This is a genomic window from Ancylomarina sp. 16SWW S1-10-2, from assembly GCF_009669305.1.
Taxonomy (GTDB): domain Bacteria; phylum Bacteroidota; class Bacteroidia; order Bacteroidales; family Marinifilaceae; genus Ancylomarina.
This window is the reverse complement of sequence record NZ_SADB01000020.1, coordinates 1-82,221: the sequence shown is the minus strand read 5'-3', so window position 1 is coordinate 82,221 and position 82,221 is coordinate 1. Positions and strand designations below refer to the sequence as shown.

Sequence of the window (82,221 nt, the reverse complement as noted above, 5' to 3'; positions counted from 1 at the left end):
GCCATGTCGGTAGAAGTCTAATTCGGGACATAGGTTATACGCCTTAAGCTATCGCTAGTTTACTTCTACAGACTGGTTAACCACTACTAAAATACAAAATCAGTAACAGTAACCTTGGCTATGCAAACCTAAGGGAAAGCTTTCGGGATTGCGAGATCTCCGAAGGTCAAGACAATCAATAGCTGTCATTGCGAGGCAGAGGAACGAAGCCGCGGCAATCTTTCTGAAGTCGATTATAAGTTTTTTTATATTTTAAGCATATTATTGAGCATGACAAAATCCATCTGCGGTTTTTCCTTTTTTTAATGGATAACTGACAATATCTCTTTTATAATGAGATAGCCACGTCGTACCTCCTCGCTATGACAGGTATGTATTGATAACCGACAACTTTACTTCCTTTAACCTTTAACCTTTCCTTACTTTAAACTATATTTGTTTCAAACATAAGCAAGCTATTTTTATTATGAAGGGAATTATATTAGCAGGCGGTTCGGGTACCCGTCTATATCCAATAACTAAAGGTGTATCTATGCAATTACTACCTATTTACGATAAACCAATGATTTATTATCCGTTATCGGTTTTAATGCTTGCGAGTATTCATGAAATTCTTATTATTTCAACACCTGAGGATCTACCTAATTTCATTAAATTATTGGGTACTGGAGAAGATTTGGGACTAAAACTATCCTATAAGGAGCAGCCTAGTCCTGATGGTTTGGCACAAGCGTTTATTATAGGTGAAGAATTTATTGGTGACGATGATGTGTGTTTGGTATTAGGTGATAATATTTTTTATGGACATGGTTTTACAGAACTGTTAGCTGAAGCCAGAAGTAATGTGGAAAAAGATGGTCATTCTACTGTTTTTGGTTATTATGTGAATGATCCGGAACGATATGGAGTTGCAGGTTTTGATGGGGAAGGTAATGTGACTTCTATTATTGAGAAACCAGAGCATCCCTTATCCAACTATGCTGTAATCGGCTTGTATTTTTATACCAATGATGTGATTCAAGTAGCTAAGGCGATGAAGCCTTCGGCACGTGGGGAGCTGGAGATCACTTCGGTAAATCAACATTATCTTAATAAGGGTAAGCTGAAAGTGGAACTGATGGGTCGAGGATTCGCTTGGTTAGATACGGGAACACATAAGTCTTTATTAGATGCTAGTCAGTTTATCGAAACGGTTGAAACTCGCCAAGGTTTAAAGATTGCTTGTTTGGAAGAGATTGCTTATAACAAGGGATATATAAATGCCGATCAGCTCAGAAAACTCGCAGAACCTCTTAGTAAAAGTGGTTATGGTGAATATTTACTTAAGTTAATCGCAGAATAAACAGTCTATAACCTCTTATTCTTAACCACTAATTTACACTAATTATCACTAATTTTATAATTATGAAAACTGAAGAAGATAATACTTTCAAGCAAGAGTGTTATGACATTGTTGGTTTATGTATGTTAGTTCATCGAGAATTAGGTTCAGGTTTTTTGGAGGCTGTTTATCAAGAAGCTCTAGAAATTGAGCTTGTTAAAGCAGATAAGGATTATGTAAGAGAATGTCAAATACAAATAAATTATAAAGGGATTATATTGGACAAAAAGTATTACGCAGATTTTTTGTGTCATAATGAGATAATCGTTGAACTTAAAGTTGTAAAATCACTAGATGGTAATCATATGGCACAGATAATGAATTATATGAAAGCTACCAATAAAAAAGTTGGCTTACTAGTTAATTTTGGAGCGAGAAGTCTCGAATATAAAAGAGTTGTACTTTAGAGATTTAAATAATGTTAATTGATCTTGCGAACACGATGTAGTTTATCTTTTTGAAAATTAGTGTTCATTAGTGATAATTAGTGGTTTAATTTTTTGAAAAATGAATTATATAAAAACAGAAATACCTGATGTTATCATCATCGAACCAAAAGTATTTGGAGACGATAGAGGCTATTTTTTTGAATCTTTCAATCAGAAGGAATTTGAATACCATATTGGAAAAGTAAATTTTGTGCAGGATAACGAGTCCAAGTCCTCAAGAGGTGTACTACGTGGTTTACATTTTCAGAAACCTCCTTTCAATCAAGCCAAATTGGTCCGTTGCATTGATGGCGAAGTATTGGATGTGGTCGTCGATCTTCGAAAAGATTCTGCGACCTATAAAAAGTATGTTGCAGTGAACCTAACAGGTGAAAACAAACGTCAGTTGTTTATGCCACGAGGATTTGCGCACGGTTTTGTCGTTTTGAGTGAAAAAGCGACATTTGCTTATAAAGTTGATAACTGGTACGCACCTGATCACGATTCGGGTATCATTTGGAACGACGAAGAAATCGCTGTTGACTGGCAAATTGCTTTGGAAGATGTGCAATTGTCGGCGAAGGATAAGGCTTTGAAGACATTAGCTAAGACTGAAAATCCTTTTTGATTGCAGATTATTTAACCACTAATTAGCACTTATTTTCACTAATTTTATAATTATGAAAACGGAAGACGATAATACTTTCAAGCAAGCGTGTTATGATATTGTTGGTTTATGTATGTTAGTTCATAGAGAACTAGGTTCAGGTTTTCTTGAGGCTGTTTACCAAGAAGCTTTAGAAATAGAGTTTGTTAAGGCAGATGTTGATTATATAAGAGAATGTCAAATACAAATAAATTATAAAGGGATAATATTGGATAAGAAGTATTACGCAGATTTTTTGTGTTATGATGAAATAATCGTTGAACTTAAAGTAGTGAAATCACTAGATGGTAATCATATGGCACAGATAATGAATTATATGAAAGCCACCAATAAAAAAGTTGGCTTACTAGTTAATTTTGGAGCGAGAAGCCTCGAATATAAAAGAGTTGTACTTTAGAGATTTAAATAGTGTTATTCTCGATAATTATCGGAAAGTGTTAATTGACCTTGTGAACACGATGTCGTTTATCTTTTTGAAAATTAGTGTTCATTAGTGATAATTAGTGGTTGAAATTTGTTTTTTATATAGTATCCCTTGAAATTTTATTTGCATGAAGATATTAGTAACAGGAGCCAATGGGCAGTTGGGCTCAGAAATAAAAGGACTAGCCGAATTGTATTCAAATTTGGAGTTCGTTTTTGCAGGGCGGTCAGAATTGGATATTTGTAATAAAGCGAATGTGTTTGAGTTCGTAAGTAAGAATCAAATTGATGGCATCATCAATTGTGCGGCTTATACTGCTGTAGATAAGGCTGAAACTCATTATAAAGCTGCAGAATTAGTGAATGCTACTGCTGTTGGTAATTTGGTGTCAGTAGCTGAAGAGCAGAATTTGAAGTTGATTCATATTTCTACAGATTGTGTTTTTGATGGGAATGGTCATATTCCTTATGTTGAAGATTTTGAAGTGTCACCAATTGGTGTGTATGGCAAGACTAAACGTTTTGGGGAGGAGTATGTTCTCAATTCTGAATCGGAATCTATCATCATTCGAACATCGTGGTTGTATTCGATATTTGGACACAATTTTATGAAGACTATGTTGCTTTTAGGTAACCAGAGAGATGAGATAGGCGTGGTTTTCGATCAAGTGGGAACACCAACCTATGCTAGAGATTTGGCACAAACATGCCTGGGAATTTTATCTAGAAAGGAAAAAATTAATGGTAAAGGTAAACTATATCATTACTCAAATGAAGGCGCTGTTTCCTGGTATGATTTTTCAAAAGCTATTATGGAAATGGGAAAAGTAGATTGTCGTGTGAATCCAATAGAGACTAAAGATTACCCAACACTAGCTCGGCGTCCTGCTTATTCAGTTATGGATAAATCGAAGATTAAAGACGATTTTGGCATTGAGATTCCTTATTGGCGAGATTCTTTGAAAGAATGTATATTAAGGTTAAAGAGTAAAGGTTAAAGGATAAAGTTTAAAGTGAAAAAGGTAAAGAAATAAGGCTGAGTAAAACGATGTCCACCTCAGGCGTGATTAAAGGATAAAGGCTAAAGGAAGGAAACGCAAACTAACTATAGAACAATTACTACAAAAATCAATACATGTACCAATCAGGAAAAGAGATCACAGATCTCCAACTCAAAACCTGCAGATAAAATATCTACAGGAGCAAGACATTTATTTGCCTGAAGGGCAAACATATTATAGCCCAGGGTAAATAAGCGAAGCGAATGCCACCCTGGGTTATGAATAACGCACCTTGTAAATCGTCGCACGCGCAAATCTCATTAAATGCAAAATAGATTCTATGCGACGGAAAGGAAAATCCAAAATGAAAAGGAAGGAAAGGGTAAAGGAAATTCAAGTTTAAAGTGTAAAGGCAGGAATCGTTGCACGTCATTCTCATTCTGATATATAACGGGATGGTTCATGATTTATTTATTTGCCTGAAGGGCAAACATATTATAGCCCAGGGTAAATAAGCGAAGCGAATGCCACCCTGGGTTATGAATAAAGCACCTTGCCAATCGTCGCACGAGCAAATCTCATTAAATGCAAAATAGATTCTATGCGACGGAAAGGAAAATCCAAAATGAAAAGGAAGGAAAGGGTAAAGGAAATTTAAGGTTAAAGTGTAAAAGAACTTAACCCTATTTACTTTGATTTTTTTTGCATTTGTCATGACCTTCTGAAATCTCGCAATCCCGATGGGTATCGGGACTGTAGCGAGGCGGTACGACGTGGCAATCTCTTCGTATACCTGAATAAAATAAATAAAGGAATAAGAAACCACCTCACCCTCGCTCACTCGGGTATTCTTCCTTAAAAGGAAGGAGGAGAAAGTAAAATGAAGCCAGAGATATCGAAGAATGATCAATCAAACATTCATGCAATTTGCCTTAATTCGCGTAATTCTTTTTATTAAATTAGCGTAATTAGTAATTTTAAAAGAAAAATAATGAAGAATATACTAGTCACCGGCGGTGCCGGATTTATTGGTTCTCACCTTGTTCGTTTATTAGTCAATAAATATCCCGAATACAGAATTGTTAATATGGATGTGTTGACTTATGCAGGGAATTTAGTTAATCTGAAAGATATTGAAGACAAAGAAAATTACGAATTCGTGAAATGTGATATTTGTGATTTTGAAAAAGTTCAGAAAGTGTTTGAAGATTATCAGATTGAAAGCGTTATTCATTTGGCTGCTGAGTCTCATGTTGATCGCTCCATAAAAGACCCCTTTTCATTTGCTCAAACCAATGTAATGGGCACCTTGTCGTTATTACAAGCAGCAAAACATGCTTGGGATGGTAATTTCGAAGACAAATTGTTTTACCATGTATCAACCGACGAGGTTTATGGTTCATTGGGCAAAGAAGGTTTCTTTCTTGAAACTACAGCTTACGATCCTCATTCTCCCTATTCGGCATCAAAAGCATCATCAGATCATTTTGTGCGTGCTTTCCACGATACTTATGGCTTACCAACCGTCATTTCAAATTGCTCAAATAACTATGGATCATTTCAGTTTCCAGAAAAATTGATTCCTCTTTTTATCAACAATATCTGTAACAACAAACCATTACCTGTTTATGGTAAGGGAGATAATATTCGCGATTGGTTATATGTTGATGATCATGCTAGAGCCATTGATGTCATTTTCCATAAGGGAAAGCATGGTGATACTTATAATATTGGTGGCTTTAACGAATGGACAAATATCGATTTGATCAAGGTCATGATTAAAACGGTTGATCGTTTGTTGGGCAGGGAAGAAGGAGAATCCGAAAAACTGATTACCTATGTTACCGATCGTGCAGGTCATGATTTGCGTTATGCCATTGATTCTACCAAACTAAAGAATGAATTGGGCTGGGAGCCATCTCTTCAATTTGAAGAAGGCATCGAAAAAACGGTAAAGTGGTACCTTGAAAATAAAGAATGGATGGATAATATTACCAGTGGAGAGTATGAGAAGTATTATAAGGAGATGTATAAGTAGTACATCTTTTTTTAGACTTGTCATTGCGAAGCCGAAGAATGAGGTTGTGGCAATCTTTCCGTACACCCGAAATGACCAATGATTAGTTAACCAATAACAACTGTCGTTGCGAGACCGACGTAGGAGGTCGCGGCAATCTGTTCAAGCACAGTAGTGCTAATCCATAGATGGAGGGGGACACAACGATTAACAGATTGCTTCGTTATACTTCCTCGCAATAACATAAATAAAAAGCTATGGCATACTGTACCTATTATGTTTATATTTTAACTAATAAGATTCGTACGGTTTTATATACAGGTGCAATTTCTAACTTAATGAAGTATCTACGTAAAAAAAGTATTTGATTTTTTACCTTTGAACTCTTAGACAATCAAACTATAAAATATAACTATGAACAATAATAATTACATCGTTATTATGGCTGGGGGAGTTGGTTCCCGATTTTGGCCAATGAGTATAGAAGAAAAACCCAAACAGTTTTTAGATGTTTTGGGGATTGGTAAAACACTTCTTCAACAAACTGTAGCTCGCTTTAGAACAGTAGCTCCTGCAGAGAATATTCTAATTGTAACTTCTGCCAAATACAAAACTTTGGTACAAAAGCAATGTCCTGAATTGTTGGAAAGCAATATTTTGTTAGAACCTTGCATGCGAAATACAGCACCGTGCATCGCTTATGCTGCCTATAAAATAAAAGGATTAAATCCCGATGCGAATATGGTCGTGGCTCCATCGGATCATTTAATTACCAATGAGGCGGAGTTTATTCGCATTATTGAAAATGGTTTAGAGTTTACTGGGAATAATGAAACTCTTTTAACCTTGGGAATTAAGCCACATCGTCCTGAAACTGGTTATGGATATATTCAAGCAGATACAATTACGAATTACGATCCCGATAATTATCGGGAAGGAATTAGTAATGAAAACAGAAAACCGGCAACTGATAACGGACAACCGATAACTGTAAAAGCTTTTAAAGAGAAGCCAAATTTGGAAACGGCAAAAGCATATTTGTCAGAGGGAAACTATTTCTGGAATTCCGGAATTTTCTTGTGGTCTCTTAAGAGTATTCTTAAGGCATTTGAAAATGATTTACCTGAAGTAGCATCTTTATTTGCAAAGGGAGAACCTGTTTATAATACGGATAACGAACAGGCTTTCATCGATGAGATGTTTCCAATTTGTATGAATATATCCATTGACTATGGTGTGATGGAAAAGGCTGATAATATTTATGTGTTACCAGCTGATTTTGGATGGTCTGATTTGGGAACCTGGGGATCGCTTTGGGAAAAACGTGACCGTAACGAGCAAGGAAATACAGTTGTTGGTGAGGAAGTTCATGTTTTTGAATCAAGCAATTGTATTGTAAACATGCCTAAGGATAAAAAAGTAGTTATTCAAGGTTTAGATGATTATATTGTTGTGGAGGATAATGATGTTTTGTTAATCTGTAAAAAAGAGGAAGAGCAGCGTATTAAAGAATTCCGTGCTGCCGTTCTTAAATAACGCACTAAGCTTCTAATTAAAAAAACAACCACAAACTTCGCAGATTAAACTTGTGAAGTTTGTGGTTTTAATTTACTTAGTAAGACTAAGTCTATTAGTGCTTAATGGTTAATTAGTCATTGCTTTACGAAAACTGACAACTGCTATTTTATAATGAGATAGTCACGTCGTACCTCCTCACTATGACAGGTATGTATTTTCATCGATTAAACTTGTGGCGTTTGTGGTTTTAATTTACTTAGTAAGACTAAGTCCATTAGTGCTTAATGGTTAATTAGTCATTGCTTTACGAAAACTGACAACTGCTATTTTATAATGAGATAGTCACGTCGTACCTCCTCACTATGACAGGTATGTATTTTCATCGATTAAACTTGTGAAGTTTGTGGTTTTAATTTACTTAGTAAGACTAAGTCCATTAGTGCTTAATGGTTAATTAGTCATTGCTTTACGAAAACTGACAACTGCTCTTTTATAATGAGATAGTCACGTCGTACCTCCTCACTATGACAGGTATGTATTTTCATCGATTAAACTTGTGGCGTTTGTGGTTTTAATTTACTTAGTAAGACTAAGTCTATTAGTGCTTAATGATTAATTAGTCATTGCTTTACGAAAACTGACAACTGCTCTTTTATAATGAGATAGTCACGTTGTACCTCCTCGCTGAGACAGGTATACAGTGACAATGGATAACTGAATGATCTTTCTCCGACCTTAAGACTGTTCGACTATTAAGACCTTTAGACACTTTCTCCCTTTCGCCTTTTCCTCGCCCTTTTTTCGGTTCAATGTTATGCTATAAAAAAGCCCAGCCGTAATTAAATACAGCTGGGTTATTTTTATGTTTTGATAGAAAACTAGGCTTCTACAGCCACTTTTTCTACTTCAACAATTTTCTCATCAGAATGCCAAAGGCCGTGCTTAGTACAGTAAGCTGCAGCAGTTAGTTTCATGTTTTTACTAGGTACGATATAAAAATCGACCTCAGCTTGATTTGGCGTGTTACCAAGAGCGCCACAAGAGAAGTTGGCTTGAGCTAACATATTTTCACCATCCCAAAGTTGTACCCAAGCAATATAATGATCAAAATCATCAGGGTGAGGATAGGCATCACCAACTTTTACTTTCACTACGAATTTTTCACCAGCTTTTGCTGAATCTTCGCAATGGATAAATGCTGAATGACGATCGATGTAATCTTTTTTTCCTTCTCCTTTGATTGTTGTTATATCTTGGTATCTGTTAATCTTCATAGTACTGTTTCCTGTATAATAGAGATACGATTTTATTACATTTAATAGCTAAAGAATAAAATCGTATTCCCTTGAATTGTTCTTATTGTTGTTTTGATTTCAACGATATGACTACCGTTTTTTTTATCGCTCTAGAGTGTCCTTTTATTTACTAAGGTATTCCGAAACACCCTCTTGTGTTGCTTGCATTGCTTTTTCACCCTTATTCCAGTTGGCAGGACAAACTTCTCCGTTTTCCTCGAAATGTTGTAAGGCGTCAACCATACGTATTGCTTCATCTACACTTCTTCCCAATGGAAGGTCGTTAATTACCGAATGACGAACAACACCTCTTTTGTCGATAAGGAATAAGCCACGGTAAGCTACAGGAGTTCCTGTTGAAGTTGCATTACCTTCTTCATCGTAATCGTAATCTGAAGCCAATACACCATAGTTTTCTGAAATAGTTTTAGATAAATCTGCAACTAATGGAAAGGTAACACCTTTAATACCACCTTTATTTCTTTCAGTGTTTAACCATGCGAAGTGTGAAAATTCAGAATCGACAGAACAGCCAACGACTGCTACGTTACGTTTTTCGAACTCAGCAAGTTTATCTTGAAAAGCAATAAGCTCTGTTGGACAAACAAAAGTAAAGTCGAGAGGGTAGAAGAAGAAAACTACTTCTTTTTTACCTACAAATTGTTCTAGTGAGAAACCTTCAGTAATTTGGTTTCCGTTTAATACTGCGCTTGCTTGAAATACTGGCGCTTTTCTTCCGATTAATGATTGCATGTTATTTAGATTTTAAGATTTCTTATTCTGTTATTGTTTACAATTACAAATGTATATAGAGAGACTCTAATAGCCAAATAAAATTAATCAATAATCTTTATGTGCATATAGAGAAATGTAATGTTTGTTTCATTTTTTATTTTTTGAAAAGGTCAAAATTTAGAAGCCTCAAATTCAAAATCATTCTGAAAATGGTATTTGTATTTACTGTTTTTTATGTAAGTTTGCAAAATATTTGTGAGACTAGGCATTCTTAGATGTTTTTAGACATGAATTTTCTGGATTTTATTGAGCATAACTTTAACTGCTTATTTCCAAATAATTGCGTTTTAAATGCTTTAATGCGTGTGTTTTATCGTATTTAAAACGACGTGTATAAAAATAGTAATATGATGAAAGTCTTTTTTTGTTTAAGTAAAAATAAATTATTTTCAGATATTTTAGATTTTACGGAAACGTTACAAATATATAAAAGTTGAGAGCTTTAAATCATTATGTTCATTTAGTTTTACTTCATATGTTTCATAATTGATTTTTAAAATTTATAAATGAAAATTAAGACTTTTCTGCCCACTATAATTTAATGGGGTACTTTTTTAAAAAGTAATGAAGTGAAAAACTGAGTTTGGTTTATGATCTATGATGAGTGTTTTGCCGTACGTAAAGTTCATGAGTGAGAAAGATTAGCTCGTGGTAAGGTACTCATTTATTAATATTTATTTAATTAAAAACACAAAACGCTCACTAATTGAGCAATATACAACATACACAATAAAACTATGTCGAAACAGAAGTCAACTGACGCATTAAATTACCATTCCGAAGGTAAACCTGGAAAAATTGAGGTTATACCAACTAAGCCTTACAGAACTCAACGTGATTTATCCTTAGCTTATAGCCCAGGAGTAGCTGAGCCTTGTCTAGAAATCCAGAAAAATCCTGAGGATGCATATCGTTACACAGATAAAGGAAATCTTGTAGCTGTTATTTCTAATGGTACCGCAGTTTTAGGCCTTGGAAATATAGGTGCTTTAGCTGGAAAACCAGTTATGGAAGGTAAAGGCCTTTTATTTAAGATTTTTTCTGATATCGATGTTTTCGATATTGAATTGGATACTACAGATATCGATAAATTTGTAGAAACCGTTAAGTTGATTGCACCAACTTTTGGTGGAATTAACCTTGAGGATATTAAAGCTCCTGAGTGTTTTGAGATTGAAAGGAGATTAAAGGAAGAGCTTGATATTCCTGTAATGCATGATGATCAGCATGGTACAGCTATTATTTCGTCAGCTGGTTTATTGAATGCAATAGAGATAGGTCATAAGAAAATTGAAGATATTAAGGTGGTTGTAAATGGTGCAGGTGCTGCAGCTGTTTCTTGTACTAAGCTTTATATTTCATTGGGTGTAAAACCAGAGAATGTTGTAATGTGTGATAGCCGTGGTGTTATCAATGCTAAGCGTACTGGTTTAAACGAACAGAAAAAACAATTTATTACACAACGTGATATATCAACTTTAGCTGAGGCTGTGGTTGATTGTGATGTGTTTTTAGGTCTATCTGTTGGTGGTGCAATGACTAAAGAAATGGTAGCTAGTATGGCTCCTAATCCTGTTGTTTTTGCTTTAGCCAACCCAGATCCTGAAATTGGATATGATGACGCGATGTCAGTTAGAGACGATATTATTGTAGCAACTGGTCGTTCTGATTATCCTAATCAGATTAATAATGTATTAGGATTTCCATATATTTTCCGTGGGGCACTCGATGTAAGAGCAACTGCAATTAACGAAGAAATGAAGATTGCTTCGGTTTATGCTATTGCTGCATTAGCTAAAGAGCCTGTTCCTGAGTCGGTACATACTGCTTATAACGAAGCTAATATTACTTTTGGTAAGTATTATATTATTCCTAAAGCATTGGATCCTAGAATGGTATCTTGTGTGTCTGTTGCCGTAGCAAAAGCGGCTGTAGAGTCGGGTGTTGCACGTAAAACAGATATGGATTGGGATGTGTATGCTAGTGAGTTGAAGGTACGATTAGGTACTGAAAACGAATTGTTACATACGATATTTAATAAAGCTAAGAAATGTCCTAAGCGTATTGTTTATCCTGAAGCAAATAACTTTAATATTCTTAAGGCGGCTCAGATTGTTTTACACGAAGGTATTGCCACGCCAATTTTATTGGGTAACAGCAAAAATATCAAGGCTCTAGTTAAAGAAAATGATCTTGATCTTGAAGGTGCTGAAATTATAGATATTCGTTCGGATGATGAGCGCGAAAGAAGAATACGTTATGCTGAGATGCTTTGTACGAAACATGGACGTAGTGGTCTAGTTTACAAAGAGGCTCTTGAACAGATGTTTGATCGTAATTATTTTGGTGCTGCAATGGTTGCGGCTGGTGATGCTGATGCATTTATCTCAGGATATGCAACTCGTTATTTCGAAACACTTCATATTGCCGAGAAAGTTATTGGCAAAAAAGAAGGTATGAAAACCCTTGTGGGGATGAATATTGTGATGACTAAGAAAGGTCCTCTTTTCTTTGCAGATACAACAATAAATTCTGAGCCTAGTATGGAGTCTTTGATTGATACAACCTTAATTACAGCTAGTGCCGTTAAGAAATTTGGGCAAGAGCCAGTAATGGCCATGTTGTCTTATTCAAACTTTGGCGCTGTGAAAAAAGGAAGTCCTGAGAGAGTTCATAATACCGTTGATTATTTACATGAGAATCATCCTGATTTAATTGTTGATGGTGAGATGTTATTGAACTTTGCAATGGATAAAAAGTTGCGTGATGCTAATTTCCCATTCAATAAGCTTAAAGGGAAAAATGTAAATACCTTGATATTCCCTAACTTGAGTTCTGGAAATATCGCTTACAAATTGATGCAAGATTTTGGTGGTTCTGAGAATATCGGTCCAATTATTTTAGGTGCTGCAAAACCATTCCTTGTTGTACCAATGGGTTGTACTGTTCGTGAATTGACTAATATGACAGCTATTGCAGTTGTTGATTCGCAAAAAATTCAAAGATAATTATCAATGAGTCATTTTTAATTAATGAATGTGTTGATGCTATTTATTTTTTAAAAATGAGTTTGTTTCAATTTGTTTACTAGTTTTGTCAAATATTTGATTTTTGACCTCGATTGTTTAAAAATCAATAATTATATAAAGAGCCTCCTAATTTATTTGGGAGGCTCCTTTTTAAATAATAAAACTGTAACGCTGAAGCTTATGTCTATAATTTATTTTTTCGACTTGATAGGAACCTTTGTTTTTGCAATTTCAGGAACTCTTTCCGCAGCCAACAAGAAACTTGATTTGTTTGGTGCTTTCTTTACAGGTTTTATTACCGCTATTGGAGGTGGCACTTTACGCGATTTAATATTGGGTAACTTTCCTGTGGCTTGGATTTCAGATTTAAATTACTTTCTTGTCATTGTTTTAGCTGTACTTGTAACCTTCTTATTTAAAAGAATAATAATGAGGTTAAAGAAAACTTTATTCCTTTTTGATACGATTGGAATTGGCGTTTTTACAATTATAGGTATTGAGAAAGCGCTTGCATTATCTATTCATCCTATATTAGCTATTATTATGGGTTTGTTTACTGCTGTAATGGGAGGTGTTATTCGAGATACTTTATGTAATGATATCCCATTAATCTTTCGAAAGGAAATTTATGCTATTGCGTGTATTTTTGGGGGCTTACTCTTCTTGTTTTTGAAATATCTACATGTCGATCCTACAGTTAATTTATTTGTTACTGTTATCTCCATTATTGTATTTAGATTAGTTTGTATACGATACAAGTTAAGTTTACCCGTACTGAAACTTTAATAATAGAACAACGACGTTTGGACGAATCATTTTTTATTTAAGAATTAACTCATAATATAAGTTAATCTGAGTCGATTTGTTTTTCATAATCACTCCCAAATCATATTATTTCTTTATCAGTGATATGGTTAGTCCTTTTTTTACCATAGATTATAGATAAAACAAGGTGTATTTACTTAGTGCTTTGCTTTCATTAGGAACTATTTTGTCATGAAATAGTATTGATTGTTGCAATTTTGAATATTTATGAGGCTCATAAATAAGGTAGGTCTAAATAATACAAAAGGTCAATAGTTAATGGTATTCAATCACGTAATAGGTGTTTTTTTGAAGTAAAATAGTCATATATAAGCTTTATATATATTTTCAAAGCTTTAATTATTCATCTATATTTGAGATTATCATTAATGCTTATTTAACTTGAATAAATGCATACATTAATTATCTCAATTATTCGTTGGCTTGCGCGATTTCTAGGGGTATTTTTATTCCTGTTTTTTGCATGGTTTTCTATTGAGTTTGGTGTTGATAACCCATCTCATATGAATCCCCAATTAGTTAAATTGTTTTATACGCATATGTTAATGATGATTGCATTGATTGTTGTGTGGCGATTTGAGTTATTGGGAGGCTTATTCTTGGTTGTTGCCTATTCCTACTTTTCTTTTGTTAATCATACTTTTTGGACTAATCCCATTTATCCAATCTTCTTTTTTATAGGTTTACTTCATTTATTATCTTGGTCTTTCCGTTATGGATGGAAATTTTTCAAAGGCGAATTCAGCGGAAAATATTTATTTCGATAGGTGATATGTTGTAATTTACTTAAACACAATAGATCTTGTCTTTCTAAATATGCTGAAGAGCACTCTATTTAGGATTCTATATAAATAGGAAAATAAGATGTAGTTTATCTTTTTTTTTTAAATTTGATATTCTTAATATGACTACAAATACTAATCTATACCTATGTTAAATATAGCATTGTTCGGCCCTCCGGGAGCTGGTAAAGGAACTCAATCTAAAATGTTGGTTGAGAAATACAACTTAGCTTATATCTCTACAGGTGATATTTTGCGAGCAGAAATTGCAGATGGTACCGAGCTGGGATTTCAAGCTAAGGATATCATTAAAAAAGGAGGTTTGGTTCCTGATGAAATTATTGTTCAAATTATTGAAGAAAGAATTACGTCAAACACTGAAGTAAATGGCTTTTTATTTGATGGATTTCCACGTACAACAGTTCAAGCCTATATTCTCGAAGGTTTATTGCTTAAACTGAATACCAAGCTCGATTGTATGTTGAGTCTTGAAGTTCCTAACGAGAATTTAAAGCGTCGTCTTCTTAAACGTGCTTTAACAGAAAATCGTTCGGATGATACGGAAGACGTTATTAATGTAAGACTAGAGGAGTACGAAACAAAAACGGCTCCAGTAGCTGAATTTTATAAGGAGAAAGAAATTTATCATCCAATTGATGGTATTGGGGATGTTGATGCCATTTTTGGACGATTAACTTCTGTTGTTGACCAAACGCTTGAGCGTTCATGGATCAATATGGTCCTTCTAGGACCTCCAGGTTCGGGTAAAGGAACACAAGGACGCATGTTGGCTAAGAAATTTAATTTGGTTTATATTTCTACTGGTCATCTTATGCGTCAGGAAATTAAGAAAGGTACTGATATGGGTATTAGCGCCAAAGAGTATATTGAAAAAGGTGATATTGTGCCCGATGAGATTGCTATTAAATTGATTGAACGTCAGATTAAAACGCATCCCGATGCTAGTGGGTTTATCTTTAAAGGATTTCCTCGTACCATTGTTCAAGCCTATATTCTTGATGGTTTATTAAGAAAGATGCAATCGACGATTACTACTGTTTTAGAACTTGATGTTTCTACGCTAGAATCTATTAAGCGCTTAGCTGCTCGAGGTAAATCGTTTAGCGGTAGAGCTTACGATGTTGATACCGATATTATTATTCACCGACTAGAACAATATGAGAAACGTAGTTCAAAAGTCAGTGAGTATTATACCAAGCAAAATAAAAGGAATATTGTAAATGGAGTTGGTAGTGAAGAAAGTATTTTTGAAGATCTTTCTCAATCAGTAGCCGAAGCTCTTAAATCTATTCGATAAGCACTTTGCTCTTAAAATACAAAATCCTGATTCTTATGAATCAGGATTTTTTTATTACCAGTTAATTATCCCCTGTTTTCTGAATTTAAACTTTTTCCTATTTATATCAAGTACCTGAGTTCAATTTATCAATTAGTCAATTTTTCGAATTCGAATCTTATCGACGAATACACTAGATTTCTTAATATTCTGATTCTCGTTGAAGGTCTCAAGTTTTAATCTTAAACTATTCCTTCCTTTCTTTAAATTGATTTTAATGGCATTAGAGTAAGTCCAATTATTGGTGTTGTCGTTATTATTCCGCTGTGGAAAGACTATCGTACCTAAGTAGTCGTGCGATACCCATAAACTACGTGAAACACATTGGTTATTAATTTCTGTGGAATTATTACTGTTTGCGTAAGTAAAATCGATATAGTATGAGGCTGATTCATCGACTTTTACCTTGAAAAGAAAGTCTGAATTTTTCTCATCATTAAGCTCTATATAAGTTTCTTTTTGATTCGTAAACCATTCTGTTTCTATAATTTGCGATTTTTTTTCTGAAAGTATTAAAATAGGTTTACTTAAGAACGATTTGTTTTTGTTTTTATCAATGCAATCAACTTGATAACAAGTGTTTGTATTTTGTCGTGAGAGTTGAAAAATGGTGTCGTTTGTTTCTTGAACTAGCTCACCGTTTCGAAAAATTCTATATTTTTTTTCACCGATATTTTTTCTCCATATCAAACTAGAATCTATGAGTTTAACGATTGGCATTTGAGGCGAATATAAATTTTCTTTAAGCTTAATTTCAGAACTATATGGTAAGCTATTTGTCATTTTAATAAGAATTTTATGATGTCCTTTTAATAAACCTGATATTTCATTTTTATTTAGGGGAAAACTATCAATCATAAATGTATTAATATGGTTTCCAAACCCTAGAATTTTAATGTCTAGTGTCGAATTTCGATATTTGAGGTTCTTTATATTTAGTTCACCTTTAAATTCTCTGGGAACAAATGGACTAATTTGTAGATGATCTTCCTTAAAATTTAATCCAAATAAAACTCGGTAAATGCTCGATAATGATGCGGCAATACTTCCTAGCTGACGGTTTGAATTGACCTTTTTGTAATTACCAGTTTCAGCTATTATGTTTTCTTTATTCGAAAGGCATAAGGCCGATGACCTTATTAAAGAAGCCAAACCATGTTTTACAGACTTATCATTATCCGTTTTTGTAGATGACCAATTCCAATAGGCTTGTACCAACGGGCAAATACTGTTATTGTAATAAGACGATAGATTAGGCGTTTGAGGGTAAAAGCAAGGAACTCCAAAAGGTAGCTGTACGGTATTATTTATAATTTGTTTTTTTTGTTTGTCATCTGCAATATTAAAAAGAATACAAAGGCTTTGTCCTAAATTATCAGTCTTTTCCGAAAGGATAGAAGCGTTAGTATTGTACTTAAATTGTGCGTAATGTTTCTTTGTGTTAAGCCATAGTTTTTTATTGATACTCTTTTTTAAGGCATCTGAAATATGTTCGTATTTATGCGTATCGTGATTAAGAATTTTACCCATTTTCGATAATACAAGTAGGCTTTGGTAATGAATAGCTTGAGTACTTAATGAGTAGGAACTGAATATATCTTTTGCATCCATCCATTGAGGATAATTTTGATTTCTTTTATCGAGTAAAGAAGATTCACCTTTGAATAGATGTTCATTATAATCCCAAACAACATTTAAGTTAATTTGGGTTGTTTTTTTTATAATTTGATAAGCTTTTTTAAGCCAAGATTTGTCGCCTGTGGTAAGATATATTTCCCAGGCTGCTATTGACCAAGTCATTTGATCTGAGCAAATTGGCCAGCCTCCTCCAGTTCCGGGATCTTGAATTATTTTACCCTCTTTTACTTTGTACATTAAACTTTTTTTCGATACCTCAGGATTGCTTATGGCTAAAGCCAAGATGACACTATAACTGATATCTCGGGTTCTAATTTCATCTTTTTTATCTGATCTGTCAAAAAGGCTATCACTGTTAATATTAAGCTCTAACTCTTCTAACGACATATTATATATTGCCTCTAGAATTTGGTAGTTAGATTCAAATTGAGGGTATTTTGAAATGTCTTTTGTAAGACGCCAGTGTAGTGTGTCCTTTATACTTTTTGAACTATCAATAGAGTAATTAGAAATTAGATGAGTTGAACTTAAAGCTTCAGCATAGAAATCCTTTTGCTGTACGGCATCAGGAGATATTGTGTATTCTTTAGAATGATGTAAGTTGTTTTGATTAAAATTACAACTTGAAAGAATAACAAGACTGAAAAGTAGAAGAATGTTTCGTATGAATTTGGGGAATTGTTTCATAGGTTGATTTTAGTATACCTTTAAAGATAGTTGAAAATGATTAGTAAAAAAACTGTTTTAAAACTAGATTATGATTGTCTGAATTGATTTGTATATAAAAGAAATATATTCAACAGAAAAAGTATTAAATTGAAGTGTTTAAAATCACAAGCTAAGGATGAAAGAAAATATTTGGTGTTTAGAGAATGTAAATTTGTACAATATTCTATGTCCACATAAGTTAAAGGAGTTTTCGAAGGATCATTTCCAAAATTATAAAAATGGGGATTTAATTTATTTACCAGGTGATACATCTAAAGGTATTTTCATGATTAGTAAAGGGAAAGTTAAAATAGTTTCCTATAATGCAGATGGGAATGAAGTTGTAAAGGCCATACTGGGTAAAGGTGAGATATTTGGTGAGAATGCTATTTTGGGTTCTAATGAACGAGCCGATTATGCTATTGCTTGCACAGAACCAACTTTACTCTGTCCTATGGATTTACCGAGCATGCACGAGTTAATGCGTAATAATGAAAGGTTTGGTCTATCTATATATAAGCTAATTGGATTTAGAATTAAGAAAATGGAACGGAGGTTCGAATCGCTTATTTTTCATGATGTTAGAACTAGATTGTGTGGGTTTATTAAGGATCTTGCTGAAGAGAATGGTGTAAAAAATGGTGATGTGATTAGTGTTAATCATTTTTACACACAAAAAGATTTTGCAGATTTAATAGGCACTAAACGAGAAACTGTTACGCGTTTGTTTAACGAATTAAAACAAGAAAAAATAATTGATTATTCTCGCAAAGAGATACATATTCATTGTATGGATAAACTTTGATTTCAATGTATTTCAAACATCTTATAAGAACAACTAAAAGCTACAATCAAAATATTGTGGTTTTTTTTATTGAAAATGAGCAAATGTGATGTGGCTTACATTTTAAGGCAGGTCGATATTATATCTTTGTATTACAACTTTATAAAAGAGGTTGACGATTTATATTTATAATTGAAACTTACAAATAATAATTACTATGAAAAAATTTATTTATGCCTCAATTGCTAGCATGCTTCTTTTTACTGCTTGTTCTGAAGATGATGATAATGATTCGACTACTATGTCGACAATAACACAGAAATTCGAGAATTTACCAGATTTAGGGAATGACTATGTATATGAAGGATGGCTTATCGGAATGGGTGAGAATCCAGATAAAACGTCAACAGGAAGATTTACCAATGTTGAAGGGGTAAATTATCAAAGTTCTGAAATAGATATGGATAAAGCATCCCAAGCGATGGCTTATGTACTTACTATTGAACCCAAAAATGAGACTGGGATTGAATTGTTAGAGCCGAGTGGTTTGTTTTTCTCCAAAGGATCGTTTAGTGGAGATATAGCAAGTCCTTCTACAGATGGTGCTCTATTTGAGTCTGGTGATTTAAGTGCTGCTACAGGACAGTTTTTCTTAAAAGCTCCTTCAGTAGGTACAGTTGGATCAGATGCAAATGGAATATGGTTTATTGATGCTTTGCCACCGACAAAAGGAGGATTTGAAAGTTTACCTACACTTACGAGTGGTTGGGTGTACGAAGGTTGGGTTGTTGTTAATGATGAATCGGGTAATCCAACACCAATATCAACAGGTAGATTTACAGATTCTAATACAGCTGATGTAAGTTTTTCAGGTGCTGCAAATAATAACGAATTTAAAGGAACGAATGGGGTTCCTCCATTTCCAGGAGAGGATTTTATTGCAGATCCGAACAATAAATATTCTAATATTGCATTTCCTATCGATTTAACAAGTGCGACAATTGTTATTTCAATTGAGCCAGCAGAAAATGACGAAATCACACCATTTGCACTTAAACCTTTTGTTAAGGAGTTAAATAATCAGAGTACGGGAATGGTCGTAGAACTTATGAATAAGTACAATGGAGTAATATCCGGTAAAGTTACAAGATAAGGATTAAGCATTTCGATATATTAAGTACAGTCATTGGTTTGACTGTACTTTTAAAATACAGATTCAAAGAACTAAAGTTATCCTAGTAATCTGTTTCTAAAACCACTCTTTTTTATTAGCTGAATTAGACTTACCAAAATCGGTGACGTAACAGAAAGCTAAATGTTTGGGATTCGGGAACAGAAGTAAATGAATATCCTGGTGCAGAAAACTATCAAACTCCTCGTCAAGCAGGACCTAATACAGGTACATCAGAGACGGAAATTCTGATGATGGTTGACGATGAATTTGTCTTGCCAGATGTAAACCAACTAGTGGGAATAACGATTAGTTTCAATTAGGGTAGATATCTATTTAATAATTTATTTATTCTGAATCGTAAAGGGAGTCTTTCATAGGGCTCCCTTTTTTGTGTTAATAAAATACTTACTTTCATTTCATTTATGGTTCGATTGGTTATGCTTATCGAAAGAGTTAAATTAATTAACAAATTATTAACAAATTTTTAACGATTAAAATTCACCCATTTTCTAAAATTAAGGGTCTTTATAGTAGCTTTGACGCAAAGCTTATTTTAATAATAAGAGATATAGAAAGAGTTAAATTCCTTAAATGAAAAACTATTTCAAAATACAATTTCAATTGTCCTGTTAGTATTTTACCTAACGGGGTTTTGTGGAATGAACCTTTTGAAGCACAGTTGTTTCACCTGTCAGGCGTATGACTATCATTTAATATATGACTTGGAAGTAGATGTCGATGAGGTGCCTGTTTGTGAAGCTGATTCTCATCCTCATTCAATTTCATTTGACGAAGAATCTTCTGATGCTCATTATAATAATGTGACATGTTGTTCTTTGAAGCTGATTTATTTAAAAAATTATCCTAAAACATTACTTCAGCAAGTAGAGAAAGCACTAACTTCTTTAAGTGTTGATTTATTTGTGTGCGCTGACTTGCACTTACATAATTTTATTGATGTAGGCGTTGAGCGAGGTACTGCCTATTTTCAGAAAATAATAGATATATCTAAAATAACACAGGTCTTTTTGTGTTGTTTCCGTTGTTGATTCCTTCCTATTTTGATTAAAAACAGCTTAGTGTTTGGTTCTTTATATGAACTGAGCAAGCTATAATTAAATTAATCTCACACATGTGTTTAAATGGTTGAACTGATACCCTTAAAGGTTTGGTTCGACTTAGAATACTGAATATTATAGGATATGAGAAGGATATTGATATCAATTCTTTTTCTGCTACCCTTGTTTTCAATTGCGGAAACAGACGAAGGAAGAAGAATATTTGAAGGTAAAATTATTGAAGTATTAGCCAATAAAAAACAAGTGCCTTTGCCAGGCGCATCCGTTTTTTGGAAAAATACGACCGAAGGAACTGCAACAGATGTAAATGGATATTTTAAACTTGATGCATCAAAAAAATCAAAGGTTCTGATTGTTCAATTTGTAGGTTACAAAACAAAAGAAATTGAAGAGGATGCTCTTATTGGTAAAGACTTAGTTATTGAATTGTCGCCAAGTATAGAATTAAATGAGGTTGTTGTTTCAAAGCGTAGAGCGGGAACGATTCTGGATAGAGAGAGTCCAATACAATCTCAAAAAATAACAGGGGCTGAGCTTTGCAAAGCAGCTTGTTGTAATTTGGCTGAAAGTTTCGAGACGAATGCATCGGTTGATGTTTCCTATGCTGATGCAGCTACTGGAGCAAAATCGATTAAGCTTTTAGGTCTTACAGGAAAATATATCGAGATGATGACTGAGAAAAATCCAAACTTTAAAGGATTGGCTTCGGTATATGGTATGGTATATGTTCCTGGTCCTTGGATGGAATCTATTCAGGTTTCAAAAGGTGTTGGTTCGGTTGTGAATGGTTTTGAATCAATTACAGGACAGATTAATATCGAATATCAAAAACCTCAGAGATCTCCTAAACTATATTTGAATGGTTTCACCAATAGTATGGGTATGTCAGAAGGTAATTTGATTACAGGTCTTAAGTTCTCTGATAAACTTTCAACATCGATATTAGCTCATGGGCAGGATAATAACAAGGAAATAGATAAGAATCATGATGATTTTCTTGATGATCCTATGGTTCGTCAGTACAATTTCATAAATAGATGGTACTGGAAACCGAATAAAAATTGGATTACTCAATTTGGTGTTAAATTTATTGATGAGCAAAGAATTGGAGGACAGAAAGGTTTTGATGAGAGTAAGACAAATGATATCGACAATGCTTATCGTATTGATATTGATACACGACGCTACGAAGCTTTCGCTAAAATAGGTTATATCTTTCCTAAAAATGATGATAGAAGTATTGCATTAATTACAAATTTCTCATCTCATGAGCAGAATTCATTTTATGGTTTAAGAAACTACGATGCAAAACAGAAATACCTCTATGCGAACTTACTTTTTCAATCTTATATTGGAAATTTAAAGCATAAATATACAGCCGGTGTCTCTTTTATCTACGATGATTTTATCGATAATCTTTCAAGAGGTATAAATAATCTTGGTAGTACTGATAGATCAGAGAAGATTGCTGGAGCTTATGCTGAATACACATGGTTACCATCTGATGACATTACTTTACAAACAGGATTGAGATATGATCATAACTCTGTTTATGGTGGTTTTATAACACCTCGTTTACATTTTAGATATCAATTTGCTGAAGGATCGACGCTTCGTTTAGCTGCTGGAAGCGGAAGACGTACTTCAAATCCTATTGCGGAAAATAGTTTCTTATTAGCATCAAATAGAACCTTTAATATTGCTTCAGATCTTGAGCAGGAGAAGGCTTGGAATTATGGATTAAGTGTAACTCAGTACTTTAATTTGTTTGGACAGGACTTTACTGCATCTGCTGATTTTTATAGAACAGAGTTTCAAAATCAAGTCATTGTAGATATTGATAAGGATATCAATCAGGTTAATTTTTATAATCTAGATGGGCAGTCATTTGCAAATAACTACCAAGTGGAATTGAAATTTGAACCCGTAGAAAGATTGGATGTTACAACAGCCATTCGATTTTCGGATGTAAAAGCCGATATCAACGATGAACTTCAGAAGGTTCCCTACGTAAATAGATATAAAGGTTTGGTAAACCTATCGTATTCAACGAATATGAATATCTGGCAATTCGATTTTACGACTCAGATTAATGGAGATATGCGTATTCCATCAACAGCGGGAAATTCGGTTGAATATCAGAGACGTGAGGAGTCACCAGCTTATGCTGTTATGAATGCTCAAATTACAAAACGATTCAGAATTTGGGAGGTTTATGTTGGTGCTGAAAACCTAGGTAACTATACACAGAAAAATCCAATTATTGCAGCAGATAATCCTCATGGAGAGAATTTTGATGCATCGATGATTTGGGGACCTATTCAAGAGCGTAAGTTCTTTTTAGGTGTTCGTTTTACTCTTGATAGAGACGAGTAAAGACAATTTAAGTCTTTAAAAATATATTATTGACTAATCTGCTGAAGACAAACAATCGGAAGCAAAAAACAAATAAAAATGAAAAATATCACTCAAAATTTAAAGAAAGGCTTAATGGCCATTGCAATTATTTTATTTACATCAGCTGCATTTGCTCAGAAACAGGAAATTAAAAAAGTGGAGACTGTTGTATTTAATGTAGGAATGGATTGCCAAGGATGTGTAAATAAAATTGAGAAAAATATACCTTTTGAAAAAGGTGTTAAGGATCTTAAAGTTGATCTTGAAAATAAGAAAGTAACACTTGTTTATAAAACGAAGTCTACGAATAAAGAGACGCTTAAGAAAGCAATTGAAAAATTGGATTTTAAAGTGACTGAAGCTAAAAAATAATTTTGTTAAAGCTTTGGTTTGTAGAGGTTTTGTATTGGAAAATGAAGTTATGAATAATCTATATGGAAGCTCTAATAAGAGAGTTTTTTATATCATAAAATGAGTAATCATGATTTTTTAGAATGTCACATTCTATATGAATAAAGCAATAAAAAAGGCTATTAGAATTTAATCTAATAGCCTTTTGTTTTTTAATGAAGAATTTCATTAGGTTCTCTTTTAAGTTTCCATCGTTTATGTGTCCACAGCCAATAGGCAGGATCGCGTTTAATTTGCTTCTCTAGAAGCTGTGTATGTTTTTTGCTGATGTCTCCATATTGAGCTGAACGAGGATTTTCTTCGATTATATCAAATTCAATTTCATAATAGCCACGCTTGGTTCTTGTTAAATTCATGAAGATAACGGCATAATCGAACTCTACGGCATATTTTTCTGTTCCAAACATAATAGCCGTGTCTTGATTCAAAAAACGAGTCCAGAACAAATTATTATTTGACTTTTTAGGGCATTGATCACTACCAAAGCCAATCAGTAAATTTTTATCAGCATTATTCTTAAAATAATCTTTTGCTTCATTCTTCGGTATCAAATCAATTCCAAATTGAGATCTCGATTCACGAAACTTTCTATCGAAAAAAGTATTACTTAATGGCTTGAAGAGTGCAGCAGCTTGGTGTTTAAGTGATAGATTTAAGCATGCAGCTGCCATTTCCCAGTTGTTATAATGACCCGAAGCCATGACTATGCTCTTATTTTTTTTGTAAAGTTCATCTAAAATCTCAGGATTTTTGATTTTGCAACGTTCCAAAGCTTGCTCTTTACTTATGCTAAAACATTTGATGCTTTCTACAATAAAATCACAAAAGAAGTGATAGAATCTTTTTGTGATTTGCTTGATCTCTGCTTTGTTTTTTTCTGGGAAAGAGGTGTTTAAGTTCCCTAGAACAATTGACTTTCTGTAGGATAATAAGTAATAAGAAACGAAATAAAGTAAATCTGAAATTAGATATAAAATTTGAAGAGGTAATAGAGAAAGTGGTTTTATGATGAGGTAATATAAAATTCTTGTCATTTGCTTTTTTTAAGGGAGTCTGCAAATATAGAAAAGCAAAGTCATAAACAAAAGATAATCTCAATAGAAGCTCTATAAATAGAGGCTTTATATCATAATCTAGAGAGAATACGAATTTTTAGAATCTAGAATTATTATTCTTTATTTTCTACTCAAATAATATATCTTTGTGGCAAATATCAAACTATGATTAAATCTACCGAGCAAGCATATAATACAATCGATACTAAGGCGCAGGGTATACCTTATGAGGCTATCGATTATCTTAGAAATTTAGATTCGAATGAGGCAATTATCAAGAAATTGAAATACGCTTTTGAGAATGCCTATAAGGGGGAAGTGTATTATTCTAACGAACTAAGAATTATGCTACCTGCGCCTTTGTGGTATGCAGTGGTTGCTGAAAAGCATTTGCATATGGATTATGCTAACGAGTTATTAAACTTGTTTAGCGTAGAGGAAGATTGGGATTTATTGAATGAGCAAGCTGTTTATTTAGTTGGCTTAATGGCAAAGAAATTTCCTGTGGAGTTTGTTAACCGGGTTTTGGAATACATTGAAGGAAATATCGACAAGGAAAGTAAAACACCTTATATTTTTAGTTTTGAAGCCTTATATAGCGCTACTGATGATCAGTTTGGTCGCATATTTTCTATTCTTGATTTGGAAAATTTCCAATGGTTAGATCATTATATTCGAATTCTTGGAGATATTCAGCACGAAGGAACCCTTGAGAAATTTAAGGAAATGTTACCAAAATTTGAAGGAAAGCATACAGCCGTTGAGTTACAATATTATATTGATGTGATGGAAGGTCGTGAGCTTAATTTTGAAAAGGGTGTTGCCTTTTGTGAAATGCGCGATGCTGAATGGAAAAATCATTACCAACAAATGGAAGCTGTCTTTTCAAAATCAGAAGCTCCAATTCAAACAGATAAAAAAGTAGGAAGAAATGATCCTTGTCCTTGCGGATCGGGTAAGAAATTCAAGAATTGCTGCATGAATTAATATATTCCTTATTTAGGAAAGGATATATGTAAGTATAAAAAAAATGCATTTGTAACTTGAATTCAGGATTGAAATATAAGGGTGTAATTTTAAAATTTTGTGAACACTTTTATTGTAAAAGAGTATAAATTTCTTGCTTTTCCTGATAGAGAGTGATATTTATTATGTTGATCTATATTGCTGTGTAGAGATTATATGTGTTTGTTTTTTATAATGATAGTTTTTGTTTTATTGTATTGAGTTGAACCGTTTAAACATAAAAAATAAGTATGAATTTAAAAAGAATGTCATGGAGGCATAAGAATAATAAATTATTATATTATTCAGTCAATTTATTAAGACAATTGCTCCCAGTCTCTTATTATAATTCAAGATTATTATCAGAGTTAGAAAAAATAGATTCGTTTGATTTAGAGCGAGTTAATAATAGGGTTAATTATTATAACAAACTAGAAGATAGTTGTGATTTACCTTCTTCAACTGGTCGTTTGAGTGATTTGAAAATGGAAAGTAAAAAAAAGACTTACTTTTTTGATCTGTATGAGTACGCTAGATATTTTAAACAGACATTAAAGCTTATTTATCTTTTTGGTGATATTGTTCATATTCCTGATGATCCCTCTTTTGTCAAAAGTAGACCAATATCAGATAAAAATGCGAATTCTGTTGTTTTGAAGTGGGGTAAGATTCGTCATTTTATTTTTATAAAAAAAGACAGCTATGAATTTTCAGAGAAAACAAATATTCTTTTAGGTAGAGGAAAAGTTAAACCTAGGCAAACTCATAGAGCTCGGTTTATGGAGAAATATTATAATCATCCTATGTGTAATGTCGGGAAAGTAAATGATCCGACCGTTCATCCCGAATGGAATAAAGATAGGATGACTATTGAAGAACATCTTAAGTATAAGTTTATTCTCTGTCTCGAAGGTAATGATGTTGCAAGTAATTTAAAATGGGTGATGTCTTCAAATTCGCTTGCTGTTATGCCTAAACCTAAATTTGAAACTTGGTTTATGGAAGGTACATTGATTCCTGATTATCATTACGTTTTAATTAATGATGATTACTCTAATCTTGAAGAGAAGATGATTTACTATATAAATAATCATGATAAGGCTGAACAAATTGTTGAAAATGCACATAAGTACGTTGCTCAATTTAAGAATAAGCGTTTAGAAAACTTAATTTCTTTATTAGTTTTGAAAAAATATTTTGTTAAGACGAATCAGTTAAGTGAAAGTTTAAATTTGATTAAAAAGTAAATTGTTTTTATAGTATAGAAATGATTCTAATGATATAAAAGAGGATACCAAATTGATTTGGCATCCTCTTTTGAGTTTTTTGTCTTATAGAATTCTATCGAAAAGTATTCACAGAATTACAAAATTTACATAACTTTCAGAATGAAAATTTGTTATATGTTCATTTTGAAATCCCGGTAATTATCTGAGAATGTCATTATGGGGAGTTAATTTATTTTTTGTGTTATCGTCTAGCTTTATCGATCATTTTAAGATCTGCTAAAGCAATTGCTGTAACTGCTTCAATAATTACAGGAACTCTAAGTGCAATACAGGCATCATGACGACCTTCAATCAGAAGATTTTCCATTTCTGATGTGGAAATATTCATTGTTTTTTGACTAACACCTATCGATGAGGTTGGTTTAATAGCGACTCTAAAGACAATCTCGTTACCATTAGTAATACCACCATTGATTCCTGCAGCATTATTGGTTTCTGTTTTACCATCGGCAGTAAGAATATTATCGTTGTGCTGCGAACCAGTCATTTTAGCAGCTTCGAATCCTGAACCAAATTCGATTCCTTTAGTAGCTGGGATGGCAAAAATAAGATGAGAGATCATTGATTCTACTGAATCGAAGAAAGGCTCCCCCAATCCTATAGGTAGATTATTAGCTTTACATTCTACAATACCACCAATAGAGTCATGGTTTTTAATTGCCTTATCAAGTGCTGATTCAAAATCGGTAGATCCTCCAATTTCTGTAAGTTTAGCTTCAATATTCACATCACCAAGAATCTTTTTAGCAACAGTTCCTGCTACAACAAGACCTAATGTTATACGACCAGAAAAATGACCACCACCAGTGTAGTCGTTGTTTTTACCAAACTTGTGTTGTGCTACAAAATCGGCATGACCTGGACGAGGTGTATCAAGTAAATTGCTATAATCTTTAGATTGGGTATTCGTATTGTGAAATAGAATGATAATTGGAGCTCCTGTCGTTTTACCCTTAAAGGTCCCACTAAGAATGCTTGGAAAATCTTTTTCTATACGAGGCGTTGTGCCTTTTGCACCCGATTTGCGTCGACTTAAATCGGGTAATAAATCTTCTTCGGTAAGTGCAATGCCTGATGGGCATCCATCAATAGTAACACCAACACCTTTACCGTGAGATTCTCCGAATATGCTGATTTTGAATATCCTTCCGTATGTATTCATAGGGGTAATCGTTTATATAGCCAGGATAAAATCCAGCTGTGGTTTAAAAATTTGGTAATAGTAAAAACAAATATAGTAATTTTGCTTTTGCTAGATGAGGATTCATTTAGCTTATTCAGGACTATTTGTTAAGTTTTAATCCTATTGGTTTGTGTTTTGTTGACTCACTCTATTCTCATCATTAATTACGGTTAACAATAATGGCTTGATAAAAAACATTATCTTTCGATTTGAATAAAAAAAATAGCAACCCATTATAATTATAAAAGATGAGGCAAGAATTCGAAAATAATCAAGTTTGGATTTCAGATATTCCCAAAAGTGAATCTATTGTGTTTACAAATTTATTACCGAAATATAAACGGCTTTTAAATATACAATGGATTATTTTTTTTGCATTAATTATCATAGCTATAGTTGTTGCTTATTTCAAATTTGACGACATTGAATTAATCTGGTTTGGTGTAGCATTAATAGTATGGTCTGTTTTTCTACTGGCTAAATTCTCTTTTATTCAACTGGGCTTTCCTAAAAAGGGGTATGCTATTCGTCAAAAGGATTTGCATTATAGAACAGGGTTTTTAACTCACAAAACCATAAGTATTCCTTTTAATCGTATTCAACATGTGGAAATTCGTCAAGGCTTTATCTCTAAAATGCTAGACCTTTCTATCTTGAAGATCTATACAGCTGGTAATTCTGCTTACGATTTATCATTGAAAGGAATCTCGCTCCAAACGGCAGAAGAAATTAAACAGATTGTAACATCAAAGGTGAATCATGATGCATAAACAATCATTTGACATTGAACAACGTCAATCGGTTTTGGGTACATTCTTTTTTCTATTGATGAGTGTACAGAAACTTATTCGTATGTTTTGGCCTTTACTTTTGCTTTATGTGTTTAAGGGAAATGCTACGAAATTGTTGGAACCTAAGTGGATGATTGGTTTATCAATTTTAGTATTGCTTTTAATTGCTCATTCTATTTTAACTTGGTATAACTTTTATTTTCTGATAAAAGATAAAGAGTTTGTTCTTCGTAAAGGCTACTTAAAACGTGTGGTTATTGCTATTCCATTTGAGAAAATTGTTTCGATTAATTTGAAACAGAATCTTGTTCAACAAGTGTTGGGCGTTGTACAATTGGAGGTCGATTCTGCTGGTTCAAAAAAGAAAGAAGTTGCTATTTACGCTATAAATAGAGAAATTGCTGAATCTTTAAAGGAGCAACTAGCAAGCTATAAAAAGGATGCCATTGATTCAGAAGAAAATGTTGTTGATGAAGAGCTAGTAGAGGAAAAAGAGACTATTCTTCAATTATCATTTAAAGATTTATTACGTATTAGTATTGCTAAAAATCACCTAAGAGGATTACTTATTATTCTTGCATTCGGGAATAATATATATTATCAGCTTAAGGATTTATTTGAGAGTGAGATTACTTCAGCAGCTGATCAAACCGAAAATTTCTTGGAACATTCCAGTACTATGGCTTTGTTTGGATTCGTCGTTTTCGTTCTTATTATAAGTTTGATTATATCTATGGCTGAGGTATTTTTACGTTATCACGATTTCAATATGACATCCTTTGGCAATGCGTTTAGTTTGCAGTCTGGATTGCTAAAACGGAAGAATATCACAATTCCATTTTCTAAAGTTCAAAGACTTAAACGTTCTATAAATCCACTTCAAAAGTTGTTGAATATATCAGATATTCAATTGGTACAGGCTAATAGTGTTGAGGTAAGTAAGGAGAAAGACAAGGTCTCAATTCCGGGTTGTGATAATCAGAAGTTTAAGGAACTTTGTAATAAGATTTACGATGATCCATTTACTCAATCGACAATAGATTTAAAACCGCATAAAATATTTCGCTATCGTTATTTTAGCTTTTCTTGTCTGCTTATGAGTATTCCTATTATCGTTTTAGGTTTTGAGTTTACTTGCGTGTGGTATTTTGAAATTCTGATACCTTTTTTAGCAGCGATAATTGCCAATCAAATTTATAAGAGAAGGGTTTACCGTATTGGACATGATTACCTTCAAGTTCAGTCGGGAATAATAGCCAAAGATTATAGTATTATAGAAGTTTATAAAGTGCAAGCTGTACACATTAAACGGAGTATTTTTCAAAGAAGAAATGGAACAGCAAACCTAGTTCTAGGAATGGCTGGTTCTGCAGTCAGGATAGATTATATCAGATATGATGAGGCTTTAAGAATTAAGGATCAAATTCTGTATAAGATTGAGGTTACAAATAAAACTTGGATGTAAATAGAATAGAAATTTAGATGCCTTTATCTTATTTTTTTGTAAAAGATTGAATAATTTCCATAAACGCATTTCGATACATTTGACCAATTGGAATCTTACAATCTCCAATTTCAATTTGGTTTCCTTCTATGGAATCTATCATATCTAAAGCGACGATAAATGATTTATGAACTCTTGGAAATTTATTCTCAGGAAGTAATTCTTCCATCCGTTTAACGGTGATTTTACTCACTATACTTTTCGTTTTTGTATGGATTTTAATGTAATCACCAAGACCTTCGATGTATTTAATATCCTTGAAATTTAGCTTTATTGTCTTTTTATCAGCCTTAATAAAAATGAATTCTGGAATAGATTCCATGGGTTGAACAGTAGAACTTACGCTGGGTGTGCTATGAGCTTGTAACTTTTCTTCAATTTTCGAAATAGCTTTCACAAAACGAGGAAACGGAATGGGTTTATGCAAATAATCGATAACATCTAAATCGTAGGCATCCAGAGCATATTCACGATAGGCAGTCGTAATAACAACTGCAGGAGGGTGCTGCAAACTTTCAAGAAAATTTAAACCTGAAATTTTTGGCATATTAATATCCAGAAACATGGCATCAATTTGTTGATTACGTAGCACATCCATGGCTTCCAAGGCATTTTTGCATGATTTAATCAATTCTAAATGAGGAATGTCTTTAATGTATTTTTCGAGTACTTTTCTTGCATGAATTTCGTCATCAACGATGATACATTTAATATTCATCTGATTTATTTTAGGATAATAACAAGCTTAATTTAGTTGTATAAATGCCATTGTCTCTTGAAATATCGAATGTGTGATGTCCTGGGAATAAGAGATCAAGTCTTTTTTTAACATTCTTAATTCCCAAACCTCCTAGACCTTTATTTTTGTTTCCTTCTACAGAAAGATCAATAGGTGTGTCAATTTCAAGATCAATTTTATTGTCTGAAATTACTAAATTAATATTTATTTTCGAAGTTGTTTGTTCTGTAGATATGCCATGTTTAAATGCATTTTCTATTAAAGGGATAAAAAGAAGAGGTGGAACCTTATGACCAGGATCTTCTCCTTTTATATTTAAGTTGATTTCTGCTATGTCTTCAACTCTTACAGATTCTAAATCGATATAGTTTTTAATAAATTGGATTTCTTTTTCTAGATTAACCTCTTCGTCTTTGCATTCGTATAGCATATAACTTAAAAGCTGAGATAATTTCAAAATCATTTCAGGAGTCTTATTCGAATTATATAAACTCATTGAATAGATATTATTCAAGGTGTTGAATAAAAAGTGAGGATTGACTTGAGCTTTTAATAAGCTTAGTTCAGCGGTTAACTGTTTCTGTGCATTTTCAGTATATCTAAGATTTTCATCTTTTAATTTAATCCACTCTTTTACAAAATGAAATAGTGAACTCGACAGAACAAAAATGTTTGTCTTAAAAGTAATCATCATCATTACTTTACCCAAGCTGAAAGAAGCAAATCGCTTGAATTCTGTTTCTGGAAAACTATAAATAATCACGCTTAATGTGGAGATGGTTATAATCTCCATTAAGATAATACTCGATATATACTTCGAATATTTTCCTTTATTCCAATATTTAGGAATTAGGATACGGAGGTTAAAATATACTAGGCAAACAATAAAGAAGAGTTGAGTTCCTTCAAATATTAATTCTCTAGATATTCGTTCTATATCCATATCGATAAAACGACTTAATTCGAGCAATAAAAATACGCTCCAAAAGGAAAGATGTTGAATCCAACGAATTGAGAAAATATTGTATAATCTGTCTTTTAAATTCATGTTACTTTTGTTTGTAAAACAAAAAAACAAAAATTACTTCTTTAATCAACTATATTATCGATAAACAGGTTAATGTAGAATGTAAACGCTATTCATTTTAAGGGTAAACAAAGGTGTCTGTTGTTTTCTTTTTAATATCGACTTATAAGCCGTGTTGGTCGATAAAATTTACTTTTTCTATTGTGTCATGCTATTTTTGTTTAAGATTCTAAAAAACAGCAAAATCATGTTAAAAAGAAAAAGTATCCTTCTAGGAATATTAGTAATTGTGGTAACAATGGGACTTGCATTTGCATTTGCAGGTATGAAAAAAGCCCCAAAGGAAAGGAAAGTTATATCGAAAGAGATTGTAGTTCCTGTTCAAAGCATAAAGAATGCTAAAATTGATTTAAAGCTTTCTGTAATTGGAAACCTTGAAGCAAGAGATAAAGTAGAGGTTTATACTGAAGTCACAGGAATTTTGAAGTCTTCTAAAAAACAATTTTTAGAAGGTGTGAGTTTTTCAAAAGGAGAGATATTATTATCTATTCAAGATGACAAATACAGGGCTGAAGTTTATTCTAAGCGAAGTAGTTTTATGACAGAAATTGCTTCTGTTTTGCCAGATTTAAAATTCGATTATCCAGAAAGTTATTCCGCTTGGGAGCAATACTTAAAAGAATTGGATGTGGAAAAACAGTTGGCACCAATTCCTGCCGCTCAGAACGATCAAGAAAAATATTTCTTAGCAGGTAAAAATATTTACACCGAATATTACAATATTAAAAGTTTGGAGCAACAGCTTTCAAAATATTCTATAATTGCTCCTTTTTCGGGTGAAATTATAGAGTCGAACATTAAGCCAGGTACTTTAGTTATGAGCGGTCAAAAATTAGGCGAGTTTGTAAATACAAGCGCTTATGATTTAGTCGTTGGAATCGACTTGAATAATCTTGCTGGAATTAAGGTTGGAAATAAGGTGAATGTGTATTCAAAAAATACCAATGGAAATTGGGATGGTTCGGTTCGTCGAATTAGTAAAAAAGTAGATTCCGAAACGCAGATGGTGAATGTATATATTGCTGTTTCAGGAAATGATTTGAAGGAAGGTATGTTTTTGAATGCTGATATACAGCTGAAAAAAGATGTATTTGGTGTGGAAATTCCTCGTAAGTTTTTGGTAAACTCAGAATATGTTTTTATAGTTTCTAAGGGAATTGTTAATCAGCAAAAAGTTACTATAGTTCAAAAGAAAGAAGATGTTGTTGTAATTGAAGGATTGGAAGATGGTGATCTGTTGGTATTAAAAACATCAGGTATTCACAAAGGAATCGCCGTAGGTACTCAAGAACAATAAATTTACTGTTTTTAGAAAAATTCAGAATTATCTGACAATCATTAGAAAAACGATAAAATGAAGTCATTAATAAAATATTTTATAAAATATCCTTTTGCAGGGAATCTTCTAGCTGGAGTCTTTATGATACTGGGAATGTTTGGTGTGTTTTCGCTAAATTCTTCAGTTATGCCTCAAATAGATCCAGGAATGTTGACCATTACAGCGGTTTATCCAGGAGCTTCGCCCGAAGAGGTTGAAAAAGGAGTTGCATTAAAAATTGAAGATAACCTTAAGGGAGTTAGTGGGGTAGAGAAGGTTACATCATCTTCGAAAGAGAACTACTGCTCTATAATGGTTGATTTGGAATCAGGATACGATCCTAATATTGCCTTACAAGATGTAAAAAATAAGGTTGATGGAATTAGTTCATTCCCTGCAGCAGTTGAGAATATTAGTGTGTCAAAACGAGAGTTCTCTATTCTTGCCATTGCCATTGCCATAAGTGGAGATGTTGAGTTAAAAGACCTTAAAGGATATGCGCGAGCTATTGAAAATGATTTGCGAGGAATAGATGGTATTTCTCAGGTTGAATTAAGTGGTTTTCCCGATGAAGTGATAGAGGTTAGTGTAAATGAAGATGCATTAAAATCGTATAACATTACGATTGATGAAATATACAGTGCTGTTGCTGCTGCAAATATCGACCAAACTGGTGGTACTATTCGTGGTGAAAATGAGGAATTAAGAATTCGAGTTCGCGAAAAACAATATTATGCCGAAGGTTTTAAAGATATCGTAGTTCGTTCGCAAGAAAATGGAGGAACAGTTCGCTTAAGCGATTTAGCTGATGTAAATGACCAATGGGACGAAGTGCCTAACAGAACTTATATCGATGGAAATCCGGCAGTTAAAATTTCTATTACTCAAACTTCTCGCGAAGATATTTTGTTCATCTCCGAAGCAATAAATAAGTACGTAGCCGAATACAATACCAAACATGAAACTGTGAAATTAAATGTGCTTCAAGATAATTCTTCATCCATAAAAGTGATGCAGAATATTTTGGCTAATAATGGTATTGTTGGTTTCTTATTGGTTCTACTTTTCCTTTCTCTTTTCTTGAATCATCGTTTGTCGTTCTGGGTTGCCATAGGTATTCCAATTTCATTCATGGGAATGTTTATGATAGCAGGGATGTATGGTCTTACCTTAAATCGTATTTCCTTATTCGGGATGATTATCGTAATCGGTATTTTGGTGGATGATGGTATTGTCATTTGTGAAAATATATTTCAACATTACGAAAAAGGGAAATCAGCATTGCAAGCCGGTATTGATGGAACATTTGAAGTGATGCCTGCTGTGTTTTCGGCAGTATTAACAACCATCGTGGCTTTTTCTGCATTTTTCTTTATTGATGGATTAATGGGTGAGTTTTTTAGGGAACTGGCATTTGTAGTGATTTTTGCTTTGTCATTCTCATTGGTTGAAGCCTTTCTAATTTTACCCGCTCATGTTGTCCACTCAAAAGCGCTTCGTGCGGATAAAAAGGAATCTAAAATCGAGAGAATGTCATTAAAGGCAGTTACTTACTTACGAAGATGGACCTATGAGCCTTTGATTCGCTTTGCCTTGGATAATAAGTTGGTAACAATTGGTTTTTCAATTGGTTTATTTGCGATAACAGTTGGAGCTCTTCGAGGAGGAATTATTAGAACAGGAGATAGTTCTGTTGCAGATAATGATTACATCGATGTTGAATTGGAAATGCCTGCAGGAACCCCTGAAAATGAGACATTGTCTTATATGGAGAGGATAGAAAATGCAGCTATAGAGGTTGGTAAAGATCTTCAGGATAAAAGTATAAATGGAGATCCTGTAATTACAGGATCGGAGTTAAACATTACAGCTTCAAATATTGGAAAATTGAAAGTGTACTTATTAGGTACTCAAGAAAGAAATTTTATATCTACCGAATTTAGTAATTTACTAAAGGAAAAAGTAGGTGGAATTCCTCAGGCTCAATTACTCAGTTATACCCAGCAAAGCCGTTTTGGTAAGGCTGTATCTATCTCGTTACAGAGTAGTAATTTGGATGATTTGTATCAAGCTAAAAACGAATTCAAAGCAAGTTTATCTAACCTGGAAGGTTTAATGAATGTTCTGGATAACGATCAGCTTGGAATGCGCGAAGTAAAATTGAAATTAAAAGACAGTGGTTATAAGTTAGGTTTAACACAAAGCAGTCTGTCTAGCCAAGTTAGAGCAGGTTTTTATGGTAGAGAAGTTCAGCGTTTGCAAAGAGGTATTGATGTGGTAAAAGTTTGGGTGCGTTATCCAAAAGATGAACGTTCGTCAGTTGGGAATCTTGAAAACATGAGAATTAGAACTGCCAATGGTGGAGAATACTATTTAAAAGATGTTGCTGATATTATTTACGAACGAAATTTAGTTCAAATTAATCACCTCGAAGGGCAAAGAGAAATTACTGTAGAAGCTGATGCTGCTAATTCGAATGTTAATATGTCGGAAATAAACACCGAAATTGAAGAACATATTTTACCTAGTTTACAGGCAAAATATCCAGGCTTACGATTCCGTTATGGTGGTCATGAAGAAAATATGCAAAAAGCTAAGTCATCAGGAATTATTATTGCACCCGTAATTTTAGTACTGTTATTTGCCATAGTCATTTTTACATTTCGATCTTATTTTCAAACCATTTTGATTTTCACACTTGTTCCTCTTGGTTTTATTGGAGTAGGTTGGGGACATTGGATTCATGGAGTAGCATTAGATATGCCTTCGTATTTGGGAATGGTCGCGCTCATGGGAGTGATGGTGAACGATTCCATTGTGCTCATAAGTACTTTTAATGAACAATTGAAGACTGGTAAAGATTTTATGACTGCTTTATATGATGCTTGTGTTTCGCGATTTAGACCGATTGTATTAACCTCTTTAACTACTATTGTAGGTATAGCACCATTGATCGTTTCTAATCAGCAAGAAGCTAAAATGGTTATTCCTATGGCTATTTCAATGGCTTATGGTTTGGCTACAGCAACCTTTTTAAATCTTGTATTATTACCCGTATTATTGGTAGTTGTTAACTCTATAAAATGCAAATATAAATGGTTGGTAACCGGAGTAATGCCATCAAGAGAGAGTGTAGAAACGGCTGTTAAAGAGCTTGTAGAGTAAGGTTTATTTTTTAAAGAAGAGAAAATGAAGAAACAAATATTATTGATTGCACTACTGATTTTTTCCAGTATTTCATTGGTAAATGCTCAAGAAGCTTTGACCTTAGAATCAGCAATACAAATTGCTTTAGATAAAAACTTGAATATAAAGGTTGCGAAAAATCAAGCTGAAATTTCAGATAACAATGCAACAAAAGGAAATGCAGGATTACTACCATCGCTAAGTGCTAGCGGTGGAGTTAATTATGCAGAATATGCGACTGATGAAATTACATCATCGGCAGGATTGAACTTCTCTTATACGCTATTCGATGGTTTTGGCAGTAAGTACACTTATAAAATATTGAACCAGCAGAAAGAGCAGGGAAGCTTAAATGCTCGATATACAATTGAGAATATAATTTCTAACGTTATTTCTGGATTTTATCAGTTAAGCGAATCGTTTGACGAATTGGATGTTGCTTCTAATAATTTAGCCATTTCGAAAGATCGATTGTTGCGTATTGAAAGTAAATATGAGTTTGGTACCATTAATAAATTGGAAGTTCTAAATGCGAAGGTAGATTTTAATCGAGATAGTAGTAGTTACCTAAAGGCGGAACAGTCATACGAGGAATTGATTCGAGAAATGAACGTACTACTTGGTCGAAATGCTGAAATTGATTATCAGATAATTCCTGACGGTTCTGATTTTCAGAAGTTTGATATGGTAGAGTTAAAGAAGTCAGCCTTGTCTAAAAATGCTGAGTATTTGATTAAGGCAAGTCAGATGAGAGAAGATGAATTGGCAGTGAAAAAGGCCAAGTCAGGACAGTTGCCATCACTCAATTTAAATTCATCGTATTCCTATTACGAAAATAAAGTTATGGGAAGCAACTCCAATACTCAATTAACGGGTGGTGTGAGCATGAGTTTTAATATTTTTGATGGTAAACGTAAGAAAATTGAGATTGCAAATGCACGCATTCAAAAACAGAATACCGAATTGGAGTATCAGGACAAAATGTTAGAACTGGAAAAGAATTTGGTGAATGCTTACGCTGATTTTCAATACAATTTAAAAGTATTGGCATTAGAGGAAGATGCACTAGAAGCAGCACAATTAAATTTCAATACAACTAAGGAATATTATCAATTGGGACAAGTAAGTTCTACAACTTTTCGCGAAGCACAATTAAATTTAGTAGAGGCTCAAAATAATAAATCGGCAGCACGTTACGATGCCAAACAATCTGAAGTAAGTATCAAAAAAATAAGTGGTATATTATTGCAATAATGCTGGTTGTACCTTTCAAAATAAGAGCAATTCAAATAATCAGAATTTAATACATGATAAAAAAAATATAGTAGTTGTCAATTTACTATGCCTAAGTTTATCAAGTTTTGCTCAATTCGAAAAAGAGCTTTTTGGTGTCGATTATGTTAGGATAGGAGATGGCAATCTTAAAAAAATGATTGGTCATTAATTGGTATACTGACACGAACTATTTTTAACAACTCAAAATTATCAATTAATTGGGATAATATAAACTTGCGTGGAATGCTACTAGTTTCGAAATCGTTTAGGTCGAATTTGCGATTAAATGTTGGGGTGATGTACGATGCAACAACAGGTATTCCACTTTTTTACCAGCTTTTAGGATTGATAATATTCGTATTGTGAATATTGGAGGTGGACTTAGTTTAACTCAGAATCTCACAAAACATCTAAAGTTAAACGTGAAATCAGGATATACTTTTTATCGCAAGTTTGAATTCCGTGACGATGAAGATGCTATTATGGAGTTCGATTTGGATAATGATTTATATTTAAAAGTAGGGCTCTCAATAGGTCTTTAGTTTTGCTTTTTATAATCTTGTTTCTTGATAGGAGCTTAATATATTTCTTAAAGTATAAACATACCACGTAATACTTGTTTAGTAATTGAATTTTAGTGAGGATTAAAGTTGGCTTTTTTGTATTTTAGCAATCTTGAATATATCGATTACTAACAAAAACTAACACAAGGTGAAAAGAACATTCCTTTCATTATTTGCAGCGAGTATTTTATTAAGCTCATGCAATTCCGACAAGTGTGGCAAAACTGAAGCAAACGAGAATCCATTTTTTGCTGAATTTAACACACCATATCAAACAGCTCCGTTTGATAAAATCAAATTTGAACATTACAAGCCAGCGTTCCTTGAGGGAATGAAACAGGAGACTGATGAGGTTTTGGCTATTGCTAACAGCAAAGAAGAGCCTACTTTCGAAAATACGATTGAAGCGTATGAAAAGACGGGACGATTGTTGTCTAAAGTAAGTAACATCTTTTATGGTGTTAAAGGTTTTAATACCAATGATTCTATTGCTAAGTTAGCCAAAGAATTATCACCACTTTTAACTAAGCATAGTGCTGATATTAGCCTTAACGAAAACTTGTTTAAGAGAATTAAAACAGTTTATGCTAAGAAAGATGATTTAAAACTTTCTGTTGAGCAAAATACGTTGCTAGAGAAAATGTATCAAGGGTTTGTACGTAGTGGTGCCAACTTTGATGCAGATAATAAAGCAAAACTTCGTGAGATTGATGGTAAATTAGCTATACTAACCATGAAATATGGTGATAATGTATTGGCCGAGACGAATGCTTTCGAGTTGGTTATCGATAAAAAAGCTGATCTTGCTGGTTTACCAGAGTCTGTTATTGGAGCTGCTGCTGAGAAAGCAACTGCTGCGGGTAAAGATGGTAAGTGGATGTTTGGTTTAGATAAACCATCTATGCTTCCTTTCTTGCAATACTCTGATATGCGTAACTTGAGAGAGAAATTGTATATGGGTTACGTAAATCGTGGTAACAATAATAATGAATTCGATAATAAAGAGATTGCTAAAGAAATTGTAAACTTAAGACTTGAGAGAGCTAAGTTATTTGGATTTAAAAACCATGCAGCTTATATTCTTGATAGAAACATGGCTAAAACGCCAGAAAAAGCTCTAGAATTATTGAACAAGCTTTGGGATAAAACATTGCCTAACGCTAAGAAAGAAGCTGTTGAATTACAAAAAATGATTAATAAAGAAGGTGGCAAATTTAAGTTGGCTTCTTGGGACTGGTGGTACTATTCTGATAAAGTAAAAAAAGCGAAGTATGCTTTAGATGAAAATGAATTACGTCCTTATTTTGAGATTAATAATGTACGTGATGGTGCTTTTGCTTTGGCAAATAAGCTTTATGGTATCAAATTTATCCAACGTAACGATATTGCTAAATTTCACGAAGACTGTCAAACTTGGGAAGTTCAAGAAGCTGATGGAACTCATATTGGTATTTTTTACTTAGATTATCATCCTCGTGCATCTAAGCGTGGTGGTGCTTGGATGGATTCATTCCGTAAACAGTCGGGTACAGGAACTGATAATGAAGTTAGTCCAGTAATCATGAATATTTGTAATTTAACTAAGCCCGTAGGCGATGGACCAGCTTTATTAAGCCCTGATGAGGTTACTACAGTATTTCATGAGTTTGGCCATGCACTTCACGGATTTTTATCTAAATGTCGTTACAACACATTATCTGGTACTTCAGTATCTCGCGACTTTGTGGAGTTACCATCTCAAGTAATGGAAAACTGGTGTTTCGAGCCAGAAATGTTAGCAATTTATGCGAAACATTACAAAACTGGAGAAGTTATTCCTGCCAAATTGGTTGAGAAAATTCAAGCTGCAGGTAAATTCAATCAAGGATTTGTTACTCTTGAGTATCTTGCTGCTTCATTACTTGATATGAAATATCATACTTTAACTGAGCCATTGACAGAAGATGTAATGACTTTTGAGAAGAACTATTTTGATAAAATGGGATTAATTTCTGAGATCTATCCAAGGTATCGTTCTACTTATTTTAACCACATTTTTGCTGGAGGATACTCTGCAGGTTATTACGCTTATATTTGGGCTGGAGTTCTTGATTCTGATGCTTTCCAAGCATTTAAAGAGACATCTTTATTCGATAAAGCAACTGCTAAATCTTTCCGTGATAATGTATTGTCTAAGGGTGGAACAGAAGATCCAATGGTACTTTACAAGCGCTTTAGAGGTGCTGAACCAAGTATCGAGCCATTATTAAACAAGAGAGGTTTGAACTAAACCTACTTATATCATATTTGATAAATCCGATTCACGAAAGTGGATCGGATTTTTTTGTTTTAATTTTTGTTGCTAAAGCTTCAATCTTAGTACATGGTAGGTTATCTTTGATGATTAAATATGAGATAAGATAGTTATCTGTTAATTCAGCGAAGTCTATCTATTATAAATTAAATATACTTTCGATGAAGATCTTTTTCGATGTTCTTAATATCTATTATTTTCCTCAGTATCTTCCTGTTTTTGAAGAGCTCAATAGTCGTGGTCATGAGTGTCGTTTTATTGTTTATTCTAAAAAGAATGATAAGGCTAAAATGACAGAAATGCTTGAGAATCTTAAGATTGATTATGTCTGGGTTTATGATTACAACGAAGCTAAAGATCTGTATTTGAATGAGCAACCTAATTGGATTTTCTTTGGGAATGAGTTTCCTCACCTCGATGAAATTCATAAGGCTTCTAAAACAGTTCAAATGGGGCATGGTATTGGACCAAAACCTAGTTATTATTTAAAATCGAAAACCCCGATGACAGTTCGATTTATGGAAGGTGATTTGCGATTGAAGAATATTATTAAAATGTTTCCTAATGATAAATTTGAGCAAGTTGGATTTTCTAAGCTCGATCCAATTTATAATAAAACAGAAAAGGGTATTGATTTAGTTAAAGTTGGTCTTGATCCGAACAAACAAACGCTTTTATACGCACCAACCTTTAATCCTACATCATTAGGATGTTTTCCTCAGGATTGGCCTAAGGAATTTGAGGATTACAATATTTTAATAAAAGTACATGCTTTAACTTTATCGAGAGATCGTTATAAGAAAGAGCAAAAACTAATTAAGCAATGGGCTAGCTATCCTAATGTTTATGTGGCAGGGATCGATGAGTTTTCCTTGGTTCCATTCCTAGTTTCTGCAGATGTTTTAATTAGTGAAGCATCGTCAACTTTGTTTGAGTTTTCAGCATTAAATAAGCCTGTGGTTATTTGTGATTTTTATGATTTGAAATGGTCTTATAAGGGTATATTCAAATACCGTTTTGAAGAGCGTTTTGGGAAGGATTCTGTTATTTATAATGATTTGGGAGCTCATGCTAAATCATACAATAATTTGAAGGAAAAAGTGAAGGAGGAGTTAAGTCATCCAAGTAATTTTGAAATAAATAGAAAGACATATACTCGTGATCATGTTGGACCTACAGATGGGAAAGCATCGATACGAATTGTCAATTATATAGAAGAGAATATGTAAAAATAAAGGCTTAAGTTCAGAAAACTTAAGCCTTTATTTAAAATTTATTTTTTTCCTATTAGTTTGAGCGTATCTTTTAGAATGGTTGAACTTACACTTTTTGTATATGGGAAATAGATCATTTCGCAAGTCACTGGAGGGTATTTTCCTTTCCAATCATCACCAACCGAAATGGCATCAATACCATATTTATCAACAACTTTTTGTTTGTTCTTATCTTCTTGAGGAATCACTTCATCAACATATTTGATGGATGAAATAATCTTAGCCCTTTCTTCGTAAGGAATAACAGGCTTTTTACCTTTGGTACTTAAAATAAGTTCATCTGTTGAAACGCCAACAATTAAACGATCGCAGAGTTCTTTTGATTTTTTAAAGATGTTTAAATGACCAAAGTGGTATAGATCGTAACAGCCAGACGTGTAGATTGTACCAAATTTCTTTTCAGACTTAGGTAAATTTGCTTGAATGGTCTTTTTTATCAGCTCTAATTGCTCAGCGTTAATTGAGTTATGATTTTGGGTGAAATCAATAGGCTTTGGCCAATCAGTATCAACAAATTCTTGAGAATGATATGAAACTGTTTGGCTATAACGAGGGATCACATGGAAATGAACTTCAGGATCGGACATCATCAACATGTTGTAGTTGATTTTATCGTAGTTAAAAGCTTTTTTAGCGCTTAGTTCTATGTCTTTGCTTACAACAGATAATTCAGAGTTAGCTTCTAAGCTAATTTCATGAAAATTGTGTTTCTCTTCTTTACAAATTAGAATCATTGAGCCAAGAGTTAGTTGTTTTTCTCTTGCTAACAATAACCAATGTTTGTATTCTTTGATAAGTGTGCGTGGGTAACCGAATTTTTCTAAAGTATCTTTAAGCATATATTTTGTATCACTTGATAAGCTATGTTAAACATGTAAAATAAGTATTCCTTTATCTTATTTTACGTGATGAGCACAAAATTAAACAAACATCTATTTAATGCAAAAAAAGACCTTTGAAATTAAGATGTTGAATCGTTAAGCCGATTAATATTTATGATTCTTCAATAAAGCCTTTAAAATAGTGTATGGTTTTTATAAGTCCCTCTTCTAGTTGAATCTTAGGTTCCCAGTTGTTTAGTTTCTCTTTCGCAAGACTAATATCAGGTTGGCGTTGCATAGGATCATCCATTGGCAATGCTTCATGAATAATTTTTGATGTGGATTGAGTTAATTCAATTATTTTCTGTGCTAACTCAAGAATAGTAAACTCATAAGGATTACCAATATTTACCGGACCAATGAATTCTTTAGGTGAGCTCATCATTCTTATTGCTCCTTCAACCAAGTCGTCAACATATTGAAAACTTCTAGTCTGTGAACCATCACCATATATTGTAATGTCTTCACCTCTCAAAGCTTGCATAATAAAATTAGAAACAACACGACCATCATTGGGATGCATATTTGGTCCGTAGGTATTGAATATGCGCATGATTTTAATATCAACCTGATTTTGATTGTGGTAATCCATAAATAAGGTTTCAGCACAGCGTTTTCCTTCATCGTAGCAAGAACGTATTCCAATAGGATTTACATGTCCCCAGTAGGATTCTGTTTGAGGATGTACGTTAGGATCGCCATATACTTCACTAGTTGAAGCCTGTAAAATTCGAGCCTTAATACGTTTGGCTAAACCTAGCATGTTAATAGCACCCATAACCGATGTCTTGGTTGTTTTTATAGGATTGTATTGGTAATGAACTGGCGAAGCGGGGCAGGCTAGATTATATATTTGATCTACCTCAGCAAAGTAAGGTTGAATTACATCGTGACGAACTAATTCAAAATAGGGATGTGAAATTAGATGTTCCACGTTACGTTTGTTACCCGTAAAATAATTGTCAAGGCAGATAACATCATTGCCTTCTCTTATTAGACGATCGCATAAGTGTGAACCTATAAATCCAGCACCTCCTGTAACAAGTATTCGTTTCATGTTTATCTTCTTTCGTTTTATTGTTTTTGATATATCTGTTTAGAGTACTAATATCTGAAATAATGTTTAAGCATTTTTGATTTTTCCATATTTTCTCGACATCTTCCACTTTCGTAATAGTGAAAGTTTTCTTTTTTCAGGTACAGGATGCTTAGTCAACCAGTTTTTAACTGCTTCAATCATTCTTTTAGCAGATTTTCCATCACTTAATGGGTGATAATTATCGATAATCCATTGTCTGTTTTCCTTGTGAATATCAGATTTTAAAACCGATTCAACCGAACTTACGAGTTCTTTGGAATCTTCAATATCTGTCCATTTAATGTTTCCCGATGATGATTTGAGTGTTATAACAGGTTTGTCTAGAAATAAAAACTCATAAATTACTGAAGAAGTATCACTTATCATTAAATCAGAAAGAATCAAATATTTACTGATATCTGGATTGTCTACTATAACGAGGTTATCAAGAGGTTGGGCGGCTTGTATGTATTTTGTTTTCACGTCCTTATTCATCTTATCATGAAACTTAACCAAAATCAAATAATCGGGATTTTTAGATAAAGTTATGATTTCGTTAAATAAAGCTTCTGCCGATGTTAAGCTAGGCGAGAAAGTAGGAGCAAAGAGGAGAATCTTTTGAGCTTTATGTTTCTTGAGTAAGTCTTGCTTTTCTTCTTTAAAATTATTTTGCTGAATGAATAGAGCATCTAGTTTGCACCAACCCGTTTCAATAACTTCAAAATTGCCATGTTTTTTGGATAGTTTATTAAATCGTTCAGTGAAGAAAGCTCCAGATGTTAAGTATAAATCAAAATAATTACGGATTCTAAAATGACCTTTTTTACCCCTTCTGAAATGGCCTTGCATTTCTCCAGCTAAGCCATGGAAGACTTGAACTTTAACACCTCTTAAAAAATAAGGTACATTATTCCCAGGTGCAAAAATGATATCAGCTTTAAAATCTACAATGTCCTGTATTGAGCTTGTTATAGTAGAGTCATTTTTAAATGGAAAAATATTAACAATTTCAGAGTCAATATACCATATGATTTCATCTCCAGCTTGCTCTGATTCAATCTGAAGAGGACGTAAAATGCTGAAGGAGTATGGTTTTGTGCAGAATAAAACAACTTTCATATAACTTAGGTCTTTATATTTATTTGGATGATTTTAAACGTTTTTTGAATCTTTGTTTTTGTTCAATTTTCTCTTTGTGTTCTACGTCAAATTGAATTAAAAGTTTTGCAGCTTCTTTTTCATCTTTCTGATTTATTCGAGCATATTCTTTCCCAACAATTTCTAATTCTTCTGCACTTGCCCAAATTTGAGCGAAATTTTTTAATCCTTTCAGATAACCCATTTTCTCAAATCGCATTCGATTAATATCTACAATGCTAAAATCATATTTTTGATTTGCAAGTTGAGTGATTAGAATATTCCCACGAGAATAATCAAGATGATGTATATTGTTTTTGTGTAGCTTTTCGTATGTAAATACAGCAAATTGTTTGAGAATATTTTCTTTATCAGGAAAGTCGAAACCAATTAAATCTCGTATGGTAAAATCATATTGATGATGTATAGAAACGTAATAACTTCGATTAAAAAATCCATTTTTTAAGATTTCAACACATGCAATAGGTTCTGGAGTTTCAGCTCCATATTCCCTTATCTTTAGTGCGTATTCAAAAGAGTGTTTTGCCTTTGAGCCTCTTAGATATGCGTAAGCAATTTTGTTTATTAGATGAGGTATTTTGAAAGACTTAACATTCAACTTTAATCCTTCAACTTCAAATACTCGAATCTCATTTCTCCCTTTGTAGATTGATTTTCCTTTCTTGTCGAAATTCTGATGAAGATTTTCAAGAAAAGGTTTCAGTTTTGAATATTTAGGGTTGATTTTAATTCGCATATATTAATAGAATGATTGGATAAATTTATCCTAGTATTTTTGTAAAAGCCTTCGCTATTCTTTTAATAGATTCACCACCAATATCGTCGAAATGAATCAAGTTTGGTGCAATAAATTCGTAACTAGAAACATCGTCTCTTGGCTGTATGTCTATAAATGATTTGACTTGGCAAATATAAGCTAAATCGAGTGTGAAAACAGATAATCCACCAAAAATATATTCGTTGGGAGAAGACATATAATAATCAAATTGCTTTATTTCGAGATTCAGTTCTTCCTTTATTTCCCTACAAAGTGCATTTTCAGCAGTTTCCATAATATCTACAAAACCTCCTGGTAAATCAAGCATACCTTTGTGAGGTTCAAATGCTCGTCTAGTGAATAGAATTTCACCTTTATCATTAACAATTAACGCTGCTACTGCAGCCGCTGAGTTGATATATAAATGAAATTCACACTTATTGCATAAAAAAGACTGATCTTTTTTAAATGAAAATTCACTACTACCACATTTTGGGCAATAGTGAATTGTATTTTTTGGTAATGTTGATTTCATGTAAGTTTTTATGATATCATATTGAAGCTTATAAATTAAGCGTAAACTGATGAATCTTATTATAGCTCAAATGCCATATTAATGATTTTTTCTAATTCTTCAGCATCTATTTCATCAAAGGAGTTTAATTCGAATGAATCCACATCAAATACACCAATAATATGACCTTCTTGATTTTTTAGAGGCACAACAATTTCTGAGTTTGTAGCTGAATTACAGGCGATATGACCTGGGAAATCATTAACATCAGGTATAACCAATGTTTTATTTTGATTTATTGCTGCCCAACACACGCCTTTGTCTTTAGCTAATCTTTGACAAGCAACAGGTCCTTGGTAGGAATGAACAAGCAGTTCTCCATCAACAAGAAGATATATCCCTGTCCATGCATAATATTTGATCTTATGATGAAGTATGGCTTCGATTGTTGCCAAACGAGACATCATAATATCGGTAGGTTTAAATATACCTTTTAACTGTGTGTTTAGTCTTTGATAACGAGCTCTTTTGCTCTTATTTAATTTGTCCATATGTTATTTTAAAAAAGTTGAATATGCGAATCTAAGTAATGCAACTAATAATCACAAATAGAACATTACCTTGTTTCTAAATTTTGGAACGTAAAAAACTGTGTTGTATTAGCTTTTACATTAAAGTTTAGCGCTTGTTTATGTCCACCATTTACTCCACTTTTAAGATTTAATATCAGTTTGTGGTTTCCTGGTTTTAATTTGATTCTTGTATAGTATATGCTATGAGGAAGTGTTTGCCAATTGCGAGTATCTGCTTTCTCTGTTATGGCATTAGCAAGACTGAGTAGCGTACCCAAGGTCTCATTCTTACTATTAGCATATGTTTCTAATGCTTTTTTAGTGGCAAGTCGTAAAATTGAATTTGCTATTTCTCTAACCATTCTATCTTTTAGACATTTAAATGCAATAGCATTAATATCTTCAGCTTTTTCCAATTTATATTGAACTAAACTATCAATTTCAATTAAAGCCTGATTGAATAAAGGTACCCTTTCTCTGTATTTGGGAAATGCAATTCGAACAAAGTCAAGATTGCTGAATGCAGCTTTCTCATTTCTATTAAAATTATTCATGTTGAAAGGGAAACTAACACCTTCTTCATTATTGGCAAGGGTTAAAATGCCTCCTGCGCCTTTGTGAGCAGCAAAATTAATACTCCATTCGTCTTTAACTGGGCCTAAACCATTCATCCAAATAAAAATTATTTCTCCTTCATCTTTCAAAGAATCCTCAACAGTCATATTAAATTCTTTACTGTAAAAGAGATATTCTTTTTCGAATCCAATACGTTTAGCTGTTCTTAAAATATCTTTTTTTAATTGTTCAGGACTAATGGTCCCAAAGTTTTCTGAATAGTTGTTTTTATAGATATTGTACGCGTTTCGGTATGCAATAAAAGCATTATTGTAATCTTTTGATGCATCGTATATCATTCCCATAAGGTTATGAGCAAAAGCATCATCACTATATCTATTTTTATTATTACGAGGGTATTTGTCGTTTAGAGCGTAGAGTTTTTCATTAACACGGCGACATTCTATAAGTGCTTCTTGGGTTTTTCCCAATTGAAGATAACCTATGGCCTTATAATAGTTTATAAGTACATTCTCAAAATCTTCTGGTTTGTAGGGTTTAACTCTAGGGTTTGAAATGAGAGCTAAAGCTTCTGATCCTAAATTTTTTCGTTGATCTTCAACAAATATATCAGCTTCGTTAAAGTAGGTGTTAGCTAAGGCATAATCTTTTTGCATCCAAGCCAAAGTACCTTTGTTTACAAGGTAAAGTACTCTGTTTCGATTAGATTGGAGTTGCTTGTTTGCATCTAAATGTTTATTTGCTGTTTGCATATCACCATTTTCAAAACTTTTATTAAACGCTTCGTTTTGTTGGTAATAAGTTGCACAACTTGATAATATTATTGAAGCAAAGAGAACAAGAAATAAATGGAATCGCTTGTGTAGAAATAGTATCATGCTTGGAGAAAGATTGATTTTATATTTTAGCCAAGAAATTAAAATGCTTGCAAGACGTTATGTCTTGCAAGATTTATAAGCGTAACCCTGTAATTTATCGATTCACGTATTTCTTAATCTTTTTATCACCCATCCACACTAGTTCACTCGTTTCGATACTAGTTAATTCAAGACTTAATTGGTAATAACGTACTTTTTCTTTTTTATAACTATCAACAATAGAATTTATATCACCTTGTAAAATGAAATCAGCACCTAATTCTTGTCCCCATTTTTTTATAGTTGCTTTTGCAGCAAAATCCTGTTGGTCAGCTCTTTCTTGACGTAAATCTTCACGTTTAGAACCTGCTTGTACAAGACGAACACGACCATCATTAAGAATAGACTTCTCAATATCTTTGATATAAGTGTCAGCCTCGATATGTTCGGAACTCTTGTTATAAATAAGTCCAACAATAACCACTGGTTTTCTGTTGAATTCCTTTTCGAAATTCGCAATCCAATTTTGACTCAAAACTTGTTGTGTTAAAGCTTGTGCAGCTAACTGTGAGTCTGTGTCATTCCAACGACCACTTAAATCAATTTGTTGATCAGGTGATACTCGTGTTATTTGACGTGAACAAGAAGCACTAGTAACTAATATTAATGCTAGAACTAATAAACGTAATGAATGATTCATAATGTATGTTTTAATTTACTCTGTTTAGGTTGAAACTTAAAGATACTCACATTCAATGAGTATTAAAATACTTTTACTAAAAGTAATCTTATGAATACCCACACAATTTGTGTGCCAATTTTATTGTATTTGCTGTACTAATTTTTTGAGCTTTTCGTAGTGATTAGTACTTACGCCAGTCATTGGTAGTCTAAAGTTGTTTTCAATCAGACCATTGATGTTTAGAATGGCTTTGATACCAGCTGGATTTCCTTCTGTGAATAAATTTTGAATAATATCAATAAGCTTGTAGTGTAATGTTTTTGCATCATCAATTTTCGATTGACGAGCATAATTAACCATGTTACTGAATTCTTTAGGAAAGGCATTTGCGACTACAGAAATTACACCATCAGCACCTAGGCAGATCATTGGAAATGTAAGAGCATCATCACCTGAAATTACAGAAAATCCTTCTGGTTTGTTTTTAATAATGTTCATGATTTGTTCTATATTTCCAGAAGCTTCTTTAACTGCAACAATATTTTCAATGTCGTTGGCTAATCGAAGTGTTGTTTCTGCAGAAATATTTACCGAAGATCTTCCAGGAACATTATATAGAATTACTGGTACTGGGCAAGCATCTGCAATCATTTTGTAATGCTGATAAAGTCCTTCTTGGCTTGGTTTGTTGTAATATGGTGCAACAGATAGAATTCCAGCAATTTTATCATAAGCATGAAAGCTTTTTATGCCTTCAACAACTTCACTTGTGTTATTACCACCTATACCAATAACTAGAGGAACTCTCTTATTGTTAACTTTAATGATATGATCGATAACAGCTTTTTTTTCATCCTTATTAAGCGTTGCTGATTCACCTGTTGTTCCCATAACAACAAGATAGTTTACGCCATTGTTTATTTGAAAATCGACTAAGTTCGTAAGTGATTTAAAATCGATATTTCCATCCGTGTGGAAAGGGGTAACGATCGCGACTCCTGTTCCTGAAAAATGTTGTGACATTATATTTTAGTTTTTCTTAATTTCTGATAAATATGTGATACTGTCTTGAATAAGTTCTTTAATTGAAGCATTCTCTTTTAGTTCAATCATAAAATCTAGATACTCAGCATTATTTCCTTTTGCACCTACTTTAAAAGATGCAGGCGATAAAGATGTTATGTATTGAACTGTGAGTTCTTCTGACTGAGTTAAAATAAAAAGAATATCAAATTGTTGTTTAAAAAATTCATTTATATCATGTGATTGAGGTATTCCTTTCCAATTACAGTCTGATTCTGAAAAATAGATAAAATCTAATGTATTTATCGGTTTTTGGGGAACTTCAACTCCCTCGTACCAACCAGCTGCACTTATTTTATAACCTTGTTTTTTTAAGTCTGTGTAGAAGTTGCTTACTATACTATTATTTTCTTTTTTATTTGTATCAAATAAAATGCCAATGTATTTAGCACTTTGCATATTGTGAAATTCTACATGTTTTGTTAATTTTTTTACTTCTTTGGCTAGTAATTTTCTGGCAATTTTTTCAGCCGTATTTTTGATAATGCTCATTTTTAGTCAAATATACTTTATTAGAACTTCTAAAAAGTGTTAGATTTAAAACCAAATAAAGTTTCTATCGGGGTGAAAATCAAGCACAAGATAGTTATTTTTTGAATTCGGCAAGACGACCAAAAGCCATATTTGAAAGGTATTTCTTTTGTTTACTTGAAAATCAAGGTGCTAGGCGATGGAAATTCCAATTGCCATTTTCCAATTCAAATTCGATTCTATCGTTTAAACGACTCTCTCTTCCTTGCCAAAATTCGAATTTTGTAGGCTTTAGTTTATAACCACCCCAATAGTTTGGTCGTTTAAACTTATCGTCAAATTCATTTTTGAAATTTTGAATAGCTTGTTCTAATTCATCTCTATTTTTGAGAATTGAGGATTGAGGAGATGCTGCAGCAGCACGTCGACTACCAACCGGTCGGTTCATAAAATAATGGTCTGAATCTTTAGATTTTAATTTTTCGATAGAACCTTCAATTCGAATCTGTTTTTCCAATTCAGGCCAGAAGAAAACTATGGCACCATATGGATTCTCTTTTATATCTTTTCCCTTTCGACTGTTATAATTAGTAAAAAAGCAGAAGCCTTGATCAGAATAATCTTTAAGTAGAAGTATCCTTGCTGTAGGTTTCCCATCTGAATTTACTGTTGCTAAAGTCATTGCATTGGCATCTAATAAATCCAAATCATGGGCCATTTTAAACCAGATGTCAAATTGAGTAAATGGATTAAGGTTTACATCTCTTTCATCCAATTGCTTAAGCGTGTATTCGTGGCGTTTTTTCTGGATATCTTCTTGCATAATAACTATTTATTCTGGTTGCATAAGTATATTTGGCTCTATGCTTAAACCATTGTAATTGATGTAATATTGACCTCCTTTTGCAGGATAAGCCATTTCTGCTTCATTCTTTGTATCTGCATTAGCTATACCGACATGTGCAAATAAGATTTTAGCTTTATGCTTATCGGCATGCTTTATTATTTCTTCTGCAGCCATTGGCGATAGTGATCCTAAGTCTGGGTAAGTGCTTGTTTTTACTACGATGAAATACATGTCTTCGTCTTTTCGAGCTAAGATTTGAGGATTTTCTTCAAATTCAATATTTACCGATAGAATTTCGTACTCATCTTTAATGTGCTTGTACACCCACTTTATGCCTAGTTCATGTAATTCTTCTCCACTAAGTCTGTTCCCTTTTTGACTCATAATTTGTTTTTAATTTAAGACTACGAATATCTCCTTTATTGGTAATATTACCAAATGGTTGTCAGTTATAAATTCTCTATTATATCATTCAAAAAGAGATTAAGAGGCTGTAGTGCTTCAAATGATTCTTGTATGGCAATAGGAAATTTATCTGAAGTTGCAATATCATCAGTAATAAACTGACTAACTGCATAGTGTTTGTAGTTTAAGAGCTGAATGTGTTCAAAATCTTTAGGATAGCCACGAGGAGCAGTTTTTAGCTTATCACCATATAATTCAGGAAAATGACTAACAAATTCTGGTTTCTCAATTATTGATTTAAATTCTTCAGGATGATGAAAAATTTCTTCACGTATTGCTTTAAGTGTTTTAGGCTCGGGCATAAAACAACCGCCACCTAGAAAACATTGTTCAGGTTCAATATGAATATAATAACCACCATATTTAGATTTACGACCACCACGAGATATAAATGCTCCAAAGTTGGTTTTATAAGGGCGTTTATCGTTAGAGAATCGAACATCTCTAAAAATTCGGAAAATACAATCTTTTGCAATATTGCCAGTTACCGAAGGGTCTATTTGTTTAATTTGTGCTATGCTTAGTTCTATAAAAAGTTCAAAATCTTGTTTTGCCTCGTTATATTGGGTTTTATTAGCGTGAAACCAATCCCTATTATTGTTTTCCCTAAGATCAAGTAGATATTTATATATAGATTTATTCAGCATATTCTGTTATTTTATTTGTCAATTTAATTGAGGTTCAAAATACGATTATTGCAGACAAAATTCAAAGTTTGATACCTAATTCTTATAGGTGTGAAATTTATTAATAGCTTATTATTTTAATATTGAATTTAGTAAACCCATTTCCTTTGTTAATTTTGCAGCACTTAAGCATTTGAAATTAGTTATTACTGAAAACGAATGGTTTAATTTTGATGATCATATAAAAAGGGAAAAATGAATATAGGTATAATAGGTGCTATGGAGATTGAGGTCACTAGGCTCCGTGATGAATTAAAAAATATAGAAGAAATTAGTAAGGCAGGTTTTACTTTCTATAAAGGGCAAATACATGGTATTAATATTGTTTTGTTACAATCGGGTATTGGTAAAGTGAATGCTGGGATTGGAGCTGCTATTTTGATTGATAATTTTGCGCCTGATTTTGTAATTAATACAGGTTGTGCTGGTGGTTTTATTTCTGATTTGAAAGTTGGTGATATCGTTATTTCCAAAGAAGTTAGTCATCATGATTTTGATTGTACTGTTTTTGGTTATAAACATGGGCAAGTACCAGGTATGCCGCCTAGTTTTATTGCGGATTCTAAGTTAATTGAAGTAGCTGATAGATCTATTCATAAATTAACGAATTTAACAACCAAGTGTGGCACAATTGTTACAGGAGATCAGTTTATGAATAATCCCGAAGCAACAAAGCAAATTAAAAAATTGATTCCAGAAGCTGATGCAGTAGAAATGGAAGGTGCTGCTATTGCTCAAACTTGCCATCGTTTTGAAGTTCCATTTGTTGTTATCCGTTCTATTTCGGATATTGCAGGACAGGATAATGCTGTTCAGTATGAGGAGTTTGTTGAAACTGCTGCAGTTAATTCTGGTAATATGGTAATGGAGATGATTCAAGAGTTAGGTCAAGCCTAATTCTATTAAAAAAATAAAATATAGATAAGATGAAAAAGATAGATAGTTTTCAAGTTGATCATAGTAGATTGAAACGAGGTATATATGTTTCTCGTAAAGATACAGTAGGTAGTGAGATTCTAACAAGTTTTGATATTAGAACAAAATTACCAAATGTTGAGCCTGCAATGGAAATTGAGGCTATGCATACCATGGAGCATCTTTGTGCTACATTTTTAAGAAATCACGATGATTGGGCTAAGAAAACAGTTTATTTCGGACCAATGGGTTGTTGTACTGGTTTTTATATGATTTTTCATGGTGATTACGTTTCGAAGGATGTTGTTGGTGTGATTCAAGAAATGTTCAAGTTTATGTCAGATTTTAATGAAGAGATTCCTGGTGCTGGCATCAATGAATGTGGTAACTACAAGAGTCACGATTTGGAAGGAGCAAGGCAAGAAGCTAAGAAATTTTATAAAGAAGTTTTAAGTAATCTAAAAGAAGAAAATCTTAACTACCCAGAGTAAAATATAAAGGCTACCAATTTGGTAGCCTTTTATTCTATATATTTTTCTGTAATTATTAATTTCCAATCTCCTTCGTTGTTTCAATATGCTGATGAGCTTCAATAACTGGTTCATATTTTTGAGCTTTAATCTCAAAATCTTTAGTGTAATTAATTATATGAAGACCTCTATTTTCAAAGCCGCCCCATGCATTAACGCTTTCAATATTAAAGTTTGATTGTAGTAAATCAATATCTTTAATTTCACTTAAGTGGTCGAAGAATTGAATGCCATAGCGTTTTATTGAAGTCGTGAAATAAATCGTAAAATCGTAAGCTCTAAACGAATAGTCATTAGGTTCACAACTAAATTCATATCTAAAACGATCAACAAATCGAATAACATCTTCGGAGTTGTAATCAATGAAATATGGAGATAGAATTTGTGTGTTTAATTCGAATAGATTACTAGGATCCATACTATTATAACGTTGCCATGAAGGGAATCCTATTAGTTTTATAGGGTATGATTTACTAAGAATTTTAAGATTCGTTAAAAAACTTTCTACAACCGAAGGCTTTGATGATGGAATAATAATAATGTTTTCTTGAGTTTTACTTAAAAGATATTCTAAACCAAGGTTTCCATAATCTTCAAATGAGATTTTGCTATAGTTTAAGTTAGAATATTGCCAATATTTACCTCCATCAAACAATTGCTGTTCAATGTCTGAAACCAATTGGTATTCTTCTAGTGTTTTATAGTTTTTACTGTGAACAATTATAATATTTTTATTTTCCTTGTCAGACATAATGTGATTGAAAATATTATCACATAATGATTGAATTGAAGTATTTAATTGAAAAACAAAAGGGTTATTGTGAAGTTCTTTATTTTTAGAAGATAAGGGTGATACAATAGGAATTTGATTTGCTAGTGCATATTCGGCAACCAATTCAAAGGTATTAGAATAAACAGGACCTAAAATTAAATCCAACTTTTGTGTTCCCAATTTTTCTAATGTTTTCCTTACCGTTGATTGTTTCTTTTCTGTATCAAAAACATGTAAATTTACATCTAACCCCTGTTTCTTAAGATCTTCAACAGCTAACAACACACCTTGATATAACCTAATAAAATCTCTTGATTTTGGGTAGGTTGTTTCTGGCTCCTTACGAGTCATTATTCTAAGTGTATCTTGATAAGTATATTCCCAATTTAAAGAATCGCTCAGGGCGGCATAAAGTGGCAAAAATAGAGCAATGTTAATTTCAGATTTAACTATTGTGTCTCTAGTGTATTCTTTGAAAATTTGATCATAATTTGTTACATGTTCCTTTTCGATAATAGGTTCAGTAACTACGCTTTTAATTGGTTTTAATTGTTTCGCATTCTTTGGCAAATTCACAATAGTTCCTGGAGCAATTTTTCTGAAAGAACGGATGTGACGATTTAGTTTACGAAATGTTCTACGTTTAATATTGAATTTACTTAGAATATCAGCTTCTGAATCATTTGCTTTTACTGTGTAAGTATTTTGTTGCTTTTCATCTATCTGACTGTTGTCGTTTTTCTGGATCTTAATAATAGTTCCGATGGTAAGTTTTCCGTTTTCACCAATTTCAGGGTTGTCAGCTTTTATATTTTCAATGCTCTGATTGAACTGCTTCGATAAGGAGTATAGCGTATTGCCTTTCTGAATAACGTGGTAGAAATAGTTTGAAACGTTCTCTTTTGTAGTTTTATTACTTACGTTAATATGAGTTGATTTTACGAAAGGGATTCTCAGAATTTCATTTAAATCCAAGTTGTAATTTTTCTTGCGGTTGATTTCCATGACCTCTTTTATGTCAACCTTATAGGCTTTACATATCGAAAACAGGGTTTGTTTCTCTCTAACGATATGTAAATAGTAAAATTTACCTGCTACTATAATTTTTTCGTTAGAACGAATAATTTCATTAGTTTGAGCATGAGCATCGATAATAACGATAGAAAGAAATAAAAGTATGATGATTTTTTGAACAAAATATTTCATTAACTGATTATTTTTCAGAGTTTTGGTGTTTTATCTAAACATTAACAAAAATAAGAAACAAAGTTTATAAAACAATATGAGATTCACATTAGCTATGAGAATTTAGTTTAATTTAAGATTTATGTTTTCAACTTATTTTAAATGAAAATGTTAGACTTAAATTGTCTTGTCTATAAATTGAATAATTGTAAAAGATATTTTTGGGATAAAAAGTAAAAAAGCGATGAGTTAATTCATCGCTTTTTTTATATGCTTAAGGTTTTAAGTCTCTTACCAGATTTTAGCTCTTTGTTCTTCGTTACGATACAAAGGATCTGTTTTGTTAATATTAAAAGCTGTGTATAATTCAGGAATATTAAATAAACCTCCATTTACACGGTACTTTCCAGGAGAGTGTACATCTTCTTTAATAAGTTTTCTCAAGTACTTATCTCTCACACTACCTCTCCAAACCTTTGAATAAGAAAGGAAGAAACGTTGCATGTTGTTGAAGCCATCAATATCTTCGGGTTGCTGGCCATTTAAGCTCGTTTTGTAAGCTTCTAAACTAATGGTAAGTCCACCATAATCGGCAATATTTTCTCCAAGAGTTAATTTACCATCAACATTTAAATCATCGAATGCCTGGAAACCATTGAATTGATCAACTAATTTTTGTGTGCGATCATTAAATTTTTCGGTGTCTTCCTTAGTCCACCAATCCTTCATGTTACCATCCTTATCAAAACGACGACCTGAATTATCGAAGCCATGTGTCATTTCATGACCAATAACAACACCAATTGCGCCATAATTTACAGCATCATCACCATTCATATAGAAAAATGGAGGCTGAAGAATAGCTGCTGGAAAAACAACTTCATTTAATAATGGGTGATAGTAAGCGTTTACCGTTTGTGGTGTCATGCCCCATTTCTCAGTGTCTACAGGCTGACCTAATTTAGCGATGTTTTTAGCCACTTCAAAACGAGCAGCTCGCCATGTATTTTGAATGTAAGAGTCGGTAGATACTTCTAGTTTTGAGTAATCTTCCCATTTATCAGGATAACCAATTTTTACACCAAATGCATCAAGTTTAGCCAATGCTTGTGTTCTTGTTTCTTCGCTCATCCACTTAAGCTTCTCGATTCTTCCGCGTAAAGCAATTTTCAAGTTTGCTACCAATTTGTCCATTCTAAGCTTAGCCTCTGGTGGAAAATATTTTTCAACGTATAATTGTCCAACAGCTTCACCTAGAACAGAACCTGTAGCATTCGACATACGTCTCCAACGTGGTTGTTGCTCTTTAGCACCAGTTAAAATAGTTCCGTAAAAAGCAAATTGTTCTTTTTCTAGTTCGGTAGATAACTTACTTGCCGACTGGTCTAAAATTTTCCATTTTAAGTATAATTTGATATTAGTTATTTTTTCATCCTTCAACATCAAATTTAATTCCTTCATATATCGAGGGTGGCTTGTTATCACATATTCCTTAATATCTGCACCCATTTTGTTGAAATAAGTAGCCCAATCAAAGTTTGGATATTCTTTAGCTAGAGTCTCAACAGTTTTAGGATTATACATGGCAGGATAGTTTCGGTCCTCTAAACGCGTATTGAATTTTTCTGCCATGCGAGTTTCAAATCTCATGATTGATTCTGCATTTTTTGTTGCAAGTACAGTGTCGTCACCAATCAGTTCAAACATATTTGCCACGTGCTTTACAAATTCGGTTCTGATATTAGCACTGGTTTCATTGTCTGCCGTATAGTAATCACGATCTGAAAGAGATAGACCATCTTCCGAAAGATACATTCTGTTAACAGTTGTATTCTTCATGTCTTGATCTACACCAGCACTAAATAGAGCACTTATACCCATTTTATGAAGATGAATCAATTCATTTCTCAAATCAGTAGCATTTTTTATCGCAGAAATCTTTTCAAATTCAGGTAATAAAGGCTTAAGACCAATTTCGTTGATTTTCTCTACATTCATTGCTGTTGCGTAGAAATCTTGAATTTTCTTAAGATTACTTTCTTCTGGAGCATTTTCAGTTTTTGCGGCTTCTTCTAAAAGGTTGTGAACAGCTTCGTTTGCATTCTCACCTAAAATATCGAAGGCACCATAACGACTTTTGTCAGCTGGAATTGGTGTATTCTTCATCCAATTTCCATTAGCATATTCAAAAAAGTCAACACCAGGTTTTACATCCAGATTCATATCTTCCTTTTTAAGGATACCATGTCCTTTTATTTTCTCTTGCGTGCATCCGGATAGAATACTGAGTGCTATACTCAAACCAATTACAGTTTGACTTGTTTTGTTAATGTTCATATTTATGTTTTTATTTGAATTTATGTTAGAATTGTAAATATATATAAATGAAGATTAATGTTCTTGTTTTTTCGATGATCGTTGTATTTTGGAAGATTTTTTGAATTAATGCTTATCTGTAGATATGGTTCTTGCTTTTTTTCTAGTTTTGTAGCCTGATAAATAATTTTGAGAAATGGCAATGAGTTGTAGAGATAAGAATAAGGTGGTGTTGGGAATGAGTGGTGGAACAGATTCGTCTGTGACAGCTATATTGCTTAAGGAGAAAGGGTATGAAGTTATTGGCGTTTCTTTATGGTTTTGGGATTCTCCCAATGAGGATTCAAATAATGAAGAATTGCCACACTTTATTGTTGATGCTCAGCAATTAGCTAAGAAACTTTCCATAGAACACCATGTTATTGATGCTCGTAATGAGTTTAAGGATGTTGTTATTGGTCAGTTTCTCCAGGAATATTTAAAAGGCCGTACTCCTAGTCCTTGTATTCATTGTAATCCAAATATAAAATGGCGTTTGCTTTTAGATAAAGCCAATCAACTAGGAGCTGAGTATATTGCAACGGGGCATTATATTCAAATACTTGAGGAAGAAGGCGTTTTTTATATGCATAAAGGAAATGATCCTGTGAAAGATCAATCTTATTTCCTGTGGAATCTTAATCAAGAGATTTTATCGCGTACATTAACTCCTTTGGGTACGTATACTAAACCCGAAGTTCGTGAAATAGCAACCAAGTTTGGTCATAAGAGTGTTGCTTCAAAGAAAGAAAGTATGGGTATCTGTTTTCTAGATGGAATGGATTATAGAGATTTTCTCAAAAAAGAAATTAAGGATCTTGATAAAAAGATAGGAAAGGGGAAGATTGTTGATGTTAATGGCAAGGAATTAGGTTGGCACGAAGGTTATCCTTATTATACCATTGGGCAGAAAAGAGGTTTAGAGTTGAAGGAAAAAACAGGACTGATGGTGAGTCGAATTGATGCTGAGAATAATACCCTAATTATTGAAAATAGAGATCAGCTAAATCGAAAGAATTTTACGGTAAGCGACTATTATCTGAATAATAAAGAAGATATTAACAGCCTCAAAATAACAACTATTGTTAGAGGTTATGGTCTGAATCCGGAAGGTTATTCCAAACTGACTCTTATTAATGACAGCTTATTGCAAGTTGAGCTTGAAAATCCTGCTTGGGCAATTGCTCCAGGGCAACCTGTGGCTTTTTATATAGGTGATAAGCTAATTGGTGGCGGTTTTGCTGAATAGAGAATTCAAGTTTAAAGGAAGAAAAGGATAAAGGGAAAAAGTAAAAAACGAAAGTCCGCATTATGCGTGATTAAAGTAAAAAGGAGAAAAAGCAGAGTTTGCTTTAAGGTGATTAAAATAAGGCGTGAAGAGTACGATTGTAATTGTACTTTTTTGCTTTCTTCTCTCTTTTTTATTTGCTACTTTAGGTTGAATTTTAGAATTGATAATCATTAACTATTGAAAATAATTAATTGAAATAAATATGACAGTAGATGCTCCAAATGTTTTCTCTAATGGTGATGAACTTGTTAAAATTATACAAATGCGTATGCCCTATGGTAAATATAAAGGTTGGTATATATTAGATTTACCAGAACGTTATATTGTATGGTATCATCAAAAAGGTTTTCCTGCTGGGAAGTTAGGTGAAATGTTAGGTGTGGTTTATGAAATTAAACTGAATGGTTTAGAAGATATGATGCGCCCTTTGTGTCAAAAATATCGTTAATAGAACTGAATTAGAGTGGTAATTTTGCTTGTAATATGAATGAAGTATGACAAATGTAGGACTAATTGGTAGTTATCAGAATTTAAGCGAGGAGCAACAAGAGATGCTTCTAATTTTAGCTATTTATGGTTGTCCAACTATGGCTAATGAACTGAGTAATTCATTCTTATATTGTAATGCATTATCTAAACTTCCTGCATATAAACAGAAAGCTGTCTTAAAAGATTTAGTTCATTTAGGAATTATTGAACGATCTTCTAATTCTTTTTATAGTTTAAAAAAAGATATAATTGATGATGTTTTAATTGAAGCTAGTGTTTTAGATAATCGAATGTTTTTCAATATTTTTAATGACATTGTTACACAGCGCCGTTATTATTCTTTCATTGATGATGTTGATGTAATCTGTCGTCATTTTAGATATCTAGTTTACACGCACAATTTTAAAAAATTCGACGAATTTCTAAAAAGAGATTTTGAGAAGATCAAAAATATTATTCCAGAGAAGTTATTAATTTATATCCTTAAGGATAAAATTTCCGGAGCTTTAGCTTGTTTTAAGAGTTATATTCCATTGTTTGCCCAATTGTATGGGACGTTTATTTTGCGAAATTTATCTCCAATACCTGAATTGGATGATTTTCATGAAAATTCTCGTAAAGAATTGAGTGAAGCTTTAGTATTGATAAATTTGTTTCAAGCTAATTCTTTGGGCGATGAATTTATTTCTTTGTATCCTGCCTTCTTATCTTTTAAAAAATTGATCTCAGGAGAAAAGGATCAAATTTGTGCTGAGAGTCTTCATTTTATGGAAATTTATCAGGTCGAAGCAAAAAGCAAAAAGAAGTTTAGTCCAAAATTAGAAGGTTTACTCTATATATTATCGAGAATAACTCAAGCAAATCCAGATATAAGGAACCTTCGTCCTTTCGTGAATAATTATGTGAGTCTTCAAAAATCGAGCATCTGGGCAGAGATCGCTTTGCCTATTCAAGGCTTAGTGAAGATTCTTGATTGCAAAGGTCGGTTGACCGATGTTACGGCATACTGTAATCATCCACTGCCTCTAGTTCGTTTCTTTGCCTTTTTGTCTCTCTATATTGCTGATAACGAAAAAGTCAAGAGTTTCCATTCTGAGATTTTAGAATTGAGAGATCTAGCTCAAAGAAATAAGTATCATTGGTTTGTTGCTGAACTCGATTATATTTTGTCGAAAATAGACAAGAAGCATCCTGTTAAGTCACAAAAATGGATAATCCCGATTATTAGTGAAATTGTAATACAAGAGCCTTGGGAAAAATCCTTACTTGCCCTAAATCATATTTTCGAAAATAAAAAGAAGAAACCCAGTATAAATCGTCGTTTGGTTTGGGAGGTAAACTTTAACTACTTTGATATTAAAGCTCTGGAGCAAAGCTTGGGTAAAACAGGCAATTGGTCGAAAGGAAAGCCCATATCGTTTAAGCGATTAAAAGAAACAGCTCTAAGTTTTAGTACCAAACAGGATGAAAAAATTATTGAGCATATCACAAAACGGATGGGCTATAGAGGGTATGAGTATTATTTTGATACCGAAGAAGCTTTTTCTGACCTGTGTGGGCATCCTTATATTTATAAATTAGGACAACCTAACTATACGGTTGAACTGAAGAAAGAGGAACTGGAGTTACAAGTTACGAAAGAAGGTGGCAACTACGTTCTAAATTTACCAGAAGCACTATTTAATGATCAGATAGAAATAAAGGAAGAAAGCTTAACCAAATATACTGTGTTTGCTCCTAATTTTGATCAAAAACGGATTGCAAAAACACTAAACGGACGGCAGTTAAAGGTTCCAATTACAGCAAAACCTTTATTGGAAGAAGTCATTAAAAAGATCAGTTCAGTTATAACTATTAACTCTGATTTTATACAGAATAACATTCCTTTTGTAGAACCAGATTCTCAGCCTTTTGTTCAGATGGTGCCAAATGGATTAGGATTAAGGGTTAAGTTGTTGGTTAAACCTTTGGGGAAAAATACAACCTGCTTTATTCCTGGCGAAGGACGAACGAATCTTATTGAACTTATAGAAGGTGAAAAGCATCAAACCCGAAGGAATTTTGCCGATGAAATTAGCTTAAGCCTTAATATTGCTAATACATGCGATAGTTTATTTGTTTGGAATGAAGGGTTTGGAAGCCTAGATTTTGATGAACCACACGACTGTTTGGATTTACTTTCTGAATTAAGGAATGCAAATGTTAAAGTGGAATGGCCAGAGGGGATAAAACTAAAATTAGTGAAGGGAACTGCTAGTTTTGCGGGTTTAAATTTAAAGATCAGAAAAAATAATAATTGGTTTAGTTACGAAGGTGAAGTTGCCATTAATTCAGATTTAAGTTTGAGTCTTCAAAAGTTATTAGAGCTAAATAAAAATTCCGAAAATCGTTTTATAAAGCTCGATGATGGGCGTTTTATTGAAATGACGAAGGAGTTTAAAAAGCATCTACAAAAACTAAACGCTTTTTCGGTTACTGGTTCCGATGAGTTATTGGTACATCCGTTGGCTTTGTCCTCGCTTTCCGATTTCGAAAATCAAGCACATACCTTAAGTGGCGATAGTCATTGGGAAGAGCAGAGAAACAAGATCCAAGAAATGCATAAGTTTACACCTAAACTTCCCGAAACCTTGGATGCCGAATTACGTCCTTATCAGCAAGAGGGATTTCAGTGGATGGCAAAATTGGCTCATTGGGGAGTAGGAGCTTGCTTGGCTGATGATATGGGATTGGGTAAAACCATTCAAATTATTACTGTTTTATTACAGCGAGCGACTAAAGGTGCGGCATTGGTGGTGGCGCCGGCTTCGGTTTGTGGTAATTGGAGAAATGAAATTAAGAAGTTTGCTCCTACACTGAATCCTGTTTTGATTTATGACTTGAATAAGGGTTTTAATCTAGCTGATTTTGGTCCTTTTGATGTGCCGATTATTAGTTATGGTTTGCTGGTTTCGAGATCGAAAGAGGTAAAGGCTAAAAAATGGCAAACACTTGTGCTCGACGAAGCTCATGCCATAAAGAATAATACGACAAAGCGATACAAAGCTGTCACTGGTCTTAATGCTGGCTTTAAAATTATTGCGACAGGTACGCCAATTCAAAATCATTTGGGTGAGTTGTGGAGTCTTTTTCAATTTATAAACCCTGGTTTTCTGGGTTCTTTAAAAGACTTTTCTGATAAATATATTGTAGCCACATCGGTAGAGGATGAGCAACAAAAAATGAATCATCTGAAAAAATTGATAACACCTTTTATACTTCGCCGAACCAAAAGGCAAGTACTCGATGATTTACCTGAAAAAACAGAAATTATCTTAAATGTAGATTTTAGCGATGATGAACGAGATTTTTATGAAGCTTTAAGATTACAGGCTATCGATGATATTGAGAATCCTGATGAGGATGATAAGGTTGGTAAACACATAAAAATATTGGCGGGAATAACGAAATTACGTCAAGCTTGCTGTCATCCTAAATTGGCTCAGAAGCAATCGACTTTGAGTAGCTCTAAGCTTAAGGTTTTTGAACGAACGATAGATGATTTGAGAAAAAATAAGCACCGTGTTTTGGTTTTTAGCCAGTTTACTTCTTATCTGAAAATGGCTGAAGATGTTCTTAAAAACAAAAAGATAGCTTATCAATATCTCGATGGTTCAACACCCCTTAAAAAGAGAGATAAAAGTGTGAAAGCATTTCAATCGGGAGAGGGTGAAGTATTTCTGATTAGTCTTAAGGCCGGTGGTTTAGGCTTAAATTTAACTGCTGCAGATTATGTAATTCATATGGATCCTTGGTGGAATCCTGCCATTGAAGATCAGGCTTCAGATCGGGCACATCGCATTGGACAGACAAGACCTGTTACGATTTACCGTTTGATAACCAAAGGGACTATTGAAGAGAAAATGGTGAAATTGCATCATAACAAAAGAGAATTGGCCGATAATATTTTGGATGGTACAGATAAGGGTAATAAGCTTAGCTCTGACGAATTATTGAAAATACTGATGGAAGGCTAGTTGATTTATTGCTAATATCGGTAGTAATTATAAGTTGTGAATTAGGAGTTTTGAGTTTCTCACATCTCCTTTTTTTTATATCTATCATCTGATATAGGAGTGTTTTTTTTGCAAAAGGGATAGTAGCGTTTGTTTGAGCTCCTTTGTCTTTTTTTTTGACAAAGAGCGAGTTCGGATAGCCCGACCCGCAGGGTTTTGCCCAAAGAGTTGTTATTAATGAAAGAGTATGAATTTACTCTATGTAAGTAACCTTTCGACCTTATTTGTGTTTTTTAGAAACCCAACTGTTGTTTCAATAACTTGTACCCATTTTTGCTGACTTTTAGTTTTTCGCCAGTTTTAAGTACCAATATCCAACCGTCTTTTTCATAGGGTTCTAGTTTCGAAATTTCTTCTATTCGAATTAAATAGGAGCGATGAATTCGACAAAATTCTTTTGGGTTTAGATGCGTCTCAAAATACTTCATTGTTTTTTGCTTAAGGTGATGTCCATCATGCGTATAGATCATTACGTAATCATCTTGAGCCTCAAAGTAGCGAATATTATTAACAGGAATTATATCAATCTTATTTCTCGATTTTACGACAATTCGATTTAGATCTTCTACATTTTTGTCTTCGTATTCTTTTAAATTTTCAATTACGTTTGAATCTTCAGTTTGATTTTTTAATCTGAAAATAGCTTTTGCTATAGAATCTGCGAAGCGTTCTTGAGAAAAAGGTTTTAGAAGGTAATCAACAGCGTTGTGTTCAAAAGCCTTAATTGCATATTCGTTATAAGCTGTTGTGAAAATAATATTGCAGGGTTTATCTAATAATTCTAAAAGTTCAAAGCCATTTAGTTTAGGCATTTGTACATCAAGAAATATGAGATCGGGTTGTAAGTCATTTATAGCTTTTAAGCCTTGAAAACCATCAGAATACTCACCAAGAATTTCAACCTGATCCATTTCTGATAAATAGGATTTAACTAGATCTCTTGCCAATGATTCGTCGTCTATAATAATCGTTCTGATCTTTTCCATAGGTCGATTGATTGAGTTTTATTCTCAAATTAAGTGTTAAATTTTAATTTAAACAGATTTAAGATGTGTTTTTTGAGGGAAATAGAGCTTCACATTAAAGTTCGATTCCGTTTTAGCAATAGTTAATAAATCTGTTCTACCGTAAATGAGATTTAGTCTTTCTGTAATGTTTTTTAATCCTATGCCTTGTCCTTTAGGTGTAATAGTATCCTTATCAAAATTATTGGAGATTTGAATGCATAGCTTATCATTTTTGAATTCAGCCTTTGTTGTAATTATAACAGGTTCCAAACTTTCGTGAACACCGTGTTTTATGGCATTTTCATATATGGGCTGAAGAATCAAATTTGGAATCTTCATATCCTGACAAGGTACATCAATATTAAATTCTAGAGCTAACCTATCTCCAAATCTAACTTTTTCTATTTCAAGATATAAGCGAGAATTTTTCATTTCGTTTGAAAGGGTGTTTAATTCCTTCAAATCTTGATCGAGGGAATACCTTAAGAAGCTTGATAGCTTAACTAGCATTTCTCGAGATTTTTCTGGTTGTACTAGCGTTAATGAACTAACAGAATTTAAGCTATTGAATAAGAAATGAGGGTTTATCTGAGATTTTAAAGCGTTTATTTCAGCCTCTTTAATAAGATCTTTTAAATTTGATTCATTTTCAATTTTCGATTTGAAATTTTGATAATAAATGAATACATAATAAACCATAACCATGTAACCATACAAAGCGAAAGACAAAAAGGCTAGTCCATAATATGGCATTATTATATCAGGGTAACTACTGTTGGTATAGTCTTCGTGTAAAGACGAATGAATAAAATACGTTAGTGATACCCAAATGGCAACAGTAATTATTGCTGCTGCTGTATGGTTTAATACCATAGTTAAACGTCCAATTTTGTCAATATCAATGTGTTTAACTATGAACCAAATTGAAGGTGCAATAATCAATAGAGGTAGCGATATGCTTAGTGATGAAATGAGGGCATTGGTAAAGTCTTCTCCTTGAAAATACCAATCAATAGCAAGTAGGGAACACATAAATGCTAGCCAAAATCCTAGGTAAACGAATATGCCATAACGATGTGAAAGGATAGGGTGATCCATGTTTGTAAGCTAGTTATATTTTTTTGTTCTAATTTCACAACCACCAAGGGCAACAAAACCTTTAATTATAAGTTCTTTTTTAGGTTCTATTATGTAGTTTGGTGTTGGTATACGTTTATCTGATACGCCGCCCAACACTGCCGATACATTAACTTTTACATCCCAATCTGGAGGAACGATAATAACAGAGCCACCAAACATGGCGAAAAAGTCAATTGTATTTGTGCCTTCAGCCAAGCTTGCATAACTTAGATCAATTTCGCCGCCACCAAATATACAAGTTATACTTCCTCCTTTAAAATTATTTGAGTTTACGATGCGTTCTCCACCTCCAAAAATATTTAATTGGTTGATATAATCTGTAGATTCTTCTGCGTTATTCGATGAATTGGAAGAGCCGAAGTTTTGCTTTCTTATAACGATAATTCCAAGTGCGATTAGTATTACAGGCCAAAAGAACTGGTGTAAGCTGTGTTGCAAACCAAATAATCTAGGAAGAATAAAAAGACCACCAATTAGAATTAGAGTAAAACCTGTTGTTTTGTCGTTTTTAGCAAAGGCAAGTAAGCAACCTAATGTGATCAGCAGCATTGGCCACGAGAAAATAATATGATGAAGACCATAGGGAATTAAATCAAGATTATTGAGGACTAATGCGCCTCCAAATAAGATGAGTAATATTCCAAAAATAGAATTGTTTTTTCCCTTTGGGTTGTTTCGATCAGAAGTATCTTGTGAATATTTATTCATAACGATATATTTTGAATTGTAACTGTTAGATTAATATTGATTCTTATCTTTCTTTTTATCATTGCAAAAAGAACTACATTCATCGGGTTTTAGAATATAACTTATTCCCATTAGAATTAAAACTCCAGGCCAAAACCAAATTTGCCATTCATCGGAAAGTACGAAAAGGTCATCGGCTAAGAAATAGGCACCAACAGCAAGAATAGACATGCCGCTAAAGATTTTTCCTCTAATTATAATCATTAATAAACCGATAAGAATAAGAAAGCTTTCCCAGCGAAAAATGTATTGGTGAATGTTTCTTGGTATGAGATCAACATTACTCAGTAATATGATGATACCAACTATAATTAGTGCAAATCCAATAATAAAGGGTCTTTTATCTTTAGTCATAATAGGTGATTTTAGTTTCTTTACTACAAATTTACTCTAAGAGCAGCTTTTTCACGATGCTAAATCGGTTAGATGTTTGATATTATCGGTAAAATATATCGGCAAAAATTAAAATCTAAAACTATTGAAAGATACTATTTTGATTTACATTCTATTATTTACAGACAAGTTTTAAAGGTCAAAGTCTATTTAGTAAATTAATGAAATTTGGAGGTAGATATTCATCATCTTATTAGATCTAATTACTATTTTTATGCTGTAGATTATAAATATCAACTGAATGATGAATAAGACAGACGCTTTGCAACGTATTTCGGAATTACGCGAGCAACTCCATAAATATAACCACGATTACTATATTCTTTCACAGCCAACTATCGACGATTTTGAGTTTGATATGCTGATGAAGGATCTAATTGCTTTGGAAAATAAGTTTCCAGAGTATGCCGATGATAATTCACCAAGTCAACGAGTAGGAAGTGATATTAATCTCGAATTTAAACAGGTTGCTCATCAGTATCCAATGCTTTCTTTAGGAAATACCTATTCAGAAGAAGATGTTCGCGACTTTGAAACTCGAATTCTAAAACTGACAGAGGAAAAAATACAATACGTATGTGAGTTAAAATACGATGGCACATCGATTAGTCTTAGATATAAGAATGGAAAATTGGTACAAGCTCTAACTCGTGGTGATGGTGTGCAGGGCGATGATGTGACAACAAATGTAAGAACAATAGAGACGGTTCCTTTAAGTTTACAAGGAGATGACTATCCCGATGAATTTGAGATTCGAGGTGAAATTATGATGCCTTTTCAAGTTTTTCAGCAGTTGAATATGGAACGAGAAGAGGATGGCGATAGTCCCTTTGCTAATCCAAGAAATGCAGCATCTGGAAGTCTTAAAATGCAAAATTCATCGGTAGTTAGAAGACGTAAGTTAGTTTGTTATCTCTATTATTTATTGGGAAAAGAGTTACCTACGCGTCAGCATTTGCAGAATTTGGAGGTCGCTAAATCTTGGGGTTTTAATATCTCGGATGATAGTAAAATTTGTAATTCCATTGATGAGGTACTTGATTTTATTAAGTATTGGGATAAACAGCGTGATGAATTACCTGTACCTATCGATGGTATTGTGATTAAGGTAAATTCTATTGATCAACAAGAAGAGTTAGGTTATACAGCAAAATCTCCTCGTTGGGCCATATCATATAAGTTTAAAGCTGAGCGAGTAGCCACTCGATTAAATAGTGTGGCTTACCAAGTTGGACGAACAGGATCGATTACGCCAGTTGCAAACTTAGATGCTGTGCAGTTGGCGGGGACGGTTGTTAAAAGAGCTAGTCTTCATAATGCAGATATTATTGCGAATTTGGATTTACATTTAAATGATAGTGTATTTGTAGAAAAAGGAGGCGAGATTATTCCTAAAATTGTTGGTGTTGATATTGATCAAAGAGATGTTAATGCTGAAAAAATTGAATTTATCGAAAATTGTCCAGAATGTGGAACCAAATTGGTTCGACTCGAAGGCGAAGCCAATCATTATTGTCCCAATAGTCTACTTTGTCCGCCACAAATTACGGGTCGAATTGAGCATTTTATTGCTCGTAAGGCAATGAATATTGATGGTTTGGGTGAGGAAACTATAGATCTTCTTTATAAGCAGAATTTGGTTAATAATATATCCGATTTGTATCGATTAAAAAAAGAAGATTTAATGCCGCTTGATCGAATGGGAGATAAATCTGCCGATCGTATTCTTGGTAGCATCAAAGAATCTTTAAATGTCCCTTTTGAGAAAGTGCTATTCGCATTGGGAATTCGTCACGTTGGTCAGACAGTTGCTAAAAAACTTGCTAAGACCCTAGGTTCTATTCAAGCTATTAAAGCAGCAAGTTTCGAAGAACTTGTGAATATTGATGAAATTGGTGACAAAATAGCAAAGAGTATTATTCTCTTTTTTGAAGATGAGGCTCAAAATCAGATTGTAAATGACCTTATTGAATTTGGCTTACAATTTGAACTAAATAGAGAAGAACTGGCGAATCAAACAAATAAGCTTGAGGGGTTGTCTATTGTTATTTCAGGAAGTTTTAGTTTGCACTCTAGAGATGAGCTAAAGGCTTTGATAGAACAAAATGGAGGAAAGAATACAAGCTCAATTTCAAAGAAAACAGATTTGTTTTTAGCTGGAGAAAAGGTTGGACCTAGTAAACTTGAAAAAGTTGAGAAGTTTGGAATTAAGACAATATCCGAAGAAGAATTTGTTGAGATGATTCAGGCTGCAAATTAATTTCTAATGCAAATCAAAAAGTTGCATTTACAATTTGAATTCAGGTTTATTTTTAATTGAATTTTTCCATTCTAAAATTACCCCAACCCCTAAAGGGGCTTTTGATTTGCAGTTCTTTGAGTTTTAAAAGGTAGGTGTGTGTTGATATAGTGGTTGTTGAGGTAGAAACGGTGCTCTGAACATTAGTGAAATTCGATAGGGTTCATTTATAGACAGTTTTTTGAAGTCCCTTTTAGGGGATTTAGGGGTGAAAAACTAAATATAAGTAGAGCTCGAAGAAGTCTATAAGGGGTGTGAGAAAGCATATAATTTAAAAATTATGATATGAGTCTGAGTGATCAAGTATCGATGTTTTATAATGCGAAACCCCATATTTTTGAAAAGGCAAAGTACCTGAGAGAAAATATGACAATGGCAGAATTAAAGCTATGGGAAGTTTTAAGAAACAAACAGGTGCAAGGTTTACGTTTTAGAGCTCAGCATCCAATTGATATTTTCATAGCTGATTTTTATTGTCATTCATTAAAATTGGTGATTGAAATTGATGGAGGTATACATTTGAATGCAGAACAAAAAGAATATGATATTGGACGAGAAGCGGAAATAAATCACTGGGGAATAAAAATTATCCGTTTTACTAATGCTGAGGTTGAAAAAGATATAGATCAGGTTTTGCTTCATATAAATGAGGTTTGTAATAAACTTAAATCCGATTTGAAATAGTTTTATGTAACTCATTTCGAAATTACCCAACCTTTAAAAGTGGCTTTTGATTTGCAGTTTTTTAGCTTTGAGAGGCAGGAATCTTATGATATAGTGGTAGTTATGCGGGGTGGTGCTTGTTAGATTAACGAAATTCGACAGAGTTCATTAATAGATAGTTTTTTTTGAAGTCCCCTTTAGGGGATATAGGGGTGGCTGCTTTTAAGATTCAGTGAATTGTTACGAAGAGGAACTCGGCGAAGCCCATATAGGTGTAGTTAATATGGAGGTAGTATAATGTTGCAAGGCGGTAAATTAATTTTTAATGTAGATCAGAAATTATTTTTTATTTTAATCATAAGGGACTCACCTTTGATCAGCGTCTAATTATATGGAATATTTTGGAAAGAGAAATATGTGGTGATTAAATTAAGGAGATATAGTCTAAAAATAACAAGGGGTTTATGAAGCTAACTTCATAGACCCTTTGTCATAGAATAATGCTAAATTTAACGTTTATGATTTACGTTTCTTAGCTTGTTTTTCTTCCATTTTTCTTAAAGCTTTTTCATGCTTCTTCTCTTTTGCATCTACTTTTGCAGTTTTTAAATTTTTGTCTCTTGACATGATTTTAATGTTTTTGGTAATTAATTACATAAATAATCTACTTAACATCTGTAATCCTATCGAGTCATGAAACTTTATATAGCGAGTTTGCATCCAGAAATTATCGATGCGTTGTAATTTGTTAATTTATAAAGATTCTAGGATTAATAAGCACACTCGCGGGTGCTGTTAATTCAGAAAGATTATCTTGAGTTTAACTAAATTAAAATACATATTAATAAAATTTACGAAACTCATTTTGCAACATATTCATTATAAATCAGGAGAATCATAATGAATGATTATTCTAATGAGTTATTGTTTGAATACTTAAAATTACAAAACTTTTCGTCTCGTTGTTCAGTAGATAGTCTGTTTTTGTGTTAAAAAAGATGATTTTTATTAGATGTTTTCATGCATGGTAAGGTATTACAATCAATTAACGCTTTTTTTTTCGTTGGGTGAATATGGTTTAGATAATGGGATATTGGTGATTGATAACGATATCCAGTACAGAAAATTCATGAATTTTCTCTATCGTCAACACAACAACAACAAAGGTGGATTAACCTTATATATCAACCAGCCATTAATGAAATAATATTGTAAAAAACGTAAAAATCCCCAATTCATATAACTGAATTGGGGATTTTCTATATATTTTTTCAGGTACTAACAGCCTTGCATATCAAAATCTGCACTGTCTACCACTCTGACTTCTTTTTTCATTTTCTTTTGAATTATCTTAAAGTGATGCTCATCTTCTGGCGTAATAAAAGAAATGGCTTCTCCTGGTGATTCTGCTCGTCCGGTTCTACCAATACGATGTACATAATCTTTAGGAGATCGAGGTAGTTCGTAGTTAATCACATAAGGCAAAAATTCGATATCAATACCACGAGCCAAAAGATCGGTGGTAACAAGGACTCTAATCTTACCGGTTTTGAATCGTCTTAAACTCTCGCTACGTGAATTCATGCTCTTTTTTCCGTGAGTAGAAACAGCGTGTATACCATTGCGGCAAAGTTTATTAGCAACACTATCTGCTTTAAAAGCTGAGGATACAAAAACCAATACTTGTTTCAGGTTATCTTTTTTAATCAAATAGCGAAGTAGCGGTCCTTTTCTACTTTCTTCAACAGTATAAGCTATTTGGTCAATAAGTTCTATATCATCTTCTCTTTCTTCTATTTTAATAACCTCAGGATTATTTAAAAGAAGCTCCTTTATGTTTTCTACTTCTTTACTTAGAGTTGCTGAGAATAAAAGATTTTGACGTTTTTTAGGAAGAAGAGCAAATATGCGATCCATTTCTTCCTTAAAGCCAAGATTAAGCATTTTATCAGCTTCATCAAGAACTAGAGTGTCTATTTCAGAAATACTTACAGCATTCGATTCTTCCAATTCTATCAATCGACCAGGTGTAGCAATTAAAATACTCACACCATTCATTCCCATCATTTGAGGATTAATAGAAACCCCACCGAAAATAGCCATTGTTTTTACTCTTTCGGGTAAAGCTAAGGCAAAGGTGTTAAATACGTCTTCAACTTGCATAGCAAGTTCACGTGTAGGAACTAAAACGAGAACCTTAACATGTCTATTTTTAAGCGTTTTAGTGCTTTTTAGATTGTTTAAAATTGGTAGGACGTAACTTGCTGTTTTACCTGATCCTGTTTTGGCAATACCTAAAACATCTTTATTCTTTAGAATAACAGGAATAGCCTCCTTTTGAATAGGGTAGGGCTGTGAGTAATTCTCAAGAGCCAGAGCTTTTAATATAAAAGGAGATAAACCTAAAGACGTGAAAGACATTATTTTGATTTTAATTTATAGTTGATATCAATTTAAGGGTTCAAAGGTAAGATAAATTATATGAGGAAATGGAGACTTAAACTTTGTATTTGGAAAATGTTGATTTTAGCCTGAATATTGAATCAATAGCTCGCAGAGTTTATTAAATTTGTTGAAACTTTAAAAATATTCTTTTGAACATTTCTATTATCACAGAGCATTCTTTTTGGTGGTTATTACCTATCATCCTGCTGTCGGTTGCTTTGGTATATGGCCAGTATTATTATAAAAACGTTTTAAAGAACGATTTATCACCAGCTAGAACATTAGCTTTAGCAAGTTTACGTGCTTTAGTGTATATATGTCTGTTATTTCTCTTATTAAATCCGAGTATTAAATATAGTCAAGAACGAATTGAGAAACCTTTATTAATATGGGCTCAAGATAATTCTCAATCCTTGATCTTAGGTCAAGATTCAAGTTATTATAAAAATAAGTACTCCCAAGAGGTAGATGTTGTACTAGAGAAACTCGAAAGTAAATATCAGATTCAAAAATTAAGCTTTGGACAGGATGTAAAAACTGATGAAAAATTTGATTTTACTGATCAATTAAGTGATTATTCTTCTTTGTTCGCCTACCTTAAGGATAATATTCAGAGGGGAGATCAAACTCAAATTGTTTTGGCCGGTGATGGCTTATATAATATGGGAAATGATCCGAGATTCTCAGTTCAAGAAATAAAATGTCCAGTTAATACGCTTGCTTTAGGCGATGAGGCAAACAGAAAAGATGTCTCTATCGTTTCTTTAAGAAGTAATAAATTGGCTTTCCTTAAATCCAATATACCTGTTAGACTTACTTTAAAAGCTGATTTTTGTAAAGGAGAACTGCTGAAATTTCAAGTTAAGTCAGGTTCAAATATTCTATATCGTGATACTTTAAGAGTTGGTACAGATGATTATTTTATTGAAAAGGATTTCCTTATTTCACCAAGTAAAGTAGGTTTGCAAAAATATCAAGTGCAAATTCAGCCGCTAAAAGGAGAGGTGAATCTAAAGAATAATTCGAGTCAGTTGATCGTTGATGTATTGGATAGTAAAAGGAAAATTGCTATTTGTTACGATTCGTATCATCCTGATATAGCTGCATTACAATCTGCTTTGCAAGAAAGATCTAATTTCTTGATTAGTTTAATCGATATTTCGAAACAGCAAGTTGATTTCTCTGATTTTAATCTCATGATTCTTTATCAGTTGCCATCATTTAAGTCGGAAGATGAGCAATTTTTTAGCCAATTAAAGCGTTCTAGCCTACCTTTTATGATGCTTATAGGTGGTGGAACCAAGATTGATAGTTTTAATCGTTTGGGGCTGGGTTTAAATCTTGCACAAGATAAAAATCTGTACCAAAATGCTAGAATTAAATTTGATCCAAATTTCTCATTGTTCGAAATAAGTAAAGAGAATCAGAAGATAATTGAAGGTTTTCCTCCCTTATTATCTCCAATGGCAAAATTTCATTTTAGTTATGAAAATAATACCTTAGGAACTCAGGTCATAAAGGGAATTTCAACAGAAATACCTTTAATTGTATTTTCTCAAGTTAATGAACAAAAGCAATGTTACATTTTAGGAGAAGGAATTTGGCGTTGGAAATTGCAGGATTATAAATTGAATAATTCTCACGATAGTTTTAATGCCTTTATTAATCAAATGGTACAGTATCTTGCTCTTAAGGTTAAAAAGAATCAGTTAAGCCTTCAATACGATAAAGTATATAAGGAAACGGATCGTGTTCTAATTGAAGCACAGCTTTATAATAAGAGTTATCAGCTTACAAATAATGCAGATCTTAAGTTTTTATTGAAGAATGAAAATGGAGACGAATATAATTATCAGTTCGAGCCAAATACTGATGTTTACCAGTTAGAAATGAGTGGTTTATCTGCAGGTGATTATCAGTTTGAAGCAAAAGTGAAAGCTTTTGATCAAGAGTTTGTTGAGAAAGGGAGTTTTGTTGTCACTTCAGAAAATTTAGAAGCAAAGTATTTGAAAGCAAATTCAAAACTGTTAAAGGATTTGTCTGAATTAAGTGGTGGAATTCACCAACCCTTATCGCAAATTGCAACATTGACTGAATCGTTATTGAATGATAATTCTTTAAAATCACGAATTTTTGTGGAGAATAATTTTAGTTTTGCACTGAATTTTATATTTATTTTATGTTTTGTTGTAGTTTTGCTTTTCTTGGAATGGTTTTTGAGAAAGTATTGGCTAGGAATCTAATCTTTTACTAGATTCGAACTGTATTTTAAAATCCTACCGACCTAAATTATTAGTTTATGAAATTGATTAAATCCTCAGTTAAGTTAATTAGTCTTGTTGTTCTATTGTTGGTTGTCGTTTTGCCATCGTGTAAAACAATTTCTTCGGTTCAATTTCAGTCGCTCGAAGCGCCTCAAATAATTCTTCCTGCGGATGTTAACCGCATTGCTTTTGTAGCTAGAGATCAGTGTTTTCCTTCCGATTCTGTGGCGCAATATTATTCAATTAATAGGGTAGTTATAAAAGATTCAATCGATCAGACCAGAAACATGTCTTTTAATTCGTACCAAGGATTTGTGGAAAACATGTCTGAATTCTGGAATCAAGATTCTATTCCTTTTGTACGCCTTCCTAAAAAAATAATGCCAGATACAATTAGATCTTTCGAGCCTTTAAGTTGGGCGAAGGTTACTAGTATTTGCAAATCAAACCAAGTTGATGTATTGGTTGTTTTGGAGAATATTCTAGCTTTTACGACACATGATATTGTTGAGGGCGAGTTATATTGGGCAGTGAATGAAATCCAGTATCAGGGTGTATGGCGAATATACGATCCATTATATGAGAAAATTTATGACGAGAGAGTTGTGGTAGATAGTTTATTTATGGAAGTTTCTGATGAGAATCTTCAACGCTTGGTAAACGAAAAAATACCAAGCAGAGAAGAAATGATGAACGAAGCTGCTTATGAATTAGGAAAATCGTATGTTGATTTAATTTCTCCTTATTGGAAGGATGTTAGTCGTAATTACTTTGTTTCAGGAGATAAGCGTTTGACTACAGCTCTTTATTTTATGGACAAAAATGAGTTTGATACTGCAATTAATATGTGGATAAGTTTGACCAAAGAGACGGATATGAAGTTAGCTGGTCGTGCGGCCTATAATTTAGCTGTTGTGAATGAGATGAAAGGTGACTTGAAAAATGCGAAAGGATGGATACGTAAAGCCATGTATTTTTATAAAAAAATGAAAAAATTGCCTAATGAATATAAAGAAATCGAAGCTTATGCATTAATTTTGAATTCCCGTTGGCTTAATGGGAATAAAATAAAACGATTCTTTGGAGAAGAGTAGAGGTAATTAATTGACGCTAGTTGTTCTAGAAACTCAGTTTTTGAAACATTAACAAACTGATAATAAGTTACTTGATATTTAATCCTAGATTTATTCATTTACTTACTTATTACCATGTCTACTGAACTTATTCTCATACTAATACTTGTTATATTGAGCCTAGATTTTATTCTAGAGCGTATTCTCGATATTTTAAATAGAAAAAATTGGACTGCCAAAATACCTAAAGCTCTAGAAGGAATTTATGATGAAGAAAAATATGCCAAGTCTCAATCTTACGAGAAAGATAAGCATCGCATAGGCTTCATATCATCTGTTCTAAGTTTTGTTGCAACCATCCTAATGATAGTACTTGGAGGTTTTGCTTGGGTCGACGATTTAGTTCGACTTTATTTATCCAATCCTATAACATTAGCACTTGGTTTCTTTGCTGTTATTATGATGGGATCAAGCCTTATCAGTTTTCCATTTTCATATTATTCGACTTTTGTTATCGAAGAAAAATATGGTTTTAACCGAAGTACTCTAAAAACTTTTTTGCTAGATAAATTAAAAGGAGCTTCCATCTCGGCAATTCTAGGTGGTGGTCTTTTGTCTCTTATTATTTGGATTTATACCATGACAACTACTAATTTTTGGTGGATGGCTTGGGCTCTTATAGCCTTTGTTATGGTATTTATGAGTATGTTCTATTCTTCTTTAATTGTACCTTTATTCAACAAACAAACTCGTTTGGAAGATGGTGAGTTAAATACTGCAATAAGTACCTTTGCAGATAAAGTTGGTTTTAAACTCGACAATATTTATGTAATGGATGGCTCTAAACGTTCATCAAAAGGGAATGCCTATTTCTCAGGACTAGGTTCTCGTAAGCGAATTGTTTTATTCGATACTTTAATTGATGAATTATCTACTGAGGAGATTGTTGCTGTTTTGGCTCACGAAATTGGACACTATAAAAAGAAACATACTTTAACCTCAATTGTTTTAAGTCTTTTGCAGACCGGAATCATGTTTTATATTTTCTCTTTATTGATTGGGAATATAAGTCTTTCAGAGGCTTTGGGGACAACAAATCATAGTTTCCATTTAGGTTTAATAGCCTTTGGTATTTTATATTCGCCAATTTCAACTTTTCTTGGTTTAGGAATGAATGTTTTATCGCGAAAGAATGAATATGAAGCTGATGCATATGCAGCTGAGCATTATAATTCTAAGTCTTTAATCGATGGTTTGAAAAAACTGTCGGTTAGTTCATTAAGTAATTTGACGCCACATCCAATATATGTGTTTTTTTATTATTCGCACCCAACTTTATTGCAGCGAATAAATGCAATGCAAGGCAAATAAAAACTTGTTTTATTTAGTTCAGTTTGTTTTTACAGTCTTGAAATATTATTGATAATAGTTAACATACAATATAATAGGAAATTTATTTATAAATCATGCAAGCAGAAATTATAACCATTGGCGATGAAATATTGATTGGCCAAATTGTTGATACGAATTCAGCATGGATGGCTACGGAGTTGAACAAAATTGGTGTTTCAGTTAATCGTATTACGAGTATATCTGATACAAAGGATGCTATTATTAGCTCTATGGAAGAAGCGATGTCACGTGTTGATGTTATTTTAATGACAGGTGGACTTGGTCCGACCAATGATGATATTACAAAGAAAACATTGAGCGACTATTTTGGATGTGAATTGGTTCAGGACGAAGGGCTTTATGCAAAAATTGAAGAGCGTTTGTCGGGATACAAAATAGGCATGAATACGCTTAATGCCGATCAGGCTTTAGTTCCTCGAGGAGCTAGAATTATACCTAACGATTTTGGAACGGCAGCTTGTATGTGGTTCACAAAAAATAACAAGCACGTTATTTCAATGCCAGGTGTTCCTTTTGAGATGAAGAATATTATGAAATTTCAAATTCTGCCAAAAATAAGTGCTGAGTTTAATTGTCCTCATATTTTGCATCAAACCGTAATGGTTCAAGGAATAGGAGAGTCTGTTCTAGCTGTAAAGTTACAAGATTGGGAAGCTAATTTACCATCTGTCGTTAAGTTGGCTTATTTGCCATCGCCAGGTGTTGTGCGTTTGCGATTGAGTTTAATTGGCGACGATGAAAACGAATTAAAAGCAATTGTAGAAACTCAACTCTTGGGTTTGAAAGCTCTATTAGGAGATCATATATTTGCTTTTGACGATGAGAAGATCGAACATGTTATAGCTAATTTACTTTTGGATAGAAAAATGACTGTGTCAACTGCAGAATCGTGTACTGGAGGAAATATGGCACATATATTTACTTCAATGGCAGGTAGTTCAGCCTATTTTAAAGGATCGGTTGTTGCTTATTCAAACGAAGTAAAAGCAAATGTTTTAGGCGTTAATCCTGCGAGTTTGGAAGAGTTTGGCGCAGTAAGTCAGCAAGTTGTTGAACAAATGGCGACCGGGGCGTGTAAGGTTCTTGGTACTGATTATTCTATTGCGACATCAGGTATAGCAGGTCCCGATGGTGGAACAGAAGAAAAACCTGTTGGAACCGTTTGGATAGCTGTTGCCTTTAAGGGTGGCGTTGTGTCTGAAAAATTTGCATTCTCAAAGGAGCGTAGTCGCAATATTAGAGTGGCTTCGCTTGCCGGTTTTAATATGCTTCGAAAGTTAATGGTAGAACATTAAACCTAAGTTTCTATTTTGATTTTATTAACCCTCACTTTACAGTGAGGGTTTTTTATTATATAATCATTGTCTAGTCCACAAATGACTTGACATCTTGTGGATTTGAAATTTACAGGCAGTTTAGATGTGTTTGTAATTTATAATAGAAACTGATTAATCTATTTTAAACCATGAGCTATGTATTTCGATTTCTAAAAATACATCATTGAAGCAACGCCTAGGCCTAAGCCTGCTAATACTAATGATATTTTATGCTTATCAGTTTTGAATACAGTTATTATAAGTGTGCAAACAAGTAGGCTCAAGAAACTTATAAGGAGGAAAGATGAAAAACTTCCTAGATTGTATCCTAGATATGATGTGAATTTAAAACTTGAACCAAGTATTGCTTTATAATGTAGACTAAGAACAAAGCCTTGCATAATTCCAATCAAAACAAATATATTGTAGTGAAGTGTTGTTATTCTGTTACTGAAAATTCCATTTAACGATACAATAATGAGACTTACAATAGCCAATAAGTTAATTGTTTCTTTCGTAAGGCTTACTGCTTTAAATATAGCTAAGGATAAACCTAATATGGAACCTGAACAAAGAGCTAAAACTATTAACAGGTAAGTCTTCCAGTCTTTAAAACTAAAGAAAGCTCCAATAATAATAAGAAATAGAATCTGATGAATTGCTGAAAATTGACATAAATGTTTGAAAGCAATTTCGAAACTGTAAAATAATTTATCCATGTTTTGATTTGGTAATAATGAGGTAAAGGTTTATTCGTTAGTGTGATTGAATCTGATTCGAGCACGGCAATTTTCTTTACCTGTTGTGCTACTTTTTATCATGCAGTTCATGTTTTTATTTTCATCAAGCTCTTGAAATATTTGAATAGACTCTCCAAGTTTTAATTCGTGAATAAAGTTAATTTCAATTTCTGAAATGGATTGCTCTGTCAACGTTTCTTGAGGAAATGCATCAATTAGCCATTTAAAATATTTCACATTGTTTACATGTCGATTGATGTCAATATCACTATAGTGAATTTTAATTTCTTCAATTAAGTTTGCTTCATTAGTAAGTGGAGCCAATTTCCCTAGCTCATCTTCGAAAACTGCGGGATAATTACCAATAGGCATATTATTTATCACAACATAAGGTCGAAGTGGTCGATGAGTTTCTAAATCGACAACTAACCAATAAGAACTTGCTAAAGCAATAACTTGATCGTTTGCATCGAAAATACGAAAGTCTCGTGCACCGAAAAGACCTTTAATCCCAGTAGGAAATGTTTCTATTCGAATGGTTTCTTTCCATTTTGCAGGGCGTATAATTTTAATTCTCATGCGAGATAGAACCCAAGCATAATGATTCAAGCTTAAATCAGACAAGCCTTGTCCAATCTCATCGATATGGTTAGCTGATATTTCCTGTAAGTAATTAGATATACTAGTAAGTTTAGCATTTCCATGCCAGTTACTATCAAACGCACCTATTGTGAATTCTTGACTGTATTTAGTTAAATCTGTCATTATAAATTCAATTTATATTAAGAACGAGTTGCATTGAACACTGATCGAATAAAAATTAAGACGACAAAGGGTAAAAGCGTATAAGGTAAGCTTTGTGGTAAAATTGGCCAAGCAGCTAACACTAATAGAATGAAAATAGAATGGTATTTAAAATAGCTTTTGACCCATGTTGGTCTGTTTTTTCTAAAAAGGATTGGTATTAATGGTAAATGAATTGGTAAAGCCCAAAGAATATTTAGGTTCGGTCTCATTGCCAAATGGTCGGTGAAAAACCAAAGGAATAGTAAAACAAAACCGAGTAGCGATGTGCTTCCAAACACAAGTATATCCAATAAAACGAATCGTTTTTTATTTTTGAAAGAACTAAGAGTTAATAATAGACCTATAAAAGCAATAAATCCAAAAATGAATAGAGGATGTAAATACCATGCTGTTGGTTTTTGTTTAGCTTTTTTACTTAGAATAACATTTTCTTTACTAACGAGTTTGTGGGTTTTCCCATTTTCGTTTACAAGCGTTTTGTCAAATCCTGATTTTAAAAAATCAGGTAAAAACATTTTTTGATAGTTTGTTGCTTTATTGTCGACACGTTGTCCCAAAGCTAGATTAATTCCTGTATAAATCCAGGGCGTTTCTTTCATATACATATTAAGCATATCTCTAAAACTGAGATTGCTAGTTAGGTCAGCATTTTCATATTGAATTTGGGTAACTATATCTTTCTCAAGAATATCTCGTATTAAAGTTGAACAGTTTTTGAATATAAAATCATAGTAATAGTAGCGATTTTCTGGGCGATAGTTTTTTTCAAGAGCTTTTAATAATTTTTGTTTTGACTCGAAACTTAAATCTAGTTCCTGTTCAACGACTGATTGTTCATTGTATTGGTAATTTCTTATAAAACGTTTATAGGTACTGATACCGAGATTGTATTTTAATTTTCCTCGAACGAATTTGGGGTAAAAGTTGGGTGTGTTAAAATTGAAGATGCCGTAGTTAAAAACAAGATCTAATTTCTTTGATGGTTCTTGTACTCGAATAGCCGAGTGTCCAAAAAGAGAATATAACTCAAGTCCTGGAGAACAAGTTAGAATACTTATTTTAGTTTCATCTTTAGCATGCTGAGCTTGCACTTGACTTATTGGAATGATAAGAATAAAACTGAAAAACAGAAGAATAAATAGGTGTCGCATAGTTTGTGTTATTTCTCTCCGAAGATAATAATTTTTGTATCTAGAATGTTAAATAATAATAGGAAGATTTTTTCTTTATAAGCGTAAAATAAAAACTGCCCTATTTCTTTCGAAAAGGGCAGTTAATTTGTATGTCGGGTATGTTAATGTGCTATCAAGATGAAATGTTCTTGAGTTCACCCAGTTGACAGGAAGAACTAGCAATTGGCAAGGGTGTTGTGGGTGACTGCAAATCTGAAGAAAGCCATCAGCAAAGTCATCGTTCTAACGAAC

Annotated in this window: 67 protein-coding genes and 1 pseudogene; 38 read left to right on the top strand and 30 right to left on the bottom strand. The window is 33.1% G+C overall.

The window, feature by feature from the left end; genetic code table 11:
• Positions 1-466: 466 nt before the first annotated feature.
• The 7 genes from rfbA to EMN46_RS15180 all read left to right on the top strand — a co-directional run bounded on the left by rfbA (position 467) and on the right by EMN46_RS15180 (position 7,453).
• A complete protein-coding gene (gene rfbA, locus EMN46_RS15210; RefSeq protein ID WP_154201674.1) occupies positions 467-1,342 on the top strand; it encodes a glucose-1-phosphate thymidylyltransferase RfbA in 876 nt (291 codons plus the stop codon).
• Between the two features lie 62 nt (positions 1,343-1,404).
• Positions 1,405-1,788, top strand: coding sequence for a GxxExxY protein (locus EMN46_RS15205; RefSeq protein ID WP_154201673.1), 384 nt, complete (start codon positions 1,405-1,407; stop codon positions 1,786-1,788).
• Between the two features lie 100 nt (positions 1,789-1,888).
• A complete protein-coding gene (rfbC, locus tag EMN46_RS15200; RefSeq protein ID WP_154201672.1) occupies positions 1,889-2,437 on the top strand; it encodes a dTDP-4-dehydrorhamnose 3,5-epimerase in 549 nt (182 codons plus the stop codon).
• A gap of 52 nt (positions 2,438-2,489) precedes the next feature.
• Positions 2,490-2,873, top strand: a complete 384-nt coding sequence (locus EMN46_RS15195) for a GxxExxY protein (protein WP_154201671.1) — start codon at positions 2,490-2,492, stop codon at positions 2,871-2,873.
• A 154-nt stretch (positions 2,874-3,027) separates the two neighbouring features.
• Positions 3,028-3,897 carry a dTDP-4-dehydrorhamnose reductase gene (gene rfbD / locus EMN46_RS15190; protein WP_154201670.1) on the top strand — a complete coding sequence of 290 codons (870 nt, stop codon included), beginning with the start codon at positions 3,028-3,030 and terminating at the stop codon, positions 3,895-3,897.
• Positions 3,898-4,891: 994 nt separating this feature from the next.
• Positions 4,892-5,938, top strand: coding sequence for a dTDP-glucose 4,6-dehydratase (gene rfbB / locus EMN46_RS15185; protein WP_154201669.1), 1,047 nt, complete (start codon positions 4,892-4,894; stop codon positions 5,936-5,938).
• A 393-nt stretch (positions 5,939-6,331) separates the two neighbouring features.
• Positions 6,332-7,453, top strand: a complete 1,122-nt coding sequence (locus tag EMN46_RS15180; RefSeq protein ID WP_154201668.1) for a mannose-1-phosphate guanylyltransferase — start codon at positions 6,332-6,334, stop codon at positions 7,451-7,453.
• Between the two features lie 860 nt (positions 7,454-8,313).
• Here the strand turns inward: EMN46_RS15180 and EMN46_RS15175 are convergent.
• Both EMN46_RS15175 and EMN46_RS15170 read right to left on the bottom strand, forming a co-directional pair.
• Positions 8,314-8,709, bottom strand: coding sequence for a desulfoferrodoxin family protein (locus EMN46_RS15175; protein ID WP_154201667.1), 396 nt, complete (start codon positions 8,707-8,709; stop codon positions 8,314-8,316).
• Between the two features lie 144 nt (positions 8,710-8,853).
• On the bottom strand, positions 8,854-9,483 hold the full coding sequence (locus EMN46_RS15170; RefSeq protein WP_154201666.1) for a peroxiredoxin: 630 nt from the start codon (positions 9,481-9,483) through the stop codon (positions 8,854-8,856).
• A 779-nt stretch (positions 9,484-10,262) separates the two neighbouring features.
• Between EMN46_RS15170 and EMN46_RS20310 the strand changes: the two genes are divergently transcribed.
• The 4 genes from EMN46_RS20310 (at position 10,263) to EMN46_RS15150 (ending at position 15,479) form a co-directional block, all read left to right on the top strand.
• Positions 10,263-12,533 carry an NADP-dependent malic enzyme gene (locus EMN46_RS20310; protein WP_154201665.1) on the top strand — a complete coding sequence of 757 codons (2,271 nt, stop codon included), beginning with the start codon at positions 10,263-10,265 and terminating at the stop codon, positions 12,531-12,533.
• 201 nt (positions 12,534-12,734) lie between these two features.
• Positions 12,735-13,340 carry a trimeric intracellular cation channel family protein gene (locus tag EMN46_RS15160; RefSeq protein WP_154201664.1) on the top strand — a complete coding sequence of 202 codons (606 nt, stop codon included), beginning with the start codon at positions 12,735-12,737 and terminating at the stop codon, positions 13,338-13,340.
• Positions 13,341-13,768: 428 nt separating this feature from the next.
• Positions 13,769-14,146: a hypothetical protein gene (locus EMN46_RS15155; protein ID WP_154201663.1), complete on the top strand. Its 378-nt coding sequence runs from the start codon at positions 13,769-13,771 to the stop codon at positions 14,144-14,146.
• Between the two features lie 163 nt (positions 14,147-14,309).
• Entirely contained in the window at positions 14,310-15,479 is a 1,170-nt protein-coding gene (locus EMN46_RS15150; RefSeq protein ID WP_154201662.1) for an adenylate kinase, read from the top strand.
• Between the two features lie 132 nt (positions 15,480-15,611).
• Here EMN46_RS15150 and EMN46_RS15145 read toward each other — a convergent pair whose 3' ends face one another.
• The gene (locus EMN46_RS15145) at positions 15,612-17,843 is read right to left on the bottom strand and encodes a family 78 glycoside hydrolase catalytic domain (RefSeq protein WP_154201661.1); all 2,232 of its coding nucleotides are present in this window, start codon (positions 17,841-17,843) and stop codon (positions 15,612-15,614) included.
• 157 nt (positions 17,844-18,000) lie between these two features.
• On the opposite strand from EMN46_RS15145, the gene EMN46_RS15140 reads away from it, so the two are divergent.
• The 5 genes from EMN46_RS15140 (at position 18,001) to EMN46_RS15120 (ending at position 23,670) form a co-directional block, all read left to right on the top strand.
• The gene (locus EMN46_RS15140; RefSeq protein ID WP_154201660.1) at positions 18,001-18,669 is read left to right on the top strand and encodes a Crp/Fnr family transcriptional regulator; all 669 of its coding nucleotides are present in this window, start codon (positions 18,001-18,003) and stop codon (positions 18,667-18,669) included.
• Between the two features lie 196 nt (positions 18,670-18,865).
• The gene (locus tag EMN46_RS15135) at positions 18,866-19,801 is read left to right on the top strand and encodes a hypothetical protein (RefSeq protein WP_154201659.1); all 936 of its coding nucleotides are present in this window, start codon (positions 18,866-18,868) and stop codon (positions 19,799-19,801) included.
• Between the two features lie 743 nt (positions 19,802-20,544).
• Positions 20,545-20,871 carry a hypothetical protein gene (locus tag EMN46_RS15130; RefSeq protein WP_154201658.1) on the top strand — a complete coding sequence of 109 codons (327 nt, stop codon included), beginning with the start codon at positions 20,545-20,547 and terminating at the stop codon, positions 20,869-20,871.
• A gap of 153 nt (positions 20,872-21,024) precedes the next feature.
• Positions 21,025-23,277: a TonB-dependent receptor gene (locus tag EMN46_RS15125; protein WP_154201657.1), complete on the top strand. Its 2,253-nt coding sequence runs from the start codon at positions 21,025-21,027 to the stop codon at positions 23,275-23,277.
• Positions 23,278-23,355: 78 nt separating this feature from the next.
• A complete protein-coding gene (locus EMN46_RS15120) occupies positions 23,356-23,670 on the top strand; it encodes a heavy-metal-associated domain-containing protein (RefSeq protein WP_154201656.1) in 315 nt (104 codons plus the stop codon).
• A gap of 191 nt (positions 23,671-23,861) precedes the next feature.
• Here EMN46_RS15120 and EMN46_RS15115 read toward each other — a convergent pair whose 3' ends face one another.
• A complete protein-coding gene (locus EMN46_RS15115; RefSeq protein ID WP_154201655.1) occupies positions 23,862-24,743 on the bottom strand; it encodes a lysophospholipid acyltransferase family protein in 882 nt (293 codons plus the stop codon).
• Positions 24,744-24,929: 186 nt separating this feature from the next.
• On the opposite strand from EMN46_RS15115, the gene EMN46_RS20305 reads away from it, so the two are divergent.
• Together EMN46_RS20305 and EMN46_RS15105 are read left to right on the top strand one after the other, a co-directional pair.
• Entirely contained in the window at positions 24,930-25,751 is an 822-nt protein-coding gene (locus tag EMN46_RS20305) for an SEC-C metal-binding domain-containing protein (RefSeq protein WP_304505424.1), read from the top strand.
• A gap of 269 nt (positions 25,752-26,020) precedes the next feature.
• A complete protein-coding gene (locus EMN46_RS15105) occupies positions 26,021-27,016 on the top strand; it encodes a glycosyl transferase family 90 (protein WP_154201654.1) in 996 nt (331 codons plus the stop codon).
• Between the two features lie 223 nt (positions 27,017-27,239).
• Here EMN46_RS15105 and EMN46_RS15100 read toward each other — a convergent pair whose 3' ends face one another.
• Positions 27,240-28,220: a chorismate synthase gene (locus tag EMN46_RS15100; RefSeq protein WP_154201653.1), complete on the bottom strand. Its 981-nt coding sequence runs from the start codon at positions 28,218-28,220 to the stop codon at positions 27,240-27,242.
• Positions 28,221-28,489: 269 nt separating this feature from the next.
• Between EMN46_RS15100 and EMN46_RS15095 the strand changes: the two genes are divergently transcribed.
• Both EMN46_RS15095 and EMN46_RS15090 read left to right on the top strand, forming a co-directional pair.
• Complete coding sequence (locus tag EMN46_RS15095; protein WP_154201652.1) at positions 28,490-29,011, top strand: PH domain-containing protein; 522 nt, start codon at positions 28,490-28,492, stop codon at positions 29,009-29,011.
• Positions 29,001-30,497, top strand: a complete 1,497-nt coding sequence (locus EMN46_RS15090; protein WP_154201651.1) for a PH domain-containing protein — start codon at positions 29,001-29,003, stop codon at positions 30,495-30,497. Before EMN46_RS15095 ends, EMN46_RS15090 begins: the two co-directional genes overlap by 11 nt.
• 28 nt (positions 30,498-30,525) lie before the next feature.
• On the opposite strand, the gene EMN46_RS15085 is transcribed toward EMN46_RS15090, so the two are convergent.
• Positions 30,526-31,254 carry a LytTR family DNA-binding domain-containing protein gene (locus EMN46_RS15085; RefSeq protein WP_154201650.1) on the bottom strand — a complete coding sequence of 243 codons (729 nt, stop codon included), beginning with the start codon at positions 31,252-31,254 and terminating at the stop codon, positions 30,526-30,528.
• A gap of 10 nt (positions 31,255-31,264) precedes the next feature.
• Positions 31,265-32,323 carry a sensor histidine kinase gene (locus EMN46_RS15080; RefSeq protein ID WP_154201649.1) on the bottom strand — a complete coding sequence of 353 codons (1,059 nt, stop codon included), beginning with the start codon at positions 32,321-32,323 and terminating at the stop codon, positions 31,265-31,267.
• A 226-nt stretch (positions 32,324-32,549) separates the two neighbouring features.
• Between EMN46_RS15080 and EMN46_RS15075 the strand changes: the two genes are divergently transcribed.
• From EMN46_RS15075 to EMN46_RS15050, 7 genes and pseudogenes are all read left to right on the top strand, one after another.
• Positions 32,550-33,659: an efflux RND transporter periplasmic adaptor subunit gene (locus EMN46_RS15075; RefSeq protein ID WP_195715284.1), complete on the top strand. Its 1,110-nt coding sequence runs from the start codon at positions 32,550-32,552 to the stop codon at positions 33,657-33,659.
• Between the two features lie 57 nt (positions 33,660-33,716).
• Positions 33,717-36,845 (top strand): efflux RND transporter permease subunit, encoded by a 3,129-nt coding sequence (locus EMN46_RS15070; protein ID WP_154201647.1) that lies wholly within the window; start codon positions 33,717-33,719, stop codon positions 36,843-36,845.
• Between the two features lie 24 nt (positions 36,846-36,869).
• On the top strand, positions 36,870-38,120 hold the full coding sequence (locus EMN46_RS15065; protein ID WP_154201646.1) for a TolC family protein: 1,251 nt from the start codon (positions 36,870-36,872) through the stop codon (positions 38,118-38,120).
• A gap of 186 nt (positions 38,121-38,306) precedes the next feature.
• A pseudogene (locus EMN46_RS20480) lies at positions 38,307-38,507 on the top strand (hypothetical protein); the annotation flags it as partial.
• On the top strand, positions 38,504-38,683 hold the full coding sequence (locus tag EMN46_RS15060; RefSeq protein ID WP_154201645.1) for a hypothetical protein: 180 nt from the start codon (positions 38,504-38,506) through the stop codon (positions 38,681-38,683). The pseudogene EMN46_RS20480 and the gene EMN46_RS15060, both read left to right, overlap by 4 nt.
• A 169-nt stretch (positions 38,684-38,852) precedes the next feature.
• Positions 38,853-40,973 (top strand): M3 family metallopeptidase, encoded by a 2,121-nt coding sequence (locus EMN46_RS20475; RefSeq protein WP_368667555.1) that lies wholly within the window; start codon positions 38,853-38,855, stop codon positions 40,971-40,973.
• Between the two features lie 185 nt (positions 40,974-41,158).
• Positions 41,159-42,226: a CDP-glycerol glycerophosphotransferase family protein gene (locus EMN46_RS15050; RefSeq protein ID WP_154201644.1), complete on the top strand. Its 1,068-nt coding sequence runs from the start codon at positions 41,159-41,161 to the stop codon at positions 42,224-42,226.
• 44 nt (positions 42,227-42,270) lie between these two features.
• Here the strand turns inward: EMN46_RS15050 and EMN46_RS15045 are convergent, their stop codons facing one another.
• The 13 genes from EMN46_RS15045 to EMN46_RS14985 all read right to left on the bottom strand — a co-directional run bounded on the left by EMN46_RS15045 (position 42,271) and on the right by EMN46_RS14985 (position 52,859).
• Positions 42,271-43,110, bottom strand: a complete 840-nt coding sequence (locus EMN46_RS15045) for an adenylyltransferase/cytidyltransferase family protein (RefSeq protein WP_229130389.1) — start codon at positions 43,108-43,110, stop codon at positions 42,271-42,273.
• A gap of 154 nt (positions 43,111-43,264) precedes the next feature.
• A complete protein-coding gene (locus EMN46_RS15040; RefSeq protein ID WP_154201643.1) occupies positions 43,265-44,209 on the bottom strand; it encodes a UDP-glucuronic acid decarboxylase family protein in 945 nt (314 codons plus the stop codon).
• 66 nt (positions 44,210-44,275) lie between these two features.
• The gene (locus EMN46_RS15035) at positions 44,276-45,349 is read right to left on the bottom strand and encodes a CDP-glycerol glycerophosphotransferase family protein (protein ID WP_154201642.1); all 1,074 of its coding nucleotides are present in this window, start codon (positions 45,347-45,349) and stop codon (positions 44,276-44,278) included.
• A 19-nt stretch (positions 45,350-45,368) separates the two neighbouring features.
• The gene (locus EMN46_RS15030) at positions 45,369-46,124 is read right to left on the bottom strand and encodes a hypothetical protein (protein WP_154201641.1); all 756 of its coding nucleotides are present in this window, start codon (positions 46,122-46,124) and stop codon (positions 45,369-45,371) included.
• 25 nt (positions 46,125-46,149) lie between these two features.
• Positions 46,150-46,680 carry an NUDIX domain-containing protein gene (locus tag EMN46_RS15025; protein ID WP_154201640.1) on the bottom strand — a complete coding sequence of 177 codons (531 nt, stop codon included), beginning with the start codon at positions 46,678-46,680 and terminating at the stop codon, positions 46,150-46,152.
• Between the two features lie 59 nt (positions 46,681-46,739).
• The gene (locus tag EMN46_RS15020) at positions 46,740-47,210 is read right to left on the bottom strand and encodes a GAF domain-containing protein (RefSeq protein ID WP_154201639.1); all 471 of its coding nucleotides are present in this window, start codon (positions 47,208-47,210) and stop codon (positions 46,740-46,742) included.
• Positions 47,211-47,275: 65 nt separating this feature from the next.
• Positions 47,276-48,685, bottom strand: a complete 1,410-nt coding sequence (locus tag EMN46_RS15015; protein WP_195715283.1) for a COG3014 family protein — start codon at positions 48,683-48,685, stop codon at positions 47,276-47,278.
• Positions 48,686-48,779: 94 nt separating this feature from the next.
• Entirely contained in the window at positions 48,780-49,364 is a 585-nt protein-coding gene (locus tag EMN46_RS15010; protein WP_154201637.1) for a penicillin-binding protein activator LpoB, read from the bottom strand.
• Positions 49,365-49,484: 120 nt separating this feature from the next.
• Positions 49,485-50,369, bottom strand: coding sequence for a 4-hydroxy-tetrahydrodipicolinate synthase (gene dapA / locus EMN46_RS15005; protein ID WP_154201636.1), 885 nt, complete (start codon positions 50,367-50,369; stop codon positions 49,485-49,487).
• 6 nt (positions 50,370-50,375) lie between these two features.
• Complete coding sequence (locus EMN46_RS15000) at positions 50,376-50,921, bottom strand: hypothetical protein (RefSeq protein WP_154201635.1); 546 nt, start codon at positions 50,919-50,921, stop codon at positions 50,376-50,378.
• A 163-nt stretch (positions 50,922-51,084) separates the two neighbouring features.
• Positions 51,085-51,723 (bottom strand): pyridoxamine 5'-phosphate oxidase, encoded by a 639-nt coding sequence (gene pdxH / locus EMN46_RS14995; protein WP_154201634.1) that lies wholly within the window; start codon positions 51,721-51,723, stop codon positions 51,085-51,087.
• 9 nt (positions 51,724-51,732) lie between these two features.
• Complete coding sequence (locus EMN46_RS14990) at positions 51,733-52,131, bottom strand: hypothetical protein (protein ID WP_154201633.1); 399 nt, start codon at positions 52,129-52,131, stop codon at positions 51,733-51,735.
• A gap of 65 nt (positions 52,132-52,196) precedes the next feature.
• Positions 52,197-52,859 carry a DUF2461 domain-containing protein gene (locus EMN46_RS14985; RefSeq protein ID WP_154201632.1) on the bottom strand — a complete coding sequence of 221 codons (663 nt, stop codon included), beginning with the start codon at positions 52,857-52,859 and terminating at the stop codon, positions 52,197-52,199.
• Between the two features lie 234 nt (positions 52,860-53,093).
• On the opposite strand from EMN46_RS14985, the gene EMN46_RS14980 reads away from it, so the two are divergent.
• Positions 53,094-53,795 (top strand): 5'-methylthioadenosine/adenosylhomocysteine nucleosidase, encoded by a 702-nt coding sequence (locus tag EMN46_RS14980; protein ID WP_154201631.1) that lies wholly within the window; start codon positions 53,094-53,096, stop codon positions 53,793-53,795.
• A 29-nt stretch (positions 53,796-53,824) separates the two neighbouring features.
• Positions 53,825-54,304 carry an S-ribosylhomocysteine lyase gene (locus tag EMN46_RS14975; RefSeq protein ID WP_154201630.1) on the top strand — a complete coding sequence of 160 codons (480 nt, stop codon included), beginning with the start codon at positions 53,825-53,827 and terminating at the stop codon, positions 54,302-54,304.
• A 55-nt stretch (positions 54,305-54,359) separates the two neighbouring features.
• Here the strand turns inward: EMN46_RS14975 and EMN46_RS14970 are convergent, their stop codons facing one another.
• Both EMN46_RS14970 and EMN46_RS14965 read right to left on the bottom strand, forming a co-directional pair.
• Entirely contained in the window at positions 54,360-56,321 is a 1,962-nt protein-coding gene (locus EMN46_RS14970) for a LysM peptidoglycan-binding domain-containing protein (RefSeq protein WP_154201629.1), read from the bottom strand.
• Between the two features lie 270 nt (positions 56,322-56,591).
• Positions 56,592-58,637 carry a M13 family metallopeptidase gene (locus EMN46_RS14965; RefSeq protein WP_154201628.1) on the bottom strand — a complete coding sequence of 682 codons (2,046 nt, stop codon included), beginning with the start codon at positions 58,635-58,637 and terminating at the stop codon, positions 56,592-56,594.
• A gap of 181 nt (positions 58,638-58,818) precedes the next feature.
• Between EMN46_RS14965 and mnmA the strand changes: the two genes are divergently transcribed.
• From mnmA to EMN46_RS14950, 3 genes are all read left to right on the top strand, one after another.
• On the top strand, positions 58,819-59,904 hold the full coding sequence (gene mnmA / locus EMN46_RS14960) for a tRNA 2-thiouridine(34) synthase MnmA (RefSeq protein ID WP_229130388.1): 1,086 nt from the start codon (positions 58,819-58,821) through the stop codon (positions 59,902-59,904).
• A gap of 244 nt (positions 59,905-60,148) precedes the next feature.
• Positions 60,149-60,394: a DUF3820 family protein gene (locus EMN46_RS14955; RefSeq protein ID WP_154201626.1), complete on the top strand. Its 246-nt coding sequence runs from the start codon at positions 60,149-60,151 to the stop codon at positions 60,392-60,394.
• A gap of 46 nt (positions 60,395-60,440) precedes the next feature.
• Entirely contained in the window at positions 60,441-64,451 is a 4,011-nt protein-coding gene (locus EMN46_RS14950; RefSeq protein WP_154201625.1) for a DEAD/DEAH box helicase, read from the top strand.
• A 272-nt stretch (positions 64,452-64,723) separates the two neighbouring features.
• On the opposite strand, the gene EMN46_RS14945 is transcribed toward EMN46_RS14950, so the two are convergent.
• The 4 genes from EMN46_RS14945 to EMN46_RS14930 are packed head-to-tail and all read right to left on the bottom strand — an operon-like array spanning position 64,724 to position 67,738.
• Positions 64,724-65,476 carry a LytTR family DNA-binding domain-containing protein gene (locus tag EMN46_RS14945; protein WP_154201624.1) on the bottom strand — a complete coding sequence of 251 codons (753 nt, stop codon included), beginning with the start codon at positions 65,474-65,476 and terminating at the stop codon, positions 64,724-64,726.
• 48 nt (positions 65,477-65,524) lie between these two features.
• On the bottom strand, positions 65,525-66,595 hold the full coding sequence (locus tag EMN46_RS14940; protein ID WP_154201623.1) for a sensor histidine kinase: 1,071 nt from the start codon (positions 66,593-66,595) through the stop codon (positions 65,525-65,527).
• A gap of 9 nt (positions 66,596-66,604) precedes the next feature.
• Positions 66,605-67,345, bottom strand: a complete 741-nt coding sequence (locus EMN46_RS14935; protein WP_154201622.1) for a DUF5668 domain-containing protein — start codon at positions 67,343-67,345, stop codon at positions 66,605-66,607.
• Between the two features lie 30 nt (positions 67,346-67,375).
• Positions 67,376-67,738, bottom strand: a complete 363-nt coding sequence (locus tag EMN46_RS14930) for a DUF5668 domain-containing protein (protein ID WP_154201621.1) — start codon at positions 67,736-67,738, stop codon at positions 67,376-67,378.
• 280 nt (positions 67,739-68,018) lie between these two features.
• Here EMN46_RS14930 and ligA point away from each other — a divergent pair, with 280 nt between their 5' ends.
• Together ligA and EMN46_RS14920 are read left to right on the top strand one after the other, a co-directional pair.
• Positions 68,019-70,037 (top strand): NAD-dependent DNA ligase LigA, encoded by a 2,019-nt coding sequence (gene ligA, locus EMN46_RS14925; protein WP_229130387.1) that lies wholly within the window; start codon positions 68,019-68,021, stop codon positions 70,035-70,037.
• Between the two features lie 324 nt (positions 70,038-70,361).
• Complete coding sequence (locus EMN46_RS14920; protein WP_154201620.1) at positions 70,362-70,760, top strand: endonuclease domain-containing protein; 399 nt, start codon at positions 70,362-70,364, stop codon at positions 70,758-70,760.
• A gap of 1,257 nt (positions 70,761-72,017) precedes the next feature.
• Here the strand turns inward: EMN46_RS14920 and EMN46_RS14915 are convergent.
• Positions 72,018-73,160 (bottom strand): DEAD/DEAH box helicase, encoded by a 1,143-nt coding sequence (locus EMN46_RS14915; RefSeq protein WP_154201619.1) that lies wholly within the window; start codon positions 73,158-73,160, stop codon positions 72,018-72,020.
• Positions 73,161-73,333: 173 nt separating this feature from the next.
• Here EMN46_RS14915 and EMN46_RS14910 point away from each other — a divergent pair, with 173 nt between their 5' ends.
• The 4 genes from EMN46_RS14910 to EMN46_RS14895 all read left to right on the top strand — a co-directional run bounded on the left by EMN46_RS14910 (position 73,334) and on the right by EMN46_RS14895 (position 79,229).
• Positions 73,334-75,427 (top strand): hypothetical protein, encoded by a 2,094-nt coding sequence (locus EMN46_RS14910; RefSeq protein ID WP_154201618.1) that lies wholly within the window; start codon positions 73,334-73,336, stop codon positions 75,425-75,427.
• 56 nt (positions 75,428-75,483) lie between these two features.
• Positions 75,484-76,542 carry a DUF6340 family protein gene (locus EMN46_RS14905; RefSeq protein ID WP_154201617.1) on the top strand — a complete coding sequence of 353 codons (1,059 nt, stop codon included), beginning with the start codon at positions 75,484-75,486 and terminating at the stop codon, positions 76,540-76,542.
• Positions 76,543-76,656: 114 nt separating this feature from the next.
• Positions 76,657-77,892 carry a M48 family metallopeptidase gene (locus EMN46_RS14900; RefSeq protein ID WP_154201616.1) on the top strand — a complete coding sequence of 412 codons (1,236 nt, stop codon included), beginning with the start codon at positions 76,657-76,659 and terminating at the stop codon, positions 77,890-77,892.
• Between the two features lie 95 nt (positions 77,893-77,987).
• Positions 77,988-79,229 carry a competence/damage-inducible protein A gene (locus EMN46_RS14895; RefSeq protein ID WP_154201615.1) on the top strand — a complete coding sequence of 414 codons (1,242 nt, stop codon included), beginning with the start codon at positions 77,988-77,990 and terminating at the stop codon, positions 79,227-79,229.
• 191 nt (positions 79,230-79,420) lie between these two features.
• Here the strand turns inward: EMN46_RS14895 and EMN46_RS14890 are convergent, their stop codons facing one another.
• Genes EMN46_RS14890 through EMN46_RS14880 form a run of 3 tightly spaced genes read right to left on the bottom strand, consistent with a single transcriptional unit; the run spans position 79,421 to position 81,948 of the window.
• Complete coding sequence (locus EMN46_RS14890) at positions 79,421-79,969, bottom strand: HupE/UreJ family protein (RefSeq protein ID WP_154201614.1); 549 nt, start codon at positions 79,967-79,969, stop codon at positions 79,421-79,423.
• Between the two features lie 30 nt (positions 79,970-79,999).
• Complete coding sequence (locus EMN46_RS14885; RefSeq protein ID WP_154201613.1) at positions 80,000-80,755, bottom strand: acyl-[acyl-carrier-protein] thioesterase; 756 nt, start codon at positions 80,753-80,755, stop codon at positions 80,000-80,002.
• 17 nt (positions 80,756-80,772) lie between these two features.
• Positions 80,773-81,948: a DUF4105 domain-containing protein gene (locus EMN46_RS14880; protein ID WP_154201612.1), complete on the bottom strand. Its 1,176-nt coding sequence runs from the start codon at positions 81,946-81,948 to the stop codon at positions 80,773-80,775.
• Between the last annotated feature and the right edge of the window lie 273 nt (positions 81,949-82,221).

Coding starts and splice junctions, on each gene's coding strand:
- EMN46_RS15155 (WP_154201663.1), top strand. CDS start 13,769: ATGCATACATTAATTATCTCAATTATTCGTTGGCTTGCGCGATTTCTA.
- EMN46_RS15175 (WP_154201667.1), bottom strand. CDS start 8,709: ATGAAGATTAACAGATACCAAGATATAACAACAATCAAAGGAGAAGGA.
- EMN46_RS15085 (WP_154201650.1), bottom strand. CDS start 31,254: ATGAATATTAAATGTATCATCGTTGATGACGAAATTCATGCAAGAAAA.
- EMN46_RS15195 (WP_154201671.1), top strand. CDS start 2,490: ATGAAAACGGAAGACGATAATACTTTCAAGCAAGCGTGTTATGATATT.
- EMN46_RS14895 (WP_154201615.1), top strand. CDS start 77,988: ATGCAAGCAGAAATTATAACCATTGGCGATGAAATATTGATTGGCCAA.
- EMN46_RS15120 (WP_154201656.1), top strand. CDS start 23,356: ATGAAAAATATCACTCAAAATTTAAAGAAAGGCTTAATGGCCATTGCA.
- EMN46_RS20305 (WP_304505424.1), top strand. CDS start 24,930: ATGATTAAATCTACCGAGCAAGCATATAATACAATCGATACTAAGGCG.
- EMN46_RS15125 (WP_154201657.1), top strand. CDS start 21,025: ATGAGAAGGATATTGATATCAATTCTTTTTCTGCTACCCTTGTTTTCA.
- EMN46_RS15075 (WP_195715284.1), top strand. CDS start 32,550: ATGTTAAAAAGAAAAAGTATCCTTCTAGGAATATTAGTAATTGTGGTA.
- EMN46_RS15020 (WP_154201639.1), bottom strand. CDS start 47,210: ATGGACAAATTAAATAAGAGCAAAAGAGCTCGTTATCAAAGACTAAAC.
- rfbB (WP_154201669.1), top strand. CDS start 4,892: ATGAAGAATATACTAGTCACCGGCGGTGCCGGATTTATTGGTTCTCAC.
- EMN46_RS14890 (WP_154201614.1), bottom strand. CDS start 79,969: ATGGATAAATTATTTTACAGTTTCGAAATTGCTTTCAAACATTTATGT.
- EMN46_RS14975 (WP_154201630.1), top strand. CDS start 53,825: ATGAAAAAGATAGATAGTTTTCAAGTTGATCATAGTAGATTGAAACGA.
- EMN46_RS15140 (WP_154201660.1), top strand. CDS start 18,001: ATGAAAGAAAATATTTGGTGTTTAGAGAATGTAAATTTGTACAATATT.
- EMN46_RS15070 (WP_154201647.1), top strand. CDS start 33,717: ATGAAGTCATTAATAAAATATTTTATAAAATATCCTTTTGCAGGGAAT.
- EMN46_RS15205 (WP_154201673.1), top strand. CDS start 1,405: ATGAAAACTGAAGAAGATAATACTTTCAAGCAAGAGTGTTATGACATT.
- EMN46_RS14955 (WP_154201626.1), top strand. CDS start 60,149: ATGACAGTAGATGCTCCAAATGTTTTCTCTAATGGTGATGAACTTGTT.
- dapA (WP_154201636.1), bottom strand. CDS start 50,369: ATGTCACAACATTTTTCAGGAACAGGAGTCGCGATCGTTACCCCTTTC.
- EMN46_RS14905 (WP_154201617.1), top strand. CDS start 75,484: ATGAAATTGATTAAATCCTCAGTTAAGTTAATTAGTCTTGTTGTTCTA.
- EMN46_RS14920 (WP_154201620.1), top strand. CDS start 70,362: ATGAGTCTGAGTGATCAAGTATCGATGTTTTATAATGCGAAACCCCAT.
- EMN46_RS15015 (WP_195715283.1), bottom strand. CDS start 48,685: ATGATACTATTTCTACACAAGCGATTCCATTTATTTCTTGTTCTCTTT.
- EMN46_RS15180 (WP_154201668.1), top strand. CDS start 6,332: ATGAACAATAATAATTACATCGTTATTATGGCTGGGGGAGTTGGTTCC.
- EMN46_RS15035 (WP_154201642.1), bottom strand. CDS start 45,349: ATGAAAGTTGTTTTATTCTGCACAAAACCATACTCCTTCAGCATTTTA.
- EMN46_RS15090 (WP_154201651.1), top strand. CDS start 29,001: ATGATGCATAAACAATCATTTGACATTGAACAACGTCAATCGGTTTTG.
- EMN46_RS15010 (WP_154201637.1), bottom strand. CDS start 49,364: ATGAATCATTCATTACGTTTATTAGTTCTAGCATTAATATTAGTTACT.
- EMN46_RS15045 (WP_229130389.1), bottom strand. CDS start 43,110: ATGCTTAAAGATACTTTAGAAAAATTCGGTTACCCACGCACACTTATC.
- EMN46_RS15150 (WP_154201662.1), top strand. CDS start 14,310: ATGTTAAATATAGCATTGTTCGGCCCTCCGGGAGCTGGTAAAGGAACT.
- EMN46_RS14985 (WP_154201632.1), bottom strand. CDS start 52,859: ATGCTGAATAAATCTATATATAAATATCTACTTGATCTTAGGGAAAAC.
- EMN46_RS15040 (WP_154201643.1), bottom strand. CDS start 44,209: ATGAAACGAATACTTGTTACAGGAGGTGCTGGATTTATAGGTTCACAC.
- EMN46_RS15095 (WP_154201652.1), top strand. CDS start 28,490: ATGAGGCAAGAATTCGAAAATAATCAAGTTTGGATTTCAGATATTCCC.
- EMN46_RS15065 (WP_154201646.1), top strand. CDS start 36,870: ATGAAGAAACAAATATTATTGATTGCACTACTGATTTTTTCCAGTATT.
- EMN46_RS14970 (WP_154201629.1), bottom strand. CDS start 56,321: ATGAAATATTTTGTTCAAAAAATCATCATACTTTTATTTCTTTCTATC.
- EMN46_RS14990 (WP_154201633.1), bottom strand. CDS start 52,131: ATGAGTCAAAAAGGGAACAGACTTAGTGGAGAAGAATTACATGAACTA.
- EMN46_RS15135 (WP_154201659.1), top strand. CDS start 18,866: ATGAAAAAATTTATTTATGCCTCAATTGCTAGCATGCTTCTTTTTACT.
- EMN46_RS14900 (WP_154201616.1), top strand. CDS start 76,657: ATGTCTACTGAACTTATTCTCATACTAATACTTGTTATATTGAGCCTA.
- EMN46_RS14980 (WP_154201631.1), top strand. CDS start 53,094: ATGAATATAGGTATAATAGGTGCTATGGAGATTGAGGTCACTAGGCTC.
- EMN46_RS14965 (WP_154201628.1), bottom strand. CDS start 58,637: ATGAACATTAACAAAACAAGTCAAACTGTAATTGGTTTGAGTATAGCA.
- EMN46_RS14915 (WP_154201619.1), bottom strand. CDS start 73,160: ATGTCTTTCACGTCTTTAGGTTTATCTCCTTTTATATTAAAAGCTCTG.
- EMN46_RS14935 (WP_154201622.1), bottom strand. CDS start 67,345: ATGAATAAATATTCACAAGATACTTCTGATCGAAACAACCCAAAGGGA.
- EMN46_RS15025 (WP_154201640.1), bottom strand. CDS start 46,680: ATGAAATCAACATTACCAAAAAATACAATTCACTATTGCCCAAAATGT.
- ligA (WP_229130387.1), top strand. CDS start 68,019: ATGATGAATAAGACAGACGCTTTGCAACGTATTTCGGAATTACGCGAG.
- EMN46_RS14880 (WP_154201612.1), bottom strand. CDS start 81,948: ATGCGACACCTATTTATTCTTCTGTTTTTCAGTTTTATTCTTATCATT.
- EMN46_RS15050 (WP_154201644.1), top strand. CDS start 41,159: ATGAAGATCTTTTTCGATGTTCTTAATATCTATTATTTTCCTCAGTAT.
- EMN46_RS14885 (WP_154201613.1), bottom strand. CDS start 80,755: ATGACAGATTTAACTAAATACAGTCAAGAATTCACAATAGGTGCGTTT.
- EMN46_RS20310 (WP_154201665.1), top strand. CDS start 10,263: ATGTCGAAACAGAAGTCAACTGACGCATTAAATTACCATTCCGAAGGT.
- EMN46_RS15100 (WP_154201653.1), bottom strand. CDS start 28,220: ATGAATACATACGGAAGGATATTCAAAATCAGCATATTCGGAGAATCT.
- EMN46_RS14930 (WP_154201621.1), bottom strand. CDS start 67,738: ATGACTAAAGATAAAAGACCCTTTATTATTGGATTTGCACTAATTATA.
- EMN46_RS15170 (WP_154201666.1), bottom strand. CDS start 9,483: ATGCAATCATTAATCGGAAGAAAAGCGCCAGTATTTCAAGCAAGCGCA.
- EMN46_RS14940 (WP_154201623.1), bottom strand. CDS start 66,595: ATGGATCACCCTATCCTTTCACATCGTTATGGCATATTCGTTTACCTA.
- EMN46_RS15160 (WP_154201664.1), top strand. CDS start 12,735: ATGTCTATAATTTATTTTTTCGACTTGATAGGAACCTTTGTTTTTGCA.
- EMN46_RS15000 (WP_154201635.1), bottom strand. CDS start 50,921: ATGAGCATTATCAAAAATACGGCTGAAAAAATTGCCAGAAAATTACTA.
- EMN46_RS15115 (WP_154201655.1), bottom strand. CDS start 24,743: ATGACAAGAATTTTATATTACCTCATCATAAAACCACTTTCTCTATTA.
- rfbD (WP_154201670.1), top strand. CDS start 3,028: ATGAAGATATTAGTAACAGGAGCCAATGGGCAGTTGGGCTCAGAAATA.
- pdxH (WP_154201634.1), bottom strand. CDS start 51,723: ATGCAAGAAGATATCCAGAAAAAACGCCACGAATACACGCTTAAGCAA.
- EMN46_RS15145 (WP_154201661.1), bottom strand. CDS start 17,843: ATGAAACAATTCCCCAAATTCATACGAAACATTCTTCTACTTTTCAGT.
- rfbA (WP_154201674.1), top strand. CDS start 467: ATGAAGGGAATTATATTAGCAGGCGGTTCGGGTACCCGTCTATATCCA.
- EMN46_RS14950 (WP_154201625.1), top strand. CDS start 60,441: ATGACAAATGTAGGACTAATTGGTAGTTATCAGAATTTAAGCGAGGAG.
- mnmA (WP_229130388.1), top strand. CDS start 58,819: ATGAGTTGTAGAGATAAGAATAAGGTGGTGTTGGGAATGAGTGGTGGA.
- EMN46_RS15105 (WP_154201654.1), top strand. CDS start 26,021: ATGAATTTAAAAAGAATGTCATGGAGGCATAAGAATAATAAATTATTA.
- EMN46_RS15030 (WP_154201641.1), bottom strand. CDS start 46,124: ATGCGAATTAAAATCAACCCTAAATATTCAAAACTGAAACCTTTTCTT.
- rfbC (WP_154201672.1), top strand. CDS start 1,889: ATGAATTATATAAAAACAGAAATACCTGATGTTATCATCATCGAACCA.
- EMN46_RS15080 (WP_154201649.1), bottom strand. CDS start 32,323: ATGAATTTAAAAGACAGATTATACAATATTTTCTCAATTCGTTGGATT.
- EMN46_RS14945 (WP_154201624.1), bottom strand. CDS start 65,476: ATGGAAAAGATCAGAACGATTATTATAGACGACGAATCATTGGCAAGA.